We start from the raw sequence: 115,343 nt of genomic DNA, 5'->3' as shown, positions 1-115,343 counted from the left end.
ATAAAGGAGGAGAGAATGGCCGCCATGGAGAAGCCGTTGATGGCGCTGGCTACCTGCTCCGACTCGATGACGCCGGAGAGCGCCTTCAGCAGCACGTTCACATCGCCGCCTTGGGCAATCACGGGGGCAAACTCCTGACGGGGCAGGTTGCCGAAGATCCCCAGCAGCCAGAGCACATAGAGCGCCAGCGCGATCAGGGTTCCCCCCAGAATCGCCCACTTTGCCTGCCGCTCGTTCTGGTAGTAGGCGCGCAGGGAGGCGACCGAGTGGTGATAGCCAAACGAGGTGAGCGCCACCGGCAGCATCGCCATGGCATAGGGGGCGTAGTGACTCTCGCCACCAGCCAGATCGAGCAGGGTCGGCAGCTTGATATGGCCTAGCAGACCGGTCACGCCGAGGGCGAAGCTGATGATCATGAAGGCGATCAGCACCACAGAGATGCGGTCAACGGCGCGGGTCGAGTGCCAGACCACCAGCGAAAACACTGCCACGAACAGCACGGAAGCGAGCTTGCTGTCGATCCCCAGAATCCCCTGCAGGATGGCACCCGAGGAGGTGATGTAGGCGTAGAGCAGAATGCCACCGACAAAGTAGACCGAGAGATTGTTGAAGAAGTTGAGCCGCTCCCCCAGCAGTTCGCGGGTCACGGTATTGAAGGAGACGCGCATGTCGTGGTGCTGGAAGGCTTCCAGCAGCATCCAGCCGGAGAGGGTCATCATCACCATGGTGACGGTCAGTGCCAACACCGACCAGAGGGTCCAGGCCCCCGCCCCCGAACTCGGCAGACCGAGCATGCCAGCCCCCACGCAGACGCTGGCGATAATGCAGGCGCCCCCCAAAATTGATGGTTTTTTCTTCATAATCCCTTCTTTTTCTGACTGGTTATCTATCCGCGGTAAACAAGACCGCGGCATGATGCCAGCCTTTGCCCGGGGAAGCACCTCAATATGGGCCAAAGGGAGGGCTGACGGCATCTGACTGGCCACAGCCAGCGCCATCAGCGCGAAGCCAAGAGGTTCAATCCATTACGGGGATCCCGGCTTTTGCCTCCGCCTCTCGAGCGATGGCCTCGGTCATCCCCTGAAAGATGAAGAGGTGGAACGGCAGCATGGCGAGCCAGTAAGCCAGCCCCCATGCGCCCTGCGGATGCCAGTGGGCTGTGACCCGGATGCGGGTCAACCCGGACTCCTCCGGCAGGATGTTAAACTCCAGCCGACCCACGCCCGGGGCCTTCATGTTGAACAGCAGATCGAGCCTGCGCCCCTCATCGACTCCGAGGATCTGCCAGGAGTCGAGCATGTCACCCTTCACGAAGCGATCGGGATTGCTGCGGCCACGGGTGCGTGCCGGACCACCGATAAGATGATCCATCCATTCGCGCACCACCCACAGCTGGTTCATGTAGAAGTAGCGCTTCTCGCCCCCCAGCTGCTGCAACACCTGCCACACCACCTCGGGGGAGGCGAGACAGATGGCATCGCCGCTGGCGGTACGGTCATAGAAGCCATATTCGGGATGGCGCCAGCGCAGGCCGAGCGGCGTCTCCTGCCCCTGCTGCTCGGCCCCCAGCTTCTGCTCCAGCGCCAGACTCTCGGCCAGTGCCTCGTCGAAGCTGAGCAGGGTCTGCGGCAGCAGGGCACGCAGCGGGCCGTCATCGGCAGGAATGTCGTGCTTGAGGCCACCCACCAATGCCTTGGCCACCGGCTGCGGCACCGAAGTGACAAACTGCAGCCACCAGGCGGAGAGACGCGGACTCAAAAACGGGATGGGAATGATGGGACAGCGCTTGCCGATATGGGCGGCGAACTTCTGCAACTGCTGTTGATAGCTGAGCAGTTCTGGGCCGACCGCATTGAAGATGCGGCCATCCACCTCGTCGGCTTCCACCAGCCCGCCCAGATAGTGCAGCAGGTTGGACAGCGCAATCGGCGGCGTGCGCGAGCGCACCCACTTCGGCGTCACCATCATCGGCAGGTTGAACACCAGATCCCGCATCACCTCGAACGCCGCCGAGCCCGGGCCGATGATAATGCCTGCGCGCAGCTCCACCGTCGGTACGCCGGATTCACGAAACAGCTCGCCACAGTGGCGGCGGGAGTTGAGATGGCGACTGTTGCACTGCTCCGGCTGGATTGCCCCGAGATAGATGATGCGGCGCACCCCGGCAGCGCGGGCGGCGGCAGCAAAGTTCTTCACCCCCTGCTGCTCCAGCCGGTGAAAATCGGCACCCGCCCCCATGGCATGCACCAGATAGAAAACGGTATCGATGCCCGCCAGCGCAGGCAGCAAAGTGATGGGCTTGAGGCTGTCGGCGAGGCGAAACTCGACACCCTCAGGCAAGCGGCAGGGACGGCGCGCCCCGGCAATCACCCTGTAGCCCAGCGTTTGCAGGTGAGGCACCAGATAGGAGCCTATATAGCCCGCAGCCCCCATCACCAGACAGTTTCTCATCCTCTCTCCCCTTCCCTTGTCGTCCCGGCCACCGGGCTGGCAACCTGAATGCCCATCATCCAGCCTCACCGTCACTTTGCAACATGGAACTAACAATTCTGCCTGTTAGTCCGATTTGGTGTTAATCCCGGTTCATTGTCTGGTCGATAACTGACCAGATGTATAGCGCCGAGGGCGAAGATATGCGCATCGATCACTACGACCTCCAGGGGGAGGTGCAATACCGGCAGCAACAGGCGCAGGCCCGCAAGGTGCGCAGACTGGGGCCGGTCGCGCCGCAGGCCAATGGCGTGAGCGGAACTGCCGCCACACCGTCATCCGGCGAGCAGCGAACCACCCTGATGCAAGCCAGTGCCCTGACGCTGCAAGCCAGCAGCCGGAGCAATACCCAGACTCCCCCGCAGACGACAGCCGCACCAGCCAAAGCGGAGGGGAGCAGAAATCAGGAGGAGAACGGCGTTCCCAACGACGGGCTCGACAACCACCAGCGGCTTATCAAGCTGATGATCGAAGCGATGCTGGGCCACGAGATAGAGCTACCGGATCCGATCAAACCGACCGACCAGAGCGCGGAGGGGGTGAACTCCCCGACGGGCGACGGCAGTCAACCCGCCGCCGAGCCGGATCAACTGGTGGAAGTAACCGACAGCCTGCTGCAAAAGGAGCAGCTCAACGTAGTCGCCTCGGCCAGCATAGAGACTCAGGATGGCCAGAGCCTGCAACTTGATCTGGGTTTTGTGCTGGACTGGCGCCAGCTCGATATCAGCAAGCGCCGCACTACCCTCAATGCCCTCAAGGATCCGCTGGTACTCAGTCTGGATGGAAAAATCGCCGGCCTGACCGACGCCAGAGTCAAGTTCGACATCGATCAGGATGGCAAAGAGGACAGCCTGCCGGGCTTGAGTGAAGGCAGCGGCTTTGTGGCGCTGGATCGCAACGGTAACGGCACCATAGATGACGGCGGCGAGCTGTTCGGGGCCCGCTCCGGCAACGGTTTTGGCGAGCTGGCAACCCTGGATGAGGATGGCAACGGGGTGCTGGACGAGCGAGATAGCCAGTTCTCGGCGCTGCAGTTCTGGCAGCCGGAACACTCCCCCATCGCTCTGGTGGAGCTGGGGATCGGCGCCATCCTGCTCCACCCCCTCGACACCCCCTTCAACCATCTGGGGGAAAGCGGCAATCAGGGGGTATTGCGCCAGTCCGGCCTCTATGTGACCGAACAGGGCAAGGGCGGCTGGGTGCAGCAGGTCGACCTGCGAGTCTGAACCCGACTCCCGCATGGCAAACCCGGTCGCTGACGAAGCACGCCAGCGACCGCTGCACCGTCAACGACCAGAACCTGACTCAGTTCAGCTCGGTGGGGTCTATGTCAAGGCTCCAGCGTACCCGCTTGGTCTCGGGCCACCCCTCCAGCTCCTTCACCGCCCAATCGAGCAGCTGGGCCAGTGGAGCCCGGTTCGGCCCCTGCACCAGTAACTGCATGCGGAACTTGCCCGCCTTGCGCTCCATAAAGCCGCTGATGGGCCCGAGCACCTGAACATGGGGATAGCGAGCGCTGCGCAGGGTATCGGCGAGGCGGCTGAGGAACAGCTGCACCTCGTCACGGCCATTGGCCTCGGCCCGAAACAGTCCCTGATAGCTAAACGGCGGCAGCCCCAGCAGGCGACGCTCTTTCAGCGCCGTGTCGGCGAAGTGGCCGTAACCGTTCTGGGTCAGATCCTGCAGCAGGGCGTGCTCGGGATGGTGGCTCTGCAGCACCACCAACCCGGGCTTGCTGGCTCGACCGGCACGGCCCGCCACCTGGGTGTAGAGCTGGGCCAGCTTCTCGGCGGCGCGAAAATCGGCGCTGAACAGGGCGCCATCCACATCCAGCAGCCCTACCAGGGTCACATCCGGGAAGTGGTGGCCCTTGGCCAGCATCTGGGTGCCGATCAGGATCTTGTACTTGCCCGCCTTGATGTCGCCGAGGTGGGTCTCCAGCTCCCCCTTGCGACGGGTGTTGTCCCGATCGATGCGCACCACCGGATATTGCGGGAAAACGGTGCCGAGCAGCTGCTCCAACTGTTCGGTGCCCACCCCGGAGCCGATGAGCTCGTTGCTGCCACACTCGGGGCAGTGGTGGGGCAGCGGGCGCACGCTGTCGCAGTGGTGGCAGTGCAGCCGTCGCCCGGCCTGATGCCAGGTGTACCAGGCATCACAGCGCTCGCAGGCGGCGCTCCAGCCACACTGGTGGCAGATCAGGGCCGGGGCATAGCCGCGGCGGTTGAGAAACAGCATCACCTGATTGCCCGCCGCCAGATGCTCCGCCATCAACTGCTCCAGCTGAGGGGAAAGCCCGGCCTGCAACCGCACGTTTTTGATATCCAGGATCACCTGACGGGCGGTCTGGGCATTGCCGGCGCGGCGAGTCAGGGTGAGGTGGTGATACTTGCCGGTGCGAGCGTTGTGCAATGTCTCCAGCGACGGGGTAGCCGAGCCAAGCAGGATGGGAATGCCGGCACGATGGGCCCGCATCACCGCCAGATCCCGCGCATGGTAGCGAAAACCGTCCTGCTGCTTGAAGGAGCCGTCGTGCTCCTCGTCGATGATGATGATGCCGAGGTTGTGAAACGGAGTGAACACCGCAGAGCGGGTGCCGATCAAGATGGCAGCGCCGCCGTCGCGGCAGGCGAGCCAGGCGTCGAGCCGCTCCCGATCGTTCATGGCCGAGTTCATCGCCACCACCGGCACGTTGAAGCGGCGCCGGAAGCGGTTGATGGTCTGCGGGGTGAGACCGATCTCCGGCACCATCACCAGCGCCTGCTTGCCCGCCTTGAGCAGCGGCTCGAGGATGCTCAGGTACACCTCGGTCTTGCCGGAACCGGTGATGCCATCCAGAAGGAAGGCTCCGAACTTGTCGCTCTGGCTGGTAACGGCAGAGACGGCCAGCGCCTGCTCGCCGTTGAGGCGCAGCCCCTCCCCCGGTTCAAAGCGGGTAGCCCAATCGCCATCGTGGCTCGGCTCCAGCGAACGCTTCTCCAGCAGCCCCTTCTTCTCCAGCGCTGTGAGGGCTGCGCTCTGGATCTCCTCCTGCTTGAGGGCTGATGGCGTCTGCGGCCCCTTGCGCAGCAGGGCGAGCGCCTGCTGCTGCTTTGCCGCCCGCTTGAGTTCGTTGAGATCGATGGCCATACCAGCCTCGGTGGCAAACCAGAACTCCAGCTCGCGATAGGCGGCAGGCTCCCCCTTGCGCACCAGCACCGGCAGGGCGTGCGGCAGCACCTCTCCCAACGGGTGCTGGTAGTAGCTGGCGCTCCAGTTCATCAGAGCCAGAATGTCGGGCCCCAGCACGGGGGCGCTATCCAGCACCCGTTTGATAGGTTTGAGCTTGTTGCGAGGCACCTGGCTGTCGGCCGGGTGATCCACCACCAGCCCGACCAGGGTTTGCGGGCCGAAAGGGATCTCGACCCGACAACCGGGAGCAGGTAACGGCAGGGGGGAGAGATAGTCGAAATGACGGCGTAGCGGCACCGGTACAGCCACACGAACCAGATCCAGCGTTTGGGAAGAATTCACCAGAGGTTGCCTATTTTTTCTGCGAAGCCACTTGCCTGATCTCAGGCATTTCCTATATTATTCGCAGCCTTTGAAACTGTGTTCAACAATCGTGTGGTGTCCGACAAGAGATCGGATGGCGACACGGCCTATTACTTTGAGGTTGTCCATGAAAGCTGGTATCCATCCTGACTACGTAGCCATCACCGCCAAGTGCTCTTGCGGTAACGTCATCAACACTTTCTCTACCATCGGTAAAGATCTGAACCTGGACGTGTGCTCCGAGTGCCACCCGTTCTACACCGGCAAGCAGAAAGAAGTTTCTAGCGGCGGCCGCGTAGACAAGTTCAACAAGCGTTTCGGTGCGATGACTTCCAAGAAGTAATTCTACTTCTGACGAATTCTGAAAAAGACGCCTTAAGGGCGTCTTTTTTGTTTCTATGCTCTTCCAATCATTCACGTTTTCCGTCAGTCAGGCTCAGTGCCCGCGCTCGCGCACCCTGCGCAGATAGACATATCCCTCCCCCGGACTCCCCCAGCGCGCCTTGCCCGCCACATCATAAGCCCGATCCAGCAGTCTGACGCTGTTGGGGCCAATCCAGACATGCTGCACCAGCGTGCTGGCGCCACCGAAATCGGTAGCGCAGTGACCAACCCGGGTATGACCGGCATATTCACCGGATGGCGTGCGGCTCAACCAGATCTCGCAGCCACGGCGCAGCGATAGTTGCTGGGGGGTGAGGCTATCGAGCAATTCCGGATTGTGCCAGGCGCCGGCAAAGTCGGTGGCCCGCGGCATGGTCAGCTCGGCCATCAGAATGCGTCCGTCAGGACTGGGGGAGAAACGGTAAATCCGCTGGCGGAAGGGGCGAACGGCACGCAGGGTCAGGTATTGCTCGGCATAGACCCAGCGATAACCCTGATAGCCACGCCAGATCTCCACCAGACGCAGTTCAGCGCTGGTAAAGCGGTCGTCGTATCGTGCCTGCTCCTGGCTCGAAAAATCACCGCTGAACCAGCTGAGCAGCGGCTCCATGCCGGAAACAGTGGCCCGGGACGATACTCCTGCCGATACCAGACAGGAGCAAAATAGCCCGAATACGGCCACCAGCAACTTTGTCATCGAATCCTTCCGAATCATCATAGTGGCGGCGATTATATGAGCGAAGCTGCTCAATAGCAGCCATTACGATCAAATGATTGCCACTCTGGTGAAAAAACCTCGCAAGGATGCCCGCCCGATCACTAAACCCGGTATTTCGCGACCGCCTGATTCAGCAGCTTGGCCTGCTCGTTCAGCCCCTGACTGGATCTGGCATTCTCCGCTGCCATGGCGCTCGACTCCTGTGCAATGTCGCGGATGTTGTTGACGTTGCGGTTCACCTCGTTGGCGACCAGGCTCTGCTCCTCGATCGCTGCCGCAATCTGGGTGCTCATATCCATGATGTGGGTAACATCCTGAGTGATCTGCTCCAGCAGCGCCCCCGCCACGTTGGCCTGATCGGAACTGCGACTCCCCTGCTCGCGGCAGGTCGCCATCACCTCGACGATACTGCCGGTCTGCTTCTGCAGCGAGCTGATGATGCCGGCGATCTCCTGAGTCGATTTCTGGGTTCGGATGGCAAGGCTGCGCACCTCATCCGCCACCACCGCAAAACCACGCCCCTGATCCCCCGCCCGTGCCGCCTCGATCGCCGCGTTGAGGGCCAACAGGTTGGTCTGCTCGGCAATACCGCGGATCACGTCAAGCACCGAGCCGATGGTCTCGCTCTCTCTTTGCAACTGGCCAACCTCGCGGGAGGAGTGCTCAAGATTGTCAGCCAGCAGGCGGATCTGGTCGACGGTGTTCTCCACCGCACTGCGCCCCTCCATCGCCTTGTTGTTGGTCGCCTGGGCATTGTTGGCGGCCTGCTCGGTGTTGCGGGCGATCTCCTCTATGGTGGAACCCATCTCGGTCGAGGCGGTGGCCACCATGTCGGTCTCCTGCAGCTGACGAGCCGCACCCTCGCTGGTACGTTTAACGTTGTCCGAGAGGTGATCTGCCGCCTCCGTCAGGGTATGCACGCTCTGCTTCACATCGCCGATCAGGTTGCGGAAGCCGCCCAGCATCACATCCAGGTTACCCGCCAGTTGAGCCATTTCATCGGCGCCCTGCAGCTCGATCTTGAGGCGCAGGTCATTATCCTGGCGAATGCGATTGACGGTATCATTTACCCGGCTAATGGGACGATCGATGCTACGACCCAGCAGCACGCTCATGATACCTATCAGTACGATGATCACCCCGCCACACATCAACATCAGGGTATTGAGGCGAGCAGTCTGCTGATCCAGCTCACCGGCGATATGCTGGTCGACGGCAGAGAACACCTGCTCGGTCTGATGAACCAGACCCCGCATCTGGTTGCGCAGCCCTTCATCCTCATTCAGCCCCAGCACCTGCATACCCTGCACCAATGCGACAAAGTCCTCCCGATACTGTTCACTCGCCTGCTCCAGCTTGCCACGGTCGGCCTCCGGCAAGGCGGCCAGACTCTGCTGAAAACTCTTGTGCAGAGTCTGGAAACGGTCGAGATACTGGACATCGGATCGCAGCATGAAGTCTTTCTCCGCCCGTCTCAGCTGCAGCATGGTGATGAGCAACCCCTGCTGATCCAGCTTTTTGAGGCCATCTTCCACTTCATGCACGGCAGTCCGCAGCTTGCCATAGAGCCCATCCTCCGGCCCCAAACCAATCTTCTGCTGCTGGGCAACCAGCTCCAGAAATGCCTTGCCGTAAGCCGCCATCTGCTGATCCAGCCTGGCCAGATCGGCATGCACTGCAGCCAAGTTGTCGTCACGGCCCAAGGTCTCGTCCAACTGGTGGAACTGCGTCATGACCTCATTGAAATGGTTAACGAAGCTCAGATCCTTGCGCAACAGGAAATCCTTCTCGGCCCGCCGCAGATTCAGCATGGCGATCTCCAGCCCGTCCACATTGCGCTGGGCTTGTGTCAGGCTGCGGGTGACCTGACTCGAATAGATAAAGAGGCCGCTCAGTACCACCATGGCAATGGCAACCAGTACGGTATTCAGAATCAACTTATGACGGATCAGCACGATGCACCTCTCACCTGTACGGATGAACTGCATTGAGCTTATGCGGAAAACGTTATCCCTGTGGCTGTTCAAGGAATATTCATTGAAATGCCGGTCTCACTCCTTATACTGGATCCACCTGTTTCCAGCCGTGGATTTGACACTATGGAATACAACACTTCAGAACTGTGCGACATCTATCAGGACATGGTGGATGTGCTCGAACCCATGCTTTGCTCCTTCGGCGGCCGCGCCTCTTTCGGCGGCGTCATCACCACCGTCAAGTGCTTCGAATCGAACGGTCTCATCCGTGAGCTCGTCAAAGAGAACGGCGTTGGCCGGGTGCTGCTGATCGATGGCGGTGGCTCCATGCGCCGCGCCCTGATCGACAGCGAGATAGCCACCACTGCCGCTGAAAACGAGTGGGAAGGGATTGTCTGCTACGGCTGCGTCCGCGAAGTCGATATCCTCGAAGATCTCGACATCGGCATTCAGGCGCTGGCAGCCATTCCGGTCGGTGCCGACAGCAAGGATGTGGGGGAAACGGATCTGCCGGTCAATTTTGGTGGAGTCACCTTCCTGCCTGACGATCATCTCTACGCCGATACCACAGGGGTGATCCTCTCCCCCGAGGCACTCGACATCGAGTAAGCCACAGACAGAGTGACGACGGGAGCCTTGGCTCCCGTTTTTTATGTCTGTAACTTGCTGAAAAATGACAAAAAAAGAGGGCCAGATAAACTGGCCCTTAACTGGAAGCAATGTGAGCAATGTCGTGCCTTCACAAGAAGTCCATCACGTTGGAACGGATGAGGCCTTTCCCGGAAAACAAGTTAACGATAATCATTCTCATTTATTTGAGCAAGCTTTATTTGTCAATCAGGCAAAAAAATTGGCCGCCGTTAAGGGTGGCCAATTTCATCAGGCTTGTCGGACTGCGGATTGCAACCCGGGCAATCCTGCCTCTCCCACCAGCTTGCGACTGAGATAGCGCAGCAGCACGCCGTAGAGCGGCACGAACAAACCAAGGCTAATCAACAGCTTGAACACATAGTCCACGGTCGCGATCTCGACCCAGTGCTCCGCCATGAAGGGGTCGCTCGTGCGCCAGAAGGCCACACTGAAGAAGGCGATAGTATCGACCATGTTGCCAAACAGGGTGGAAGCAGCTGGCGCCACCCACCAGTGCTTGAGCAGACGCAGGCGGTTGAATACCACCACGTCCATAAACTGGCCCACCAGATAGGCCATAAAGCTGGCCAGCGCTATACGCGCCACAAAGAGGTTGAACTCGGCCAGATGGCCCACCCCCTGGAAGCTCCCTTCAAAGAAGAGTACTGAGAGCACATAGGAGATGGCCAGTGCCGGCAGCATCACGGTCTGGATTATCTTGCGCGCCAGACCGGCACCGAAGATCCGCACCGTCAGGTCGGTCGCCAAAAAGATAAACGGGAAGCTGAACGCACCCCAGGTGGTGTGAAAACCGAAGACGGTGATAGGCAGCTGAACCAGATAGTTGCTGCTGGCAATAACGAGGATATGGAACAACGACAGGCGAACGAGCGCCGTTTGGTACTGCTCAGGGGTCAAATTCATCTTGTGACCTTTTTGGTTAATGGGGTTAGGGAACCCATATCGCCACCATTGGCGATAAGCGAAGCGCGAGATTATACGCCCCGCACGCGATAGTTCAATCTTTATGCTGTCTGGCAAGCCAGAGCAGCGCCTCCCGACCTTCAGGACGCACCGCCTCCAACCAGCAGCCGCTGTAGTGCTCAAACTCCAGTCTGAACTGGCTCCCCTCGAAATCCAGCAACCAGCTATGGCGATCGGCACCGACATCCCGCTCCAGTGGATGCAGCTCCCACGCCTGCAGCAGCGCCCCGGCCAAGGCCGGAAAGGTGTCCCAATCGAGAGCGGGGCACGTCAGCATGACAACTCCGGCATCGCTATCTATCTGCTTGATCTGCCATCTCATTCCAAATCTCTCAACTGCTGCAGGATAGCTCGCCACCGCAATACCATGCCGGTTGCGGGGTAGCGAGATCCTCATATTCGGGTTGCTCATCATAGGGGCGTTGCAAAGCGGCAAACAAGCGCTCGAACGGCTGCATATCGCCCGCCTCGGCAGCATCGATCACCTGCTGGGCCAGCGCATTGCGCAGCACATATTTGGGATTGATGGCACCCATCCGCGCCTTGCGCATGGCATCTTCGCTTTCTTCGCGCACCAGCCGCTCCCGGTAACGAGTCAACCACCCCTGCCACGCAGCGGGGTCGGCTAATAACACCAGCAAGGATGCCGGCCATGCCCCCTCTCCAGTCACCTCACCGAGCCGGCGCAGGAACAGGTGGTAATCCACCTTGTGGGCCGCCAGCAAACGGAACAGCTCGCGGAACAGCGCCGGGTCATCCTCCTCCCACACTGCCAGCCCGAGTTTGGCCCGCATCAGTTCGGAGTAGTGCAACATCAGCTGCTGCTCGTACTGGGCCAACGCCGCTGCCAGCGCATCACCGTCGACATGCCCCGCCAGCGCCTGCGCCAGCTTTTGCAGATTCCAGTAACCGACCGCCGGCTGCTGATCCAGCGCGTAACGACCCGCCGGATCCGAGTGATTGCAGACAAAGTCCGGCACATAGGCATCGATAAAGCCGTAGGGGCCGTAATCCAGCGTTAGGCCGAGCAGCGACATGTTGTCGGTGTTCATCACCCCGTGACAGAAGCCTGCCGCCTGCCATTTGGCAATCAGCCGCGCGGTGCGACGCACTACCTCGGCAAACAGTTCGGCGCAATTCTCCAGCTCGGGGAAGTGGTGGCACAGCAGATAATCGATAAGCAGCGGAATCTTCTCCCCCTGCCCGCTCCAGGCGAAATACTCGATATGACCGAAGCGCAGGTGGCTCGGGGCGGTGCGCAGCACGGTCGCCCCCGTCTCCACCTGTTCGCGGTAAACGGGTTCCTGGCTGCCCACCAGCACCAGCGCCCGGGTGGTCGGTATGCCAAGGGCATGGAGCGCCTCGGAGGCCAGATATTCGCGAATGCTCGAGCGCAATACGGCGCGGCCATCGCCAAAACGGGAGAACGGTGTCTTACCCGCCCCCTTTAGATGGAGATCCCAGCGCTGGCCATCTGGCGCCTGTTGCTCACCCAGCAGCAGCGCCCGGCCATCGCCAAGCCGTGGGCTATAGCCGCCGAACTGATGGCCCGCATACACCTGCGCCACCGGCTGCATGCCGGGCAGCAATTTCCCTTCGCCACAGCAGGCGATCCAGTCAGACTCGCTGACGCCTCCCAACCCCAGCTCTGCCAGCAAAGCGCGGTTGAGGTGAAGTAGCCGGGGTTGTTGTAGCGGCTGGGGCGCCACAGGTTCACAGGCCCAGGGCAGTTCGCTCGCAAAAGTGTTGATCAGCTTCATGGTTGTGCCATTCATCCCTGAGTATGCTCGTGTCACTCTTTATACTGCCGTCAGCAGGCTGTCCGCCAACCGGCAATCCTCATTTGTTCAATTCAAGGAGAAGAAGATGCAAAAGTGGCTATATGCCCTGCCCCTGCTGGCTCTGGCCTGGGTTCATCAGGTCAAGGCAGCCGATATCGAAGCGGGCAAGACCAAAGCGGCCGTCTGTGCTGCCTGTCACGGCGTGGAAGGCAAGGCGATGATCCCCAACTACCCCCATCTGGCCGGGCAGAATGCCGCCTATCTGGTGAAACAGCTGAAGGCTTTCAAGGATGGCAGCCGCAAAGAGCCCCTAATGGACCCCTTTATGGCACCACTCACCGATGCGGATATGGAGAATCTGGCAGCCTATTACGCCAGCCTCAAGTAATCTGCTGCGCCCGACTGTCGGGCGCCTCCCCGTTGGCGAAGCATCCATTCGGCCGTGCTTCGCCAAGCTTTCTTACCGTCGGCAATAGTCGATGATCAGGTCCATAAAGGCTTCACCGAAACGCTCCAGCTTGCGGTGACCGACGCCGTTGACCGCCAGCATTTCCTCCTCGGTCATCGGCATCAGCTGTGCCATCTCCACCAGTGTGGCATCGTTGAATACCACGTAGGGCGGCACCTCTTCATCTTCGGCAATCTGCTTGCGCAGGGCGCGCAGCTCCTTGAACAGCCGCTTGTCATAGTTGGCATTGTCGAGCAGGCCATTGCGCTTCTCCTTGCGGCTGGAGATGGGCTGCAAGCGGGGCACTGCCAGCTCCAGCTTCACCTCGCCACGCAGCACGGGGCGGGCCGCTTCGGTCAGTTGCAACACCAAGTTGCGGGTAATGTTCTGGGTCAGCAGCCCCTTGTGGATTAGCTGGCGGATCACGCTCATCCAGTATTCGTGGCTCTGATCCTTGCCGATGCCGTAGGTCGAGAGCTTGTCGTGGCCATGATCCTTGATGCGCTGGTTAAGCGAGCCGCGCAGCACCTCCACCACATAACCCACCCCGAAATTCTGCCCCACCCGCCAGACGCAGGAGAGCGCCTTCTGAGCATCTTCGGTGCCGTCATAGCTCTTGGGCGGATCGAGGCAGATATCGCAGTTGCCGCACGGCTTGTCGTTGTACTCGCCGAAGTAGTTGAGCAGCACCTGACGGCGGCAGGTCTGCGCCTCGGCAAAGGCCGCCATCACGTTGAGCTTGTACTGCTCCACCTGCAGCTGCTGAGGATTCTCGATGTTGTCGAGCAGGCGGCGCACCCGACCGATATCGGCAGGATCGTAGAGCAGCAACGCCTCGGCCGGGGTACCATCACGCCCGGCGCGACCGGTCTCCTGATAGTAGGATTCGATGTTCTTCGGAATGTCGTAGTGCACCACGAAGCGCACATTGGGCTTGTCGATACCCATACCGAACGCCACCGTCGCCACCACTATCTCGATGTCATCCTTGAGGAAGGCCTCCTGAGTCTGCTGACGCAGCTCGAGCGGCAGACCGGCATGATAGGGCGCCGCCTTGCAGCCGTGGCGGGATAGCCGCTCGGCCACCTCCTCCACCCGGTTGCGGCTGGAGCAGTAGACGATGCCGCAGTTGCCCTTCTGGCTCTGCACGTAGCGCAGCAACTGCTCGGCCGCCTTGAACTTCTCCACTAGGCTGTAGCGGATATTGGGGCGATCGAAGCTGGCAGTGTGGATAAAGGGATCGCTCAGCTCCAACCGGTGCAGCATATCGCTGCGGGTCGCCTCGTCGGCAGTCGCAGTTAGCGCCACCACCGGCACCTGCGGGAACCACTGTTTTAGCCGGCCGAGCGCCGCATACTCCGGTCGGAAGTCATGGCCCCACTGGGAGACGCAGTGCGCCTCGTCGATGGCGAACAGCCCGAGCGGCAACTCGGCCAGCCGGTCCATAAACTCGTGCTGCAGCAGTCGCTCGGGGGAGACATAGACCAGCTTGATCTCGCCACGACGCATGGCAGCGAAGTTCTGGATCATCTCCTCCCGACTCAGGGCCGAGTTGATGTAGACCGCCGCCACACCGTTGGCGCGCAGGCTGTCGACCTGATCCTTCATCAGTGAAATGAGGGGAGAGACCACCACCCCGAGCCCTGGCCGCAGCAGCGCCGGGATCTGGTAACAGAGCGACTTGCCGCCGCCGGTGGGCTTGAGCACCAGCGCATCGCGCCCCGCCACGATCTGCTCGATAATCTCGAGCTGACCCGGCCGGAACTGCTGATAGCCGAAGACCGCCTGCAGCAGGGCAAGCGGACTCTCTGGCTGAGGATCTGGCAGGGTTTCGGCAATCGCGGTCATGGGCTCTCCTTTGGGGTCGCCATTCTAAAGCAGCCGCCGCCCACAATAAACCTGCCATTGCGACTGTTAAAGAACTGTTGCAGACTGGCTGGAGCTTTTACTCGGCTTTGCAAACAGGGAGCGGATTCAAGGAATGAAACAGATGCTCAAGAAGATGGCGCTCAGTGGCATTGCCAACCTGTTCGCCGAAAAGATGCCCTTCAACAAACTGATCGGCATGCAGGTGACCCACTACGACTTCGACCGGGTGGAGCTGCGCATCAAGATGGAGGAGAAGCTGATCGGCAACCCCTTCCACAACATCCTGCACGGTGGCGTCACTGCCAGTCTGCTGGATGTTGCAGGTGGCATGATAGTCGCGGCCTCCTGCATCGATGAGCTGGAGGATTTTTCCCCCAGTTATCTCAAGGAGCGCTTCTCCCGCCTCGGCACCATAGATCTGCGGGTGGACTATCTGCGACCGGGACGCGGCAACGAGTTTATTGCCACCGCCCACATCATCCGGGCCGGCAGCAAGGTCGCGGTAGCCCGCATGGAGTTGCACAACGAAGAGGGGACCCATATCGCCTTTGGGACCGGCACCTATCTGGTAGGCTAAACGCCATTAATGCATAAAAAGCACTCTGCTAATCCACTTTTAATCATTAGATTCCCTACCCCCTCTGGTTAAAGCAGGTCCATACTCATAGTCGGGATTGTGTGCAGAGGGAGGATTGCAGGTGATGAGTGCGAAACTGGCCATCAAACCATCCAGAGCCTTGTTGACACAGCTCGAGTCCATGCTCGACGAGGTGCAGACACCCGAGTGTCGCCACTGGTTGGAACAGGAGCTTGAGGGGTATTCTCTCTCCTCACCCTTGCCTTGGTATCGCATCGTCCCCTGTCGGCAACGCGGTCACTTTCTGGACCTGAAGACGGGAAAATATTTGACCTGTCATATCAACAGTCAAACGCTAAGCCAACGCGATCTGGCCCAAATTCAGTTCATTTATGCCCGTGAACCCGCCGCCCACTATTTGCTGCAACGCAATTCCGGTATTGAGCCCTGGCCAGAACAGCTGCTGGAAGATTATCAGGAGCAGTTGATCCCCGGCCACCTATGCCTGCAAGCCTGGCATGAGCCCGTGATTTCATTACGTGAACAACTGATGGAGGGAATCGAACATTTTATTTGTGAGTACCCCAAACACGCGGCCTTGCTGCCCCAACACAGTTTAAAGGCTTTGCGGCATCAGCACTGGCATATCTGAACAAGCGCCTGGCGCGCAAGGAGGGCACCATAGACAATAACCATAACGAGATTGCCACAATCTAGAGTGCCGGAGTCAGAATAGACTCCACCAATGGGCCACCAAGCGGTGGCCCTTTTAATATCCGTGGTTTTGCTTCAACCCCGAATACAGCAAGTGAAATCACTCGGCCAATTGGCAGGTCGGCAGGTCGGCAGGTCGGCAGGTCGGCAGGTCGGCAGGTCGGCAGGTCGGCAGGTCGGCAGGTCGGCAGGTCGGCAGGTAAAGTGAATCGAGAAAACAGGAAAGCGAAATGCAAAAAGGCCGCTCTATTGAGCGGCCTTTTCAAATTTGGTCGGTGTGAGAGGATTCGAACCTCCGACCCCTTCGTCCCGAACGAAGTGCGCTACCAAGCTGCGCTACACACCGATGTCTGCGGGACGGGAATTTACCGAAAGGGCCGACCCGACACAAGCCTTTTTTGCATTTAAAGGGAAAAAAAGTGCAGTTCGCTCAACTATTCAGCACTCTTCACCCCCGTTTACCGAAATGCAGCCGGATGGTGACATTCCGCTAACTCTGCCTCAAGGCAAGCGCAGCGACACGGGCCCCAGCAGACGACGTTGCCAGTCAGTGACGGTGCCGTGCTCCAGCCAATCCGCCGCATGCTGACGCCAGTTGGGCGAGAGGGCCGGATTCTCCAGCAGCAACAACAGATCTGCTTCGTTACGTACCTGATTGAACAGGATATCGGCGGTGCGCTTTACCGTCAGCTCCGGGTAAGGCTTGTCTACCAGCTCCATGGTCGCCTCGGGTGTAATCATCCCCTCCTCCAGCACCCGCAGCAGCCAGCCACAACGGCCGCTCAGCTGCATCACCTGCGACATCTGGCCATAACCGAAACGCTGGTTGAGCTTGAAGCAGGGCGATCTCGGCTGACTTATCTGGATCAGTACCTCACCGAGTCGATAGACATCGCCAATACAGGCCTGCGTCTCGGTCAGACCGAGGCCAGAGAGGTTCTCGCCAAAGGCGGCGGGTTGCCAGGGAGTGCGGGGAGCAGGAAGACCCAACGCAGTTTGCCAGGTCTGCCACCAGGGATAATGGTCAGCTGGATAGAAGTGGAGCGCCCGATCCGGGCCGCCGTGATGACGCTGATCGCTCTGCTCATCCTCTTCCAGACCGACAAAGGTGCAACGAACCGGCACGGTCACCGCCTGCTTGTGGATGGCAGAGACAAGGCCGGGCACCAGCTCGGTGCCGCGGCCGCTAAAAAGGGAGATCCGCATTCTCATCCTCCGGGTTGACGAGAGAGTGCGGATCTTAACACGAGGTCAGGCAACCGCCTGCATCTGGGTGGTCATGGCGATCTCGGCACGGCGGCGCTTCTCCGCCTTGGCCATCAGATACCAGCTGCCAAAGGTAAACAGCGATACCGACAACAAAATCAGGCTGGCGACCGCGTTGATCTCCGGTTTCACGCCGAGCCGCACCGCCGAGAAGACCTCCATCGGCAAGGTGGTCGAGCCCGGGCCGGAGACGAAGCTGGCCAGCACCAGATCATCGAGCGACAGGGCAAACGACATCATGCCACCCGCCGCCAGCGAGGGGGCGATCATCGGGATGGTGATCAGGAAGAACACCTTCCATGGTTTGGCCCCCAGATCCATGGCTGCCTCTTCGATGGAGAGATCCAGCTCGCGCAGGCGCGCCGACACCACGATCGCCACATAGGCGGTACAGAAGGTGGTGTGGGCGATCCAGATGGTCAGCATGCCGCGCTCGGCAGGCCAGCCCACCAGCTGGGCCATCGCCACGAACAGCAGCAGCAGCGACAGACCGGTAATCACCTCGGGCATCACCAGCGGCGCCGTCACCATGCCGCCGAACAGGGTGCGGCCACGGAAGTGCGGGATCCGGGTCAGCACGAAAGCCGCCACCGTCCCCAGCGCCACCGCGGCGATCGCGGTATAGAAGGCGATCTCCAGCGAGCGCAGCACCGAACCGATCAGCTGCTTGTTGTCGAGCAGGCCAAAGTACCACTTGAGCGACCAGCCCCCCCATACCGTCACCAGCTTGGAGGCGTTGAAGGAGTAGATCACCATGATGACCATGGGCAGATAGATAAACAGCAGCCCCAGCCAGAGCATCAGCTTGGCAAAACCAAAACGTCTCATCATGCCTTGCCCTCCAGCTCTTTGGCCTGGTTACGGTTGAACAGGATTATGGGGATGATCAGCACCGCCAGCATCACCACCGCCAACGCAGAGGCCACCGGCCAGTCGCGGTTGTTGAAGAACTCCTGCCACAGCACCTTACCGATCATCAGTGTCTCCGGGCCGCCCAGCAGTTCCGGGATAACAAACTCCCCCACCACCGGAATGAACACCAGCATGCAGCCGGCGATGATGCCGTTCTTGGAGAGCGGCACCGTGATCTGCCAGAAGCGGGTCAGGTTGCGGGCTCCCAGATCGGATGCAGCTTCCAGCAAGCTCTGGTCATGCTTGACCAGATTGGCGTAGAGCGGCAGCACCATGAATGGCAGGTAGGAGTAAACGATGCCGATATAGACCGCCAGGTTGGTGTTGAGGATCTGCAGCGGCTCGTGGATCAGACCGATGCTCAACAAGAAGCTGTTGAGCAAGCCGTTGTTGCTGAGAATGCCCATCCAGGCGTAGACCCGGATCAAAATCGCGGTCCAGGTCGGCATCATAATGAGCAGCAGCAGAACGGTCTGGGTCTCCTTGTTGGCTCGGGCGATGGAGTAGGCCATCGGATAGCCGATCAGCAGACAGAGGATGGTGCTGATAAGGGCCATCTTGAGCGAACCAAGATAGGCGGCGATATAGAGCTCATCCTCCTGCAACATCAGGTAGTTGCCCATGTTGAGCAGGATGGTGAGCTGGTTGTCGGCCCAGCTCACCACGTCGGTGTACGGCGGGATCGCCACATCCGCTTCGGCAAAGCTGATCTTCAGCACGATGATGAAGGGCAGCAGGAAGAAGAGGAACAGCCAGAAGAAGGGGATGCCGATCACCAGCTGGCGACCCCACACATGCTTCAGTCGTCTCAATGCCTTCATGATTGCAGCACCACGCCGCTGTCATCTTCCCAGTAGAGGAACACCTGGTCATCCCAGGTTGGCCGTTTGCCGTGGCGTTCGGCATTGGCGATGAAAGCCTGAACGATTTTGCCCGAGGGCAGTTCAATGTGATAAACCGAGTGGCCGCCCAGATAGGCGATGTCGTAGACCTTGCCTTTGGTCCAGTTGAAGTCCGGATGCTCGATCTCCGCCGGTTTTTGCAGGCTCATCAGCAGCTTCTCCGGGCGCAGGGCGTAGGTCACCTTCTTGTTCTCGGCACGGGAGCTGATACCGTGGCCCACATAGATGGGCTGCTCCAGATCGGCACAGGCGATGATGGCATGGTCCTGCTCATCCTCCACCAGCAGACCGTCGAACAGGTTGACGTTGCCGATGAACTCGCACACCAGCCGGCTGGCCGGGGTTTCGTAGATATCCATCGGGCTGCCGATCTGCTCGATGCAACCGAGGTGCATGATGGCGATCCGCTCTGCCATGGTCATCGCCTCTTCCTGATCGTGGGTCACCATGACGCAGGTCACCCCGACCCGTTCGATGATCTCGACCAGCTCCAGCTGCATCTGGGAGCGCAGCTTCTTGTCGAGCGCCCCCATGGGTTCATCCAGCAGCAGCAGTTTGGGGCGTTTGGCCAGCGAACGGGCCAGTGCCACCCGCTGGCGCTGGCCACCTGAGAGCTGGTGCGGCTTGCGGCGGGCATACTGGGTCATCTGCACCAGCTTGAGCATCTCCTCAACCCGGGCATCGATCTCCGGCTTGGGCAGGCCATCCTGCTTGAGGCCGAAGGCGATGTTTTGCGCCACCGTCATATGGGGGAACAGGGCATAGGACTGGAACATCATGTTGATGGGACGCTCGTAGGGCGGCATATCGGTGATATCGACACCATCGAGATAGAGCCGCCCCTCGGTCGGACGTTCGAAACCGGCCAGCATCCGCAACAGGGTCGACTTGCCGGAGCCGGAGCCACCGAGCAGGGCGAAGATCTCCCCCTTGTTGATGTTGAGCGATACGTTATCGACAGCCAGCGTTTCATCGAACTGCTTGCTTACCCGATCAATCTTGACCAGCACTTCTTTACGCTGCTGGCTGCCCTCGAGGGCTTTCTTGTAGGCACTGGAGGCTATCGCCATTACCAAACTCCCCAACGTGATATCGACCTCGCGGCCGATCCATAAAAGCAATTTGGCGCCCCCGAACGGGCACCAAGGTTAGGTTCCGGACTTGACCTTGCTCCAACTCCGGGTCATCAGCCGCTGGATTGCACGAGGATGTTCCTGAGAGACATAGAGTCGTGCCAACACCGGCTGAGGTGGATAAACAGATTGATCATCGCGCACCTTCTCATCCATGAACGCCGCCGCCCTGGCATTGGGATTCGCATAGCCCACATAGTTGCTGACCTTGGCGATCACCTCGGGCTGGAGGACGTAGTTGATGAGGGCGTGCGCCTCTTTGACATTGGTGGCATCGGCCGGGATCGCCATCATGTCGAACCAGAGATTGCCCCCCTCCTTCGGGATGCTGTAGGCAATCTTCACCCCCTTGCCGGCCTCGTTGGCCCGCGCGGCGGCCTGCAGAATGTCGCCGGAGAAACCCGCCGCCACGCAGATATCGCCGTTGGCGAGATCACCGATGTACTTGGAGGAGTGGAAATAGGCGACATAGGGGCGCACCTTGAGCAGCTGCTCTTCGGCCCGCTTGATGTCCGCCGGCTCATGGCTGTTGGGATCGAGCCCCAGATAGTTGAGGGCGGCAGGGATCATCTCGTCGGCGGAGTCGAGGAAGGCGACGCCGCAACGGGAGAGCTTCTCCATGTTTTCCGGTTCGAAAATAACCGCCCAGGAGTCGATCTTGTCGACCCCCAGCACAGCCTTGATCTTGTCGACGTTGTAGCCGATACCGTTGGTACCCCAGAGATAGGGCACGGCGTATTGATGGCCCGGATCCACCTTGTCGAGCTGGCTGAGCAGCACGGGATCCAGGTTGGCCATATTGGGCAGCAGGGATTTGTCCAGCTTCTGGAACGCTCCCGCCTTGATCTGTTTGGCCAGAAAGTTGTTGGAGGGCACCACCAGATCATAACCGGTACGCCCCGTCAGCAACTTCCCCTCCAGGGTCTCGTTGGAATCGAACACGTCATAGACGGTCTTGATCCCGGTCGCCTGCTGGAAATCGCTGAGGGTGGTCTCGCCGATATAATCAGACCAGTTGTAGAAATGGAGTTCAGTTGCTGCCTGAACGCCACTTGCCAACCCCATGGTCAGGGCAATGGTTGCCAATCTGGTTGTATGCACGGTTTCAGTTCTCCTGTGTTTAGTGGTTGACCGTCTGCGCATCCTCTCGCGCGGCCCATCCCGAAAGATGGCATCACTACCCTCCCGGCCGAACTGCGGACCGGGAGGGGCACTCGTCACTTACTTGCCGGACTTGATCTTGGTCCAGCTGCGCGTCATCACACGCTGCACCTTGGCCGGCAAATCCGGGAAGGTGTAAATCTTCTGCATGGTCTCTTCGCTCGGATAGATACCCGGGTCGTTGCGGATCTCCGCATTGACCAGCGGGGTCGCCGCCTTATTGCCGTTCGGGAATTTCACCACGTTGGTGATGTTGGCGATCACCTCGGGCTTCATCAGGTAGTTGATAAAGACGTGGGCGGATTCGACGTTCTGGGCATCGGCCGGGATGGCGATCATGTCAAAGAAGCTGCCAGCCCCCTCTTTCGGGATGGTGTAGGTCAGCGACACGCCGTTGTTGGCCTCCGCCGCCCGCGCCTTGGACTGCTGCAAGTCACCGGAGTAACCGACCGCCACGCAGAGGTTGCCGTTGGCCAGATCCGAGATGTACTTGGAGGAGTGGAAATAGGCGGTATAGGGACGGATGGAGAGGAACAGTGCCTCGGCCTTCTTCAGCTCGTCCGGCTTCTGGCTATCCGGCTTGAAGCCCAGATATTGCAGAGCGGCCGGCAGCATTTCGGTCGGCGAGTCGAGGAAGGAGACACCGCACTCCTTCAGCTTGGCCATGTTCTCCGGCTTGAACACCAGATCCCAGGAGTTGACCGGCGCATCGGCCCCCAGCACCGCCTTCACCTTCTCGGGGTTGTAGGCATAGCCGATGGTGCCCCACATGTAGGGGATGGAGTACTGGTTGCCCGGGTCACTCGGCTCGAGCGCCTTGAGCAGGGCTGGGTCCATATTTTGCCAGTTGGGAAGCTTGGACTTGTCCAGTTTCTGGAACACGCCCGCCTTGATCTGCTTGGCCAGGAAGGGGTTGGACGGCACGACGATGTCATAGCCCGATTTGCCGGCCAGCAACTTGGCCTCCAGCACCTCGTTACTGTCGAACACGTCATACACCACCTTGATGCCCGTCTCTTTCTGGAAGTTATCCAGGGTATCCGGCGCGATGTAGTCGCTCCAGTTGTAGACGTGCAACACCTTCTCGTCGGCCATTGCTCCGGCACTTGCCATGACCAGAGCCACAGAGGCAGCGATCACTCCCGTTTTGAAAGACATCATCCTTGTCTCCTAAGCAAATTGTATGCGCATGCCAACCTGCCCGGCCGCACCTCAACCCTTCAGCTTGGCGGCTGTCAGATCCAGACTGAGCCTGGCGAGCTTGACCAATTCATCAACCTGTTCCTCGGTGATGACCAAGGGGGGCGATATGATCATGGTATCGCCTACCGCCCTCATCACCAAGCCATTGTTAAAGCAGAACTCCCGGCAGGTCATCCCCGCATTTGCGTGGGCTGGAAAACGCTGGTTGGTCTGTTTGTCCTGCACTATTTCCAGTGCGGCAACCAGTCCGCGGCCACGGGTTTCCCCTACCAGCGGATGGTCGGCCAGCTCCGCCCAGCGGCGCTGCAAATAGGGGCCGATGGTATCATGGACGCGCTTAACTATGCTCTCCTTTTGCATAAGCTGGATATTGGCAACCGCCACCGCACAGGAGACCGGGTGACCCGAATAGGTGAAGCCGTGGTTGAACTCGCCCCCCTCCTCCACCAGCACCCTGGCGACCCGATCGCTCACCATGACGGCGCCGAGCGGCAGGTAACCCGAGGTGATCCCCTTGGCCAGACACATCAGATCCGGCTTGATGCCAAACCCTTCGCTGGCAAACCAGTGACCGGTGCGGCCAAAGCCGCAGATCACCTCGTCGGCGATGAGCAGGATGCCGTAGTGATCGCAGATACGCTGGATCTCGGGCCAGTAGCTGTCGGGCGGAATGATGACGCCGCCCGCTCCCTGGATCGGCTCGCCGATAAAGGCAGCTACCTTGTCCACCCCCAGCTCCAGAATCTTCTGCTCCAGCTGGCGAGCACGCTCCAACCCGAATTCGTGGGCACTCATCCCCTGCCCTTCACCGAAGTGATAGGGCTGGTCGATATGGACTATGCCGGGAATGGGCAGGTTGCCCTGCTGATGCATCCCCTTCATGCCACCCAGACTCGCCCCCGCCACGGTGGAGCCGTGGTAGGCGTTGTGGCGGCTGATGATCACCTGCTTCTCCGGCTGCCCCTTGCTGGCCCAGTAGTGGCGCACCATCCGCAGCACGGTGTCGTTGCACTCGGAACCTGAGCCGGTAAAGAAGACGTGGTTGAGATGGGACGGCGTCACTTCGGCCAGCAGGGTGGCCAGCTCGATCACCGGCGGGTGCGCGGTCTGGAAAAAGAGGTTGTAGTAGGGAAGCTGCTCCATCTGTCTGGCCGCGGCATCCACCAGCTCCTGCCGACCATAACCCATGTTGACACACCAGAGTCCCGCCATGCCGTCCAGAATGCGCTTGCCCTCGGAGTCTTCCAGATAGACGCCACTGGCCCTGGTGATGATACGGCTGCCCTTCTTGTTCAGGGCCTGAAAGTCGGTAAAGGGGTGCAGGTGGTGGCTGGCATCCTGTTGCTGCCACTCACGGGTAGTCTGTTGCATTGTTAGCTCCTCGGTTCCTTCGATTTAGCTGGTTCTGTTCGTCAATCATCAGGAGGGCTGCCACTCCCGCAGTCACGGTCACTTTCGGGCGACCTGCGGCTGCAGCGCGGCTTGCTCCTCGCGTTCTTAATTCGAGCCAAAAAACTGTTATCAACCATGCAACCAGAGCGGTGGCGAGCCACTTTTCGCTCGCAAACATCCGCGGGGGGAGGCACTCCTCCATCCCGTATTACCGGTTACAGGCAGGGGAGGCAGCCTGCCTCCCCGGTGCGGACGATGCGTGGCCGGCACGCATCCGGGTCAGACGTTCAGCAGCAGGAACTCGCGCTCCCAACGGCTGATCACCCCGAAGTAGGTCTCGTACTCTTTGCGTTTGACCGCCACAAAGGCACGGGTAAAGCGCTCGCCCAGCATCTCCTTGATGGGGTCGCACTGCTCCAGATGGCTGAGGGCCTCCTCCAGCGAACGGGGCAGGCTGTAGGGCAGCTCGTAGGCGCTCGATTTCATCTCCGGCAACGGCTCCAGCTTCTCCATCATGCCGAGATAGCCGCACGCCAGAGTGGCGGCCAGCGCCAGATAGGGGTTGGCATCGGCACCGGCGAAGCGGTTCTCCACCCGGCGGGCACTGGGGTCGGAGAAGGGCACGCGCAGGCCGCAGGTGCGGTTTTCCACCCCCCACTGGACGTTGCGCGGCGCGCTCTCGCCGAAGGTGAGGCGGCGGTAGGAGTTGACGTTGGGAGCCAGCAGGGCGGTCACCGCGGGGGTGTACTTCTGCAGACCGGCGATGAAGTGCATGAACAGCTCGGAGTTGCCGCCATCCGGGGTACCGAACAGGTTGCGGCCGTTCATATCCTCCAGACTCTGGTGGATGTGCATGGCGGAGCCCGGCTCGTTGCTCATCGGCTTGGCCATGAAGGTGGCGTAGATGCCGTGACGGTGGGCCGCCTCGCGCATGGTGCGCTTGAACAGGAATACCTGATCGGCCAGATCGATGGCATCCCCGTGCAGGAAGTTGATCTCCATCTGGGCGGCACCGGACTCGTGGATCAGGGTATCCACCTCCAGCTCCTGCGCCTCGCAGTAGTCATACATATCCTCGAAGATGGGGTCGAATTCGTTGACCGCATCGATACTGAACGACTGGCGGGCGGTCTCCGGGCGACCGTTGCGGCCGACCGGCGGCATCAGCGGATAGTCGGGATCTTCATTGCGGGTGACCAGATAGAACTCCAGCTCGGGCGCCACCACAGGTTTCCACCCCTGCTTCTCGTAAAATGACAAAACGCGACGCAGCACAGAGCGCGGCGCGATGTCGATCAGCTTGCCGTTGACGTCGAAACAGTCGTGGATCACCTGGGCAGTCGGCTCCAGCGCCCAGGGGACAAAGCGGATGGTATTGGGGTCGGGATAGAGCTGCATGTCCCGCTCCAGCGGGTCGATCATGCTGTCGTCATCCGGATACTCACCTGTCACTGTCTGGGTGAAGATCACCTCGGGCAGTCGCATGCCCCCTTCGCGCAAAAACTTGTTGGCTGGAATGATCTTGCCCCGGGCGTTGCCGGTGAAATCCGGGAACAGACACTCCACTTCCGTGATGCGATTGCTCTCCATCCAGCCCTTGATACTGTCCATGTTAAACCCCGACTCTACGGTTGCCATTGGCAAGGGTGTCTAATATATGGAACACCCTTGTTATAAAATTGTAATCAACACCACCATAAAAGCCCGCCATGAAGGGCAATGTCAAGGGTGTGTGTTTAAAAAACTATAAATAACGGCGCATATAATGACCAATGCGGCACCAAATACTAAACACTCGTGGCCTCGCCTCTCGCCAGTGCAAAGCCGGTGCCAACCGGCCAGAACCAGATGTCAGATCCCGTCAGATCAGCCGCTAAAGAGGCCATTTTTTTGCAAAGGCGCACAATCCGTATCCTATTTGCTTTGCTTGGCTGCTTTTTTTTGGTACAAGGCCCGCCCTGATTTGCACTCTCTTGCATGAAAACGGTGCAAATCGGGATACAAGGGCTTGGTCTGCAGGCAGACAGCCCCCATAAACAGGGATAATTGGGTTAGTAAACTGACTGGTAGTAAATCGTATGTGTGATTTCATGACTGAAGACCAACTGGCCTTTTACAAGGGACAGATCGAGCGCCAGATCCTCGAACTCGAAGATCGCCTCAACTCCCAGGCCAGCCAGGCCATCGCCACCGACACCAACGAGATGGCCGATGAAATTGACCGTGCCAGCATCGAGGAAGCCCGCCGTCTGGAGCTGAACCGCATCGAGCACGACAAGCTGCACCTGCGCAAACTGCGCGGCGCGCTGAAGCGCATCAGCGAAGGAGATTTCGGTTACTGCGAATCTTGCGGCGACGAGATCTCTCTCAAGCGTCTGCATGCCCGTCCGGAGTCCCGGTTCTGCGTCGAGTGCCAGAGCACCAAGGAATTCAACGATACCCACGTGTTCCGCCGCGTCGCCTGATCCCTCTCCGGGAAACCACTCTCCTCTGGCAGCAATAGGCGGTCGACAAGCGAGGGCCAACGCCTGAATCTTGCACACCGCGCCGCAGCAAGAGGGTGAAAAGTTCTGTTAGACTCCGGGCACGTCCCGGACTCTACAGGAGAACAGAGAGTGAAATGGCTCATCAAACTGTGTTTGTGCCTGCCGCTGCTGGCACAAGCACAGGTTCTGACGGTCAAGGTGCCCAGTCGCCCCGTCAACAATCTCGATCAGGAGTACCAGTACAAGCTGCTGGAACTGGCCCTGACCCACTCCGGTACCCCCTTTCGCATCCAACCTGTCGAGCTTGATCTCAACCAGTTCACCCTCCAGCAGCAGCTGAGCAAGGGCAAGACCATCAATGTCTTCTGGATGGGCACCTCCAGCGCGCTCGAATCCTCCCTGCTGGCCGTCCCCATTCCGCTGTTTCGCGGTCTGGAAGGGCTGCGCCTCTCCTTCATCCACGCTGATGCCCAGGAGAAGTTCAACCAGATCAATACCCTGGCTGATTTGAGACAGATGAAAGCGGCGCAAGGAGTCGGTTGGGCCGACAACAAGATTCTGGAAAGTGCCGGCATCCCGACCTACTCCGGTCGCTTCAGCACCCTGTTTCGCCTCATCAACGACGGCGACAAGGTCGATTTCTTTCCGCGCGCCATGGTGGAGATCTTCGCCGAGCGCAGCGAGCTGGTGGCGCAATACCCCAACCTCGCCATCGAGCAGCATCTGCTGATCCGCTACCCCTTCGCCCAGTTCTTCTTCGTCAGCCCCGAGTACCCCGAACTGGCCAAGGCGATCCAGACCGGCCTTGAGCGGGCCTATGCCGACGGCAGCTTCATGCAGTTCTTCCGTGAAAACCCGAAGATCCGCGAAGCGCTGGCCAGCGCCAATCTCGACCAGCGGGTCACCATCCAGCTGCCCAACCCCGATATGACGCCGTTGCTCAAGAGCATTCCGGCACAATATTGGGAATACCCTCCGCAGGGATAAGCTGCCAGCCGCCCCGTCAGGGGCGGTGCTGTTTTTGCCCCTATCAATGCTGATGCAGCCGGACTCCCCCTCTTGGGATCGGACCAGCGCCTGTGACAGCCGCTGACGGGCGCAGAGCTGCGCCTATGGCGGGATCCGGCTAGCTATAAGTTAAAATTGGGCCATAAAGGCAAAACCCATAAATTAAATTTATAGTGATGCCAAAGCCCACCGGGCAGGCGGTCAGCACGGTGCACAGGCCCGCCAGAGCCATCGCCCGATCCAAACCATTTCTCTTGCATCACCCCTTGCCGCTATCTGATCAGAACGCTGCATGGGCCGGCGTTGCCATCTGGCATTGGTCGCGCGCTTCCGCCATCATGCTTGCGATGCCGCGCCCGTTTACCGGGGTGGCCAGAGCAGCGAACCAGAGCGTGCGCCAGGGAGGAGCCATGAAGGGAATCGAAGAGTGGTTTGAGGAGTACGGCCAGAGCCATCGCCATCCGGTCAACGTCGCCATCCACAAGCTGGCGGTGCCGGGCATCTATCTCTGCTCGCTGGGGCTGCTCTGGAGCCTGCCTGCCGGACCGCTGCCAGCGGGGCTCAACTGGGCGGCGGTGGCCGCCATTCCGGTACTGGCCTTCTACCTGCAGCTGTCGTTTGCCCTGTTCGTCGGGATGGCGGGGCTGACCGCGCTCGGGCTGGCCTTCTGCCACCAGTGGCAGTGGCCGCTGCTGTGGCCCGCGCTGTTTATCTTCATGCTGCTCTGGATAGCCCAGTTTGTCGGCCACAGGATCGAGGGCAAGCGCCCCTCCTTCCTTGCCGACCTGCAATTTCTGCTGATAGGCCCCGCCTGGGTGCTTGCCAGCCTCTATCGTCGCCTGGGCATTCCCTATTGAGGGAGGCCGGGCCAACAGGAGAGACCATGTCATACCGCCACACTCTTAATTCACCTCTGCGCCGCGCCCTGCCCCTGCTGCTGGGCGCCCTGTTCGCCGGCCCGGCGCTGGCCGACAAGGCTGATACCGTCGGCGAGGTAAGCACCGCCTTCAAGCTGTTCGGCCCCAACCACAAGATCCTGGTGGAGGCGTTCGACGATCCCCGCATCGACGGCGTCGCCTGCTATCTGGCGCGCCCCAAGACCGGCGGCGTCAAGGGCGGGCTCGGGCTGGCGGAAGATCCCTCCCACGCCTCCCTCTCGTGCCACCAGATCGGCCCCATCACCCTGCCCGCGAAACTGAAAGCGGGGGAAGAGGTGTTCGACGTCAGCACCTCGCTGGTGTTCAAGGAGCAGAAGGTGGTGCGCTTTTACGACCAGAAGCGCAATGCGCTGGTTTACCTGACCTACAGCACCAAGCTGGTGGATGGTTCGTACAAGAGTGCAGTCAGCGCCGTCCCCATCATGCCGTGGGGGCAATAACCAGCCGGTTTGTCCGGTGATAGTTGACTCGCTTTGTTGTAATTTAACTACAAATCATCTGCGGAGAGCACACCATGAAAGTCGCCGTATTCAGCACCAAGAGCTATGACAAAGAGCATTTCACCCAGGCCAACAGCCGCTTCGGCTTTGAACTGGAGTTCTTCGATGTGCGGCTGGAGGCCAAGACGGCCCGACTGGCCCACGGCTTCCCGGTGGTGTGCCTGTTCGTTAATGACGACGCCGACCGCGAGGTGCTGACCGAGCTGGCGGCCAACGGCACCAGGGTGATCGCCCTGCGCTGTGCCGGTTACAACAATGTGGATCTGGCCGCCGCCAGGGAGCTGGGCATGAAGGTGGTGCGAGTGCCAGCCTACTCCCCCGAGGCAGTGGCCGAGCACGCGGTAGGCATGATGATGTGCCTCAACCGCCGCATCCACAAAGCCTATCAGCGCACCCGCGACGCCAACTTCTCGCTGGAGGGGCTGGTCGGCTTCAACATGCACGGCCGCACCGCCGGCATCATCGGCACCGGCAAGATCGGCATCGCCACCCTGCGTATCCTCAAGGGGTTCGGCATGCGCCTGCTGGTGAACGACCCTTACCAGAATCCGGCTGCCATCGAGCTGGGGGCCGAGTATGTGGATCTCGACACCCTGTTCCGCCAGTCCGACGTCATCAGCCTGCACTGCCCGCTGTTCAAGGAGAACTACCACCTGCTCAATCAGGAGGCGTTCGCCAAGATGAAGGACGGGGTGATGATCATCAACACCAGCCGCGGCGGCCTACTCGACTCCAACGCCGCCATCGAGGCGCTCAAGACTTCCCGCATCGGCGCGCTGGGGCTGGACGTCTACGAAGAGGAAGAGGATCTCTTCTTCTCCGACAAGTCCAACGAGGTGATCACCGATGATGTGTTCCGCCGTTTGTCAGCATGCCACAACGTGCTGTTCACCGGTCATCAGGCCTTCCTGACCCGCGAGGCGCTGCACGCCATCGCCGACACCACCCTCGGCAACATTCAGGCTATCGAGAGTCAGGGCCGCAGCGACAACGAGGTCGAGTAACCCCCGCGCGCTATTGCAGCGCCTCATCTCTGCACGCCGGGTTGTGAGACCCGGCGCCATCGGGTAGGCTAGCTCCCCTTTTTTCCTAGGAGCTGACTGCCCATGTTTATCGGATTTGATTACGGTACCTCCAACTGTGCCGTGGCCGTGATGGAACAGGGCAGCCCGCGGCTGCTCAATCTCGGCCCCTCCCGCTACCTCCCCTCCACCCTGCACGCGCCGCACCGGGATGCCATCGCCGGCCTGCTGGCCGAAGGGCTGGCCGACAGCCAGCAGGCGGCCTATCTCAAGCTGCGCGGCCCCGTGGTGACACGGGCCCAGGCGGTGCGACGCCAGATGCGCGAAGAGGGGCTGATCGACGAGCTGAGCTTTGGCTCCGCCGCGCTGGAGCGCTATCTGGAGGAGCCGGATGAGGGCTACTACATCAAGTCGCCGAAATCCTTCCTCGGCGCCTACGGCCTCAAGGCCCCCCAGATCGCCCTGTTCGAAGATATCGTCTGCGCCATGATGCTCCACGTCCGCCAGCAGGCGGAGCAGCAGCTCGGCGCCCCGATCCGTCAGGCGGTGATCGGCCGTCCGGTCAACTTTCAGGGCTTGGCTGGCGAAGAGAGCAACCGTCAGGCCATCGCCATTCTGAGCGAAGCGGCCCGCATCGCCGGCTTCGAGCAGGTGGAGTTTCTCTACGAACCGGTGGCGGCCGGTTTTGAATTCGAGGCCCGCCTCACCGAAGACGCCGTGGTGCTGGTGGTGGATATCGGCGGCGGTACCACCGACTGCTCCATGCTGCGGATGGGCCCGAGCTACCGCGACCGGCTCGATCGCAGCGACGATCTGCTCGGCCACAGCGGCCAGCGGATCGGCGGCAACGACTTCGACATCCGCCTGACGGTAGAGGGGATGATGCCGCTGCTCGGGATGCACGAGGTGCTCAAAACCGGCAAACCGCTGCCCCACCCGCTGTTCTGGGATGCAGCCGCCATCAACGATGTCAGCGCCCAGAGCCGTTTTTACAGTCTCGATACCGCCCGCCAGCTGCAGGATCTGCAGCTCGACAGCCAGCCCGGCAGCAAGCTGAGCCGCCTTGCCAACCTGCGGGCTCACAAGCTGAGCCACCAGCTGGTCTGGCGCGCCGAGCAGGGCAAGATCGCCCTCTCGGAGCAGGAGAGCAGCCGCCACTCCCTGAGCGAGCTGGAAAAAGGGCTGGAGGCGGAGCTGACCCGCGAGCAGCTGGCCGGAGCCTCGGCCCTACTGCTGGAGAAGATTGGCGAGCTGATGGATGAGGCGATCGCCGCCGCCGGCGTGCAGCCCGATCGCATCTTCGTCACCGGCGGTAGCGCCCGCTCGCCGCTGATCGCCAGCTTTATCCGCCAGAAGCTGCCGACCATCCCGCTCGAGGGTGGCGATGACTTCGGCTCGGTGGCCGCCGGTCTGGCCCGTTATGCCGAGCGGATCTTCGCAACCAAGCCCTGAATGGGGCTAAATCGCCAGAGTGTTGCCATTTAACGACACTCTGGCGGCAAAGGGGCGACAGAAGCGGTCGGTCGCCCCAGCTTCCGCCCTGCTACGGGGCAAGCAAACAGGCTATGCTTGCGGCTCCCATCAACCGGAGCCCCGCCATGTCCAGATTGTCACTCCTGCTCATCCCCCTCTTCCTGCTCGCCGGCTGCAGTTCAGCCCCCTTTGTCCGGCAGGATCTGCAACATCACCACTGGGTATTGAGCAAGCTGGATGGCGAACCGGTTGCCGCCTTGCGCGACAATCCGCCCGACTTCGAGATCGGCGAGCACTTCACCGTCAACGGCATCGCCGGCTGCAACCGCTACTTCGGTCAGGGCCATATGAAAGGGGACAAGTTCTGGGTCACCAGTCTGGGCAGCACCGAGATGGCCTGCATGCCCCCGCTCGACACCATAGAGCAGGCCGTGTTGACCACCCTGACCGAGGGGGCGACCCTGAGCGGCTCCAGCCAAGACCTGGTACTGCAGGGCAAACAGCACCGTTTGGAATACACCCTGCGCGACTGGGTGCTCTAGGGCTCACAAACCGGCATTACAAACAGGAACATGTTGCCCGGCTGTGGCACAATATGAGGCAGTGTTCGCAATGGAGGCTGCCTCAGCCATGTCGATGGATCGTCTGTTTGACAAGATCAAACAACTCCCCACCATTCCCAAGCTGCTGCACGAGTTGATGCAGAGCTTCAACGACGAGAATGCCCGCATCGACGAGATTGCGGCCAAGATCGCCATGGATCAGGTGATCAGTGTCAAGGTGCTGCGGATGGCCAACTCGGCCGCCCTGCGCCGTGGCAACGAAGTGACCTCCATCGATCAGGCGGTGATCCGCCTCGGCTTCAACCGGTTGCGCTCCATCGTGGTCGCCTCCGGCATCATCGGCAGCTTCAAGGCGCCCCCCAGCTTCGACAAGAACAAGTTCTGGACCGAGACCTTTCAGGTCGCCACCATCGCCAAGACGCTGGCGCAGGAGGCCAAGGTGCTCGACCCCGAGACCGCCTTTACCTGCGCCCTCATCCACAACATCGGCGAGCTGCTGATCCAGAGCACCTTGCCGGAAGAGGCGGAGCTCATCAATCTGGCGCTCCAGAAGGGGAGCAGCCGGGTCGAGGCCCAGCGCGAGATGCTGGGCTATGACTATGCCCAGCTCGGTGCCGAGCTGGCGCGGCGCTGGAACCTGTCGGAGAGCTTCGTTGACGCCATCTCCCAGCAGCTGGATCCCCTCTCCCACGATCCGGTCAGCAAGGAGGCGGTACTGATCCGTCTGGCGGTCTTCATCTCCTTCGCCTGGAACGCCGGGGTGCCTGCCCAGGCCATCATAGCCCGCTTCCCCAAACCGCTCGCCGACCAGTTGGGACTGGATCCCAAATCGCTGGCCGGCCAGCTCGAAACACTGCATGAACAGGGTAATGCCCTCGCCGATCTTCTGACTCAATAAGCATCATGACCCATCCGTTTCTGTTTCATCCCCAGGTGGCGCCCTGGTTCAAAGAGAGCGCCGATGCCCTGCAACTGACCCTGTTCAGCGAGCTGGATGCCCCCATCCGCGAGGTGTGGCTACGCCACGAGCCTGACAACGAGGAGTACCTGATCCCGATGACGGCGATCTCGACCCGCGACCGATTGCAGGTATGGCAGGTGAACCTGCCGCTTGGCAAGGGGCAAGATATCCACCTTTACTGCTTCAAGTGCCTCACCGACGAGGAGCAGTGGTGGCTGCACGGCGCCGGCGTCAGCGCCGCCATGCCGCCGCGCGAGCAGCATTTTCGCTTCAACAGCCTGCACCAGCCACCGGCCTGGGTGCAGGATCAGGTATTCTACCAGATCTTCCCCGACCGCTTCTGCAACGGCGATCCGTCGCTCAGCGTCAAGCATCACGAGTACGAGTACCGCGGCAAGGCGGTCATCAGCAAGGCGTGGGGCGAGCCGGTCAGTCGCCACGAAGAGGGGCACGGCGCCTGCGAATTCTATGGCGGCGATCTGGCGGGGATCGATGCCAAGCTGCACTACCTGCAATCCCTCGGGGTAACCGCGCTCTACCTCAACCCCATTTTCGATTCGCCGAGCAACCACAAGTACGACACCCAGGACTACTTCAAGGTGGATGCCCACCTCGGCAGCAACGAGCAGTTCGCCGAGCTAACCCGCAATCTGCACCAGCGCGGCATGAAGATCATTCTGGATGCAGTGGTCAACCACACCTCGACCCAGCACCCCTGGTTCTGCCCGCCGCTCGGCGCCCAGAGCAACCCGGATTCGCCATGGCGCAGCTTCTACACCTTTGACAACGAAGGGGATTACGTCAGTTGGAAGGGGATTCGCAGCCTGCCCAAGCTCGACTTCTCCTGCGAGAAGGTGCAGGACGCCGTCTATCGGGCTGACGATGCCATCCTGCGCTACTGGATGCGCGCCCCCTACCAGATCGATGGCTGGCGTTTCGACGTCATCCACATGCTGGGTGAGCGCGGCACCGCCGAGGGCAACAGCGGCCACGTGCGCGCCATTCGCGGCGCGGTGAAGCAGGAGAACCCGGACGCCTACGTGCTGGGCGAGCACTTCTTCGAGGCGAGCCAGTGGCTGCAGGGGGATCAGGAGGACGGCGCCATGAACTACTACGGCTTCGCCCATCCGGTCCGCGCCTTCCTGGCCGGCAAGGATATCGCCTACCACCCCATCAAGATCAGCGCCGAAGAGCTGGATCGCTGGCTCAAGCTGGCGCGGGCTCACATCCCGTTCAAGAACCAGCTGGCCCAGTTCAACCTGCTGGACAGCCACGACACTGCGCGTTTCCTCCACCTGCTGGGCGAGGACAAGCAGCGGATGCGCCTCGCGGCCACTCTGCTGCTCACCTATATCGGCGTGCCATCCATCTACTACGGCGATGAAGTGGGGCTCTCTGGCGGCAACGACCCGGACTGCCGCCGCTGCTTCCCGTGGGAGACCACCGCCTGGGATCACGTGCTGCACGACCACTATCGCCGGCTGATCCAGATCCGCCGCCAGCGCCCCTCCCTGCGCCGCGGTGATATCCAGACCCTCTATGCCGGCCCCCACAGCTATGTGTTTGCCCGCACCCTGCAAAGCGATCAGGTGGTGGTGGCCTGCAACCGCCACCCGAGCGAGCCGCGCACCATCAGCCTGCCCCTGTGGCAGACCGCCAGCCCGGCCAGCCGCTTCACTGACGCCTTCAACGGCGAGAAGTTCGAAGTGGTGCAGGGGGAGCTGCAGCTGACCATTCCAGCCAACTCGGCCCGGGTGCTGCTCTCAAGTTGAAGAGCGTTATCTCGCCAATAAAAAAACCGGAGCCTGTGGGCTCCGGTTTTTTTATGCGCCACAGCTGGCCGGCAGTGCCCTTGTGCAGAGCACCTGCGAACCGAGCTGTGTGTCAGTAGTTGATGCTGACGTAGGGCACTTCCGGCACCTGCCACAGCTGTTTGAGATAGACGGTGAGCACGAAGAAGAAGTTGGCCAGCAGGTTGGCGAAACGGTAGAGGATGGGGTCGAAGCTGACGCCACTCTCCTCGAGGCGCACCAGCAGTCGCACCACCTTCTTGCTGCCACAGCGGCAGAGATGCAGGGTCGGGATCGGCTGCGGCCCTTGCGGCAACACAAAACCGGTGACCCGACCCCGGCTCGCCTCGTTGTAGTGATCATAACGGGCCTTGAGCCACTCAAGGTCTGTATCGAAGATCCCCAGCTTGCCGCGCACCGAACCGTTGAGGTTATAGATAAGCCGCTGCAACGCCGCGAGATCCATCAGCATGGGCGCAATATCGGCATCCGGCGAGAGGTGTGACAGCACGGCACCGACCTGGCAGCAGAGCTCGTCGGTGGCGATCTCGAAGTCACACTTGAGCGAGGTTTCGAAGATGAAGGGGTAGCAAAGCTCGCGCTTGTCTCGGGGCTTTTTCGGGTTCATTGGCTGGTCGCATCGGGAAAAAGGCCAGTTTGCCAGCCCCCGCAGGAGCTGGCAAACGGCCGGTCAGGAGTTAATCAATCCCGATGGCAAGCACTCAGGCACTCTTGCCGCTGCTGGCAGGGTCGGTCGCGGGCTGGAACTGGCTCAGCATCCGCAGCGCCTGCAGCATGCGTTCGTTGAAGCTGGTGAAACTGCTGACCTGCGCCGGATCAGTCTGACCACGCGCAGCCAGCACGGCCGGGGTCAGCGCCTGCTGCTGGGACTCCGGCAGCACGGCATCGGCCTGCTTCTGTACCTCGCCCAGCTTGGGCAGATAGTCGGCAAACGGCTTGAGCAGATCCTGCAGGGAGCTGGCTCCCTGATAGGTCTGGCTCAGCTTGACGCTCTGCTTGAGCTTGAGCGAGTAAGAGGCCAGCTGGGTGTCATCCAGCTTCAGGTCGCCTGCCTTCTTCAGCACATCGTCCAGATTGCCGGAGAAGAAGTCGCCGGCCAGACCGTCGATCCCCTTGACCAGCTTGCCGATGGAGTCCATCTCCTCCTTGCTGAGATCACCCTCCAGCGAAAAGCTGAAGCTCTGGCTCGATTTGAGACTGAACTGGCTGCCGCTGTCGCTCTTCTGGGATCGGGTCTGCCAGCTGTCGTTGAAGCGCAGCACCACCTTGTCGCCATCCTTGGTCTGGATCTCCAGCGAACCCTGCTGGCGACTGGCCATCTCGGCCTGCCCCATATCGGTCGTGGAGACCTTGCCAAAGAACTCCTTCTCAAACTCGTCGAGCCCCTTCTGGATCAGCTTGTAGCTCTGATCCATGCCGGTCTTGATATCGCCGTTGTCAGCCCAGTCACCCAGCTGCTTGCGGGCGTCACCAAAGCCCTTGTCCACCCCTTTGCGGGCCTGCTCCATCATGCCGGTCAGGGCATCATCCGACTTGCCGTCGGCGCGGGCCGCCCCCAGCCGCCCGGTGACAAACTGCAACACGTTGTCCGCCACCGACTGGAAGTCGAACAGGGTATCCGGGGTAACCTCTTCCGGCTGATCCTGGGTCTTGGGCGCCTGATAACTCTGCCCGTTTATTTCCAGCGCAAACTGCAGCGCCTGCTGGATCAGCACCTGCGCCCACTTCGGGGGCTTGTGCAGGGAGACCTCATCCTCGCTGTTGAGCTGTTTTGACTCCGCCTGTTGCGGCGATTTGGGAGAAACACCCACTCCCTTGGGTTGGGCTGCGCCCACGCCGTCGATCTGCATAATGTGTCCTCCCACCATGCCTGTAGATCCGGTATCGGCCTGACTGAACACTTCTTGACCACAAAATGCTGGACAATCTGCGGCTGGCTTTTAAAATCGGGCCCCTTTGGGTGGCCTGTTGCCATCCCGCGATTTCGACCCGGCCCGGCCGGTGTGCACATGAGGTATCTATGACCCAGTCCCAACAGCCTTCTGCGGATGCTCCGGCGCCAAGAACCCCGGCCGACTATCAGGCCCAGCTCGATGAGAAGAGCGCGCGCCTCACCGGGCTGTTTGCCAGCTTCACCCCTCCCGCGCTGGAGGTGCACAGCTCACCGGCGGAGTACTACCGGATGCGCGCCGAATTTCGCATCTGGCACGAGGGGGACGACCTCTTCCACTGCATGTATGCCCCGGCGACCAAAGAGATTATCCGGGTCGACCACTTCCCCACTGCCAGCCGCCTCATCAACCAGCTGATGCCGGTGCTGCTGGAGGGGCTGCGTCCCCATCAGGTGCTGCGTCGCAAGCTGTTCCAGATCGACTACCTCTCCACCCAGTCCGGCCAGATCATCGTCAGCCTGCTCTACCATCGCAAGCTGGAGAACGAGTGGCAGCAGGCCGCCGAGGCGCTGCAGGCCGATCTGCGCGCCAAAGGTTTCGAGCTGCAGCTGATTGGCCGTGCCCACAAGCAGAAGATCTGTCTGGGCGATGACTTTGTCATCGAGCAGCTCAACGTGGCCGGTCGCCAGCTCATCTACAAGCAGGTGGAGAACAGCTTCACCCAGCCCAACGCCGCCATCAACGAGCAGATGCTCGGCTGGGCGCTGGAAGTCACCAAGGGGAGCAAAGGGGATCTGCTGGAGCTCTACTGCGGCAACGGCAACTTCTCCATTGCGCTGGCGCAGAACTTCCGCAAGGTACTGGCCACCGAGATCGCCAAGCCGAGCGTCGACTCCGCCCAGTTCAATATCGCCGCCAACGGCGTCGACAACCTGATCATCCTGCGCATGTCGGCCGAGGAGTTCACCATGGCGATGCGTGGCGAGCGGGAGTTCAACCGCCTCAAGGGGGTCGATCTCGGCGCTTACCAGTGCAACACCATCTTCGTCGACCCGCCCCGCGCAGGTCTCGACGATGCCACCGTCAAGCTGGTGCAGGAGTACGACAACATCCTCTACATCTCCTGCAACCCCGAAACCTTGCAAGCCAACATGGCGGTGCTGGGGGAAACCCACGAGATCGCCCGCTTTGCCCTGTTCGACCAGTTCCCCTGGACCCATCACATGGAGGCCGGGGTCTACCTGCGCCGCAAGGCGGGTTGATTCCAAGGGATAAAAAAACAGGGCCGCTTGGCCCTGTTTTTTTATGGCACATCCGGCCATTACCGCAGCCGGAAGTGACTCACTATCTCCCTGAGCCGGTCGTAGGTCTGCTGCATCGAACCGGCGCTGGCGACCGTCGCCTCCCCGTTGTGGGTCAGCTGGCGGATCACCTCGGCGATGGCGCTCATGTTGCGGTTGATCTCCTCCGCCACTGCGCTCTGCTGTTCGGCCGCCGTGGCGATGTGACTGATGAGATCGTTGATCTCCACCACCTCCCCCGCCATCAGATCCAGCGACTCGTTGACCCGGGTGGTGTTCTCGGCCGCCCCCTGACAACTCTGCTTGGTGTTCTCCATCGCCTCCACCACGGTGCGGCTGCCCCGTTGCAGGCTGGCCAGCATGGTCTGGATCTCCGCCGTGCTCTGCTGGGTGCGGGCGGCAAGGGAGCGTACCTCATCGGCCACCACCGCAAAGCCGCGCCCCTGCTCGCCGGCACGGGCGGCCTCGATAGCGGCGTTGAGGGCCAGCAGGTTGGTCTGCTCGGCAATGCTGCCGATCACCCCCAGCACGGAGCCAATCTGCTGCACATCCTGCTGCATCGCCTCGATGGAGCGGGCAGTCTCCTCCACCTCGTCCACCAGCGCCATCACGCTGGCCATCGCCTGATCGACCACCTGCCGGGACTGGCTCGCCAGCTGCTGGCTCTGGCCGGTAAGCCGGGCGGTGCTGGCTGCACTCTCGGAGACGGAGACCGCGGTGCGGCTCATCTCGTTGATGGCAGTCACCACCTGCTCGGTCTCGCGCACATGATCCGCCAGCAGGGACTGGGCAGCCCCGGTCTGGCTGGCCAATCCGGCAATGCCGCTGTTGAGCTGACCGCTCGCCTCCTGCACCTCCCCCATCATCTCCTGCAGTCGCTCGATAAAGCGGTTGATGCCGGCCGAGATCTGGCCCAGATCATCGGTGCTGGTTACCGCCAGCCGGCGGGTGAGATCACCACTGCCGCGAGAGAGCTCCAGCACCAGATCCCGCAGCGAGAGGATGGGGCGATAAGCCACGTTGAGCGCCAGTATGGCGAGCACCATCACCACAACGGCGACGCCGAGCAGCGCCATGATGATCTGGCCGTTGAGTGCCCGGGTCATGGCCTGGATGTAGTCGAGGTCGATGTAGCCGGTCAGGGTCCAGCTGTTGCCGCGAATATTCAGCTGATTGGGGCGCGCTTCGCTCTCCCCCTGCGGTTTGCTGCTGTAGAGCTCATTGCCCTGGCCGTCGGCCAGCGAGAAGTAGCGCCCCTCGCCGCTCATCTTCTCCAGCAGGCTCTTGAACTCGCTCATGTCGAGGTAGTAGAGATAGGCCGAATCGGCACCGCGCGGCACCAGTATGGTGACAACCGGCTTGCCATCCACCTGTTGCAGCGGACTGACGGTGATCTGGTTGTTGGCGGCGGGGATCAGCTTGCGCAGGGCATCAACCTTGGCCGTATCGTTGATGACACCGCTCACGTCGAAGGCCATGTCGCCGATCACCTTGACGATGTTGTGAAAGCCGGTCTCTTGCAGGGTCTTCTTGACGTTGGTCACCCCGAAGTTGAGGTTGGCTGCCAGCAGGATTTTCTGATTGATGTCGCTGGCCAGCTTCTCTTTGACCAGAGTGATCTGTTCATTGATGTTCTTGGTCGCCTGGGTGCGGATGTAGGCGCTGATGAAGTGATTGACGCTGAACCAGGCGGTACCTATGGTGACCAGAATGGCCAGCAGCAACAGGACGTAAATCTTGACCTTGAATGGCATGGGATCCCTCCAGAAGGGAGGGCTGGCACTGCCAGCCCTCCCTGCCAATCGTTATTTCTTCTTGGCGTACTTCATGGAGTCCAATGCCACCGCCAGAATGATGATGCCGCCCTTGATGATGAACTGCCAGTAAGGGCTGACGCCGATATAGGTCAAACCATAGTTGATCAGGGTGAAGATAAGTACGCCGGTGATCACACCTGCGACAGTTCCCACCCCGCCGGCAAACGACACCCCGCCCACCACGCAGGCGGCGATGGCATCCAGCTCGTACATGAAGCCGAGGTTGTTGGTGGCACTGCCGATCCGACCCGCTTCCAGCATGCCGCCGAAGGCGTAGAAGACCCCAGCCAGCGCATAGATCATCACCAGATTGACCGCCACGTTGACGCCGGAGACCTTGGCCGCTTCCGGGTTGCCGCCGATGGCGAAGATGTTCTTGCCAAAGCGGGTCTTGTTCCACAGCACCCAGACAAAGACGCTGGCGATGGCCGCGTAGAAGGTGAGGTACGAGAGCTTGAAGCCGCCGATCCGGATAAAGCCCTGGGCGAAGCTGGAGAAGCGGGGGTCAAAACCGGCCACCGGCGAGGCACCCACCGAATCGAAGTAGAGGGAGTTGATACCGTAAACGATGATCATGGTCCCCAGGGTGGTAATGAACGGGGTTACGTTCAGATAGGCGACGATAAGGCCGTTGACCAGACCTATCAGGGCACCCACCACGCACACCAGCAGGATCACCGCAGGAATGGGCACCTCCCCCAGCGTCGGGAACACCTTGTTGACGTTGGTCAGCGCCTGCAGCATGGTCGCCGCAATCAGCGCCGCCAGACCGACCTGACGGCCGGCCGAGAGATCTGTCCCCTGGGTGATAATGATACCTGCCACCCCCAGCGCGATAATGACCCGCACCGAGGACTGGGTCAGGATGTTGCTGAAGTTGGTGAGACTCAGGAAGGAGGGTTCCTTGATCACGATGATCATGAGCAGCACCAGCAGCACCACGTAGATGCCGTTCTCCTTGAGCGCCCGCATCAGATTGAAATTTTTAGCCGACTCCATAAATGTCTTCCTGTCTCTAGAGGTACAGAGATGCCAGGCGCAGTATCTCGCTCTGGTCAGTTTCTTTGGTATTGACGATCCCGGCGACCCTGCCATTGCTCATGACCATGATGCGGTCGGTGATGCCGAGCAGTTCGGGCATTTCGGAGGAGATGATGATGATCCCCTTCTCCTTCTTCGCCAGCTCCAGGATGAGCTGATAGATCTCGAACTTGGCCCCCACATCGATGCCACGGGTGGGCTCATCCAGCATCAGGATCTCCGGCTGGGTCAACAGCCAGCGGCCGATGATCACCTTCTGCTGGTTGCCCCCGGAGAGGGAGCCAATCTGGGTCTGCTGGGTCGGCGTCTTGACCCGCATGGAGTCGATGACCCACTGGGTATCGCTCTTCATCTTGTTGTCGCTGAGCAGCCCCATGGAGCCCTTGTAGTTGTCCATGTTGGCGATCAGGGAGTTGAAGGCGATATCGAGACGGGAGTAGATACCGGTGGAGCGGCGCTCCTCGGTCACCAGCGCAAAGCCGTTGCGGATCGCTTCGTGAGCGTTGTGGTTGGCCACCTCTTTGCCGTGCAGCTTGATAGAGCCCTGGCTGCGATCGCGAATGCCAAACAGGGTCTCGACGATGTCGGTGCGCTTGGCCCCGACCAACCCGGCGACACCGAGGATCTCCCCCTTGTGCAGGTTGAAGGTCACATCCTGAATGGAGGGCTGGTTTTTCGCCGTCAGATGTTCGACCTCGAGGATCACCTCTTTCGGCTGGTTGGTTTTTTCCGGGAAGCGCTGGGTCAACTCGCGACCGACCATCATGCCGATGATCTGATCCATGGTCATCCCCTTGAGCGGCTGGGTTGCCACCCACTGGCCATCCCGCAATATGGTGATCTCGTCACAGAGCTGGAAGATCTCTTCCATCTTGTGGGAGATGTAGACGATGCCGCACCCCTTGTCCTTCAGCTTGTTGATGATCTTGAAGAGGTGACTCACCTCTTTCTCGGTCAGCGAGGAGGTAGGCTCGTCCATGATGACGATCTTGGCATCGTAGGAGAACGCCTTGGCGATCTCGATCATCTGCATCTGGGAGACGGAGAGGGTCGCCACCTTGACCCGCGGGTCGATGTCGATATCCAGCTCCTCGAAGATGCGCTTGGTGTCTTCGTACATCTTGCCGTGGTCGATGAACCACCCTTTGGTCGGATAGCGACCGAGCCACATGTTGTCCATTACGGAGCGCTGCAGCACCAGGTTGAGCTCCTGATGCACCATGGAAACGCCGTTCTCCAACGCCTCTTTGGAGGAGGTGAAGTTGATCTCCTGCCCCTTGAAGAAGATCTTGCCCTGATCCTTCTCGTAGATGCCGAACAGGCACTTGAGCAGTGTCGATTTTCCCGCTCCGTTCTCGCCCATCAACGCATGCACAGAATGAGGACGGACCCGTAAATTGACATTATCGAGTGCCTTGACGCCAGGAAAGCTCTTACTGACGTCAATCATCTCCAACAGCCATTCTGATTGTTGCTGTGTTGTCATATCAGCCATCACATCTGGTTGAAAAAAGGGCAAGGGGATCTCCCTTGCCCTGGAGGAGGGAATTATTCGAATTGGGACAGGTTGTCTTTATCTACGCCGACGTAGGGAACACGCACGACCTTGTTGACGATGTTCCACTTGGTGCCTTCACCAGCTGCTTTGCCTTCAGCCAGGTTCTTGGTCAGCTCGTAGGTCGCCTTGGCCTGGTTGGCCGCATCGTTCAGCACGGTACCGGCCATGGCACCGCTCTTCACCAGCGCCAGCGCTTCAGGCAGCGCATCGACACCGAATACCGGAATGGCAGTCTTGCCCTGTGCTTTCAGTGACTCAACAGCGCCCATCGCCATGCCGTCGTTGTTGGCGATGACCACTTCGATCTTGTTGGCGTTCGGGCCGGAGATCCAGGCGTCCATCTTGTCCTTAGCCATGGCGGTATCCCACATACCGGTATCCATGTGCAGCTGCTGGGTCTTGATGCCGCCGTCATTCAGGGTCTTGATGACGTAAGTGGTGCGCGCTTCGGCATCCGGGTGGCCCGGCTCCCCTTTCAGCAGCACATACTGGATCACGCCATCCTTGTTCAGGTCCCAGGCCGGATTGGCTTTCCAGTGTTTGGCAATCAGATGACCCTGGATGATGCCTGACTCCTTGGAGTCGGTACCTACGTAGTAGGCCTTGTCGTAACTGGCCAGATCGGCAGCACTCGGCTCCTTGTTGTAGAAGACCACCGGGATATCTTCGCCACGGGCCTTCTCAATCACCACCGGTGCCGCCGCCGGGTCAACCAGGTTGATGGCCAGCGCCTTCACGCCCTTGGCCAGCAGCACGTCGATCTGGTCGTTCTGCTTGGACTGGTCGTTCTGGGAGTCGTTCATCAGCAGCTCAACCCCGGGGTTGGCAGCCGCTTCCTTCTCGATCGCCTTGCGTACCACCGCCATGAAGTTGTCGTCATATTTGTAGACGGTCACCCCGATGCGGGTTTCAGCGTGGGCAGCAGTGGCACCAGCCATCAGGCCCAGCAGCAGGGCAGCAACGGTCGTCATTTTTTTCATTGTGTGTGCTCCGATGTATCTATCCATGAGTTGTAGGGTGGCGAGCTATTGAGCAATCGCCCTTCAATGTAATCAATTTGTTGTCATTTCTTCTGTGATCATGACGACAAAATGAAAACGATTACACTCTGTTACATTGAATCTTTTTCTTATTTTTCAAAAACATAAATTCGAGCGTTAATTTTTGGACTCAATCTATTCCGCAGCATTGAGGCTAGTCGCTAACGGGCTGTTGTCAAAAAGCTCAACCAAGGGTGCAGTGCCAGCGATAGCGACGGGCGGTCAGCTGATACTCGGGGCGCACGCTCTGGCTCCAGGAGTCATCTCCGCCCACTCCCATGTGAGCACCATCGAGGCAGACCCACAGCCCCTCCTCTGCCACCAGATCGCTCTGGTGACGGGCGGTGGCCAGCAGCTGCTGGCTGAAGCGACTGACGCTGAAATGGAAAGCGCCACTCACCCGCAGTCCACCCAGCTGCAGCTCGCGGGTATCGCAGCGCAAGCCGTTGTCGGTCGGGAAGACGTAAGGGGTGTGCATCGCCTCCAGCGGCAGGCTCCAGCGACCCAGATCGGCGCCCAGCAGGCGATCCGGATAGTTTTCGTGGGGGCCGCGTCCCAGCCACTGCACCTTCTCAACCGGGTCAGCCAGATGGATTAGCAGACCGATCCGCGGCAGCGAAGGCAGCGCCTGCGCCAGCTCGCACTCGATGTCGAGACTCATGGTGCCGTCGTCAGCAAAACGGTGGCGCCAATGGCTTAGCAGTTGCAACTGCTCCTGATGGAAATAGCCGTGAGTCACTCGCAGCTCGCTGCCTGCCATCGTCACGCCCAGACAGCGGTGCTGCCACTGCTCGAGGCCACACGCCTGCCAGCGGGCAATCCAGGAGTTGGGGTCGGCGTGATCCGCTTCGCTGGTGCCGATGTCGTTGTCGAGCGGCGCGCGGTAGAAGTGATCCATGATCGGCGCCAGCAACTGCTCCTGCCCCGATTTCTGCCAGCTGGTGATGTGACCGCTCTGCTTGTCGAGCCGCCACTGACTGTTAGCGGTGGTGATCAGCCAGCCGTCGGCCTGCTCAACCATCACCGCAGGGCTGACTGGTGCAGGTAGCGCCAGCGGTGACGGCAGCATGAATTGCTGGCGCGCCACCTCGTGCCCAGCCGCAGACCAAGGGGTGGCATTCGGCTGGAAAGTGGCCAGATCGAGCCAGGCCAGCGAGCCCGCCGCAAAAGCGGGTAGCGTCCCGCTCAGGGTCAACTCGACCGCCCCTTGCGCTGCCAGCGCCAGAGACACCTCCCCCTCCAGCACCACTTGGCCGTTTTCACTCAGCTGCCAGCAAAGCCGCTCGTTGTCGGTTTCCCGGAACAGGTATTCGCTCTCGATCCGCACTCGCAGCGGGGTGTGCTCAAGCAGAGTGAAGCGGAACGGCTGCTGGGCGCGCTTTGCCTCCAACAGAGCGGGATGGGGAGTGCGATCCGGGAACAGCAGGCCGTTGCAGCAGAACTGGCGATCGTTTTGCACATCGCCGAAGTCGCCGCCATAGCCCCAATAGTGGCGACCATCGGCGGTGTATTTGTCGAGCCCCTGATCGACCCAATCCCAGACAAAGCCCCCCTGCAATCTCGGATGATCGCGAAACGCCTGCCAGTAATGGGCGTAGCCCCCCAGACTGTTGCCCATGGCGTGGGCATACTCGCAGAGGATCAGCGGCCGGGTCTCTTCCGGTAGGCCAATCCACTTGGCCAGCGCCCACTTGGGCACCGCCGGGAAGGGTTGATCCTGATGGGTTCTGGCATACATAGGGCAGATGATGTCGGTCGCCGGGGTATCGGCCCCGCCCCCCTCATACTGCACCGGACGGCTCGGGTCGCTGCGCTTGATCCAGCCATACATGGCATCGTGGGCCGGGCCGTAACCCGACTCGTTGCCCAGCGACCAGATGATGATCGAGGGGTGGTTGAAATCCCGTGCCACCATGCGGGTGGCCCGCTCCAGAAAGGCGTTGCTCCAGGCGGGATCCCGCGCCAACCGCCCCATGGGGGTCATGCCGTGGGTCTCCAGATTCGCCTCGTCCACCACATAGAGGCCGAGCCGATCGCAGAGGCGATAGAAGTCGGGGTGGTTGGGATAGTGGGAACAGCGCACCGCGTTGAAGTTGTGCCGCTTCATCAGCAGCAGATCCCGCTCCATGGTGGCGCGATCGATGGCATAGCCCCTGGCGGGGTGGTGTTCGTGACGGTTGGCACCGCGAATAAGCAGCGGCTGGCCATTGACCCGCAGCAGGCCGCCACGGATCTCCACTCTCCGAAAGCCCACATCATAGGCTTCGCTCTCGATGGCTTGGCCCTGCTCGTCCAGCAAGGTCAGGGTCAGGCGATAGAGATGAGGCGTCTCGGCGCTCCACTGGTGCGGTGCAGCCACATCGAGCCACAGCTCGGCGCGATCGTCATATGCCCCTTTTTCATCAATCGTTTGGGTACCGATCGGCTGGCGCAGGGTCGCAACCCGCTCGCTGCCGTCATAGAGATTGGCCTCCACCGAGAGGCCGGCTGCATTGGCCGCCTGCAGTGCAATCTTGAGGCGGCCATCCCGATAACAGGCGTCCAGCTCGGGGGTAACCCGGATATCAATCAGATGACGGGCCGGTTTGTGCAACAGGCTGACGGAGCGGAAGATCCCAGACAGCCACCACATATCCTGATCTTCCAGATAGGAGCCGTCGGACCAGCGCAACACCAGCACCGCCAGCCGGTTGTGACCGCTCTGCAGATATGGGGTCAGATCGAATTCGGCAGGCAGGCGACTGTCCTGAGAGTAACCGACCCAGCGACCGTTGCAGAACAGGTGGAAGGCGCTGCTCACCCCGTCGAAGATGATCCGGCTCTGGCCGCTGGCCAGCCAGCCGGCAGGAAGTTCGAACTCACGGGAGTAGCAACCGGTGGGGTTCTCTGCTGGCACCCGAGGTGGATCGCAGGGAAAGGGGTACTTGATATTGGTGTAGATGGGGCCATCGGTAAGTGGCCGTGCTGCCGGATAGGCGGCATCCAGCTGCCAGTTGCCCGGCACGGTAATGGGACAGGCATCCGCCAGATCCTGCGCCAGCCAGCTCTCGGGCACCAGCTCGGGAGCGGCAAAGAAGGAGAAGCACCACTCGCCATCCAGTGAACGGCGTGAGGGTGAAAGGAGATCGTCTCTGGCATCCGCTTCACTGCGCCAGCTGAACATGGGAGTATGGGCAGCCAGGCGGTTTACCGAAGTAATCGCCTGAGTCTGCCAATCCTGACGCGCCACTATCTCCCTGAGCATTACCCTTCTCCCTGATGACTGGAAAACGTATTCCAGTCTAGAGAAGTGCGGCCAGGGGATCGGCGATCTCGCTCACACAGATGTAAACGATTACACTGATTTTGTTAAGTAAAGCGGAGTAAAAACCATTAAAAACAGGTAAAACAATAAGAGCTCGATAAATGAGCCGCAAACGGCCCCTATCCTGCGCGAACCGGCGCCACCGAGTGGCGATTGATCAAGGTCGGGGTATAGATGCGGTTCTGCTGTGCCTCGCTCTCCCCTGCCGCCAGCTGCAACGCCAGCTTGGCAGCCTGACTCGCCATCAACTCGATGGGGTAACGCATGGTGGAGAGCTTGGGCCTCAGGTATCTGGCGTAGATGATGTCATCGAAGCCCACCACCGAGACCTCCTCCGGCACCCGCAGCCCGTTGTCCGCCAGCACCGAGATGGCTCCAGCCGCCATGGCATCGTTATAGGCCACCACGGCGGTCACCTTGAGCCCCTTGGCCAACAGGTTGAGCATGGCGCGCTCGCCCCCCTCCTCATTCGGCGTACCGCTCTCGATAAGCTCGGGATCCGCCGCTAGGCCAGCCTCCGCCAATCCATCCTGATACCCCTGCAGCCGCAAGGTGGCATCTTCGATGGCGTGATCCGAGCTGATAAAGGCGATGTGGCGGTGACCCAGCTCGATCAGATGACGGGTTGCCGTGGCGGCCCCCAGCCGGTTGTTGAGGGCGATGCAGCGCCCCTTGATGGCAGGAATATCGCGATTGATAAGCACCATGCCGGGCACTCGCATGGCGTAGTCGCAGAGCTCTTCGTCGCTGAGCGCCTTGCTGTGCACCACCAGCGCCTCGCAGCGCTTGCCGATCAGCAGCTCGATCGCCTCGCGCTCCTGGCGCGCCTTGTGAAAACCGTTACCCATCAACAGGTGGAGATTCTGCTCGACGGCGACGCCGGAGACCCCCTTCACCAGAGCCCCGAAGAAGGGATCGGCCACGTCTCCCACCACGACGCCCATGGTATCGCAGGTCTGGCTGACCAGCGCCCGCGCGTTGGCGTTGGGGGTATAGCCCAACTCCGCCATCGCCTTCCGGACGGCGGCGCGGGAGGCGGCACTGGCCTTGGGCGAGTTGTTCATCACCCGTGAAACCGTTGCCACCGACACATTGGCCAAACGGGCGACATCCTTGATGGTACTCATGCTGTTTTCACTTATTTCACTCTGCGACAGATTGACCATTATACCCACCAACCCCATTGAAAACAGGGGATAACGCACGATCTGCCAGAGAAGCGATCACAAAAATAGTGTAATCGTTTACACTGTTTTGCAAGCAAGTTCACAGTTTGCAGGCCAACCCCTCGGCTAGACTGCTTGCAGCGTCATTTTCAGTGGAGAGCAAGATGAAGGTTCTGGTCACCGGCGGCTGCGGATATATCGGCAGCCACACCTCTCTGGCCCTGCAAGCGGCAGGCATGACCCCGGTCGTGGTGGACAACCTCTGCAACAGCAAGCGCAGCGTGTTGACTCGAGTCGCAGCTATCAGCGGCCAGCAACCCGTGTTCTATCAAGGGGATATTCGCGATGCCACCCTGCTGGACCGGATCTTCGCCGAGCAGCAGATCGACGCGGTGATCCACTTTGCCGCCCTCAAGGCGGTCGGTGAGTCGACCCGCATTCCACTGGATTACTACGAGAACAACCTCGGCGGCACCCTCACCCTGCTGCAGGCGATGAAACGAGCCGGGGTGCACAATCTGGTGTTCAGCTCCTCGGCGACCGTCTACGGCGATCCCGCCAGTCTGCCGATCCGTGAGGATTTCCCCCGCAGCGCTACCAACCCCTACGGTCGCTCCAAGCTGATCATCGAGGAGATCCTCGAGGATCTGCAGCTGGCCGAGCCGCACTGGAGCATGACCCTGCTGCGCTACTTCAACCCGGTCGGCGCCCACGAGTCGGGCACTATGGGGGAAGATCCACAAGGCATTCCCAACAATCTGATGCCCTATATCACTCAGGTCGCCATCGGCCGTCGCGACTGCCTGTCGGTCTTTGGAAACGATTACCCAACTGTTGATGGCACCGGCGTGCGCGACTACATCCACGTGATGGATCTCGCCGAGGGGCACGTCAAGGCACTGCAACACTGTGCAGGCAAGGGTGGCGTGCACACCTACAACCTGGGCACAGGCCAGGGCCAGAGCGTATTGCAGCTGGTCGCCGCCTTCTCCAATGCCTGCGGCAAGCCGCTGCCGTTTCGCATCGAACCGCGCCGCCCGGGCGACATCGCCGCCTGCTGGGCAGATCCGGCCAAGGCAGAGCGCGAGCTGGGCTGGCAGGCAACCCGGGACATAGACGCCATGTGCGCCGACAGCTGGCGCTGGCAATCCGCCAACCCGAACGGTTACGAGGAGTAGGCCTGCCTGCTCCCTGTTAATAGACGACCTTATTTTTCAATACCTTATTCAGGAGAGATGATGTTCAACCCCGTCGATCATCCCCATCGCCGCTTCAACCCGCTGACCGGCCAGTATGTGCTGGTCTCCCCCCACCGGGCCAAACGCCCCTGGCAGGGGCAGGTGGAGAAGGTGAGTCAGGCCCCCAAACAGGCACACGATCCCGACTGCTTCCTCTGCGCAGGCAACACCCGGGTCACTGGCGACATCAACCCCGACTACAAGGGCACCTTCGTCTTTACCAACGACTTCGCCGCTCTGATGCAGGATACCCCGGCCGCCGATAGCGCCAGCGATCCCCTGCTGAAACTGGAAGCCGCCCGCGGCACCAGCCGGGTGATCTGCTTCTCGCCGGATCACGGCAAAACCCTGCCCGAGCTGCCGCTGCCCGCCATCGAGGGGGTGATCACCACCTGGATGGATCAGGTCGCTGAGCTGTCGGCCCAATGGAAGTGGGTGCAGGTCTTTGAAAACAAAGGGGCCGTCATGGGCTGCTCCAACCCACACCCCCACGGCCAGATCTGGGGCAGCGACTTCCTGCCCAACGAGATCGCCCGCGAAGAGCAGCACCAGTGCGACTGGCTGGCCGAGCATGGCCGTCCCATGCTGCTGGAGTATGTGGAGCGGGAGCTGGCGGATCGCTCGCGCATCGTGGTGGAGACCGAGCACTGGCTCGCCGTAGTTCCCTTCTGGGCCGCCTGGCCGTTCGAAACCCTGCTGCTGCCCAAGGCGCACGTCCCCTCCATGCTCAACCTGACCAAGGCCCAGCAACAGGATCTGGCGGTGGCGCTCAAGGAGCTCACCAGCCGCTACGACAACCTGTTCGAGTGCAGCTTCCCCTACTCCATGGGCTGGCACTTTGCGCCGCCCAAATCGGATTGCCCCGAGGCGTGGCAGCTGCATGCCCACTTCTATCCGCCGCTGCTGCGCTCCGCCACCGTGCGCAAATTCATGGTCGGCTTCGAGATGCTGGCCGAGACCCAGCGCGACCTTACTCCGGAGCAGGCCGCCGAGCGGCTGCGTGCCCTGAGCCCCATTCACTACAACCAGACCAATCAAACCAATGAGGAGGCCCTATGACCCCGAGCCAACGCGTCAGCACCGTTTTTGCCGAGCAATTTGCCAAAGCGCCCGATCTGCTGGTGCGCGCCCCCGGCCGCGTCAACCTCATCGGTGAACATACCGACTACAACGACGGCTTCGTGCTGCCTTGCGCCATCGACTACGAGACCTGCGTCGCCATCGGCCTGCGCGATGACCGGCAAGTACAGGTGATCGCCGCCGACTACGACAACCAGCGCGACCAGTTCGACCTCGACCAGCCCATCGAGCACCACCCCAGCCAGCGCTGGAGCGACTACATCCGTGGCGTGGTGAAATATCTGCAGGAGCGCGGTTATGCCCTGCGCGGCCTCGACCTGGTGGTTTCCGGCAACGTGCCGCAGGGGGCTGGGCTCTCCTCCTCCGCCTCGCTGGAAGTGGCTATCGGTCAGGCCTTCAAGGAGGCGCTGGGGCTCACCATCACTCAGGCCGAGATCGCCCTCAACGGTCAGCAGGCGGAGAACCAGTTCGTCGGCTGTAACTGCGGCATCATGGATCAGATGATCTCCGCCAGCGGCAAAACCGACCACGCCCTGCTGCTCGACTGCCGCTCGCTGGAGACCCGCCTCATCCCCATGCCCACCGATCTGGCGGTACTGATCGTCAACTCCAATGTGCGCCGCGGTCTGGTGGACAGCGAATACAACACCCGTCGCCAGCAGTGCGAAGCGGCCGCCCGCCACTACGGAGTCAAGGCACTGCGCGATCTCGATCTGGCGGCTCTCGAAGCAGGCAAGGCCGGACTGGATGAGGTCTGCTACCGCCGTGCCCGCCACGTAGTAGGCGACAACACCCGCACCCTGGCCGCCGCTGATGCGCTGGCGCAAGGGGATCTGGTTCGTCTCGGCGAGCTGATGGCCGATTCACACGCCGCCATGCGCGATGACTTCGAAATCACAGTACCCGCCATCGACGGTCTGGTGGAGATCATCAAGGCCAGGATCGGCACCGAAGGCGGCGTGCGGATGACTGGCGGCGGCTTCGGCGGCTGCGTGGTCGCCCTGCTGCGCCCCGAGAAGGTGGCTGAGGTGATCGCCGCGGTTGAGGCCGAGTATCCGACCCGCTTCGGCCTCAAGGCTGACTGCTACGTCTGCTCTGCCAGCGCCGGTGCAGGCAAGCTATGAGCAGCGCCATGACGCCATTCGAACTGGAAAACGAGGAGGGGCTGCGCCTGCGCGGCCTCGACTTCGGCGCCACCCTCACCTCCCTCACCCTGCCGGTAGCGGGCAAACGGCGCGAAGTGCTGCTGGGTTGTGCCGACGACGCCTATCCCACCCAACAGGTGTGGCTGGGCGCGGTGGCGGGGCGTTTCGCCAACCGCATCGGCGGCGCCGAGCTGCTACACGATGGCCAGCGCTGGTCGCTGGATGCCAATCAGGCACCTAACTGCCTGCATGGCGGGCAGGCGGGCTTTCATCGCCAGCAGTGGCAGATCAAGGAGCTGGAAGCGGATCGGGTCAAACTGACATTGCTCTCCCGAGCGGGGGATCAGGGCTTTCCCGGCAATCTGCGGGTAACCCTGGAGTACCGGCTGGAGCAGAGCGATCTGGTGGTGGATTTTATCGCCAGCACGGATGCCGCTACGCCGGTCAGCCTCACCAGCCATGCCTACTTCAATCTCGATCACAACCCCGACGGCGGCGATGTGCGTGACCACCTCATCAGCATCAATGCCGACCACTTCCTGCCGACCGACCCGAGCGGTTTGCCGATCGCCATCACCCCGGTGGAGGGGCCGTTCGATTTGCGCCAAGAGCGCCTTGTCGGGCTGGATTGGCTGAGCCATCCCCAGCAGCAACAGGCCAAGGGGTACGATCACGCCTTTGTGCTCAACGGCCCGGTGCAGGAGTGGGCTGCTCGCGTGGTATCGGGTGACAGACAGTTGGCGATGGAGGTCTACACCAACCAGCCCTCGCTGCAGTTCTACAGCGGCAACTGGCTGGCCAATACCCCGAATCGCCAGGGTCTGGCGCACCGGGATCACGACGGCTTCTGTCTGGAGGCGCAGCAACTGCCCGACAGTCCGAATCGGCCCGAGCTGGGCAACCCCTGGCTGTTGCCGGGCGAGCGCTATCACCACCAGACTCGCTACCGCTTTATCCGCGACTGACTTAAAGGTTTCACAATTTTTCCGTAGCAGCGCCAGCCACATTCCAGCAAGATAAGCCGCCCCGAGACCCTTCCGGGGCGTTTTTGCATCAACGTAGCAAGGATTCTGTTCGATGACTGACACCTATAGCCTGCTGGTCGCCTTTATTCTGGGCGTCGTCGAGGGGCTGACCGAGTTCCTCCCCGTCTCCTCCACCGGCCACATGATCATCGTCGGCCATCTGCTGGGCTTTGAAGGGCCCAAGGCCGCCACCTTCGAAGTGGTGATCCAGCTTGGCTCGATTCTCGCGGTGGTTGCCGTATTCTGGCGCCGCCTGTTTGGTCTGATTGGCATCCACTTCGGTCAGAAGCCGGAACCGGGCCACGCAACTCTGTCGCTGATCCATGTCATCCTCGGCATGATGCCCGCCATCGTGGTCGGTCTGGCCATCCACAGCTGGATCAAAGCCAACCTGTTTGGCCCGCAGACCGTGATGTATGCTCTGGTTGCGGGTGGCATCCTGCTCATCATCGCCGAGAAGTTCCGCCCGGCGGTTCGCTCCGAAACCCTGGATGACATCAGCTACAAACAGGCGTTCGGCATCGGCCTGTTCCAGTGTCTGGCGCTGTGGCCCGGTTTCTCACGCTCAGGCGCCACCATCAGCGGCGGCATGCTGATGGGGATCAGCCGTCATGCAGCGGCCGAGTTCTCCTTCATCATGGCGGTGCCCATGATGATGGCGGCCAGTACGCTGGATCTCTACAAGAGCCGCGACTTCCTCTCCATGGCCGACTTCCCGATGTTTGCAGTGGGCTTTATCACCGCCTTCGTGGTCGCCATGATCGCCATCAAGAGCTTCCTGGCGCTGATCCGCCGCCTCGACTTCATCCCGTTCGCCATCTACCGCTTTATCGTGGCATTCGCCGTCTATCTGCTGTTTGTCGCCTGACCCTCAGCCAGCAATCAAATGACAAAAGGGACCGCAAGGTCCCTTTTTTATTGTCCAAGCCCCTCAGTAGAGGTGCTGACTGATGCTATTGAGCAGCCGCGACAGCCCCTTGGTGAACTGCACCGGCGCATCCTGCACCGTATAGCAGAGGCAGCCATCCGGCGTGTGCGGGCTGTGGGCATGGCTGGCATCGCGCCAGATAAAATCCCCGGCCTGATAGAGGGTGTCGCCATCCTGAATATTGCCCGCCAGCAGCAGGGTCAGCTCATAGCCCTGATGGGTGTGCTCGGGGATACGGCCACCCGCATCGATATGGAGCAGGCTGGCGCGTGCCCCCATCTCGTCCAGCGGCAAACTCTGTTGACGAATGGCCCCGAGATGGCGCCACTTGGGCGAACGGTAGCGAGCCAGCACCCGCGGCAACCGGTAAGCGTGACCGGCCACTTCGAGCTCGACGGGCTGGGCTCGGGGCAGATCGATAACGGGTGCTGCAACCGGTTCTGGCTGTGCCAGAATATCCGCCAGCATGGCGTCAAATCCGGCGCCCAGCGCCACATCATCGCGAGGGGCCAGCTCGGGCTCTGCTGGCAAGGCAAGATATTGCTGCGCCAGCTCCTCCTCAAATGCTTTCAACCGAGCAGCACAATCGGGGCAGAGTTCACAGTGGGCCGAGAGCCCGACCGCCAGCGGCAGAGGGAGCTCGTCGGCGGCGAAGGCGCGCAGCATAGGGTCGGTTGGATGGGCTTTAATCATGGCCTTGCTCCACTTGCTCTTTCAGTTTCTGTAGCGCCAGTCTGAGGCGGGACTTGATAGTACCGAGCGGCACGCCAAGGCGCTCCGCCAGCTCCTGCTGGGAGAACTCCTGCAGATAGATGCCACGCACCACCTGCTGTTGCGGCTCAGGCAGGGTACCCAGATAGTGGGCCATCTGGTGGGTCAGCACGGCATCCTCGCCTCCGCTCAGATGCTCCTCTTCGGCTTGAAACTCCAGCACCGGCCACAGCTCTTCTGCGCAGAGATCCTCCTTGCTGGCACGGCGCCGGCGCAGCAGATCGAAGCACTGGTTGCGCATCACTGTGTAGATCCAGGTGGTCGGCGCCCCCTTCTCGGGGTGATAGAGGCGCGCTTTCTGCCACACCAGCAGCATGGTCTCCTGCACCAGCTCCATGGCGTTGGCCTCGCTGCCGAGATGGCGCAGCCCGTAGCTGCGAATGCGCGGCGCAAAGTGTTGGAACAGGCGGGCAAAAGCGGCCTTATCGGCCTGCTCTGCCACCCTGATCAGCAGAGATTTGAGGTCGCCATCCGGGTTATCCATCACGGGCGAAGTCCTGCGTATGGTCGAGTGTGGTTGGCCAGTATATGCCATTGCGCCATCCCTTTGGTGTGCTGTCGAACATGCTGTGGTAATGACTGATACGGCCCTGCGGCGCTGGCAGATCAGCAGTTCATGAAAAAATCAGTGGCTGGCCACCAGCACACCTTTGAGCAGGGCGATGGCAGGCTGATTGTCGGCAGCGGCCAGCAGCAGCTGTTTCTGCTCGGGGGGGATCGGCAGCACCTCCAGCCAGCGCTGGGCCACCCAGTTGCCATCGTCCCAGCGGGGCGCGGGATAGAGGGCGGCATAGTCGGGATAGTCGGCAAACACCTCCCGCAGCGCATCGGCCAGTGGCAGCTGATCGGCATGGAGCCGCCGGGGCGGCCATGCCGGCAGCGGGATCACCTCGCCGATACGCAGGCCATCGGGCTCCTGCCACAGGTCCTCTATCTGCACCCGCTCCACCCCCTGCACCGTGATCCCCAGCATGCCGTCCGGCAGCCGGTCGAAGTCGATGACGTTGACCCGGGTGGCGATAGGCAGCATGTTGCGCAGGGCGTCGGGCTGGCGCGGATCCACCATGCAAAGGGCAAAGCCCGCCTCCCCCGCTTCGGCCACCATCCGCAGGTATCTGGGCTCGAAGATCCGCAGCGGCATGATGCCGCCGGGCAGCAGGTGGGCTGATAGGGGAAACAGTGCCAGTCGCATCACAAACTCCTTGCTGGGTTACAACTCTAGGTACGTGCAACAGCCAGCGGGAGATCAGTGTCGGGAAAAACCCTTAACAATCAGGGGAAATAGCCTGGACAAGGCGCTTCGATATGCAGTAGAAATGGATAAGCACCGTAATTTCCGTCCAATATTCTGGAATATGGCGCCAAACGCAGTGAAATATCCGCCCGACAGCGAGCGGCGGGTCATCCCTATAGTTTTCTCGAGCCGATGCGGGTAAAATTCACGCCCTTATATATCAGTCATTTTTCGACGCGCAACCTTGGTGGTCAGTTATGAAAGAGCATATTCATCATCTACTTGAACAAACGGTAGCCAATCTCAAGTCAGCAGGCGTCCTGCCGGCGGACCTGGAAGCCCGCGTGCAAGTAGACCGATGCAAGGAAAAAGCTCACGGTGACCTGGCCACCAACCTGGCCATGCTGCTGGCCAAGCCGGCCCGCAAGAATCCCCGTGAGCTGGCGGCTGCCATCATCGAGCACCTGCCTGCCTCCGACCTGATCGCCAAGGTCGAGATCGCCGGCCCCGGCTTCATCAACTTCTTCTTCGACCAGCGCTGGCTGGCCGGTCAGGTCGAGGCCATGGTGACCTCTGCCAACGCCAACGTGAAGTTGCCGACCCCGCAGACCGTGGTGGTGGACTACTCCGCCCCCAACGTGGCCAAAGAGATGGCGGTGCACCATATCCGCTCCACCGTACTCGGTGACGTGGCTGCTCGTGCGCTGGAGTTCCTCGGCCACAAGGTGGTGCGTGCCAACCACATCGGTGACTGGGGTACCCAGTTCGGCATGCTGATCGCCTATCTGGAGAAGATGGCCAACGAGAACGCCTCCGACATGGAACTGCGCGACCTGGAAGCCTTCTACACCCAGGCCAAGCGTTGCTACGACGAAGACGAAGCCTTCGCCGAGCGCGCCCGTAACTACGTGGTGAAACTGCAGGGTGGCGACGAGTACTGCCGTACCATGTGGAAGAAGCTGGTCGACATGACCATGGAGCAGAACCAGCGCAACTACGACCGCCTGAATGTCTCCCTGACCAACAAGGACATCATGGGCGAGTCCATGTACAACGACATGCTGCCGGAGATCGTTGCCGACCTGAAAGCCAAGGGGCTGGCGGTCGAGAGCGAAGGCGCCACCGTTGTCTTCCTGGACGAGTTCAAGAACAAGGATGGCGAGGCCATGGGCGTCATCATCCAGAAGAGCGATGGCGGTTTCCTCTACACCACCACCGACATCGCCTGTGCCAAATACCGTTACGAAACCCTGGGCGCCGACCGGGTGATGTACTTCATCGACTCCCGTCAGCACCAGCACCTGATGCAGGCCTGGACCATCACCCGCAAGGCGGGTTATGTGCCGGAATCCGTGCCGCTCGAGCACCACGCCTTTGGCATGATGCTGGGCAAGGATGGTCGTCCCTACAAGACCCGCTCCGGTGGCACCGTCAAGCTGGTCGACCTGCTGAACGAAGCGGAAGAGCGCGCCGCCGCCCTGCTGGAGAGCCGCAACAGCGACCTCTCCGCCGAAGAGAAGGCCGAAGTAGTGCACGCCATCGCCATGGGTGCGGTCAAGTATGCGGATCTCTCCAAGAACCGCACTACCGACTACATCTTCGACTGGGATCTGATGCTCTCCTTTGAAGGCAACACAGCTCCTTACCTGCAATACGCCTACACCCGTATTCAGTCCATCTTCCGCAAGGCCGGTGTCGATGCCGCTACCCTGACCGGCAATGTGACCCTGAACGAGGAAGCGGAAGAGACCCTGGCCCAGAAGCTGATCCAGTTCTCCGACGCGGTCAACGGCGTGGCGGACAAGGGGATGCCGCACCTGCTCTGTACCTATCTGTACGAGCTCTCCGGCAACTTCATGACCTTCTACGAAGCCTGCCCGATCAACAAGGATGGCGTGGACGAAGCGACCCGTCAGAGCCGTCTGCTGCTGTGTGCCGCCACCGCCAAGGTGCTCAAGCTGGGCCTCGGCGTACTGGGTATCTACACCCTGGAGCGCATGTAATAGATGGCGACCCGGGATTATGTCGGCAACCGTCCGCGACGTCGCGCGGGCGGTCGCAACACCAAGAAAGCGGCTCCGCGCCGCTTTCCTGTTATCCCGGCCCTGCTGGCCGGGGCGCTGCTGGCAGGCTTTGGCGGCTTCCTCTACATGATCAATGGCAAGGGCCACGATGCCCCGACCATCGAAGAGCAGGTCAAAGCCAACAAGCCAAAACCGCAGAACAACGGGTTGCCTCAGGAGAAGTGGAGCTACATCGAACGGCTTGAGAACAAGCAGGTCGATATCATAGAGCCGCCGACCCAGCCGGGCGTTCTGCCGCCGCCTCCTGCCGATACCATGACCCTGCAGCCGGAGAAGCTGCCGCAGCCGGTGCCGACCGACATTCCCCAGCCGGGAACACCGATCGGCCAGCCCAAGCCCTATCAGCCCAATCCGGCGACCACCCCCTCCACCTCCGGTGCGCCGGTTGCCAGCGCCCAGGAGCAGGTGATCGACCGCAAGGCCGAGCGTGAGCGGATGGAGCGGGAGATCCGTGCCGAGCTGGAGCGTGAGCGAGCCGCTGCCGCCAAAGCGCAACCGGCAGCCCAACAGCCTGCCCAGACCGCAGCTGCCGACAGTGGCCGCTATATGATGCAGTGTGCCGCCCTGCGCTCGCAGGATTCGGCGGAGTCGCTCAAGGCACGCATCGCCTTCACCGCCGGCCTCTCCTCCAGCCTGCAGGTGATCAATGGCACCAACGGCACCGTCTACAAGGTGATGGTCGGCCCCTTCAACGGCAAGGCCGCCGCCGATGCGGCCAACCGCAAGCTGCAGAGCTCAGGCATCAGCGGCTGCATCCCCAAGAAAGGGTAAGCGCCCGTTTTACCATGAGGGGCCGGGTGGCAACACCCGGCCCCTCTTCTTTGGGCTCCCTTCGCACCCATCGCCCCATCTCGCGCTTATCCCGACCGATTGCAGGCTTGAAAAGCCGTTTTGCCATCCCCATCTTTTCTCCCATGCACAGTCAGGCCGTCATTCGGCTCAAGCGAGGTAAGTAAAGTGACTACCATAGTTTCAGTTCGCCGCAACGGTCAGGTCGTCATCGGTGGCGATGGCCAGGTTTCTCTTGGCAACACCGTCATGAAGGGCAACGCCCGCAAGGTTCATCGCCTCTACAACGGCAAGGTACTGGCCGGTTTTGCCGGTGGTACCGCCGACGCCTTCACTCTGCTCGAACGCTTCGAAGCCAAACTGCAGGCCCATCAGGGTAATCTGGAGCGCGCCGCCGTGGCGCTGGCCAAAGATTGGCGCACCGATCGCGCCCTGCGCCGCCTCGAAGCGCTGCTGGCCGTCGCCGACGAGCAAAAATCCTTCATCATCACCGGCAACGGTGACGTGGTGCAGCCGGAGCACGATCTCATCGCCATCGGCAGCGGCGGCAACTTCGCCCAGTCCGCGGCCATCGCCCTGCTGGAAAACACCGATCTGGATGCCAAGAGCATCGTCGAGAAGGCGCTCAAGATCGCCGGCGACATCTGCGTCTTCACCAACCAGCACCACACCGTCGAAGTGCTGGACTATTCGGCCAAATAAGCCGGCTACATAGCAACCAATTCTCCAAGGGGTGGGCACTGCCCGCCCCTGATACAGGAACTCCATCATGTCCGAGATGACCCCGAGAGAAATCGTCCACGAACTGGATCGTCACATCATTGGTCAGGCCGATGCCAAGCGCGCGGTGGCCGTCGCCCTGCGCAACCGCTGGCGCCGGATGCAACTCAACGAAGAGATGCGCCATGAAGTGACACCGAAGAACATCCTGATGATCGGCCCGACCGGTGTCGGCAAAACCGAGATCGCCCGTCGTCTGGCCAAACTGGCCAACGCCCCCTTCATCAAGGTGGAAGCGACCAAGTTCACCGAAGTGGGCTATGTCGGCAAGGAAGTGGACAGCATCATTCGCGATCTGACCGATGTCGCCATCAAGCTGGTGCGCGAGACCGAGATGGAGAAGATGAAATACCGCGCCGAGGAAGCCGCCGAAGAGCGCATTCTCGATGCGCTGCTGCCCAACCCGCGCAACACCTGGGGCGAGGAAGAGAAAGCCGACAACTCCAACACCCGCCAGATCTTCCGCAAGAAACTGCGCGAAGGTCAGCTGGATGACAAGGAGATCGAGCTGGATCTTGCCGCCTCCCCGATGGGCGTCGAAATCATGACCCCGCCGGGTATGGAAGAGATGGCCAACCAGCTGCAGGGGCTGTTCCAGAATCTGGGCCAGAACCAGAAGAAGAAGCGCAAGATCAAGGTCAAAGAGGCCATGAAGGCGCTGATCGAAGAGGAAGCTGCCAAGCTGGTCAACCCGGAAGAGCTGAAGCAGAAAGCCATCGCTGCGGTCGAGAACAACGGCATCGTCTTCCTCGACGAGATCGACAAGATCTGCAAGCGCGGCGAGAGCTCCGGCCCCGATGTCTCCCGTGAAGGGGTTCAGCGCGACCTGCTGCCGTTGGTCGAGGGCTGCACCGTCAACACCAAGCACGGCATGGTCAAGACCGACCATATCCTGTTTGTCGCCTCCGGCGCCTTCCAGATCGCCAAGCCGTCCGACCTCATCCCCGAGCTGCAGGGCCGTCTGCCGATCCGGGTCGAGCTGACCGCGCTGACCACCGAAGATTTCGAGCGGATCCTGACCGAGCCGAACGCCTCCCTGACCGATCAGTACAAGGCGCTGATGGCCACCGAAGGGGTCAACATCGAGTTCACTCAGGATGGTATCCGCCGTCTGGCCGAAGCGGCCTGGCAGGTCAACGAGCGTACCGAGAATATCGGTGCCCGCCGTCTGCACACAGTGATGGAACGCCTGATGGAAGATATCTCCTACGACGCCTCCGAGAAGTCCGGCGAGACCTTCGTCATCAACACCGACTACGTCAACGCCCACCTCGGCAAGCTGATTGAAGACGAGGATCTGAGCCGCTTTATTCTGTAAGCGTGCCCCTCCCGATAAAACGCCTCCCTTCGCGGAGGCGTTTTTATTTCTCCACCACCTCCGTCATCTGCCCGGATTCTGGCCCACACCTGCGGCAACCCGTTCAATCCCAAGCCGTTTCCAAACCTCTCCTTGCCAACGCCCGCCGTTTTTTCATCCCCGCTGAAATCTGCTCAAAAAAAGATCTTTCCTATTCTCGGTGACTGATTTATACATACGTATAAATCAGATCGAAATCTGTTCAGCAGGAACCAGAACGATGAATCCAACCCGGCAGAAACTGCTCGATACCGGCCTCGCCATCGCCACCGAGAAGGGGCTGCGCGGCCTGACGGTGCGCGAGCTGGCGGCGGCGGCCGAGGTGAACCTCGGCTCCTTCGTCTACCACTTCGGCAACCGCGACGCCTTTATCGACGAGCTGGTCGAGCTCTGGTACGCCCCCCTCTATGACGAGCTCAAGGCGGTGGCAGCCAAAGGCTCCTACCCCTCTGCCATCGCCATGTTCGAGGCCACCATGGAGGCGCTGATCGGGCTGGTGGCGCGCCAGCGCGGCTTTATCAACCACCTGTTTGGCGATGCGCTGGCGGGCGAAGGGGCGGCCCAGCGCTTTCTGCTCAGCCTGCCGCGCCGTCATCCCCTGCTGCTGATCGAGCAGGTACAGATGGCACAGGCGGAAGGGTCACTGGTCGCGGGTCACCCGCTCCAGCTGATGATCTTCATCATGGGGTCGGTCGGCCTGCCGCTGGTGATCGCCGGCAGCGGTCGCCAGCTCGGCTGGCTGCCCGAACAAGCCGCCCCCTTTCTCAGCCAGATAGACAGCCCCGAGGCCGCCAGACAGCGGCTGGTATGGGCCCTGCGCGGCCTGCGCCCCAACGACATGAAAGAAGGAGAAGCGGCATGAAACAACGCATTGCAATCGTGGCCCTGCTGCTAACCGTTATCGGTGGCTACCTCTGGTGGCAGGGGCGCCCGGCCGACGGCTCCATCCTCTACGGCAACGTCGATATTCGCGACGTCAATCTGGCCTTTCGGGTCGGCGGCCGGGTCGATCAGGTGCTGGTTGATGAGGGGGATAGGGTAAAAGCCGGTCAACTGCTGGCCCGCCTCGATCCGGTTCCCCTCACCCACAGCCGCGACAGCGCCCGCGCCAATCTGGCTGCGCTCACTGCCGCCAACGCATTGATCCACAAAGGCTATCGCAGCGAAGAGACCGATCGCGCCCGGGCCGCACTGGCCGCCGCCGAAGCCGCTGCGCTGGAGGCCGACCAGCAGTGGCGCCGCCAGAGCGCATTGGCCGCCACCGGCGCCATCTCCCGCGGTCAGCTCGATACAGCCCGCTCCCAGCGGGATCAGACCCAGGCGCAGGTACGCTCGGCACGCGAACAGCTCGCCCAGCTCGAAACCGGCTACCGCCCGGAAGAGATTGCCCAGTCCGATGCCCAGCTGGAAGGGGCCAAAGCGGCGCTCGCCAGTGCCGAACTGGCGTTGGCAGATGCCAGCCTGACCGCCCCCAGCGATGGCATCATCATCAGCCGCGCCATCGAGAACGGCAGCATGGTGCAGAGCGGAACGACCGCCTTCAATCTCTCCCTGACCGCGCCGGTCTGGGTGCGCGCCTATGTGGAGGAGCCCTGGCTCGGTCACTTCCCGAGCGGCGCCAAAGTGACCCTCACCACCGACTCGCGACCGGACAAGCCCTATCACGGGGTGGTGGGCTTTGTCTCGCCGACCGCCGAGTTCACCCCGAAATCGGTGGAGACGCCGGACCTGCGCACTCACCTCGTCTACCGGCTGCGCATCGTGGTGCAGGACCCCGACCCGGCCCTGCGCCAAGGGATGCCGGTCACCGTCAGGCTGGTGCCATGAGCTGCGCCATCTCCCTTGAGGGGCTCACCAAACGCTTTGGCGAGCGGGTCGCCCTCAATGCCATCTCGGCCACCATTCCGGCTGGCGGCATCACCGGGCTGGTCGGCCCCGACGGCGCGGGCAAGAGCACTTTGCTACGCCTGCTGGCCGGTCTGCTGATCCCCGAAGCGGGCACCATCCGGGTGCTGGGGCTGGACCCGGTGAGCGAGGGGGACCTGCTGCGTCAGCGCCTCGGCTACATGCCCCAGCAGTTCGGCCTCTACGAGGATCTCAGCGTGCTGGAGAACCTCACCCTCTACGCTGACTTGCGCGGCGTACTGGAGCCCGAACGCACGCCCACCTTCGCGCGGCTGCTCGCCTTCACCGATCTGGCCCGCTTCACCGCAAGGCCGGCAGGCAAGCTCTCTGGCGGGATGAAGCAGAAGCTCGGGCTGGCCTGCGCCCTGCTCGGCACCCCGGATGTGCTGCTGCTCGACGAACCGGGAGTCGGGGTCGATCCCATCTCCCGCCGCGCCCTCTGGCAGATGGTGCGCGAGCTGGCCAAGGGGGGGATGACGGTGCTCTGGAGTACCGCCTATCTCGATGAGGCGGAGCTGTGCGACCACGTGCTGCTGATGGCGGATGGCGAGGTGCGCACCAGCGGCACGCCGGCCGATCTGATGGGGGCCATGGCCAGCCGCTGCTGGCTGCTGGAGGCGGGGCAACTGGATGGCCGCGAGCGGCGCGCCCTGCTGCGCCGGGCACTGGCTCACCCGGCGGTGATGGATGGCGCGGTGGCGGGGGAGCGGGTTCGCCTGCTGCTGCACCCGGGCATGACGCCCCCGCCGCTGGCGGAGCTGCAACTGGCCAACGGCGCCTTTCAACCGGCCCAACCCCGGCTGGAGGATGCCTTTATCGACCTGCTCGGCGGCGGCCCCGGCGGGGAGTCAAGTCTGGCAGCCGGGATGCGGGAAGCCGAACTGCCGCAGGGAGTCTCCCCCGAGGCGGTGATCGAGGCACGCCACCTCACCAAGCGCTTCGGCGATTTCGCCGCCACCGATGATGTCAGCTTTGCGGTGCGCCGCGGCGAGATCTTCGGCCTGCTCGGCCCCAACGGGGCGGGCAAGTCCACCACCTTCAAGATGGAGTGCGGCCTGCTACGCCCGAGCGAGGGACAGGCGCTGGTAACCGGCATCGATCTGGCTCACAGCCCCTCGGCGGCACGCCAGCGCCTCGGCTACATGGCGCAGAAGTTCTCCCTTTACAAGCAGCTTACCGTGGCCCAGAACCTCTCCTTCTTCGCCGGTATCTACGGCCTGTTCGGCCGCCACCAGCAGACGCGGATCGACGCCATGGTGACCGCTTTTGCCCTCACCCCCTGGCTCGATCAGAAGGCGGAATCCCTGCCGCTCGGCCTGCGCCAGCGCTTATCGCTGGCCTGCGCCTTGCTGCACGAGCCGCCGCTGCTGTTCCTCGATGAGCCCACCTCCGGGGTCGATCCGGTGACCCGGCGCGAGTTCTGGTCGCACATCAACGCGCTGGCCGACCACGGCGTCACCGTGCTGGTCACCACCCACTTTATGGATGAGGCGGAGTATTGCGACCGCATTGCCCTCATCTATCGCGGCAAGCTGCTGGCGCTCGGCACTCCGGACGATCTCAAGGGGCTGGCCGCCAAAGAGGCGGCGACCTCTTTGCCAACCGGCTCCTTGCCGACCTGTTCTTTGCCAACAATGGAAGAGGCCTTTATCACCCTGGTCGAACGGGCCACTGAGGAGGAAGCATGAGCATCAACCGTCGGCGACTGCTGGCCCTCTGCCGCAAGGAGACGCTGCAAATCGTCCGCGATCCGAGCAGCATCCTCATCGCCTTCATCATGCCGGTGGTGCTGCTGGTGGTGATGGGTTACGCCATCAATCTGGATGTGGACCACCTGCGCCTCGGCATCTGGCGTACCGACAGCGGCGCCCCGGCGGTGCAGCTGGAGCAGGCCCTGCGCGGCTCTACCGCGCTGGAGATCCACAGCGGGCCGAGCAAGGAGTCCCTGCTCGCCAGTCTGGCCCGTGGCGAAATCCGCGGCCTGCTGGTGATCGACGACGGCTTCTCCCGCGCGCTGGCCGGTCAGGGCAATGGCACGCCGCAGGCGCTGCTGCTGACCGACGGCTCCGAGCCCAACACCGCCAACTTCGTCACCAACTATGTGCAGGGGATCTGGCAGGGGTGGCTCGCTGGCGAGGGGGTTGCCATGCCGGTGTCGATAGAGAGCCGTGCCTGGTTCAACCCGGCTCTGGTGAGCCGCAACTTTCTGGTGCCAGGCTCCATTGCGGTGGTGATGACCATCATAGGTGCCCTGCTCACCTCTCTGGTGGTGGCGCGGGAGTGGGAGCGCGGCACCATGGAGGCGCTGCTCGCCACTCCGGTCACCAAGGGAGAGCTGCTGCTCTCCAAGCTGCTGCCCTACTATGGCCTTGGCATCATCGCCATGCTGCTCTGCCTGCTCTTCTCGGTGGCGGTGATGGACGTGCCATGGCGCGGCTCCCTGCTGCTGCTCTTTCTGGTCACCAGCGTCTTTCTCGGCAGCGCCCTCGGGCTCGGGTTGTTTCTCTCCACCGTGATGCGCAGCCAGTTCAACGCCGCGCAGGCAGCGCTGATCGCCGCGTTTCTGCCCGCCGTGATGCTGTCGGGCTTCGTGTTCGAGATCGCCAGCATGCCACCGCTGCTGCGGGCCATCACCCACCTCATTCCGGCCCGCTACTTCGCGAGCTCCCTGCAGACCCTCTATCAGGCGGGCAGCGTCTTCTCGATCCTGCTGGTCAACGGTTTCTGTCTGCTGCTGCTGGCCGGTTTCTGGCTGGCCCTGACCGCCCGCAAGACGCGGCGCACTCTGGAGTAACCCATGCTGATCCGACTCTGGTGGCTGATCCGAAAAGAGCTGCAGGCCCTGATGGGCAATACCCAGGGGCGCTTTCTGCTCATCATGCCGGTGCTGCTGCAAACCGCCCTCTTCCCGTTCGCCGCCACTCTGGAGGTGACCGGCAACACGCTGGCCATCTACAACCAGGATGGCGGTGCCCAGAGCCGCGAGCTGCTGGAGCGCCTCACCCATATGCCCGCCTTCACCACCATCATCCCGGTGCAGGGCGAGGCGGGCATGACCGAGGCCATCACCGGGCAGCAGGCGCTGCTCGGGCTGATTATTCCGGGGGATTTCTCGCGCCGGCTGGCGCGGGGCGAACCGGCCAAGGTGCAGCTGATTATCGATGGCCGTCGCTCCAACGGCGGTCAGGTGGCGGCTGGCTACATCAGTCAGGTTATCACCCGCTGGCAAAGTGAGGGCAAAGGGCAACCCGAGCTGGCGGTACGCAACCTATACAACCCCAACGTCGAGTTCCACTGGCATATCCTGCCGGCGCTGGTGGCCATCATCACCACCACCGGCTGTCTGATTGTCACCGCCCTCTCGGTCGCGCGGGAGCGGGAAGAGGGCACCTTCGATCAGCTGCTGGTCTCGCCCCTCACCGCAGGCTGGATCATGGCGGGCAAGGCGGTGCCCGGCATCATGGTGGCGGTGGGGCAAGGGTGCATAGTCGCGCTGGCCGCCCGTTTTGTCTTTCACCTCCCCTTTTCCGGCAGCCTCAGCCTGCTGATGGCGGGCATGGTCTGCTACGGGCTGGCGCTGGCCGGGATCGGGCTCTTCATCTCGTCGTTCTGCTCGACCCAGCAGCAGGCCTTTCTCGGGGTCTTCTCCTTCACCGTACCGGCGGTGATCCTCTCGGGCTACATCTCGCCGGTGGAGAACATGCCGCAGGTGTTCCAGTGGCTGGCGGCCATCGACCCCCTCACCCACTTCATCGTGCTGCTCAAGGGGGTCTTCCTCAAGGGGTTTGACTGGTCGGCCGCCTGGCCCCTGCTCTGGCCGCTGCTCGCCATCGCCGGCGTCACCCTGTCGCTGGCGCTCGCCATGTTCCGCCGCCATATCGCCTGACGCGCCACCTTGTTCAGCTGATGCCGGTCTCGCCCAGCGCGAGGCCGGCCTTTTTCCGCCAGAAGTTTTCACTCCCCGGCCGTGGGTAAACCGGGCTTTCCCTCCACCACCCCTCACCCCGAGCCACCCCAGAAATCATCAACTGGTATACCTAATTTTGTATATCTTTGAATTTTATCGAATTACCCCTGACGAGATATATAAATAGACACTTGATTTGCATCAATTGCCCGCCCCGACTGACTGGGTAGCCTAGCCCCAGAATGATGTTTTATTACTCCAAACTAGAGGCAATCATGAGCAAAGTCAGACTGGTCGTTGTGGGCAACGGCATGGTGGGGCACCGCTTCATCGAAGAGTTGATCGAGCGGGCCGACCCGGGCCGCTACGAGATCACCGTCTTCGGTGCAGAACCCCGTCCCGCCTACGATCGCGTCCATCTCTCCTCCTACTTCTCCCATCACACCAGCGAAGATCTCTCCCTCGTCAAACCCGGCTTCTACGACAAGCACGGCATCCGCCTGCTGCTCGGCGAAGCGGTGAAAAAAATCGACAGGGCCAACCGCGAAGTGCACTCCAACAAGGGCACCGTGGTCGGGTACGACAAGCTGGTGCTGGCCACCGGCTCCTACCCCTGGGTGCCGCCCATTGCGGGCAGTCAGCACCACGAGTGCTTCGTCTATCGCACCATCGAGGATCTGAAAGCCATCCGCAGCGCCGCCAAGAGTGGCAAGAGCGGGGTGGTGATCGGTGGCGGCCTGCTTGGCCTCGAAGCCGCCGGCGCCCTCAAGGCACTGGGTCTCGAAACCCATGTGGTGGAATTTGCTCCGGTACTGATGGCCGAGCAGCTCGACGGTCAGGGCGGCCAGCTGCTGCGCCGCAAGATTGAATCCATGGGGGTGCAGGTACACACCAGCAAGAGCACCAGCGAGATCCTGATGCATGGCGGTGAACAGGCGAAACACCGCCTCGCCTTCGCCGATGGCAGCCAGCTGGAAGTGGACGTGGTGGTCTTCTCCACCGGCATTCGTCCGCAAGATACGTTGGGCCGCTACGGTGATCTCGCCATCGCCGAGCGCGGCGGCATCGTCATCGACGATCACTGCCTCACCTCCGACCCCGACATCTACGCCATCGGCGAGTGCGCCGCCTGGCAGGGTCGCTTCTTCGGGCTGGTGGCGCCGGGCTACAAGATGGCCCAGATCACCGTCGACCATCTGCTCGGCGGCGACAGCCGTTTCGAGGGGGCAGACATGAGCGCCAAGCTCAAGCTGCTCGGCGTCTCCGTCGGCTCCATCGGTGATGCCCACGGCCGCACCCCGGGCAGCCACAGCTATGTGTTTCAGGACGATCAGGCTGGCGTCTACAAGAAGATAGTGGTGAGCGAAGACAACAGCCGATTGCTCGGCGCCGTGCTGGTGGGTGACGTGGAAGATTACGGCAACCTGCTGCAGATGATGCTCAACGCCCTGCCGCTGCCGAGCCACCCGGATACCCTGATCCTGCCCGCCTACGCCGGTGCCAAACCGACGCTGGGGGTGGATGCCCTGCCGGAGAGCGCCCAGATCTGCTCCTGCTTTGACGTCTCCAAGGGCGACATCGCCAAGGCGGTGGCCGAGGGTCACACCACGCTGGCCGCCATCAAGCAGCACACCAAGGCCGGTACCGGCTGCGGCGGCTGTGTGCCACTTATCAGTCAGATGCTCAACGCTGAGCTGGTGAAGCAGGGCATCGAGGTCAACAACCACCTCTGCGCCCACTTCCCCCACTCCCGTCAGGAGCTGTTCCATCTGGTCAAGGTGGAGGGGATCAAGAGCTTCGACGAGCTGCTGGCCAAGCACGGTCAGGGCTATGGCTGCGAGGTGTGCAAACCGACTGTCGGTTCCATCCTCGCCTCCTGCTGGAACGAGCATGTGCTGAGCCCGCGCAATATCCCGCTGCAGGACACCAACGATATCTTCCTCGGCAACATGCAGAAGGACGGCAGCTACTCCGTCATCCCGCGCATGGCCGGTGGCGAAGTGACTCCGGAAGGGCTGCTGGCGGTGGCCGAAGTGGCCCGCGACTACAAGCTCTACACCAAGATCACCGGCGCCCAGCGCATCGGTCTGTTCGGGGCCCAGAAGGATGATCTGCCCGCCATCTGGCGCAAGCTGCTGGCGGCCGGATTCGAGACAGGTCAGGCCTACGCCAAGGCACTGCGCATGGCCAAAACCTGCGTCGGCAGCACCTGGTGCCGCTTCGGCGTGCAGGACAGCGTCGGCCTCGGGGTCTTCCTCGAGAACCGCTACAAGGGGATTCGCACCCCGCACAAGATGAAGTTCGGCGTCTCCGGCTGCACCCGCGAATGTGCGGAAGCGCAAGGCAAGGATGTCGGCATCATCGCCACCGACGCGGGCTGGAACCTCTATGTGGGCGGCAACGGCGGCATGAAGCCGCGCCACGCCGATCTGCTGGCGTCTGACCTCGACCGCGAGACCCTCATCAAGCTGATCGACCGCTTTATGATGTTCTACGTCACCAGCGCCGACAAACTGCAGCGCACCTCGGTCTGGCTCGGCAATCTGGAAGGGGGCGTCGACTACCTGCGCGAGGTGATCGTCGACGACAAGCTGGGGCTGGCCGAGACGCTGGAGCGCGATATCCAGACCCTTATCGACAGCTACGAGTGCGAATGGTCGCGCACCCTCAACGAAGAGGAGGCACTCAAGCGATTCAGCCACTTCATCAACAGCGACAAGCGCGACCCGGACGTTCAGTTCGTCAGCGAACGCGACCAGCACAGACCCGCCACTCCGGCCGAGCGCATCCCCGTCTACCAGATCGAGGTGGAAACCAAATGATGAAACTTGCCTGCCAACTCAACGACATCCTGCCGGGAACCGGTGTCTGCGCACTCATTGAAGGTCGCCAGATCGCCCTGTTCCGCCCGAACGCGGGCACCGAGGTGTTCGCCATCGACAACCGGGATCCCTTCTTCGCCGCCAACGTGCTGTCGCGGGGCCTGATCTGCGAACACGACGGCGATCTCTGGGTCGCCAGCCCGCTCAAGAAGCAGCGCTTTCGCCTGAGCGATGGCCACTGTTTCGACAACCCTGCGATGTCGGTGCAGAGCTATCCCGTTGAAGTGCGCGATCAGCAGGTCTGGGTCGCCGTCTAACGCCGATTTCACTCTCTTTCGGGCTGCCAGAGGGCAGCCCTTTCAAGGACTCACAAGATGTACACGGAAACCATCAACAAGTGCGCCGCCAACGCGGCCCGCATCAACCGCTTCGAGCGCAGCGACAAGCTCGGCTTCTGGCTCAGCTCCGCCATGGCGGGGGCCTATGTGGGCCTCGGCATCATCCTCATCTTCACCCTCGGCAATCTGGTGGATCCGAGCATCCGGCCGCTGGTGATGGGGGCTACCTTTGGCATCGCCCTGACGCTCGTCATCATCGCCGGCTCCGAGCTGTTTACCGGCCACACCATGTTCCTCACCTTCGGGGTGAAGACGGGCAAGATCACCATGGCCGACCTGCTGCGCATCCTGCCGCAGACCTGGGCCGGCAACCTGATTGGCTCCGTCGTGGTGGCGCTCATCTACTCCTACGGCGGCAGCCTGCTGCCGGACGCAGGCAGCCTGGCCCACAAGGTGGCGCTGGCCAAGACCCAGGCACCGGCCCTGACCCTGTTCATGAAGGGCGTGTTGTGCAACTGGTTGGTCTGCCTCGCCATCTGGATGGCGCTGCGCACCGAAGGGGCGGCCCGCTTCATCGCCATCTGGTGGTGCCTGCTGGCCTTTATCGCCTCCGGCTACGAACACTCCATCGCCAACATGACCCTGTTCGCCCTCTCCTGGTTTGGCGCCCACTCCGAGGCCTACACCCTGAGCGGCATCGGCCACAACCTGCTGTGGGTGACGCTGGGCAACACCATCTCCGGCGCCCTCTTTATGGGCCTCGGCTACTGGTATGCCACCCCCAAGGCTGAGCGCCCGGTCGCGGTGAGCGACACCACCAGCACCGCCAACCAGACCCGAACCGCCTGATCAGGAGGCCCCATGGACTACTTGCCCATCTTTTGCCGACTCGACAACAAACCCGTGCTGCTGGTCGGCGGCGGCGAGGTGGCGGAGCGCAAGGCGCGCCTGCTGCTGGATGCCGGTGCCCACCTCACAGTCGTAGCGCCCGAGCTCGACCCCGAGCTGGCGGAACTGGCTGCCAACGGCAGCATCGAGTGGCTGGCCGGTGAATTTGCACCGGCGCAACTGACGGGCAAGTGGCTGGTGGTGGCCGCCACCGATCGGCGCGAGGTGAACGCACTGGTCTACCAAAGCGCCAACCGGGCGCGGATCTTTGCCAACGTGGTGGATGACCCGAAGCGCTCCAGCTTCATCATGCCGTCGATCATCGACCGCTCGCCGCTGATGGTGGCCATCTCCTCCGGTGGCAAGGCGCCGGTGCTGGCCCGGCTGCTGCGGGAAAAACTGGAGGCCCTGCTGCCCCAGCATCTGGGTGCCGTCGCGGCCTTCGCCGGCAGCCTGCGGGAGCGGGTCAAGGCCCGCTTCGCCAGCATGGGGGAGCGGCGCCGCTTCTGGGAGCGGCTGCTCGGGGCGGATCGGCTCGGGCAGGCACTGGCGCGGGGCGATAGCGCCTCTGCCCACCAGCTGGCCGACAATCTGTTTGCCGACGAGAGCCAGAGCGCTGGCGAGGTGGTACTGGTGGGAGCCGGCCCCGGCGATCCGGGCCTGCTCACCCTGCACGCCCTGCGCCAGATGCAGCAGGCGGACGTGGTGGTCTATGACCGGCTGGTCTCCGACGAAGTGATGGCGCTGGTGCGCCGCGACGCCAAGCAGATCTTCGTCGGCAAACAGGCAGGCAACCACTGCGTACCGCAGGAGGGGATCAACCAACTCTTGCTGGAGGAGGCGAAGAAGGGCCAGCGGGTGGTGCGGCTCAAGGGGGGCGACCCCTTTATCTTCGGCCGTGGCGGCGAGGAGCTGGAGACGCTGGTTGGCACTGGCATCGGTTTTCAGGTGGTACCCGGCATCACCGCGGCCAGCGGTTGCGCCGCCTACGCCGGTATTCCGCTCACTCACCGCGACCACGCCCAGAGCGTGCGTTTCGTTACCGCCCATGGCAAGGGGGGCGCCCGGGATCTCGACTGGCCGCTGCTGGCCAAAGACAAGCAGACCCTGGTGTTTTACATGGGACTCTCCTCCTGCGCCACCATTCGCGAGCAGCTGCTGGCCCACGGCAAGGCGAGCAACACCCCGGTGGCGCTGATCGAGCGCGGCACCCAGCCCTGCCAGCGGGTCATTCGCGGCACCCTCGATGAGCTACCCGCACTGGCGGTGGGGGTCGAGAGTCCTGCCCTCATCATGGTGGGCTCGGTGGTGACGCTGGCCGACCGGCTCGCCTGGTTTGGCTCGGCATCACAGCCTCAGCGAGCCCTCGCCTGAACCCTGCCAACGCCTCTCTTAAGAGGCGTTTTCTCTGCCCCGCAACCTGACCCGACAATGCGCCCAATAGTGTTAAAATCAGGCTGAATTCCTGACAGCCCGCTGCACTGGACAACCTCTATCATCAAGCCCCCATGTAAAGAGCAAACATCCACGGGTAATGATGATGACAATCACCTCCATCAGCCAATCGCAGCATACCAGCGGCACCTCAATATCAGCCCCCATCAGCCCAACAAACGTCCCCAGGCACGATGGTCCATTAGCCAAGCGTGACCTGCAATCCATAACCGAACGCCCCGGGCTGCTGGCCCGCTTCTCCGCCGCCGTGCAGCACAACCTGCCTGGTCGCTCTCTGCTGGATCGCCAGCTGACCAGCGACGGCAAACCCAACCCGACCAGCGCCTTCCGCTTCAGCATGATCAAAGATCGCCTGATACACCTCGGCGTTCGCCTATTCCTCGGCACAGTCCGTGACTCGGTACCCCAGCATGGCGGCAGCGTCACCTTCAAGTTCGCTCAGACCAAGGGGGCCTTCCTCGGTGAGATCATGAAACACGGGGACACTTCGGGCGGCGTGTGCGAGTCGATCTCCGCCCACTGGATCAGTAGCCACGCCAAGGGTGATAGCCTGTTCAACCAGCTCTATACCGGCGGCCAGAAAGGTCAGTTTCAAATTGACACGCTGGTCTCCATCAAGCAGTTGCAGATGGACGGCATGCAAGAACACGTCGATCAGGCTCAGGTCACAAGCAACTGGCTCACCGACCACAACCTCGTACCGCGAATGAGCAAATCCGGTTATCCAATGCCCCCTGTTTCTGGCCAAACAGGTTCACAAGGCCCGGAACAGCTGGTTGCAGCGATTCTGGATACCCGAGGTGAAAGTGCCGAGTACAAGAAGATCAGTTTCTCGGGCAAGATGGCCGGCCACACAGTGGCAGCCCATGTGGATGAACAACAGGGAGTTACCTTCTTCGATCCCAACTTTGGCGAGTTCCATTTCCCTGACAAGGAACAGTTCAAAAACTGGTTTACCAACGCCTTCTGGCCAGGCTCCAAATACAATCTTGAGATCGGACTTGGGCAGGAGTTCGAGGTTTACAACTTCAAGGGGGCTGACGCATGAGCCATTCCACCTATCGTGAACTGGTAGAGGGGCTGTTCAACCGGCTGGGGATAACTCCTCTTCCCTCCGAAGAGGGGGTTTATACCCTGCTGGTCGACGAGCGCCTGCGGGTGATGATCGGCTGCTATCAGGAACAATGGCTGCAACTCTACTGTGAACTGGGCCCCCTCCAGCCCCCCAGCGACAACCTGTTCGGTGCCCAGTGGCCAGCCCATGTACAGGGTACGCTGGATGGGCAGACGATCCTCTGGTCCCAATATCCTCTGGCACTGCTGGATCAGACGAGTCTTGAAGCTTGGCTAGAACGATTTATCGACGATGCCGAGGCCCGGCTTGCCCCGCCAGATTGCCACGGCTCGTTGCGAGCAAGCCCCCACCTGCTGAGAATTTGAACCACCTCAGCCCGGGGTCGCCCCCCGTCACCCGATCCCGGCTGAATAACTCTCTCACCGGGATCGGGCGATGGCCATGGCTGGCAATCTGTGAGTATTTAAAAGAGCTGAAGGGATCAACCCACTCTTCATAAGTTAAAGTTGGGTCATTCAGGGAAAACCCATAAATTAAATTTATACATAGCCATTTTCCCCCCAAACCGCCCTCCTCCTGCCATTGCGCCTGCACCAAACCCTCGCCCGATCTATGCCGGATAAATCTCTGCACCACTGCGCGCCGTCATAACCTGTTGTTTTAAGTCTGGTATCCTATGGCTATTCGGCCCTATGGCCACCAGCTCAGGAACCTCTTCATGTCTCTTCCCATCAAAAACAGCGCCAGGCAGCGTGCGGAAGACAGATCCCGCATTCTCACCCTGCTGCTGCGCGATGACGCCCTCACCGACAGCCTGCTCGATCCGCAGGCGGTGCAGGATGCCGAACAGCGCGACCAGACCAGCGAGCTGACCCGGCTGGTCAACAGCCTGCCCGCCGCCGACGTCGCCGATGCGCTGGAGTCGCTGCCACCGGATGAGCGCCACGTGTTGTGGGCGCTGGTGAGTGAAGAGAAGCGCGGCCAGACCCTGGTCGAAGCGTCGGAGACGGTGTGGGACAGCCTTATCAGCGGCATGAGCGACAAAGAGCTGCTCGATGCCCTGCGCACCCTCGACATCGACGATCAGATCTATCTGGGCCAATACCTGCCCCGCAACCTGATGGGACGGCTGCTTACCTACATGGCCCCCGCCGACCGGGATCGGGTGCGCGAGGTGATCCGCTACGGCAAGCACACCGTCGGCGCCATGATGGATTTCGAGATCATCACCATCCGCCCCGAGGTGACGCTCGCCACCGTCCAGCGCTATCTGCGCCTGCGCGGCAAGATCCCCGCCAACACCGACAAGCTGTTCGTCATCGACCGGCGCAACCACCTGCTGGGGGAGCTGCCGCTCACCACGGTGCTGCTGCACAAGCCGGATACCCGGGTGAATGCGGTGATGGAGCAGGACCCGGTCACCTTCGATCCGGAGGATAACGACGAAGCGGCCGCCCGCACCTTCGAGCGGGATGACCTGCTCTCCGCCGCCGTGGTGGATGGCAAGGGCAAGCTGATGGGTCGCCTCACCGTCGAAGAGGTGGTGGATCTGGTCTATGAGGAGAGCGACACCGACCTGCGCCGGATGGGGGGTATCAGCGAGGAGGAGGATGTGTTCGCCCCTGTCTCCAAGGCGGTCAAGACCCGCTGGGCCTGGCTTGCCATCAATCTCTGCACCGCCTTTGTCGCCTCGCGGGTGATCGGCCTGTTCGAGCACACCATCTCGCAACTGGTGGCGCTGGCGGCCCTGATGCCCATCGTCGCCGGGATCGGCGGCAACACCGGCAACCAGACCATCACCATGATAGTGCGGGCGCTGGCGCTGCAGCACATTCAGGCGGGCAACCTCTCCTTCCTGCTGCTGCGGGAACTCGGGGTGGCGCTGATCAACGGGCTGGTGTGGGGCGGCACCATGGGGGTAGTCACCTTCCTGCTCTATCAGGATGCGGCGCTGGGCGCCGTGATGACGCTTGCCATGGTGCTTAACCTGCTGGTGGCAGCGCTGATGGGGGTGATTATTCCCATGACCATGAACCGGCTCGGTCGCGATCCGGCGGTGGGCGCCAGCGTGATGATCACCGCCATCACCGACACCGGCGGCTTCTTTATCTTCCTCGGCCTGGCCACCCTGTTCCTGCTCTAAACCCGCGCAAGAAAATCCCCTCCTCTCCATATAAAAAACCCCGGCATAGCCGGGGTGAAAACGGAGAGGAAAACATGTGGAAGTCATTACGGCTGCTTGCCAGCCACCAATCCCTGCATACCTGCTGTTCAGGCTGACAGCATGCAGCGATCCTCGTCCTCAGCATTACAGTTCCTTGCCAACAGGTAATATCGAGAGCCGCAATGAATCACTGCTGAATTTAATGGAGAGGTCACTCGGCAGTCGAATGGAGATCTGTAACCAACCATTACAGACGAGCAAAAATTGCGGCAAAAGCCTGCTTCGTCCACCCCTATTTCAGCAGGATCCGCGCAAGTAACGGGCCGAGCCAGAGAGCGGAAAAATCGGCCATATGACGCAGCCGCACTGCCAGAATTGCCCGTAACATGGCGGCACATCCCCCCGCAAAACATAAAAAACAGGCCCACCGAAGTGGGCCTGCTGTTATCTGGATGGTCGGGAATATCGCGCTTAAGAGCGCTACTCCCGCTCCTTCACATAGGGTGTACCAAGTGCCTTCGGCGCTACGGCGCGGCCGATAAAGCCGGCCAGCAGGAACACCGTCAGGATGTAGGGCAGCGCCTCGATGGCCTGTACCGGGATCGGGAAGTCGCCGATGGTCACCCCTTGCAGACGGATGGCGACCGCATCGAGGAAACCGAACAGCAGACAGGCTGCCATGGCATTCCAGGGGCGCCACTTGCCGAACACCAGTGCCGCCAGCGCCATAAAGCCCTTGCCCGCACTCATGTTGGGGATGAACTGGGCCGTCTGGGCCACCGCCAGATAGGTGCCACCGATACCGGCCAGCAGGCCGCCGATGATGAGCGCGGTGTAGCGCATCCGCACCACCGAGATACCGGCTGTATCAACCGCAGCCGGCGCCTCGCCCACCGCCCGCAGCCGCAGACCGAAGCGGGTACGGAACATCACCCACCAGGCCAGCGGCACGCAGGCGAACGCCACGTACTCCAGCAGGGAGTGGCCGCTCAGTAGCTCGCTGTAGAGCTGACCAATCACCGGCACATCGTAGAGCTCCTTGGCATAGGGGAAGTCGATGGGAGCGAAGCGGGCATCGCCGGAGAGCGCTGGCGTCTGGCCACCCTGATCGAACCAGTAACGACCCAGCGTCACGGTCAGACCGGCCGCCAGAATGTTGATGGCCATCCCGCTCACCACCTGATCACCGCGGTGGGTGATGGTGGCAAAACCGTGCATCAGGGCAAACAGCACCGAGATGGCAATCCCGGCACCCAGTCCCACCCAGGCGGAACCGGAGACCGCCGCCGCCGCACCACTGGCGAACGCCGCCGCCAGCAGTTTGCCTTCCAGCGCGATGTTGACCACCCCGGAGCGCTCGCAGAACATGCCGGCCATGGCGGCCAGAATGAGGGGCGGCGCGGTACGGATGGTGGCATCCAGCATCAGGATCAGAATTTCAAACATGATCAGGCCCCCTTGACTTGCGCAGAGCGGTTGGCAAACGCCAGATAGAGCTGCTCGATGCGCGGACGCATCATGTGCTCAAGCGCGCCGCAGAACAGGATCACCAGACCCTGCAGCACCACGACGATGTTGCGGTCGACACCGAATTCGAAGCTGAGCTCGGCGCCCCCCTGATAGAGGAAACCGAACAGCAGGCTGGCGATGATGACGCCGACCGGGTGGTTGCGCCCCATCAGCGCCACCGCGATACCGGTGAAGCCGAACCCTTCCACGAAGTTGAGCTTGATCTGGTGCAGCTCACCCTGCAGCACGTTGAGGGCGAAAAAGCCCGACAGCATGCCGGAGATGACCATGGCCAGGATCACCACCTTGGGATAGGAGATACCGGCGTAGGCGGAGGCACTCTGGCTGGCACCGACCGAGCGGATCTCGTAGCCCCAGCGGGTGTGCCAGATAAAGACCCACACCAGCGCCGCACAGATCAGCGCCCAGAAGAAGCTGATGTTGAGCGGGCTGTTCGGCATCTCGACGCCAAACAGGCTCGCCAGCCCGGTCATCTTGGGCAGCCAGCTCGCTTCGGCAAACACCCGGCTCTCGGTCGCCATCGAACCGGGCGGCTTGAACACCTCCACCAGCAGATAGGCCATCAGCGAGGCGGCGATGAAGTTGAACATGATGGTGGTGATAACGATGTGGCTGCCGCGCTTGGCTTGCAGCCAGGCCGGAATAAAGGCCCAGGCCGCACCGAACAGACCACCGGCAACGATGGAGAGCGGCAACAACAGGGAGAACGGCAGCACATCGCCGAGGGTCAGACAGACCAGCCCCACCCCCAGACCACCGATATAGGCCTGACCTTCACCGCCGATGTTAAACAGACCGGCGTGGAAGGCGACCGCTACCGACAGACCGGTGAAGATAAAGCCGGTTGCGTAGTAGAGGGTGAAGCCAAACCCTTCACCGGTGCCGAACGCGCCGTACCACATAATCTTGGCGGCATCGACCGGATTGATCTCGAGGTAGTAGAACAGGATGGCCGACACCAGGAAGGCCAGCAGGATGTTGACCGCAGACACGACGCCCACGGAGACCCAGGCAGGAATACGTACTTGGCTCATCAGTGGGCCTCCTTGGCAACTTCATCCGGCACTATGTTGGCCATCATCAGGCCGATAGTGCGCTCGTCCGCTTTGGCAGCATCCAGCTCGCCGACGATGCGACCGTCGGCAATGACCAGAATGCGGTCAGAGAGACTCATGATCTCGTCCAGCTCCACCGAGACCAGCAGCACTGCTTTGCCCTTGTCACGCATGGCGATGATCTGCTGGTGGATATACTCGATGGCACCGATGTCGACCCCGCGGGTCGGCTGGCCGATCAACAGCACATCCGGGTCCTGCTCCACTTCACGGGCGATCACCAGCTTCTGCTGGTTGCCACCGGAGAAGTTGGCGGTCTTGTGGTCGGGATGGGGCGGGCGCACGTCCCACTTCTCCATCTTGGCCTGGCAATCCTGCTGGATCGCCTCTTTGTTCTGCAGCCACCCCTTGTTGTACTGCGGACGACGGTGATAACCGAGGATAAAGGCCTCTTTCGCCTCGAAGCGGTTGATGAGACCCATCTTGTGGCGATCTTCCGGCACATGGCCGAGGCCGAAGTTGCGCACCATTTCGGGATCGGCCGCCTGCTCGGGGCTCACCTTGTGCACGCCGCTGCGGCTGCTGATGGTAAAGCCGCCCTTGCTCGGCTTGATGATGCCGCCAAGCAGGCTGAGCAGCTCGGACTGGCCGTTGCCGGAGACCCCGGCAATGCCGACCACTTCACCGGCGCGCACCTCGAAGCTGACCGATTTGACCCGCTCCACCTTGCTGGCGTCGAAGTAGCTGAGCCCCTCGACCTTCAGCTTGGCTTCGCCCGGCTGGGTCGGCCCCTTGTCGACCTTGAGGCGCACCTTGCGGCCCACCATCAGTTCGGCCAGCTGCTCCTTGTCGGTATCCTTGGTGGCAACATGCGCCACCATCTCGCCGCGGCGCATGATGGAGACCTGATCCGTGATGGCCAGGATCTCGCGCAGCTTGTGAGTGATGAGGATGATGGTCGCCCCCTGATCCCGCAGCTTCTCCAGCACCTTGAACAGGTGATCCGCCTCTTGCGGGGTGAGTACCCCGGTCGGCTCGTCGAGGATCAGGATGCGGGCGCCGCGATAGAGCGCCTTGAGGATTTCGACCCGCTGTTGCAGGCCCACCGGCAGATCTTCCACCTTCTCGTGCAGCGGCACTTCGAGACCATAGTCCCGCGCCAGCTCGCCGAGCAGCTTCTCTGCCGACGCCACGCTCTGCTGAAGGTGCCAGCCATTTTCAGCGCCGAGGATGACGTTTTCCAAAACCGTAAAGTTGTTCACCAGCATGAAGTGCTGGTGCACCATGCCCACGCCTGCGGCAATCGCATCTTGTGAACCGTGGGGTTTGAAAGGATTCCCATCGATGAACATCTCGCCTTTATCGGCATGGTAGAAGCCGTAAATGATGCTCATCAGGGTGGATTTACCGGCGCCGTTTTCGCCAACGATGCCGTGAATACTGCCTTTCCGAACCTTAAGGTCGATCAGCTTGTTGGCGTACACTTCGCCGAACCGCTTATCGATACCTCTTAATTCGATGGCATAGCGATCTGTCTGGTCCATGATGCAGCCCTGCGTTTCATGAAATAAGACTGTAAAAACCGGCCCGTGCGGGCCGGTCGGTGCGTTGAGAGTCGTAGCAGCAACTATCTAATTAGTATTTGCAGGTATTGTCGCTCATGTAGTCATGAACCTTGACCTTGCCTGAAATAATCTCGGCCTTGATGGCATCCACCTTGGCTTTCATCTCCGGAGTGATCAGCTTCTCGTTGTCCTTGTCGAGCGCCCAATCCACACCGCCTTCGGCCAGACCCAGGTTCTTGATACCCGGTTTCCACTGGCCTTTAGCCGCGTCATCCCAGGTTTGGTAGGCAGCCAGACCCACAGACTTAACCATGGAGGTCAGCATGGTGCCCGGTTGCAGGTGGTTCTGGTTGGAGTCTACGCCAATGGCAAACTTGCCGCTGTCCTTGGCTGCCTGATAGACACCGATACCGGTACCGCCGGCTGCGGCGTAAACCACGTCAGCGCCCTTGGCGAACTGGGACTTGGCCAGCTCGGCACCTTTGGCCGGGTCAGCAAACGCGGCCGGGGTGGAGCCTGCCATGTTCTGGAACACTTCGATCTTCGGATTGACGTACTTGGCACCCTGCTCGTAGCCGCACTCGAACTTGCGGATCAGCGGGATGTCCATGCCGCCCACGAAACCGACCTTGCCGGTTTTGGAAGCGATGGCAGCCAGTGCGCCCACCAGGAAGGAACCTTCATGCTCCTTGAAGATGACGGACTGGACGTTCGGCTTGTCGACCACCATGTCGATGATGGTGAACTGGGTTTTCGGGAATTCGGTCGCAACCTTCTCTACCGCAGAACCCATGTTGAAACCAACAGCTACGATCGGGCCGTTGCCACGGCTGGCCAGACGACGCAGACCCTGCTCGCGCTGGGCTTCGTTCTGGGGCTCAAACTCTTTGACCTTTACCCCTTTGTCCTTGTTGTAAAGCTCGACGCCGTTACGGAACACGGCTTCGTTGAATGATTTGTCGTACTTGCCCGCGGTGTCATAGATCACGGCCGGCTCGGAAGCAGCCTGAGCAGAGAGAGCAGCGAGAGTGAGGGAGGCCACGGTGGCCAGTTTGAGCACTTTAGTCACGATCGTATCCTTGATTGTTATTAAGTGAGGGAACTTGCTTGCCCGCCGAAGCGGGTCATCTAGCACGCAGGGTTACTCTAAGTCAGCCCCGGTGCGGGTCAAGCAAATGATAAGGGAAAAACGTTTGCGTTAACGGTTTGAATTATAAGCAAATAACCTTATAAGCAGTTGTTTTTTAGCTGCTTTTCAGTTGTTTATGCTGACAACTCAGAGACCCAAACGACATTTCTCTTATTGTTCAATTGGTTACTCTAAACCGTTTTCCCCGGTTGGGCATCCGCCCCACCCATCGCCCCGTGATCCGGCTCGCAAAATAACCGCACAGCGCGCCATCCGGCCGCTGGCTACAGCTGGAAACCATCCGCCTTCGCAACCATTTTGCCGACCAGAAACCGCCGCAGCCGCCCTGCCCGACTCCCCTCACCTGCCCGCCGTGCGGAGTTTGCAGTTGGTCTGACGGGGGGATGGCCGTATAATCGCCGCCTGTATAAATAAACAGGAGTGGTGATGGACGTTTCAACCCTGCTCGACGGGCTCAACGACAAGCAAAGAGATGCCGTTGCGGCGCCCCGCAGCAACCTGCTGGTGCTGGCTGGTGCCGGTTCGGGCAAGACCCGGGTACTGGTGCACCGTATCGCCTGGCTGATGCAGGTGGAACGCTGTTCACCCTTCTCCATCATCGCGGTCACCTTTACCAACAAGGCGGCGGCCGAGATGCGCGGCCGGGTCGAAAAAGTGATCGGCGACGGCGTGCGCGGCATGTGGATCGGCACCTTCCACGGCATCGCCCACCGCCTGCTGCGGGCCCACCATCTGGATGCGGGCTTGCCGCAGGATTTCCAGATCCTCGACTCCGACGACCAGTACCGCCTCATCCGCCGGGTGCTCAAGGCGCTCAACCTCGACGAGAAGCACTGGGCCCCGCGCGCCGTGATGGGCTACATCAACGGCAAGAAAGATGAAGGCTTGCGCCCCGGCGACATCGACCTCTACGGCGACCCCGTCACCCGCACCTATCAGCAGATCTACAAGACCTATCAGGAGACCTGCGATCGCTCCGGTCTGGTGGATTTTGCCGAGCTGCTGCTGCGCGCCCACGAGCTGTGGCTCAACAAGCCCCACATCCTCGAGCACTACCGCGACCGCTTCCAGAACATCCTGGTGGACGAGTTTCAGGATACCAACGGCATCCAGTACGCCTGGCTGCGGATGCTGGCGGGCAACAGCGGCAAGGTGATGATCGTCGGCGACGATGACCAGTCCATCTACGGCTGGCGCGGCGCCAAGATCGAGAACATCCAGCGCTTCCTGTCCGACTATCAGGGGGCCGAGACCATCCGCCTCGAGCAGAACTACCGCTCCACCGCCAACATCCTCAAAGCCGCCAACAGCGTCATCGCCAACAACGCCGAGCGCCTTGGCAAGGAGCTGTGGACGGAAGGGGCCGAAGGCGAGCCGATCTCCCTCTACGCCGCCTTCAACGAGGTGGACGAAGCGCGCTTCGTGGTCGGCCGTCTCAAGGATTGGAAGGAAAAGGGCGGCCTGTTGGCCGACTGCGCCATCCTCTATCGCTCCAACGCCCAGTCACGGGTGCTGGAAGAGGCGCTGATGCAGGACGCCATGCCCTATCGCATCTACGGCGGCCTGCGCTTCTTCGAGCGGCAAGAGATCAAGGACGCCATGGCCTACCTGCGGCTTATCAACAACCGTGGCGACGACGCCAGCTTCGAGCGGGTGGTCAACACCCCGACCCGCGGTATCGGCGATCGCACCCTCGAGATCCTGCGCGGCAACGCCCGCGATCAGGGGCTCAACCTGTGGCAATCGGCCAAGGCCCTGCTCAATGACAAGGTGCTGACCGGTCGCGCCGGTAACGCGGTGCGCGGCTTTGTCGAGCTGATCGACGCGCTGGAGGAGCAGGTCTCCCTGCTGCCGCTGCACCAGCAAGCGGATATCGCCATCCAGAACTCCGGCCTCAAGGCGATGTATCTGGCGGAAAAAGGGGAGAAATCCCAGGCGCGGGTAGAGAACCTGGACGAACTGGTCACCGCCTGCCGCCAGTACCAGCGTCCGGACGAGCTGGAGGATATGAGCGATCTCTCCGCCTTCCTCGCCCATGCGGCGCTGGAATCCGGCGAGAATCAGGCCGACGAATATGCCGACGCGGTGCAACTGATGACATTGCACAGCGCCAAGGGCTTGGAGTTCCCGCTGGTGCTGCTGGTCGGCGTCGAAGAAGGCATGTTCCCCAGCCAGCAATCCACCGAGGAGTCGGGCCGGCTGGAAGAGGAGCGCCGTCTCTGTTACGTCGGCATGACCCGCGCCATGGAGAAGCTCTACATCTGTTATGCCGAGAGCCGCCGCATCTACGGCCGCGAGATGTTCCACAAGCCGAGCCGCTTTATCCGCGAGATGCCCGCCGAATGTCTGGAAGAGATCCGGCTGCGCACTCAGGTCAGCCGCCCCACCCAGTACGGCCGCTTTAGCCAGAACGAGGTGCAGCAGAGCTTCGACGCCAGCGGCATCAAGCTCGGCCAGCGGGTGCTCCATCCGAAATTTGGGGAAGGAATCGTGCTCAACTTCGAAGGGGTCGGCCAGCAGAGCCGGGTGCAGATCCAGTTCGACGACGTCGGCGCCAAGTGGCTGGTGACGGCGTATGCCAGATTGGAAGCGCTCTGATTTTTCCCGTTCTTGATGCAATCAACCCGGCTTTAGGCCGGGTTGGTCTATATATCAGTCATTGCGACAATCTGATTAATGAATTAGAACGAACACTCTTCGTTATTATTTATGGCCAACTAAAATACTCTTTACCGAAACACTAGACCCATTGAATAATTTTACCGAGGCCATAACCAGAGAGACCCCAACCACAGTGGTTATTGTGATTTGTGTGTCAAATGCCATAAAATCGAAAGCCATTGTCAGTACCGGGACCAGATAAAATAGTACACCCACCTTGCTCGCGGACTTCTTCTGGATCATATAGAACAGAAGCAGGGTTGCCCCGGTAGATACCACCACCGCCATCCATGACAATGAGATAATAAATTTTGCATCCCAGTTAACATGCCAGCCGGTGTAAAACGACACAATAATAAAAACGATGGAGGCGCATCCGTTCTGGATAATACCTGATGCTAATGGTGAGACGGATATTTTCTTTTGCAGAATCGCCCCCGTGCTGATGGATGTAACACAGAGCAGCGCGAAGAATACCCCCAAAAATGTCACGTGACTCACATCCCTGGCACCAAATACGGCAAGTCCCAACCCGATAAAACCAATAAACAATACCATCAGCTTATAGAAAGATTGGCGCTCGCCACTGATTAACACCGTCAGCAGGGGTTGCAACCCTAACACGACGGCAACCAGCCCCGGTGACAATTCATACCTTATCGAGAGAAAATAAAATATTTGATATAAGACTTGTAGCAGTATCCCAACACTCATTACTTTGACTAGCGTCTCGGCATCAAACCTAGCTTTTTCTCCCTTCAGAAAGCCATATAATATCGACATCAATAGAAGCGCGCCGATCGCCCGCAGCGTCAAAAATGACCATACTGACGCGCTATCCAGACCCATCTTGACAAAGATGGCACCGCTACTCCACATAATCAGAAATAATACCGGCGCAAACCGTTCAAGATGAGTCATGTTATTACCTTATGCTTGCCAAGAGTTAATGCTAAATCGTTCACCCATTGAGCGTTGCTCAACCATATAACGTTTGAGTGAAGTTGCCTTTTTTAATAACTCTGTCATTTTGGATTTTTTGGCCGCTTCAATGAGTAAATCGTAAGCCTCCCTTACTTCTATATCATGTGTAAAATGTAATTTAGATAAAGTAAACGTCAAGTCCTTGAACGTATTCTTGTTAAGTAAGGCGGATGTGTTTTCAATGATTACCTGCTTTTGATAGTCATCAATCTTATGACGCTTTATATGCTTTGTTTTTACATTGAAGTCAATATTTGCATTGTCTTTAAAAATGCATCTCTCATCTTCGTCATGAGTTAACATGAAGTCAAAACATAAAAACATGCGACTTTTAACGGAGAAATTTACTGCCGCATGGTCAATTCCAGCATCTAAAAACCATATCTCGCCAGGCATCATTTGAAACACTCCAGCTTCATCTGAGTGGAATGAATCATCATTCCTCTCAATGGCTAAAAACACCCTGAAGTATCTCTTCTCATTTCCAAGCTCAACAAAATCCCGATGAGGCATAACCATGCCATCAATCAAATTCCTTGCTCTAACCATTTTCAATTTATGAAGTTCGAAAATATCATCAATGATTCTTTTTATTGTCGGACACTGATCCATATAACTGGTTGGTAGGCACTTATCAGTATCTCTATACTGAGTATCTTCTATAAGCCCAGATGCATTATAGAGTGACAAATTCTTCCAAAATCCTTGTCCAAACTCGTCATATTCTTCACGCTGTTTAGGTATGGCATTTAAATAATCTATCTCTTTGTTGAGGTTATTACCTGTATTAGTTTCTCCATGAGCGCCGTATCCATACAAAGCCAAGTCAATCTTGCCAAGAACATAAGATGACATAACATAAACCCCTCTCATTGATAACCATTTTGCAACATGCGGCGGCATGGTATCTATTGGAACCTTGTGCGTCAAGCAAATCTCTCGATGGGGCTGGAAGGGCCGTAGGTTCGATTAGCGAAGCGTAATCGGACGGTCGCGTAATCGGTCGCTTACAACTGAACAACCCTTTTAGGGGTTTACTCCAATCCCCCCACCCCATCCACCGACCCACACCAATCCTGCGGATAGACGCCGCTCGCCACGTAACGATGGAAGGTGGAATATGGCCAATCGGCCACCCGCGTGACATGACCATGTTTGAGCGGGTTGATATTGACGTAATCCATATGGTGGCGGTAATCCTGCTCATCCCGGATCAGGTGTTCCCAATAATGGCGCTGCCAGATGCCCCGCTCCCCGTGGCGTAACCGGGTCTGGCTGCGCCGTTCGTTCACTGGCAAGGCGCGGGAAAAGTGGCTTTTGATCAGCCGCCAACGCAGGGGGAAATCGCTGTCCCCCTCCGGCAATGAGAGAATGCAGTGGAGATGGTCGGGCAACACCACCCATGCGTGAATGGCGAAGGGGTGAGACTGTTGCACCTTGGTAACGCTATGGCGCAGCAGGTCAATCTGCTCCACCAGCAACCGGTTGTTGCGCCTCTCCAGCAGGTTGACGGTGAAGAACCAGGTTCCTCCGGGCCACCATGCCCGCCGCCAATTGGCCATCCTTTTCCCCTCATCGAGACCGAAAAGCCAAGCATAGCCTTGCCTCACTTCGATCTGCTTGCGGGTGGTGATGGTGCGGATGTTCCATTGCGCGATCGTCCGATTACGCTTCGCTAATCGAACCTACAAATCCCTTTTACTTCGAGCCATTCCCGTTATCTCAAATCGGCCATTGCCCTCCGGCGCCCCGCTGGCAGCCAAACGGGAGCGTGTGGCTTACCACCTGTCGGTATAAGACAAGACGAGGGCACTTTCGCAAAACCTATAAATTAAATTTATATAAACCGTTTTGACTGCAACTCAGGGCTCGGGGCCGCCATCACAGGCACCAACAAGGGGTTGGCCGATCTGAATTGCAACTGCGCGTTGCTTTAACCACACCGCCAGCCAAGGCATACTGCCCCGTCATCAGATGGGAGTCATTAATGTCTAAGTGGATACCGACTCTGCGCCGGATGGGGCGCTGGTTTTTGCGAAAAACGGCGCAGGCGCTGCTGACCAGCCTGCTGTTTATGATCTCGTTTACCCTGTTTCAATACGTATCGTGGTGGCCTGCACTGACCGAGGATACTTCCCTCGAATGGAGTAGCCTCTCTTCAGAAAGGACCTTTGCTGAACTGGCCCCAACCATGCTGGAGTTCAGCGCCTTACTCGCGTGTGTTTACTTACCCCTGTTTTTGCTGATACCCCGCCCGCTATTGTTGCCGCTCTTTGCCGGACTCTGGTTGTGGCAAACCTATGACCTCGCTTTTATGACGGCAACCGCTTCGACCTGGCTGCCACACGAGATCATCTGGAGCTTTATCCTGCCCCACACCCACTGGCTGCTGCTCACGCTACTGTCGCCTCTGCTGCTGATCCGCCATGCAGGCAGGCGGCTATTTGCGGCGGCTCCAGCCATTCAGAAATGAGCCACCTTGCTGGCAGGCCGTAACTTTCGATGACGCTTCGCTGCTCGAATCAGCTCGATGGCTCAAACCGGCTTGAGGCGATGCAATATCAGGGCGGGCAATAGAGGAAGGAAACTCAGAAACCCGGCCGTCAGGCACGGCGGCCGAGTGAATTGTAAAGAGTAGGGTGACAGGGAAAGGGATCAGCCTAGGCTGCGTTCTCAAAATGCTGGTTTTCTGTCCACCAATAGTTCCCGTAAGTAACGAAGGCAGAAAGCCAGCTTGATAAAAGCAGCAAAACTTCCCGCCAGCTTTTCATACCTCGTTGAGAATCGGCGAAACTTCTTCAGCCATCCAAAGCACCGTTCGACCACATTTCTCCTACGATAACGAGCTTTGTCTAACACCATTGGGCGCCCCTTATGGTGCCGTTGCTGGTCGCTGCGCTGCGGGATAACCGCTTTTATCTTTCTTCGCCGGAGTTCTGCCCGCAGAGCCCTGCTGCTATAGGCCTTATCTGCGGCAAGATGAGTAGGCCGAGTGCGATAACGGCCTGATGAGGTCGGTATCCTTGCCATGGCCAACGCACTTGTCGCATATCTGATTTCCGCTGATTGCCCCGGTGAAAGGCAGAACCCCAGCGGTAAACCATTACCATCAGTGACCAAGTGAATTTTGCTGCCAAAACCACCACGAGAGCGACCAAGCGCTTGATTCACCGGAGTGTTTTTTTAAGCGCTCCGGCAGCATCTTTGGATGCCCTGACATTGGAGCCGTCAATGCACCACAGGTCGAAGTCGATAAGCCCTTCTTCATTGAGATGCAGTTGCAGCGCAGCAAGGATGGCATCGATACGACCGGTACTCAGCCAACGTCGAAAGGTGTTATAGACCGAGCTCCATGGGCCGAAACGTTCTGGTAGATTTCGCCAAGGTGCGCCGGTATGAAGAATCCAGAGAATGCCATCAAGCACTTGGCGTGGCTCACGAGTAGGGCGTCCGCTTATGCGGCGACATAGAAAAAGGGGCTCGATAAGCCCCCATTGTGCATCGGTCAACTGGTAACGACGGGACACTGCATAGGTCTTAAGCTGTTGAGAAGATTTGAGATTATATATTCATCACTTTAAGAACACAGCCTAGTCTAATCAACTCGATGGGGGCGTAGCGCTCCCCGGAGTTTGCCAGCAGCACGCACTTCTCGTGCTCCGCCTGATAGGGAGTCATGTTGTCGGTATGAGCCTCTTTCAGGAAGTCGACGGCGCCGGTGGCGGCAATCATGACGCGCTGACCCTGGTTCAGCACATTTCGGTTCCGGTCATAGATCTTCATTACACTCTCCTTTTCTTGTACCCGGGTGGGTGCTCCGGGCAGCGGGATCAGCCTACGCCTCTGAAAAAAGGTGATTTATGTCACAGATCAAAAAAGGGGCAGAGAGGGACTCACCGGACGAAAAAGTCAGCGTTGCTGCGGCCAGTCCCTGCGTTGGCCCGGCTGGCTATCACTCGCGCGGATATCGCCCGCCACCCCGTCGTGCCAAGCTGAGGGGAAATTGGTGTGACGGCGCCACCGGAGGGGATGATGTCACTGCTGCAACGGCTCAACGACCTGCTCGACCTTGTCGATTTCATTACCGACTTCCCGCGCTTCTGGCGGGTCTATGTGGGGCTCCTCTGCACCCTTGGCGCCTGTGCGCTGGTTGCCAGCACCCAGGATTCGCCCGACGGGCTGGAGTTCGTGTTCGGCGTCATAGTGGTGCTTGGCATCGGCCTGACCCTGCTCTGGCAGCGAGCCGCCCGCTGATCGCCACCTCCTGTCGTATCACAGACCCCTGCCCCGCGCTTTTGTGCGCGCCGGGCTCGAACCCGGCAGCGGTTGGGGTATATTGGTGGCCGATTAGCCAGTCTCATTCACCGTGGCCGCGCACGCGGGCCGCTGTTTCAACAAGATGGAGAGTGCTCATGAATCGCGATATCACCGCCCAGTTCATCAAGATGCTGACCAATCTGGATCACTGTCTGGCCAAGGCCGAGGCCCACGCCGCAGCGAAACAGTTCAACGTGGATAACTTCTTTGGCGATCGGCTGATCGTCGATATGCTGCCCTTCAGCAAGCAGGTGCTGATCTGCTGCGATTCGGCCCGCAGCGTGGTGGCCACCGCCAGCCACAGCGAGCTGCCGGCCATGGGCGATGAGCCCAAAACCATCGCCGATCTGCGTGCCCATATCGGCAAGACCATCACCTATCTGCAGGGCAAGCTGGAGGCGGACTACAGCCAGTATGCCAGCGGCCATTACGTGCCCCACTGGGCGGGCGGCAAGGGGATGGATGGCCATACCTGCGTCCATGAGTACGGCATTCCCAACTTCTACTTCCACCTCACCATGGCCTACGCCCTGCTGCGCCGCGCCGGGGTCGATCTCGGCAAGCGCGACTATCTGGGCGGGCTCAATATGCAATAAGGTCGCCCCGACCAGAATGACGAGAGCCTGCCATCTGGCAGGCTCTTTTTATTGCAAGCGGCTGGCGAGCGGGGTGAATGCCCGGCCCGCCACCGGCCATTAAGCGGGGATATCCGGCTCCACCAGCGCCACCAGCTGGGTCAGCGACTCCTGCCAGCCGAGATAGCACATCTCCAGCGGGATGGCGGCGGGGATCCCCTCCTGCACCACCGCCAGCTCGGTGCCGCAACTCACCGCGGTCAGGATGATGGAGACATGGATCACCCCGGCGAGACCGGGCTCATCGAAGCGATCGGTGTAGCGAATCCGCTCGCCCGGCAGCAGTTCGAGGTATTCACCACCGAAGGTCTGGCTATGGCCGCTGGCGAAGTTGGTGAAGAACATCCGGAACGAGCCGCCAACCCGGGCATCCAGATGCTCCACCTGACAGGTAAAGCCGTGGGGCGGCAGCCATTTGGCCAGCGCCTGCGCCTCGGTAAAGGCCCGATAGACCCGCATCGGCGGCGCCTTGATGACGCGATGAAGTCGCACTGTTCCTGTTGTCATGTTCACCTCCTTGCAGGATTGAGTCCCAAAGGATAGTCGCCAGCGCGGGAAACGCCCCATCGGGCGGCCCTCCCCTGCGCTAGAAGGGGCCGTTGCTCTCGCGCAGCTTGTCGGGCAGGCCGTCGTGATCGCCCAGCTCGCGCGCGGGCACGTCGTCCCAGTGCAGCTTGCCGAGGGTGATATTGCGCTCGGGGTGGACGGCGTAGTGGATGCGGTTGTCCTCCCGCTCGGTATCGCCGATGCAGAGCAGGCGGACAGTCTCTTCGGTGTTGTTGATAAAGGCGTGGGCCAGCCCGTCACCGGCCTTGAAGCCGACCGAGTCGCCCGGTTGCAGCCGATAGAGCACGCCATCGAGCCAGACATCGGGGGTGCCTTCCAGCACGTGGACGAACTCGTCCTCGGTCTTTTCGGCGTGGGGCCAGCTGGTGCGGTGGCCGGGCTCGACGATCTCGTGGTGGATGCCGATGCGGCTAAAGCCAAAGTGCTTGCCGAGGGCGCAACCGCGCGACAGGGGCTCCTGACTGCCGGAGTAGTACCGCGGCTCCTGCTCTTGCAGCTCGCTCCAGTGTTTGATGCAGGGGTGGCGGTTCATAGTGGTTCCTTATGCTATGAGGGGCAGTTAGAAAGGGCCGTTGCGCTCTCGCAGCCGGTCAGGCAGCCCATCGTGAGCACCCAGCTCCCGCTCGGGCACGTCATCCCAATGGCGTGCACCAATCTGGCGGTTGTACTCGGGGTGCAGGGCATAGTGGATGAGGTTGTCGGCGCGATCCCGATCACCTACGCAGAGCAATCGCACCGGCTCATCGGTATTGTTGATAAAGGTGTGGGCCAGCCCGTCACCGGCCTTGAAACCGACCGAGTCGCCCGGTTGCAGCCGATAGAGCACGCCGTCGAGCCAGACATCGGGGGTGCCTTCCAGCACGTGGACGAACTCGTCCTCGGTCTTTTCGGCGTGGGGCCAGCTGGTGCGGTGGCCGGGCTCGACGATCTCGTGGTGAATGCCGATGCGGCTGAAGCCAAAGTGGCTGCCCAGTGCGCTGCCGAGGGACATCCGCTCCTCGCTGCCGGGGTACGATCCCGGCTCCGGTTCTTGCAGCTCGCGCCAGTGTTTGATGTTGGGGTGACGGGTCATAGCGATTCCTTTTCTATGAGGGGGTGGTCACGGAAGGGTCATCCTAACTGCCAAAATGCGGGGGAGAAAAGCAGAAATCGGTCGGCCCGTGGCACAGCGGATGGTGTGGCGGCGGACTCGGCAACGGACTGATCGCCCGAATGGCAAGGGCTGCGAGCCATGGCGGCGGCCCGCCAGCGGGCCAAAAAAAGAGGGGGCCGCTGGCTCCCCTCTCGATGATGTCGCTGCTTACTTGCCGAGCTTACTTGCCAAGATTGTCGGCCAGCTGCTTGGCACGATTGGCCGCCCACTGGTCGATCATCTTCTCCATCTCCTCGGCGGTGATGGGCGAATCCTTGTGGGTGGTATCCGGAGTCTCGCGGGCATCCATCACCCGCACCAGCAGTTTGCCGCTCTGGGAGTCGAGCAGCTGGGCCATGCTGCCCACCTTGAGCAGGTAGGGCTCCTTGCCGATCACTTCACGGGTAACGTTGATGGCGATCTTGGCCGGCATCAGGTCACGCAGTTTCGGGTCGGGGCGGGTCAGGTCGAAGTTGGTGACGGCCGCCTGGATCCGCATCACTTTCGGGCCGGGGGCGGTGGCAATCTTGACGCCGTGCTGGATCAGTTCGCTCTGGAACTTGTCGTGGTAGTAGCGGCCAATCTGGTTCTGTTCGTTGGCGGTCAGCAGATACCACTGGCCATTCTCCTGCCGGATAAACTGGAGCGGATCGAGCAGCACCTCATTGTATTGGCGCAGATCAACGCCCGGCTCCTTGTAGACCCGCTGGTTGGGGTTGCTCTCGTTCGGCTGGAAGGCGCTGAAGGGGACAGTTTGCAGCGACTGCAAGCTGTAGGAGACCTGATTTTTTACGGCGCAGCCGCCCAGAAGGGCCGCCGCCATGGCAACCATCACGACCTTTTTCATATTTGCTCCTGCATTGACCGATTGTTTTTGCTGTGGATTTTGCTCCACACGGCTGGCGATCCCGTGCTGGTTGCCTCCGATTCACCCAGAGAAATACCCTATTTCCCCCCTCCCTCACAAGCGCCATCTGCCGAATGTTCAGGCGCCATCCAAGTTGTCATACGGAACGGGGGAAAATGCCCGCCAGCGGGCAGGCGACAAACTCAATCGGAGCAGGTAAATGGGGGACGAATCCCCCACCTCCTCTCTGTCAGGCGATCAGCTCGACGCCCATGCTGGCCAGAATGGAGAGGCTCACCGTCGCAAACAACACGCCGGTGACCAGATTGAGTGGCCGCTGCACCCGTTGCAGCAACTGCTGGGCGCGGGAGGTGGAGAGGCTCCAGGCCAGCATGCCGAACCAGCAGACCGAGATGATAAAGAGCTCGACCACCAGCAGGCTGCGGGTCACTCCATCCACCTCTGGTGACACCATGGCCGCCAGCATGCCGATAAAGAACACCAGCGCCTTGGGGTTGAGCAGGTTGGTGGCGATACCGGCGCGCACGCCCTTGCCCCAACCGCGCAGTTCGTTGGCGGCACTCTGCATCACGGTACTGCTCTGCTGGCGAGCCGCCATCAGGGCGCCCCAGCCCAGCCAGCCCAGATAGAGGGCGCCACCGCACTTGATCACCATAAACAGCATGGGGTTGTTGGCGATCAGCATGCTGATGCCGGTCAGGCTCAGAGTGGCGTGCACCATGATAGCGAGCGAAATACCGAGCGCGGCGCCAAGGGCGGTCGGCCGATGCAGGCTGGTACGCAGGATCAGGGCAAAATCGGGGCCGGGGCTGGCCAGCCCGATCAAGTGCATAAGGCCAAGGGTAAGGAAAAGACTGGTCAGCATAGCAACTCTCAAAAAAGTGATATGCCGCCAGCATGGCGGATCAGCGGGGCGTTCGGCTTGTAAAAGATTGCATCTGGGCACGAAATTCGGCGGGCGTCAGGCCAAAAGCCTGGCGAAAACCGTGGTGGAAATGGCTCTGGTCGAAGAAACCGACCGCCAGCGCCACCTCGCTCACCGCCATGCCGCTCGCCAACAGCCGCTTACCCTGCTCCAGCCGCAGCCGCTTGAGCCAGGCGTAGGGCGTCATGCCGCTGCGCTTCTTGAACTGGCGCAAAAAGGCGAAGCGATCGAGACCGACCAGCCCCGCCAGCTCCTCCAGCGAGTGAGGCTCGTCGAGCCGGGCCAGCAGATAGTCGCGCAGATAGCGCAGTTGGGGATCGGCCAGCTGGTGTACTTCGGGCGCCAGTTGCAGCAGCTCCCCGAGCAGGGCGAGCAGCTGCCCCTCGATCAGCAGGCCATCAGCCTGCGGGTTGTCGAGGTAACTGTGCAGTTGGGCAAAGCCCTGATAAAGGTCGGGGCGGCTCTGCAGCCCCTTGTCGAAGAAGGGCTCCGGCTGATCGGGCAGCCAGAGGGAGAGCTGCTGCGGATCGATGGCAAAGACCCGCACCTCGTACCCTTCCGGCAGCAGGCTGAGGCCGTCGTGCACCTCGTCCGGGTTGACGGTCGACAGCTCGCCGCGCACCAGGGTGTGGCTGTTTCCCTTGTGGATAAACTTCTGGCCACCCCGCTGCACCAGCCCGATATGGTAGTCGAGATGGACATGGCGGCCATAGCTGAACGCCCGGTGATGGGAGTGTGACAGCTCGACCCCCGGCAGGTGCGGGGATTGCCAGTAGCGGATAAGGGAATCAGTGGTACTCATGGGCTATAGATACACCGCAAGCAAGCTGGAAAGCTTGTAGATTATTGCATTCCGGCCGCGCGGTTGCAGCAGGCTCAACGACCACCCAAACGAGCCGGCGGATCCACTAGCGAGACGAGGGGGTGCTGTTCGAACACATGTTGCAACGCCTGCGCCAACGCGGGCTGCTGCGCCGCCAACGTTTTGGCCAGCGCCATGTGCACTTCCAGCGGGGTAACCGGCAGATAGATGAGACGGGTCGCCACCGACTGCTGGGCCCGGAAGTAGTTGGCCGAGATATCGTTGGAAAAGAGCGCGGCATCGATCCGCCCACGCACCAGCTTCTGCATGTTGCCATGCTCCCAGTTACGCTGGGAGAGAGCATCAATCCGGATCTGAGGATGCTGCAGCAGTGGCGGCACGATCGCCTGACTCGACCAGCCAATCGCGGCGCCGTAGAGGTCCGCCTGCCGCTCGACCGACCGCAACCGTGATGGCGCCAGCACCACCAGCACAGGCCGCAGCAACAACAGATAAGGCTCGACATAGTGGATGTGCTTTGCCCGCTCGGGGGTATAGCTCAACAACGGCGTCAGTTCGCATTCACCACTTTCTAGATTACTGAGCAAGCGCGCGACATTGAGACCCTGCCATGCGATCGGCCGCCCCAGCACGGGCTCTACATGAAGTCTGAAATAGTCGATCACCGGCCCGGAGACCTTGCCCTGCGGATCGATGGAAACCAGTGGAGCCAGCTGGAAAACACATCCCCGCAGGGGCGCACTGGCCGCGACAGATGGGTTGAACATGATAGAGGGAAGAACAAGTGCCGAGAGCACTGACAGCAAACGCATACCTGAAAGAGAAATGCCCATAAGTGCCGACCCGATACCCTGATAGCCATCAGCATGGCACAAGGCAGTAGGGCGGGCTATCTCCCCCCTTGCCCCCAACTTGCCGCCGGATATCACCAGCCGGTTCTATTGCGATAAAAATCAATAAACCCTTTGTTTTGATAGACTTTTTATCATTGCGTATAGTGCCTTCAAAATTCACACCCATCTCTTAAGTGGTACTTTTATGAGACTCTTACTGATTGCCTTATCCTTTTTCGCTGCAACTGCAAGCGCCAGTGAACAACTGTCCGTGCCTTACTATGACTGGGGTGGCTGCCCCTTTGAAGGGTGTACCTATCAGCAGTGGACAACCAAACAGGAAGTGATTGCCAGAGCCGAGCCCTCTTTGACCGCCAAAACCCTGTTCAAGGTACCGCGTGGTAAAAAGGTCGAGGGACTGACCGGCGTGGTCATCGTCGAAAAGCCCGGGACAGTCAAGATTCTGAAACCGGTCAAGCTCGGCTATAACGACAAGGGTGAGGGCCCGCTACTCAACCTGAAAGCAGGCGAACAGCTGTATACGCTGGCCAGTATCGGGGAAGGGGCGATGCGGTTCTGGTACAAGGGCAAGACCTACACGCTGGACTATGACTACGAGCGCCCCCAGATCAAATATGGCGCCACACCGAAAAGCCAATGGTGGGTAAAAATTCGTGACCAGCAAGGACGTGAGGGCTGGGTTGCCGAAGCCAAAAACTTCGCCCATATGGATCGTTTCGAGTAATAACGGCAGCCTGCCCCAAGCTCGGGGGCAGGCTGTTGACGAGAGTTACAGCCCGGGTAGCAGCTTCATCTCCTGCAAATACTCCTGCACCTGCTGCTTGTAGTCCGCCTGATAGGAGAACTTGGTGCTGTCGCTCGCCGCAATCAGGTTGACTGCGGTGCAGAACAGGGTGGCCGCCAGCAGCCCCTTGCCAACCCACTGTGGATAACGACGGCTCCAGCGCACCAGCAGCAGCAGGATCGGGAACAATGCGTAGGGGAAGATCAGCATCAGGTGCCAGTAGTTGAAGATGATGGGCGACAGCGCCGCACTCACCAGCACCGCCAGCACCGCCGCCAGTGCATAGAGGCCGAGCCAGCTCTCGCCATCTACTGGCGCACGGTCGCTGCGCAGCAGACGCGGCTTGAGTTCCCGCCACAGCTGCCAGTTGGCCTTGGCCGCCAGCAACACAGTTGCGGAACCCACGCCGTAAATCGCGATGCGCCACAGCCAGATCGCTGCCATCTGCAGGTATTCGTGCCCCGCCAGCCAGATGAACTGGGTGTCGTTGACCAGCTTGCTGGCAAACAGCCAGGAGCCATAGCGCAGCCAGTAGAGCACTGATTTCAGCACCGGATAGACGTGCACCAGCCCCCAGCCGATATAGCGTTGGCGTGCCTCGGGATCGACGTTCTGGGTGATGTGGCTATTGCTCATCACTTCCATCGCGTAAGGGATCAGGGAGGCACCGATCAGCAGGGTAGCCACCACCACCCCGCTCCAGCTCACCTTGAGAATGCGGCGCCAGAAGAGATAGGTGGACATCACCGCCAGCAGCGGCCAGGAGTAGTGCAGCTGCATCGCCATGCCGATGGCCAGCAGGTGGACGATAATGTGCCAGAAGGAGGCTCGCTCGCGCATATGCCAGGCCGACCAGCAGTGCATGGCCGAGAAGAGGAACAGATAAGAGGGGTTGTAGAGCAGACTCTCGTACTGGAACCAGGGGTTGAGCCAGCAGAGCACCAGAAACAGCAGACGCACCCTGTCATCAAACACCTGGCGGATCACCGCATCAAACAGCAGAAACCCGACCAACCGCATCGCCAGCAGCAGCACCATGGGGGCATAGGGAGAGTCCCACAGCAGCAGCGGCCCACCGATCAGCCAGGCCGACAAGCTGCCCGGCACATTGCCCACCGCACTCGCCGCATTGCCATAGCTGAGCCAGACCCCCTCATAGGCACCCAGGTAACCTTTGTAAAGCATCTGGGTCTGATCGCCGGTGAGGAGTTGCAACTGGAAGAAAATCAGGGAGATCAGCAGCCCCCCGCCAAGGCCCAGATAAAACAACCCTTTGGATCCGCTCCTCTTTTGTAATTCGTTCAATCCCTGTGGCTCCTGTTATGTAGGGTTCTTGCAATTCATCGAGGCAATCCATCTGACGAAGGTCTGCTCGAACTCGTTCATATCCAGCGAATTGATATCCTGACTGGTCAGTGACTTGGAAAAAAGCGTCATGGCATCCCGGGTATTGGGGTGCCACTCAGCGTAGTTTTCACCTCCCCCGCCCAGATCCGGGTTATAGAGTCCCAGGATCGGCAAGTTCAGCCCCGCCGCAATATGCACGGTGGCGGTATCTACCGACACCAGAGCAACCGAGTGACGCAGCTGGGTAAAGAGCCCGCCGAGCGATGGTGCCTCTGGCGACAGCAGGATCCGTGCTGGCTCGCTGGCTTTATCGCGCAATGTGGCGACCTCCTGCTCCATCCCTGGCGGGAAAAGCAGGCAGAGGGGTTGCTGGCAATGGGCCAGCATCAGCTCCAGCATGCGGGCAATCATCTCCGGTCGCAGACGGCGGGCGCCACCGCTGCCATACGGGTTGAAAGCGATCACCTGTTGCGCGGCAGGCCACCATGCTGCCAGATTTTGCTCCCACTCGGGACTATGGGGGATCACATATCGGGTATCGGGGTCGCGAATCCCCATGCTGTCCAGCAGCGCCGCAAACTTGTCGGCAAAGTGGCGTCCAGCCGTGCGTTCGCCAAGCTTGATATCAATGGAAGCCAGCGCATCATCCATGCCCGCAATGTGGCAGGCATCGACCTGATTCAAAAAGTAGATATCTTTCATCTTCAGCGACTTGCCAAGATGGGCCAGATATCCGACCCGTCCCAGCGAGTGCGCCAGCGCTTTCAGCTCGCCATAAGCCGGACGCTTGGGTACCTCGATGACCCGATCAGCTCCCAGATGATCGCGAAATAGCGGAGCCATGGCATGGGTCGTCACGACCCACACTTCCCGCCCAGGCTGGGCCCGGCGAATCTCCCGTGAAACCCAGGAGGAGACGATGGCATCACCCAGCTTGGCATCCCAACGAAGCAACACCACCTTGCCACTGCCATCGTCAGCCGGACGACTGCGCGCCCGGTCAAACAACCAGCGGCCCAACCGGCGACGCAATACATCGCGCGCCAGTTGCAGCTCATTAATCAGTCCCATGGAGACCTCGGAATGCAAACAAAGGGGATCAGGATACCAGCATGCTGTTGAGGGCGGCACTCACTTCGGCCACCTTCAGGGTCGCGAGGCTCTCTCCCGGGGCTCTCACCAGCTGATGGGAACCATAAAGGGGAATAAAAGCATCGCGCCACGGCTCGCTGTTCATCAGGATCAGGGTGGGAACCTCGTAGGAGGCCGCAATGTGGATGATCGAGGTATCGGTGGATAACACGGCGCACGCATCGCGGATCAGCGTCGCTGAATCCAGAATCGAATCCGGATAGATGACGGAGAGATCCGGTCGGGCAACAGCTAGGGGTTCGCGACTAAACAGCAGATAGCGAAGATTGTCGTGAGCAGGCAAAGCCCGCAGCAACTCGCCTTGCAGCTCACGGCCAATGGTATTGCCGCGCTGGCTGCCAGCCAGATTGACGATCACATAGCGCCCAAAACTGCCGGTCTCATAATCGGGATTACAGGGGCAGGGAATATTGGTTGCTGAGGTTTCACCCTCAGCAATAGCCAGCATCCGGTTGACGAAGTGAGGCTCGCGAGCGGCCGCCACTTCACGAGCTCGCAGCCGGAAATCGGGCAGCAATCTCTGCTGATTGTCGCTTTTGCGTCGCAGCGGCAAAGAGACCAGACGACTATTGGCAACAAACAGCATCTTGGCCATGGCCAGTTCGTCCGGCTCATCGAAAAGATTGATCACCAAATCAAACTGTCGTGCCTTCAATGCTCGCAACTGGCGCCAACCGTCTGCATCCCACAGACGATCGTTCAGCGTAACGGGATGGCAGGCCACCACTCCGTCTACGGTACGAGCCAAGGTTGCATTGCGCGGACTGCACAGCAGCTCAACGGCGGCCTCTGGATAACGCCGTTTCAGGGCATCCAGTGCTGGCAGTGACAACACAAAGTCACCGATGGCATCGAAACAGATAACGAGCAGAGAGCGGACTGGCTCTTCAATCTTCTTCGCCGCAGGCTGGGCACAAAGCAAATGGCGAGCAAACCAGAACTTGGCAAATTTCTTCAGATTCATGCTTTATTCGCCCGACATCGACTGCTTGTCGTCGGCGCCCTGCTCGAGATAGTGACCATAAGCACGATCATCAATCGTGGTGGCAAATAGATCGACATCAAGGCAGCAAGGTTCAACACCGGAAGCGCTCACGCCAGTCAATTGCAGGAGCCCCGTCAGATAGTCCGCCGGCATCCGTACCGGATAGGCCCTGGCCAATAACTTTTTGGCCCCCTCCAGCGTCAATATGTAACCAGCAGCAGATAACACCGCACGCCTGGAACCTTTGCTGGGCGACCTGTATTTGGCAAGCCTGTAACCCTCTGGCAGGGCTCGCAAAAGAGGCCATTTTTTAGCCTTGCCATGGTGCAGGAAGACAATGTCGGATCGATTGCAGGAGGCTATCTTTTCAACGATTTTCTTGAAGTGCATATGCAGGTAAGCGTCATCTTCAAGAATGACACAACGCTCGATACCCTTTGCGACCATCATCTCGTAAAGCTTGATATGACTAAGAGCGCACCCGATCTCGCCAGGGCTCAGTTCATGTCCGGAAAAAGCTTTGGCTTCAACCATATCAACCAGCCCGACATCTCCTTCCGTCAAGTTACGGCCATCAATGGCATCAAAAAATCTGAATTCAATGCCTAAATGCTTCATCTGCTTGCACGCCATCTCTCGGCGTTCGGCACTACGGGAAAGACTGATGACAAAAACTGGGATCATGTTATCTACCATCCGAACCCCCTCATTCATCGAGCAAGGGGATAAAATTGTTTATAAAAGCTCGCGCAACATATTATCAAATTCTCTCAAGACACTCTCGCTTGAATATTTGGCAAGGTCAATATTTGATAATTTCGGGGGAGGGTTGAGCAATGCATCTGTCAATGCAGGCACATCCCCCATAGGTACCAGGGTACCCAGCCGCCCACGCTCAAGAACCTCACTTGGGCCAACAGGGCAGTCGGTAGAAATAACCCGGCCACATAGCAATAATGCCTCTACCAACACCAACCCGAATCCCTCTCCCCGTGAACTCAGAACGAAGGTATCAGCATGCTTCATCCATACATAGGGGTTGGCTTTAAGACCAATAAAGTGGACTCTGTCATGCAAATTCAAGTTAGCGGCTACCGATTCCAGATAGTCCCTATCGGGACCGTCACCAATAATAACCAAGTCTTTATCAAACTCATGATCCAACGCTTTAGCATAAGCCAGTATTAAGCCTTCAATATCCTTGGTCTGCTCGTCCAGACGAGAAACACTTAAGACATATTTCCCTTGTAGCAAAACTCTTTCTACAGGTGAATTCTCTTCATATTTATCAGCATATTTTTCTATATGAGAAAAATCAAAAGGGTTATAAACAACTCGAGTTTTTGCCAACCAATTCATTTTCTCATGTAGAATCTCGGCAAGCATATCCTGACAAATCAAAACCACTCTGTCGTATTTATCACCCCTTTTCCTCATATGTCTTTTTCGCAACTCAAGATTATAAAAACTTGAATGCAACCACATCACCTTTGGCTTGGAGCAGCGTTCTAAATACTTGAAGAAATCACCGTCTAGGAAATCAACCACCAGATCGCTACTTTCAACAAGAGTATTGATTTTTTGTCTTTTCTTTATTGAGCAAATTAATTTTGAAAAGACAGGATAACCAACATTAAAATCGACATTTACAATTGTTGCTATTTTGGCGATATCTTTAGCTACAACATATTCGCTGCTATCCTCGTTGGTAGCAATAGTAATATGGTAGCCATAATTATCAACTAATCCCTTTACATATGTGAGGAGAACTTTTTCCGCCCCCCCCATACCTAGCGAATGAATAAAAAACAGAAGGCGTTTAGTCATGAGGCAACCTTGTCATTGAATCTACCTTCGTTTTTGAAGCAAATAAAAAACAAAGAAATCAAATATATATAGAGAGTGTTTTGGTGTTCTATTGGAACATCAGTAAGAGCACAAACAAACGTGCCCAATGTTATTATAAAGCCTACAGAAACAAGTTTTGATTGGCGCCAAAAAAATCTCATTGGATAAACTAATATGGCCAATGCAGCTAGCAGTCCTACAATACCTCTGATGACCATATTTTGCATAAACTGGTTATGCGCATGATAGATGCCATAACTAACATAGAAATCATTTACTATGCCGTCCAAGAGTTGTTGTTGTTGGATGGTTTTAAAACCATCCAACCCTACACCTAGCAATGGGTTACCAACAAACCCTGCCCAGGCGCTCTTCCATGCCATTAGCCTTAGTCCCCACGATGATGTGTAATTGTTACTTTCCATCATATTGACTTCAGAAATACTTTCATGAATACGTGCACTTAACATATCACTCTCATAGAAAGTTATTGCCAGTACACAAGATAGTATTAAAAACCACGACAAATATTTTATTGGTTCTTTTATTGCTTTAGCAATAAGTACAAAAGTAACTACGACAATCAGTGCCAGCCATACACCTCGACTTTGAGATAAATATATAGCCAAAATTGCAAGCATCGCACTAACAATATAACTATATCTGGTTAAAAAAGTGGATGATTCTTGTGCAAAAAAACTGTTCAAAATGGCTAAAATCAGAGCTCCTTGAGCAAACAGGATAGCATTGGTAAACCCTTCAACCCGAAGCATTCCATTATGATATTGCCACATGGCAAGCAAACCGATGGCAATCCCACCGACAAGGGAGCCCAACTTGAATGCACTAATCAAAACGGGCTCTCTTGGCATTAACAAGAAGAATGCCAAGATATATAACAGGTTTCTAATCAACCAGCTTTCATCATCGTGGACTAATCGGCTGATACCAATTGCTATAATATAAATAAGAACACACCAATAAAGATTCCTTGCTGATACCCCAACCAGCGCTTTATTTCCAACAAAGTAATTCATCACCCCTACTACGGATGAAAAAACCAGCAAATTGGTCAGATAATGCGGGCCTAATGGAACAATGAATAGCCCACACAATGTGAAAAATAACGTTAATGAACAGAGTATAATACTAAGTCGATAACAGTATTTTGCAGCTAGCGTCATGGTCATGCCTTTCTAAAAACATAATTCCCGCGGATTTTGCGCCACAACCCAAACACATCGGTGCGAGGGAAGATGGCGATCCGGCGGATCTGGTAGGGATCCTGGTGCATCGCTTTGGGGCCGCTGTTGGTGGCAACGGCAAAACGATACCCTGCAACGATAGCCTGCTCCTTGGCACTCTCGTTGATATCTCCGTAAGGATAGGCAAACGAGAGCAACGGCTGGCCAAGCAAGGCCTCAAGCTGGAGTTTGTTTTCCTGAATTTCATGGGCCTGCTGCTCTGGTGGGAGCTTGCTCAGGCGAGGATGAGTCAGAGTGTGACCACCAATCTCCACATGGCCACTCGCCGCCAATGCTTTGACCTGCTCGCCATTCATCAGGGAAACAGATGTATCGGGATTGGTCGGATGCTCCACATCCCAACGGTTATAACCTTCGCCAGTCACCACGTACACCACGGCTTTGTAACCATATTTTTCCAGCAGGGGCAGCATGCGGGTCAGATTGTCCTGATAGCCGTCATCGGCGGTGATCATCAGGTACTTCTTGCCGTATTGCAGACGGTGGATAAAGCCTTTGTCCGCCAGATCGCGGAAAGTCAGGGTCTCGTAGCCGAGCCACTTCATCAGGCGCAGGTGCTTCTCGAACATGGCGATCGGCATCCAGGTGCCGTGCACCCCTTTCTCGCTTTCGTGTTCGATAAAACGGTGGTACATGATGACCGGCATCTCGCGGCGCAGGGTTTCGACCACCGCATCCTGGTAGATGGTTTCGAGGCCGGACACTACCCCCTGCAAGCCGTACTCGTCCTGAATCCGCTGGCGAATGGCTTCCGGCACCACCTGGCTGGTCAGGGCAGATTTGATTTCGCCCTTCAGCGCAGCAAAATCGATAGCCAGATCCTTGGGACCGATATCGCCGAAATTGCTGGCCAGCGCTTCATCCAGATTCAGTTCGGTCACCAGACCGATGGCCTTGGCTTCGCCGATAGCGAAGGCGGGCCGACCGCACAGCAGCGCTTCCATGGCTACCCGACCGGCACCAATTACCAGGTCGCAACCCGCCAGCAGAGCTGGCACATCATCGACATAACCGACAAACTCGGCACGATCCTGAAAACGGGCAAAACGCTCGGGCACGCGGGTACCGCTCACAATCCGTACCTTGCAGGCATCCAGATCGAGTACTTCGTCGAGCAGGCGGTAGCACAGCTCCCCTTTGGGGCCACTCAAACGGCCAATGATGGCGATCATCGGCTTGTCATTATCCGGCGCCGGCACGGGCTGGAACTTGTCGGTCTCGATACCGTTGCGCAGCACCTGCACGATAGCGGGATCCACGCCAAGGTTGTCGATGATCTGCCGGGCGATATCCTCGCAAACGGCGACCGCCCTGAACCCAAGGGCATGGAAGGCTTTGCGGGATGCGTGTACCGGCTGGCGGCCATGTACCGTGGTGATCATCGGGGTGCCGGTCAGTTTGCAGGCAACATAGCTGCTCCAGCCGGAGGCACGGGAGTGAGCATGTACCAACTGGATATGGTGCTTCTTGATGAGATAGATAAGGTAAAAGACGTGCCAGAAACGGCGCAGGATACTGCGCTTGTTGAACCGAAGCTTGAAGACGGGACCAAGGGTTGGCTTGGTCAGCGTATCCGACACATAAAAGACGTTGTGACCACGCCGGGTCAGTTCGTTGCCGACCGTGGTGGCATAAACCTCGGCGCCCGTCACTTCGAGCTGGGAGAGTGCCATCAATATGTTCATTGCGTGGTTACCCGGTAGAAACTGAGAAAAACAGTGACAAACAACAGAGCCGGAAACAGGTAGAGCCTGCTTCCGGCTTGTCTACATAGGCAGTGTAAAGCTCGCCCGTTAGCGGTTGAGCCACGCCATGTAATCTGCAACCCCTTCGGCCACAGTCTTGAACTCGGCGTCATAACCTGCGTTGCGCAGCTTGGTCATGTCAGCCTGGGTAAAGCTCTGGTAGCGACCCTTGAGGTGATCCGGGAAGGGGATGTATTCGATAGAACCCTTCTGATGATGCTTGATCACCGCTTCGGCCACGTTCTGGAACGGCTCGGCACGACCGGTACCACAGTTGAAGATGCCGGAGTGCTGCGGGTTCTGCCAGAACCAGAGGTTTACCTTGCAGACGTCGTCGATATAGATGAAGTCACGCATCTGGCCACCGTTGGGGAAACCATCGCAACCTTCGAACAGCTTGGGATTCTCGCCCTTCTTCACCTGGGTGTTGAGGTGGAAGGCAACGGAGGCCATGGAGCCTTTATGCTGCTCGCGCGGGCCGTAGACGTTGAAGTACTTGAGGCCAACGACCTGTGAGTTGATCTCCGGCATCCAGCGGCGCACGTACTGGTCGAACAGCTGCTTGGAGTAGCCATAGACGTTGAGCGGCTGTTCGAACTTGGGATCTTCGATGAAGTTGTCGTTGCGACCGCCGTAGGTGGCGGCAGAAGAGGCATAAATGAAGGGAATTTCACGCTCGATGCAGTAGTGGAACAGGTCCTTGGAGTACTCGTAGTTGACCTCCATGATGAACTTGCCGTTCCACTCGGTCGTCGCCGAGCAGGCACCTTCGTGGAAGATAACCTCAATGCCGTCCCACTCTTCGAATTCGTCGCCGGAAACGATACGTGCCTGGAACTCGTCTTTGTCCATGTAGTCAGCGATGGTCAGATCGACCAGGTTGACGAACTTGGTGCCGTCGGTCAGGTCATCAATGACCACGATATCGGTCCGTCCTTGAGCGTTCAGCTGCTTGACCAGATTGCTGCCGATAAAGCCAGCACCGCCAGTTACTACGATCATGGAGTTTGCCTCTCGTACGTTGATGGCTACATGTGACTGCTTGTTAAAGCTGTGTATAGTGAGCCAATTTGAAATTGCCGAAAAGTTTATCACGGGCAGTCTGGGGATTCGACCTTGTTCCATTTGCCCCGGACGGAACCCGTTGGAGGAATGAGTGATGAAGACCAGAGACAGGATCATTCACAGCGCCACCGAGCTGTTCAACGATCAGGGTGAGCGCAACATCACCACCAACCATATTGCGGCGCACATGGGCATCAGTCCGGGCAACCTCTATTACCACTTCCGTAATAAAGAGGACATCATCCACTCCATCTTCGATCAATATGCCCGCCACCTGAGCGAAAGCTTCATTCCGACCCGCAACCGTGAAATCACCCTGCAGGATTTGATGGGCTATCTGGATGCCATCTTCTATCTGATGTGGCAGTTCCGCTTCTTCTACGCCAACCTGCCGGACATCCTGAGCCGGGACGAGCCACTGCAGCAGAAATACCTCAAGGCGCAGGAGCAGATGAGATCCTCGGTCGTGACCCTGCTCAAGAGCTTGCGCGAAGGGGGCATCATAGATGTGACTGACGCGGATCTGCCGGATCTCGGCCAAACCATCAAGATGGTGGTCACCTGCTGGATCCCGTTCCAGATTGCCCAGGCCCCCAATACCCGCATCACCAAGCCACTGCTCTATCAGGGTGTGTTGAAAGTGCTGTTTCTACTGCGCCCCTACGTGCAACCGCAAGTCGCCGAACAGATCCGGCAGCTGGAGCAGCACTACCGCCAACTGGCCCAACCAGCCGGGTGAGATCTGTTTCACAATTGTTTAATTGCAGAACAATAATTTGAATTAACCGCAACAAACTGAAGTAAAATGTGGCCCTCTGTTGATACTCAGCTGAAATAGCCAATAAGGATCGAGGATGTCTAACGGATTCTATCGTCACCTGACCGAGCAACTGCATCAGGTTCAAGCTGAAGGGTTGTACAAGCAGGAACGCATCATCACCTCCGCCCAGCAGGCAAGCATCGCCGTGGGTGGGGAGCAGGTACTGAACTTCTGTGCCAACAACTATCTGGGATTGGCCAACCACCCGGATCTGATCGCCGCAGCCCATCAGGGCCTCAACAGCCACGGCTTCGGTATGGCCTCGGTACGCTTTATCTGCGGCACCCAGGATCAGCACAAGGAGCTGGAGCAGAAGATGTCTGCCTTCCTGGGCACTGAAGACACCATCCTCTACTCCTCCTGCTTCGATGCCAACGGCGGTCTGTTCGAGACCCTGTTCGGCGCCGAAGACGCCATCATATCCGATGCACTCAACCACGCCTCTATCATCGATGGCGTGCGTCTGTGCAAGGCCAAGCGTTATCGCTACGCCAACAACGACATGGCCGAGCTGGAAGCCCAGCTGAAACAGGCTGACGCCGATGGCGCCCGCTTCAAGCTGATCGCCACCGATGGCGTCTTCTCCATGGATGGCGTTATCGCCGACCTCAAATCTATCTGCGATCTGGCCGACAAATACGATGCGCTGGTAATGGTGGATGACTCCCACGCCGTCGGCTTTATCGGTGAAAACGGTCGTGGCACCCACGAATACTGTGGCGTGATGGATCGGGTCGATATCATCACAGGCACTCTGGGCAAGGCGCTCGGTGGCGCCTCCGGCGGTTATACCTCCGGCAAGAAAGAGGTGATCGACTGGCTGCGCCAGCGCTCCCGCCCCTACCTCTTCTCCAACTCGCTGGCCCCCTCCATCGTTGCAGCCACCATCAAGGTGATCGACATGCTGGCCGAAGGTCACGACCTGCGCGCCCGCCTGCAGGAGAACAGCCGCTATTTCCGCGAGCGCATGAGTGCTGCCGGCTTTACCTTGGCTGGGGCCGATCACGCCATCATTCCGGTGATGCTGGGCGATGCCAAGCTGGCTGCCGAGATGGCCAGCCGCATGCTGGCGGCCGGTATCTACGTGGTAGGTTTCTCCTTCCCGGTAGTGCCGAAAGGTCAGGCGCGCATTCGTACCCAGATGTCCGCAGCTCACACCCGCGAGCAGCTGGACAAGGCGATCGACGCCTTCATCCGCATTGGCCGCGAACTCGCCATCATCTGATTTGCATCGAGGGGCCCTGTGCCCCTCCCTTCTTTCTGCATTCATAGCAAAGGATCCGCCATGAAAGCCCTGTCCAAACTCAAGCCCGAGATCGGCATCTGGATGACCGACGTTCCCACACCGGAGCTGGGCCACAACGACCTGCTGATCAAAATTCGCAAAACCGCCATCTGCGGCACCGACATCCATATCTACAACTGGGATGAGTGGTCACAGAAAACCATTCCGGTCCCCATGGTGGTAGGCCACGAATATGTCGGCGAAGTCGTCGCTATCGGCCAGGAAGTACGCGGCTTCGCCATCGGCGATCGCGTCTCCGGTGAAGGTCACATCACCTGTGGCCACTGCCGCAACTGCCGCGCCGGTCGCACCCACCTCTGTCGCAACACCACGGGGGTGGGCGTCAACCGACCGGGAGCCTTCGCCGAATATCTGGTGATCCCTGCCTTCAATGCCTTCAGGCTGCCGGACAACATCCCGGACGAGCTGGCCGCCATTTTCGACCCGTTTGGCAATGCGGTGCATACAGCCCTCTCCTTCGATCTGGTGGGTGAAGATGTACTCATCACCGGTGCCGGCCCCATCGGCATCATGGCTGCCGCCGTCTGCCGTCACGTTGGTGCCCGCCACGTGGTGATCACCGACGTCAACGAATACCGGCTAGAACTGGCACGCAAGATGGGCGCCACCCGTACCGTCAACATCGGCAAGGAGAAGCTCGCCGACGTGATGAGCGAGCTGGGAATGACGGAAGGATTTGACGTGGGGCTGGAGATGTCCGGCGTACCGAGCGCCTTCCAGGAGATGCTCGACAAGATGAACCATGGCGGCAAGATTGCCATGCTCGGCATCCCCCCCTCCACCATGGCTATCGACTGGAACAAGGTGATCTTCAAGGGGCTGTTTATCAAGGGGATCTATGGCCGCGAGATGTTCGAAACCTGGTACAAGATGGCCAGCCTGATCCAGTCCGGACTGGATCTCTCCCCCATCATCACCCATCGCTTCCACATCGACGAGTTCCAGCAAGGCTTTGATGCCATGCGTTCCGGCCACTCCGGCAAGGTGATCCTGAGCTGGGATAACTAACCTGCGGCCCTTAACTTGTTAAAACCCGGCATCCGCCGGGTTTCTTTTTCAGAAGCGCATCGTCAGACAGCGTGATACGGGCCAAAAGTTTGCTTGCAGAGTGTTTAACACTTCACACACAAGCGTTTAAATGGCTGTAACTATTCGGTTATAATCCGTCCGGTTCACAGGGATAATAAGAGAGTGCTGGGAGTATATGAGCGTGCTGAAAAAACTGAGCTATCTGCTGGCTGTCGGTATGACCGCTGTCAGCCTGTCCGGAGCAGTGTTTGCTGCTGACGATATGTCACCGGATGCCATTGCCGAGCGGATCAAACCGGTCGGTCAGGTCTATACCGCCAAGGATCTGGAAGGTATTGCCGGTGCTGGCGCAGCGCCTGCGGCAGCCGCTTCTTCCGGCCCGCGCGATGGCGAAACCGTGTTCAAGGGCGCCTGCTTCGCCTGTCACGACACCGGTGCAGCCGGCGCGCCCAAACGTGGCGACAAAGCGGCTTGGGAGCCCCGTATCGCCCAGGGCATTGAAACGCTCAAGAAGCATGCCATCGGTGGCTTTACCGGCAAATCCGGCATGATGCCTCCGCGCGGCACCTGCGCAACTTGTAGTGATGAAGAGATTGAGAACGCCATCCACTACATGATCGACAAGCTCTAAGTATTTGAAAGGGCCGCATATGCGGCCCTTTCAATCTATCGCCTTCCAGCTACTCTTGTATGGTAGACATACTCGGGAGTTGCTCATCTCATGTCGTCCCAATCCATTGAATCCCACTATTCAACTCCTTTGCTGGCGTTGGTCTCGGCCATTATGGACTTTCCCGCGCCGCACACAGCAACGACCGACAACTACAACGCCCTGATCCAGCAGATTGATCAACTCTGCCCTCTGCAACATTTTGGCATGCTTGGCCTCTCCGATACCGGATTGAACTGGGTCTATGCCCACAAGATCAGTGACTCGTTCAAACAGCAGCTGGGACGGGAACAGTCCCGGATCACCGATCAACTGACCCAGCTGGATGAAGCCGATGGCTGGTGCGTTTTTCCTATCGAACATGGCCAGGTACAGTGGCTGCTGGCACGCAGCACACCAACAGATCTCCCGACCCTGCGCCTGCTGCTCGAATGTCTGGCCAAACGGCTGACCGAAACCCAGGCAGGCTCCCATCTGGCAGAGCCCCCCTCTCCACTGATCCGCAAAGACCCCAACTGGCAGAAGAAAATCGAGAGCATCAGCCGCATCATGCGACTGGCCAATACCCTTCCCGGTCAAGCGCTCTTCTCCCAGCTGGAAGCTGTGCTGCGCCAGATGCTGGCTATTGAGGACATGCTGCTGGTTAGGCTCAATACTCACAAGCTGGAAAAGGTCTACCCGGCGACCCCGCATCAGAGCGATGAATTCATCAGCGGTCTGTGTCATAGCACCAGCAATATCGAGGTCAGCAAAGAGTCGCTGTTCTGGCACAGCATGCCGCTGCGCCTGCAACAACAGTATTTCGCCCACTTCATCATCAGCACGTCCGCCCCATTGGAGGCAGATGACAAACTCTTCCTCGACTTTTTGCGTGGCCAGCTGACGCTGCTGCTTGAGCTGAAGCGGATCCGCCAGCAGCTCAACGACATCAATACTGAAGACTCCATCAACCAGCGCCTCCAGCAGCTGCGCCAGACCAACCTCAGATTGCAAAAGCAGCTCAAACAGCATCAGGAGCTGGAACGCAGGCTACAATTTGACGCCTTGCATGATCCGCTAACCCAGCTGCCCAATCGGGCTTTGCTGATGAATCACCTCAACCACGCCATGACCCACTACAACCGCTACAAATCGCCCGGGTTTGCCGTGATTTTTATCGATGTGGATCACTTCAAGCAGATCAACGATACCCTGGGCCACAGCGCCGGGGATCATCAGTTGCTCAAGGAGATAAGCCGCCGCCTGCAAACCTGCATCAGGCAAAATGACTTGGTGGCAAGGTTGGGAGGGGACGAGTTCGTCATCTATCTGGACAGCAGCAAGAATGATGACGACATCAGCCCGGTTTTGAACCGGATCATCAGCCGGCTCTCCTACCCTTTCAGGCTGCTTGGCAACGAGCTGAGCATCACCGTCAGCCTGGGCGTCTCCATCGCATCCGAACAAACAACGGACATCAGCCAGTTGCTTCATCAGGCCGATCTCGCCATGTATCAGGCCAAGCGCAATGGCCGCAGCCGCATCGTCAGCTACTCGGAGGATTGCATCAACCAGAACTGGAACTCGCCGGAAGAGATGCTGGCCAGAGCACTGCGCGAAGGGCGTATCGTCCCCTACTTCCAGCCAGTGATCCGACTGCAGGACAGCCGACTGACCGGCCTTGAGGTGATGGCTCGCTGGCTGACGGAAGAAGGTGTGCTGAAAGATGCCTTTGATTTCATCCCGCTGGCGGAACAGTGCGGCCTTATTCTCGATCTGGATTACCAGATCCTGCGCCACACCTGCCAGCAGCTGAAAAACTGGTTGCCACTGTCGGGACAGAGCAAGTTCAAGGTAGCGATAAATCTCTCCGGCAAGCATCTGGTCAACCACGACCATATCATGCGGCTGATAACCATTCTGGAAGAGGAGGGGGTCTCCCCCAGCTACCTGATATTTGAATTTAACGAGCGGGAGCTGTCACGGCAGGATTCCGATGCGCTGGCCTCGCTGCACGAGCTGCGCGCCAAGGGCATCCAGATCAGCCTCGACGATTTTGGGACAGGATTCTCCTCTCTCAACGCCCTGTTCCACTTCCCGGTGGACTACATCAAGGTGGATGACAGCTTTACCCAGCGTATGTTGCAGTCCCCCAAAGACCTCGCGCTAATCCGCGCCATGCGCGACATCTGTCAGGATCTGGATTACACCCTGGTGGTGGAAGGCATCGAGAACCAGCAGCAATTGCAGAAACTGATCGATATTGGCTGCCGGATGGGGCAGGGGCGTTATATCTCACCGCCCATGCCGGGCACAGACATAGTACCGCTGCTCACCCCGGCCAGCCTTTAGGGTCAATCCTTCTTGAACATGGCGCGCAGATTGGCCACCGCCATCTGCCCCTTCTGCTGGCGCTCCTCGGCCGTCACCTTCTTCTGGTTTTCCCACTCCAGATCATCCTGTGGCAGCTCCAACAGGAAGCGGCTCGGCTCCGGGCGTACAGACTCGCCGTACTGACGCCGCTCCTTGCAAAGGGTAAAGGTCAGCTCGGTCTGGGCCCGGGTAATGCCCACATAGGCGAGACGCCGCTCCTCCTCGACATTGTCTTCATCGATGCTAGTCTGGTGGGGCAGCAAGCCCTCCTCCATCCCCACCATGTAGACATAGGGAAACTCCAGCCCCTTGGAGGCGTGCAGCGTCATCAACTGCACCTGATCAGCGTCATCCTCCCCCTCGTTGCGCTCCATCATGTCACGCAGGGTGAGGCGAGTGACCACCTGTGCCAGCGTCATCGACTCCTCCAGCTCATCCCCCTCCAGCATCTCGGTGATCCAGCGATAGAGGGTAGAGACGTTCTGCATCCGCATTTCGGCTGCTTTCGGGCTGGGCGAGGTCTCGTAGAGCCACTCTTCGTAGTGGATCTCCTTGATCATGTCCCGCACCGCCTCCACCGGATTGCCGCGCAACGCCTCATCGCCAAGGCGTACCAACCAGTTGGTGAATGCCTGCAGGGCCACGAGGCCACGCCCGGAGAGGTGCTGCTCCAGCCCCAGCTCGAAGCTGGCGGCAAACAGACTTTTGCCGCGCTGATTGGCGTATTGGCCCAGCTTCTCCAGCGTGGTGGGGCCAATCTCGCGGCGCGGCAAGTTGACCACCCGCAGGAAGGCAGTGTCCTCGTCCGGATTCACCAGCAACTTGAGGTAGGCCATGATGTCCTTGATCTCGGTGCGGGAGAAAAACGAGGTGCCGCCGGAGATGCGGTAAGGGATCCGGTTGGTCATCAGCGCCTTCTCGAAGATGCGCGACTGATGGTTGCCCCGATAGAGGATGGCGTAATCCTTGAACCGGGTGCGGTTCATAAACTTGTGGCCCATCATTTCCGCGGCGATGCGCTCCGCCTCGTGCTCCTCGTTCTTGGCGAACAGCACCTTGACCGGCACCCCGTAATCGAGCTCGGAGAAGAGTGCCTTGTCGAACACGTGGGGGTTGTTGGCGATCAGGATGTTGGCGCACTTGAGGATGCGCCCCTTGGAGCGGTAGTTCTGCTCCAGCTTGATGAGCCGCAGGTTCGGAAAGTCTTCGTTCAGCAGCACCAGGTTCTGCGGCTTGGCGCCGCGCCAGGAGTAGATGGACTGGTCATCGTCCCCCACCACGGTAAAGCGAGCTCGCTCACCGACGATCTGCTTCACCAGTTCGTACTGGCTGGTGTTGGTGTCCTGATACTCGTCGACCAGCAGGTAGCGGATCTTGTTCTGCCAGCGCTCGCGCACCTCCTCGTTGCTTTTGAGCAGCAGAGTCGGCATCACGATGAGGTCGTCAAAATCCAGAGCGTTATAGGCCACCATCTGGCGGTGATAACGCTCATAGAGCTGGGCCATCAACACCTCTTCCGGGCCGCGGGCGATACGCATCGCGCGGGCAGGCAGAATCAGATCGTTTTTCCAGTTGGAGATCTGGGTAATGAGGGCTGAGAGCTTGTCCTTGTCGTTGTCGAGCTCGTCTTCAGTCAATTCTTTCAGCAGCGCCAGCTGGTCGGTATCGTCGAACAGGGAGAAGTTGGCCTTGAGATTCAGGCTCTTGTGCTCCCGGCGGATGATCTCGAGCCCCAGAGTATGGAAGGTGGAGACCATCAGCCCCCGCGCCTCCTTGCGGCCCAAAGTCTGGCCGACCCGCTCCTTCATCTCCCGTGCCGCCTTGTTGGTAAAGGTAACTGCGGCGATGTTGCGCGCGTTGTAACCACACTGCTGCACCAGATAGGCAATCTTGTTGGTGATGACGCGGGTCTTGCCCGATCCGGCACCCGCCAGCACCAGGCAAGGGCCGGAAACATACTTGACCGCTTCGTTCTGATTGGGGTTGAGCTTCATGGGCCGGATCTCTTGGCTTATGATGAGGGGCGGCATTGTACCAGAAATCGCCCGACGAGCCGTACCTGCTGCACGGCAGGCAACCGCCAATCGGGCTTATCGCGCCTTGTGTTCGAGCGCTATTTTCAGGATCATGGCCGACCTTTCGAGATGATGACTTTTTCCAGATGATGAGGGGAGCATGAATCAGCAACAGCATGACCAACTGCGCAGCCAGTTTCCGGCCTTGGCGCAGGCGGTAAACGGCCACCCTCTGGTCTATCTGGACAACGCCGCCACCACCCAGAAACCGCACGCGGTACTGGATGCCATCGCTCACTACTATCGGGCCGACAACGCCAACGTGCACCGTGCCGCTCACGCCCTGAGCGGCCGCGCGACCCGCGCCTTCGAAGATGCCCGCGAGACGGTCGCCCGCTTTATCAATGCGCCCCGCAGCCACGAAGTTATCTGGACCCGCGGCACTACAGAGGCGATCAATCTGGTGGCCCAGAGCTGGGGGATGAGCGAGCTCAAGGCAGGGGACGAAATCATCCTCAGCACGCTGGAGCACCACGCCAATATCGTCCCGTGGCAACTGGTCGCCCAACGCACCGGCGCGGTGATCCGGGTCATCCCGCTCGATGAGCGGGGCGATCTCGATCTGGCCGCCTATCACGCCATGCTGGGGCCACGGACCCGACTGGTAAGCGTGGCCCACATCTCCAATGCCCTTGGCACCGTCAATCCAGTCAAAGAGATGGTGGCAGCGGCCAAGGCAGTCGGCGCTCTGACCCTGCTCGATGGCGCTCAGGCGGTGGCTCATCTCGAGGTGGATGTGCAGGCCATCGGTTGCGACTTCTACGCCTTCTCCGGTCACAAGCTCTATGGCCCGACCGGCATCGGCGTGTTGTGGGGCCGCATCGAGCTATTGGAGAGGATGCCGCCCTGGCAAGCCGGTGGCGAGATGATCGATCGGGTCAGTTTCAGCGGCACCACCTTCAATACCCTGCCCTTCAAGTTCGAGGCGGGTACCCCCCATATCGCTGGTGCTATCGGCCTCGCCGCCGCCATCGACTTTGTGATGGCGCAAGACCGGCAATGGCTCGCCAAGCATGAGCAGGTACTGACCGACTATCTGGTCGCTGGTCTGCAACAGGTGCCAGGGCTGCGTCTGGTCGGCGAACCCAATCAGCGCGCCGGAGCGGTCTCGTTCCTGCTGGAGGATATCCACCCGCAAGATGCCGCCACCCTGCTCGATATGCAGGGGATCGCCCTGCGAGTCGGCCATCACTGCGCCATGCCGCTGATGGAGTCGCTCGGGATCGGCGGCACCATGCGCGCCTCGCTGGCCTGCTACAACAACCGGGACGATGTCGACACCCTGCTGGCCGCCCTGCACAAACTCAGTGACTTCTTCTAAGGCAGACAACCGAATGAGTGACCTCGCAAGCTATACCCAGATTGGCATTGAGCCCAACGCCGACACCATCCGCCAGCAGTTTGCCGCCGCCCATGGCTGGGAGAACCAGTACCGGCTCATCATCCAGCTCGGCAAGCAGTTGCCGGTGCTACCCGGCGAATGGCAGCAAGAAGAATTCCGCCTCAAGGGTTGTGAAAGCCAGGCCTGGCTGAAGGGAGAACAAGGTGAGGATGGCTGCTGGCACTTTGCCTGTGATTCCGATGCCCGCATCGTGCGGGGCCTTATCGTCATCGTGCTGGCGGCGCTCAACCACCAATTATCTGCGGCGATCCAGGATTTTGATATAGAAGGCTATTTCAGCGAACTTGGGCTTGAGAAACACCTGAGCCCGTCGCGGGGCAACGGGCTCAGGGCTATCGTGTTGGCTATCCGGCAACAAGCCGTCTAACCCGCCTTGTTCAGTGGTCGATTAGGCTTCGCCAATCGACCCTACTTCTTCATTCCCGGCCTCTTTCTCGGCGCGGGCCCCCCGCTCGGCAATCTTCTTCAAGACCCGGGACGCAGCGACCAGCCCAAAGGTTGCCGTCACCGGCGTCACAGCGCCAAAACCGGAGGCGCAATCCATCTTCATGGTGCCATCGCTGGCCGCCTTGGCCTGACAGGTGCCACCATTGCCATCCGGATAGCTCAGCTGCTCGGTTGAGAAGACACACTCCACCCCGAATTTGCGTGCCGGATTCTTGCTGAAGTTGTGCAATCGGCGCAGGTCGGAGCGCACCTTGGCCGCCAACGGATCTTGAATAGTCTTGGCCAAATCGGCCACAGTGATCTGGGTCGGATCCATCTGCCCGCCAGCACCACCCGCCACAATTACCGGGATCTTGTTGCGCTTGCAGAAGGCAATCAGCGCCACCTTGGCCTTGACCGAATCGATGGCATCCACCACATAGTCAAACTCCCGCTTGATATGCTCAGCCAGATTATCGGCGGTGACGAAATCGTCCACCTCGATCACTTCACAATCCGGATTGATGGCGCGAATGCGCTCGGCCATAACCTCGGTCTTGAGGCGACCAACCGTCCCCTGCATGGCGTGGATCTGGCGATTGGTGTTAGTGATGCAGATATCGTCCATGTCGATCAGGGTAATCTGGTTGATACCGGCGCGGGCCAGCGCCTCTGCCGCCCAGGAGCCAACGCCGCCGATCCCTACCACACAGACCTTGGCCTGGCTAAAGGAACGCAAGGCGTTCTGACCATAAAGACGGGCAATGCCCCCGAATCGCTGTAGATATTCTGCTTTCATACCACCACCTTGCTTGAGGGCGGCCATTATAACGGCAACCAGAGCCAGCGGCGATGGCATAACCGGGGAAAATCGGGGAGGGAAAACAGAGAAAACGGCGGAGAAGAGAGAATGAACGGTCAATTATCAGGCGATTTGCTGATTTTCAGGCAATAAAAAACCCCGCTCGATGAGCGGGGTTTCTTGTATTGGGTGCCTGGCAGTGTCCTACTCTCGCATGGCGAATGCCACACTACCATCGGCGCTACCGCGTTTCACTTCTGAGTT

At 59.9% G+C, this 115,343-nt stretch carries 103 protein-coding genes and 1 tRNA gene (1 of these 104 running past the window's edge); 49 read left to right on the top strand and 55 right to left on the bottom strand.

What is annotated here, in order from left to right; genetic code table 11:
* On the bottom strand, positions 1-860 hold the 5' portion of the coding sequence (locus AAHA41_RS16350) for an aromatic amino acid transporter (RefSeq protein ID WP_071913996.1). It extends 367 nt beyond the left edge of the window; only the first 860 of its 1,227 coding nucleotides appear in the window; its start codon is at positions 858-860; its stop codon lies off the left edge, out of view.
* Between the two features lie 157 nt (positions 861-1,017).
* Positions 1,018-2,451: a DUF2867 domain-containing protein gene (locus tag AAHA41_RS16345; protein ID WP_069555503.1), complete on the bottom strand. Its 1,434-nt coding sequence runs from the start codon at positions 2,449-2,451 to the stop codon at positions 1,018-1,020.
* A gap of 158 nt (positions 2,452-2,609) precedes the next feature.
* Between AAHA41_RS16345 and AAHA41_RS16340 the strand changes: the two genes are divergently transcribed.
* Positions 2,610-3,716, top strand: a complete 1,107-nt coding sequence (locus tag AAHA41_RS16340) for a hypothetical protein (protein ID WP_323068847.1) — start codon at positions 2,610-2,612, stop codon at positions 3,714-3,716.
* Positions 3,717-3,795: 79 nt separating this feature from the next.
* Here AAHA41_RS16340 and priA read toward each other — a convergent pair whose 3' ends face one another.
* Positions 3,796-6,003 carry a primosomal protein N' gene (gene priA, locus AAHA41_RS16335; RefSeq protein ID WP_323068849.1) on the bottom strand — a complete coding sequence of 736 codons (2,208 nt, stop codon included), beginning with the start codon at positions 6,001-6,003 and terminating at the stop codon, positions 3,796-3,798.
* A 148-nt stretch (positions 6,004-6,151) separates the two neighbouring features.
* Here priA and rpmE point away from each other — a divergent pair, with 148 nt between their 5' ends.
* Positions 6,152-6,367, top strand: a complete 216-nt coding sequence (rpmE, locus tag AAHA41_RS16330; RefSeq protein ID WP_033115620.1) for a 50S ribosomal protein L31 — start codon at positions 6,152-6,154, stop codon at positions 6,365-6,367.
* 93 nt (positions 6,368-6,460) lie between these two features.
* Here the strand turns inward: rpmE and AAHA41_RS16325 are convergent, their stop codons facing one another.
* Complete coding sequence (locus AAHA41_RS16325; RefSeq protein ID WP_323068851.1) at positions 6,461-7,105, bottom strand: chromophore lyase CpcT/CpeT; 645 nt, start codon at positions 7,103-7,105, stop codon at positions 6,461-6,463.
* A gap of 122 nt (positions 7,106-7,227) precedes the next feature.
* Positions 7,228-9,081: a methyl-accepting chemotaxis protein gene (locus AAHA41_RS16320; RefSeq protein ID WP_323068853.1), complete on the bottom strand. Its 1,854-nt coding sequence runs from the start codon at positions 9,079-9,081 to the stop codon at positions 7,228-7,230.
* A gap of 144 nt (positions 9,082-9,225) precedes the next feature.
* On the opposite strand from AAHA41_RS16320, the gene rraA reads away from it, so the two are divergent.
* Entirely contained in the window at positions 9,226-9,711 is a 486-nt protein-coding gene (gene rraA, locus AAHA41_RS16315; RefSeq protein ID WP_021138460.1) for a ribonuclease E activity regulator RraA, read from the top strand.
* A 270-nt stretch (positions 9,712-9,981) separates the two neighbouring features.
* Here the strand turns inward: rraA and AAHA41_RS16310 are convergent, their stop codons facing one another.
* From AAHA41_RS16310 to AAHA41_RS16300, 3 genes are all read right to left on the bottom strand, one after another.
* Positions 9,982-10,656 (bottom strand): 7-cyano-7-deazaguanine/7-aminomethyl-7-deazaguanine transporter, encoded by a 675-nt coding sequence (locus AAHA41_RS16310; protein WP_043850636.1) that lies wholly within the window; start codon positions 10,654-10,656, stop codon positions 9,982-9,984.
* 94 nt (positions 10,657-10,750) lie between these two features.
* A complete protein-coding gene (locus AAHA41_RS16305; protein ID WP_323068855.1) occupies positions 10,751-11,038 on the bottom strand; it encodes a DUF3630 family protein in 288 nt (95 codons plus the stop codon).
* Between the two features lie 10 nt (positions 11,039-11,048).
* The gene (locus tag AAHA41_RS16300; RefSeq protein WP_323068857.1) at positions 11,049-12,476 is read right to left on the bottom strand and encodes a YdiU family protein; all 1,428 of its coding nucleotides are present in this window, start codon (positions 12,474-12,476) and stop codon (positions 11,049-11,051) included.
* Positions 12,477-12,582: 106 nt separating this feature from the next.
* On the opposite strand from AAHA41_RS16300, the gene AAHA41_RS16295 reads away from it, so the two are divergent.
* On the top strand, positions 12,583-12,885 hold the full coding sequence (locus AAHA41_RS16295) for a cytochrome c (protein WP_323068859.1): 303 nt from the start codon (positions 12,583-12,585) through the stop codon (positions 12,883-12,885).
* 72 nt (positions 12,886-12,957) lie between these two features.
* On the opposite strand, the gene recQ is transcribed toward AAHA41_RS16295, so the two are convergent.
* Complete coding sequence (gene recQ / locus AAHA41_RS16290) at positions 12,958-14,793, bottom strand: ATP-dependent DNA helicase RecQ (RefSeq protein WP_041209739.1); 1,836 nt, start codon at positions 14,791-14,793, stop codon at positions 12,958-12,960.
* Between the two features lie 133 nt (positions 14,794-14,926).
* Between recQ and AAHA41_RS16285 the strand changes: the two genes are divergently transcribed.
* On the top strand, positions 14,927-15,391 hold the full coding sequence (locus AAHA41_RS16285; RefSeq protein ID WP_323068862.1) for a thioesterase family protein: 465 nt from the start codon (positions 14,927-14,929) through the stop codon (positions 15,389-15,391).
* 124 nt (positions 15,392-15,515) lie between these two features.
* Positions 15,516-16,043 (top strand): hypothetical protein, encoded by a 528-nt coding sequence (locus tag AAHA41_RS16280; RefSeq protein WP_033115627.1) that lies wholly within the window; start codon positions 15,516-15,518, stop codon positions 16,041-16,043.
* 331 nt (positions 16,044-16,374) lie between these two features.
* On the opposite strand, the gene AAHA41_RS16275 is transcribed toward AAHA41_RS16280, so the two are convergent.
* The 9 genes from AAHA41_RS16275 to AAHA41_RS16235 form a co-directional block, all read right to left on the bottom strand.
* A tRNA-Pro gene (locus AAHA41_RS16275) sits at positions 16,375-16,451 on the bottom strand.
* Between the two features lie 155 nt (positions 16,452-16,606).
* The gene (locus tag AAHA41_RS16270; RefSeq protein ID WP_323068863.1) at positions 16,607-17,311 is read right to left on the bottom strand and encodes an MOSC domain-containing protein; all 705 of its coding nucleotides are present in this window, start codon (positions 17,309-17,311) and stop codon (positions 16,607-16,609) included.
* Positions 17,312-17,356: 45 nt separating this feature from the next.
* Positions 17,357-18,199: an ABC transporter permease subunit gene (locus AAHA41_RS16265; protein ID WP_041209795.1), complete on the bottom strand. Its 843-nt coding sequence runs from the start codon at positions 18,197-18,199 to the stop codon at positions 17,357-17,359.
* On the bottom strand, positions 18,199-19,104 hold the full coding sequence (locus AAHA41_RS16260) for an ABC transporter permease subunit (protein ID WP_041209743.1): 906 nt from the start codon (positions 19,102-19,104) through the stop codon (positions 18,199-18,201). Before AAHA41_RS16260 ends, AAHA41_RS16265 begins: the two co-directional genes overlap by 1 nt.
* Positions 19,101-20,255 carry a polyamine ABC transporter ATP-binding protein gene (potA, locus tag AAHA41_RS16255; protein WP_156854326.1) on the bottom strand — a complete coding sequence of 385 codons (1,155 nt, stop codon included), beginning with the start codon at positions 20,253-20,255 and terminating at the stop codon, positions 19,101-19,103. The genes AAHA41_RS16260 and potA overlap by 4 nt, the downstream gene beginning before the upstream one ends.
* Positions 20,256-20,333: 78 nt before the next feature.
* Entirely contained in the window at positions 20,334-21,419 is a 1,086-nt protein-coding gene (locus AAHA41_RS16250) for a polyamine ABC transporter substrate-binding protein (RefSeq protein ID WP_042029516.1), read from the bottom strand.
* 120 nt (positions 21,420-21,539) lie between these two features.
* Entirely contained in the window at positions 21,540-22,637 is a 1,098-nt protein-coding gene (locus AAHA41_RS16245; protein WP_081849363.1) for a polyamine ABC transporter substrate-binding protein, read from the bottom strand.
* 54 nt (positions 22,638-22,691) lie between these two features.
* A complete protein-coding gene (locus tag AAHA41_RS16240; RefSeq protein ID WP_216994985.1) occupies positions 22,692-24,053 on the bottom strand; it encodes an aspartate aminotransferase family protein in 1,362 nt (453 codons plus the stop codon).
* A gap of 300 nt (positions 24,054-24,353) precedes the next feature.
* Positions 24,354-25,685 (bottom strand): glutamine synthetase family protein, encoded by a 1,332-nt coding sequence (locus AAHA41_RS16235; RefSeq protein ID WP_041209747.1) that lies wholly within the window; start codon positions 25,683-25,685, stop codon positions 24,354-24,356.
* Positions 25,686-26,152: 467 nt separating this feature from the next.
* On the opposite strand from AAHA41_RS16235, the gene AAHA41_RS16230 reads away from it, so the two are divergent.
* The 9 genes from AAHA41_RS16230 (at position 26,153) to malZ (ending at position 34,797) form a co-directional block, all read left to right on the top strand.
* The gene (locus AAHA41_RS16230; protein WP_033115635.1) at positions 26,153-26,539 is read left to right on the top strand and encodes a TraR/DksA C4-type zinc finger protein; all 387 of its coding nucleotides are present in this window, start codon (positions 26,153-26,155) and stop codon (positions 26,537-26,539) included.
* Positions 26,540-26,689: 150 nt separating this feature from the next.
* Positions 26,690-27,547: a hypothetical protein gene (locus AAHA41_RS16225; protein ID WP_071913972.1), complete on the top strand. Its 858-nt coding sequence runs from the start codon at positions 26,690-26,692 to the stop codon at positions 27,545-27,547.
* Positions 27,548-27,978: 431 nt separating this feature from the next.
* Positions 27,979-28,425, top strand: coding sequence for an Mpo1-like protein (locus tag AAHA41_RS16220; protein ID WP_323068865.1), 447 nt, complete (start codon positions 27,979-27,981; stop codon positions 28,423-28,425).
* A gap of 26 nt (positions 28,426-28,451) precedes the next feature.
* Complete coding sequence (locus tag AAHA41_RS16215) at positions 28,452-28,946, top strand: CreA family protein (protein ID WP_041209750.1); 495 nt, start codon at positions 28,452-28,454, stop codon at positions 28,944-28,946.
* A gap of 74 nt (positions 28,947-29,020) precedes the next feature.
* The gene (locus AAHA41_RS16210; RefSeq protein WP_041209751.1) at positions 29,021-30,010 is read left to right on the top strand and encodes a 2-hydroxyacid dehydrogenase; all 990 of its coding nucleotides are present in this window, start codon (positions 29,021-29,023) and stop codon (positions 30,008-30,010) included.
* A gap of 102 nt (positions 30,011-30,112) precedes the next feature.
* Positions 30,113-31,480, top strand: a complete 1,368-nt coding sequence (gene yegD, locus AAHA41_RS16205; RefSeq protein WP_323068866.1) for a molecular chaperone — start codon at positions 30,113-30,115, stop codon at positions 31,478-31,480.
* Between the two features lie 146 nt (positions 31,481-31,626).
* Positions 31,627-32,043 carry an META domain-containing protein gene (locus tag AAHA41_RS16200; protein WP_201962845.1) on the top strand — a complete coding sequence of 139 codons (417 nt, stop codon included), beginning with the start codon at positions 31,627-31,629 and terminating at the stop codon, positions 32,041-32,043.
* Between the two features lie 70 nt (positions 32,044-32,113).
* Positions 32,114-32,962, top strand: a complete 849-nt coding sequence (locus AAHA41_RS16195; protein ID WP_323068868.1) for an HDOD domain-containing protein — start codon at positions 32,114-32,116, stop codon at positions 32,960-32,962.
* 5 nt (positions 32,963-32,967) lie between these two features.
* A complete protein-coding gene (gene malZ / locus AAHA41_RS16190; RefSeq protein WP_323068869.1) occupies positions 32,968-34,797 on the top strand; it encodes a maltodextrin glucosidase in 1,830 nt (609 codons plus the stop codon).
* A 112-nt stretch (positions 34,798-34,909) separates the two neighbouring features.
* Here the strand turns inward: malZ and AAHA41_RS16185 are convergent, their stop codons facing one another.
* Entirely contained in the window at positions 34,910-35,443 is a 534-nt protein-coding gene (locus AAHA41_RS16185) for an ATP--cob(I)alamin adenosyltransferase (RefSeq protein ID WP_201931168.1), read from the bottom strand.
* A gap of 94 nt (positions 35,444-35,537) precedes the next feature.
* Complete coding sequence (locus tag AAHA41_RS16180) at positions 35,538-36,686, bottom strand: DUF5610 domain-containing protein (protein ID WP_323068871.1); 1,149 nt, start codon at positions 36,684-36,686, stop codon at positions 35,538-35,540.
* Between the two features lie 170 nt (positions 36,687-36,856).
* On the opposite strand from AAHA41_RS16180, the gene trmA reads away from it, so the two are divergent.
* Positions 36,857-37,990, top strand: coding sequence for a tRNA (uridine(54)-C5)-methyltransferase TrmA (trmA, locus tag AAHA41_RS16175; protein ID WP_323068873.1), 1,134 nt, complete (start codon positions 36,857-36,859; stop codon positions 37,988-37,990).
* Positions 37,991-38,049: 59 nt separating this feature from the next.
* Here trmA and AAHA41_RS16170 read toward each other — a convergent pair whose 3' ends face one another.
* The 6 genes from AAHA41_RS16170 to AAHA41_RS16145 all read right to left on the bottom strand — a co-directional run bounded on the left by AAHA41_RS16170 (position 38,050) and on the right by AAHA41_RS16145 (position 47,916).
* Complete coding sequence (locus AAHA41_RS16170; protein ID WP_323068875.1) at positions 38,050-39,783, bottom strand: methyl-accepting chemotaxis protein; 1,734 nt, start codon at positions 39,781-39,783, stop codon at positions 38,050-38,052.
* A 51-nt stretch (positions 39,784-39,834) separates the two neighbouring features.
* On the bottom strand, positions 39,835-40,845 hold the full coding sequence (gene mglC / locus AAHA41_RS16165; protein WP_040069707.1) for a galactose/methyl galactoside ABC transporter permease MglC: 1,011 nt from the start codon (positions 40,843-40,845) through the stop codon (positions 39,835-39,837).
* A 16-nt stretch (positions 40,846-40,861) separates the two neighbouring features.
* Positions 40,862-42,382, bottom strand: a complete 1,521-nt coding sequence (mglA, locus tag AAHA41_RS16160; RefSeq protein ID WP_041209757.1) for a galactose/methyl galactoside ABC transporter ATP-binding protein MglA — start codon at positions 42,380-42,382, stop codon at positions 40,862-40,864.
* A 53-nt stretch (positions 42,383-42,435) separates the two neighbouring features.
* Positions 42,436-43,425, bottom strand: a complete 990-nt coding sequence (gene mglB / locus AAHA41_RS16155; RefSeq protein ID WP_041209758.1) for a galactose/glucose ABC transporter substrate-binding protein MglB — start codon at positions 43,423-43,425, stop codon at positions 42,436-42,438.
* A 244-nt stretch (positions 43,426-43,669) separates the two neighbouring features.
* Positions 43,670-46,729, bottom strand: a complete 3,060-nt coding sequence (locus tag AAHA41_RS16150) for a beta-galactosidase (RefSeq protein ID WP_323068876.1) — start codon at positions 46,727-46,729, stop codon at positions 43,670-43,672.
* Positions 46,730-46,908: 179 nt separating this feature from the next.
* On the bottom strand, positions 46,909-47,916 hold the full coding sequence (locus AAHA41_RS16145; protein WP_323068878.1) for a substrate-binding domain-containing protein: 1,008 nt from the start codon (positions 47,914-47,916) through the stop codon (positions 46,909-46,911).
* 203 nt (positions 47,917-48,119) lie between these two features.
* Between AAHA41_RS16145 and galE the strand changes: the two genes are divergently transcribed.
* From galE to bacA, 5 genes are all read left to right on the top strand, one after another.
* Positions 48,120-49,133: a UDP-glucose 4-epimerase GalE gene (galE, locus tag AAHA41_RS16140; protein WP_198505529.1), complete on the top strand. Its 1,014-nt coding sequence runs from the start codon at positions 48,120-48,122 to the stop codon at positions 49,131-49,133.
* A gap of 60 nt (positions 49,134-49,193) precedes the next feature.
* Positions 49,194-50,252 carry a UDP-glucose--hexose-1-phosphate uridylyltransferase gene (locus tag AAHA41_RS16135; RefSeq protein ID WP_215802400.1) on the top strand — a complete coding sequence of 353 codons (1,059 nt, stop codon included), beginning with the start codon at positions 49,194-49,196 and terminating at the stop codon, positions 50,250-50,252.
* A complete protein-coding gene (gene galK, locus AAHA41_RS16130) occupies positions 50,249-51,397 on the top strand; it encodes a galactokinase (protein ID WP_201913700.1) in 1,149 nt (382 codons plus the stop codon). The genes AAHA41_RS16135 and galK overlap by 4 nt, the downstream gene beginning before the upstream one ends.
* Positions 51,394-52,383, top strand: coding sequence for a galactose-1-epimerase (galM, locus tag AAHA41_RS16125; RefSeq protein ID WP_323068881.1), 990 nt, complete (start codon positions 51,394-51,396; stop codon positions 52,381-52,383). Before galK ends, galM begins: the two co-directional genes overlap by 4 nt.
* 112 nt (positions 52,384-52,495) lie before the next feature.
* On the top strand, positions 52,496-53,311 hold the full coding sequence (gene bacA, locus AAHA41_RS16120) for an undecaprenyl-diphosphate phosphatase (protein ID WP_071913937.1): 816 nt from the start codon (positions 52,496-52,498) through the stop codon (positions 53,309-53,311).
* Between the two features lie 63 nt (positions 53,312-53,374).
* Here the strand turns inward: bacA and AAHA41_RS16115 are convergent, their stop codons facing one another.
* The 3 genes from AAHA41_RS16115 to AAHA41_RS16105 all read right to left on the bottom strand — a co-directional run bounded on the left by AAHA41_RS16115 (position 53,375) and on the right by AAHA41_RS16105 (position 55,334).
* A complete protein-coding gene (locus AAHA41_RS16115; RefSeq protein ID WP_323068882.1) occupies positions 53,375-54,064 on the bottom strand; it encodes a ChrR family anti-sigma-E factor in 690 nt (229 codons plus the stop codon).
* Entirely contained in the window at positions 54,057-54,626 is a 570-nt protein-coding gene (locus AAHA41_RS16110; protein WP_323068936.1) for a sigma-70 family RNA polymerase sigma factor, read from the bottom strand. Before AAHA41_RS16110 ends, AAHA41_RS16115 begins: the two co-directional genes overlap by 8 nt.
* A 141-nt stretch (positions 54,627-54,767) precedes the next feature.
* The gene (locus tag AAHA41_RS16105) at positions 54,768-55,334 is read right to left on the bottom strand and encodes an LON peptidase substrate-binding domain-containing protein (protein WP_323068884.1); all 567 of its coding nucleotides are present in this window, start codon (positions 55,332-55,334) and stop codon (positions 54,768-54,770) included.
* A gap of 299 nt (positions 55,335-55,633) precedes the next feature.
* Between AAHA41_RS16105 and argS the strand changes: the two genes are divergently transcribed.
* The 16 genes from argS to mgtE all read left to right on the top strand — a co-directional run bounded on the left by argS (position 55,634) and on the right by mgtE (position 74,919).
* Positions 55,634-57,379 carry an arginine--tRNA ligase gene (gene argS / locus AAHA41_RS16100; RefSeq protein WP_042029550.1) on the top strand — a complete coding sequence of 582 codons (1,746 nt, stop codon included), beginning with the start codon at positions 55,634-55,636 and terminating at the stop codon, positions 57,377-57,379.
* 3 nt (positions 57,380-57,382) lie between these two features.
* On the top strand, positions 57,383-58,231 hold the full coding sequence (locus AAHA41_RS16095) for an SPOR domain-containing protein (protein WP_156854368.1): 849 nt from the start codon (positions 57,383-57,385) through the stop codon (positions 58,229-58,231).
* A gap of 186 nt (positions 58,232-58,417) precedes the next feature.
* On the top strand, positions 58,418-58,951 hold the full coding sequence (hslV, locus tag AAHA41_RS16090) for an ATP-dependent protease subunit HslV (protein WP_033115661.1): 534 nt from the start codon (positions 58,418-58,420) through the stop codon (positions 58,949-58,951).
* Positions 58,952-59,018: 67 nt separating this feature from the next.
* Entirely contained in the window at positions 59,019-60,347 is a 1,329-nt protein-coding gene (gene hslU / locus AAHA41_RS16085) for an HslU--HslV peptidase ATPase subunit (RefSeq protein WP_033115662.1), read from the top strand.
* Positions 60,348-60,606: 259 nt separating this feature from the next.
* On the top strand, positions 60,607-61,248 hold the full coding sequence (locus tag AAHA41_RS16080; RefSeq protein WP_323068887.1) for a TetR/AcrR family transcriptional regulator: 642 nt from the start codon (positions 60,607-60,609) through the stop codon (positions 61,246-61,248).
* Positions 61,245-62,213 carry a secretion protein HlyD gene (gene hlyD, locus AAHA41_RS16075; protein ID WP_323068888.1) on the top strand — a complete coding sequence of 323 codons (969 nt, stop codon included), beginning with the start codon at positions 61,245-61,247 and terminating at the stop codon, positions 62,211-62,213. The genes AAHA41_RS16080 and hlyD overlap by 4 nt, the downstream gene beginning before the upstream one ends.
* Positions 62,210-63,979 (top strand): ATP-binding cassette domain-containing protein, encoded by a 1,770-nt coding sequence (locus AAHA41_RS16070; protein WP_323068890.1) that lies wholly within the window; start codon positions 62,210-62,212, stop codon positions 63,977-63,979. The genes hlyD and AAHA41_RS16070 overlap by 4 nt, the downstream gene beginning before the upstream one ends.
* Complete coding sequence (locus tag AAHA41_RS16065; protein WP_323068891.1) at positions 63,976-65,085, top strand: ABC transporter permease; 1,110 nt, start codon at positions 63,976-63,978, stop codon at positions 65,083-65,085. The genes AAHA41_RS16070 and AAHA41_RS16065 overlap by 4 nt, the downstream gene beginning before the upstream one ends.
* 3 nt (positions 65,086-65,088) lie before the next feature.
* On the top strand, positions 65,089-66,177 hold the full coding sequence (locus AAHA41_RS16060; protein WP_323068892.1) for an ABC transporter permease: 1,089 nt from the start codon (positions 65,089-65,091) through the stop codon (positions 66,175-66,177).
* Positions 66,178-66,473: 296 nt separating this feature from the next.
* Positions 66,474-69,020 carry a nitrite reductase large subunit NirB gene (nirB, locus tag AAHA41_RS16055; protein WP_323068893.1) on the top strand — a complete coding sequence of 849 codons (2,547 nt, stop codon included), beginning with the start codon at positions 66,474-66,476 and terminating at the stop codon, positions 69,018-69,020.
* Positions 69,020-69,337 (top strand): nitrite reductase small subunit NirD, encoded by a 318-nt coding sequence (nirD, locus tag AAHA41_RS16050; RefSeq protein WP_323068937.1) that lies wholly within the window; start codon positions 69,020-69,022, stop codon positions 69,335-69,337. The genes nirB and nirD overlap by 1 nt, the downstream gene beginning before the upstream one ends.
* A gap of 57 nt (positions 69,338-69,394) precedes the next feature.
* Positions 69,395-70,207, top strand: a complete 813-nt coding sequence (gene nirC, locus AAHA41_RS16045; protein WP_323068895.1) for a nitrite transporter NirC — start codon at positions 69,395-69,397, stop codon at positions 70,205-70,207.
* A gap of 12 nt (positions 70,208-70,219) precedes the next feature.
* On the top strand, positions 70,220-71,620 hold the full coding sequence (gene cysG / locus AAHA41_RS16040; RefSeq protein WP_323068897.1) for a siroheme synthase CysG: 1,401 nt from the start codon (positions 70,220-70,222) through the stop codon (positions 71,618-71,620).
* 160 nt (positions 71,621-71,780) lie between these two features.
* On the top strand, positions 71,781-72,749 hold the full coding sequence (locus AAHA41_RS16035) for a YopT-type cysteine protease domain-containing protein (RefSeq protein ID WP_236662452.1): 969 nt from the start codon (positions 71,781-71,783) through the stop codon (positions 72,747-72,749).
* Positions 72,746-73,141: a CesT family type III secretion system chaperone gene (locus tag AAHA41_RS16030; RefSeq protein WP_041209779.1), complete on the top strand. Its 396-nt coding sequence runs from the start codon at positions 72,746-72,748 to the stop codon at positions 73,139-73,141. Before AAHA41_RS16035 ends, AAHA41_RS16030 begins: the two co-directional genes overlap by 4 nt.
* A gap of 353 nt (positions 73,142-73,494) precedes the next feature.
* Entirely contained in the window at positions 73,495-74,919 is a 1,425-nt protein-coding gene (gene mgtE, locus AAHA41_RS16025; RefSeq protein ID WP_162516801.1) for a magnesium transporter, read from the top strand.
* A 501-nt stretch (positions 74,920-75,420) separates the two neighbouring features.
* Here the strand turns inward: mgtE and AAHA41_RS16020 are convergent.
* The 4 genes from AAHA41_RS16020 to AAHA41_RS16005 form a co-directional block, all read right to left on the bottom strand.
* Positions 75,421-76,386, bottom strand: a complete 966-nt coding sequence (locus AAHA41_RS16020; RefSeq protein WP_033115673.1) for an ABC transporter permease — start codon at positions 76,384-76,386, stop codon at positions 75,421-75,423.
* Positions 76,387-76,388: 2 nt separating this feature from the next.
* Positions 76,389-77,504, bottom strand: a complete 1,116-nt coding sequence (locus tag AAHA41_RS16015) for an ABC transporter permease (RefSeq protein WP_041209784.1) — start codon at positions 77,502-77,504, stop codon at positions 76,389-76,391.
* Positions 77,504-79,069, bottom strand: a complete 1,566-nt coding sequence (locus AAHA41_RS16010; RefSeq protein WP_104016121.1) for an ABC transporter ATP-binding protein — start codon at positions 79,067-79,069, stop codon at positions 77,504-77,506. The genes AAHA41_RS16015 and AAHA41_RS16010 overlap by 1 nt, the downstream gene beginning before the upstream one ends.
* A 91-nt stretch (positions 79,070-79,160) precedes the next feature.
* On the bottom strand, positions 79,161-80,159 hold the full coding sequence (locus tag AAHA41_RS16005) for a BMP family ABC transporter substrate-binding protein (RefSeq protein WP_033115676.1): 999 nt from the start codon (positions 80,157-80,159) through the stop codon (positions 79,161-79,163).
* 507 nt (positions 80,160-80,666) lie between these two features.
* On the opposite strand from AAHA41_RS16005, the gene uvrD reads away from it, so the two are divergent.
* Positions 80,667-82,838, top strand: coding sequence for a DNA helicase II (gene uvrD, locus AAHA41_RS16000; protein WP_323068900.1), 2,172 nt, complete (start codon positions 80,667-80,669; stop codon positions 82,836-82,838).
* Between the two features lie 105 nt (positions 82,839-82,943).
* Here uvrD and AAHA41_RS15995 read toward each other — a convergent pair whose 3' ends face one another.
* From AAHA41_RS15995 to AAHA41_RS15985, 3 genes are all read right to left on the bottom strand, one after another.
* A complete protein-coding gene (locus AAHA41_RS15995) occupies positions 82,944-83,822 on the bottom strand; it encodes a DMT family transporter (protein WP_323068902.1) in 879 nt (292 codons plus the stop codon).
* A 9-nt stretch (positions 83,823-83,831) separates the two neighbouring features.
* Positions 83,832-84,815, bottom strand: coding sequence for an aspartyl/asparaginyl beta-hydroxylase domain-containing protein (locus AAHA41_RS15990; protein WP_323068904.1), 984 nt, complete (start codon positions 84,813-84,815; stop codon positions 83,832-83,834).
* Positions 84,816-84,919: 104 nt separating this feature from the next.
* Positions 84,920-85,447, bottom strand: a complete 528-nt coding sequence (locus AAHA41_RS15985) for a transposase (RefSeq protein ID WP_323068905.1) — start codon at positions 85,445-85,447, stop codon at positions 84,920-84,922.
* Between the two features lie 455 nt (positions 85,448-85,902).
* Between AAHA41_RS15985 and AAHA41_RS15980 the strand changes: the two genes are divergently transcribed.
* Positions 85,903-86,358, top strand: a complete 456-nt coding sequence (locus AAHA41_RS15980) for a hypothetical protein (protein WP_323068939.1) — start codon at positions 85,903-85,905, stop codon at positions 86,356-86,358.
* 200 nt (positions 86,359-86,558) lie between these two features.
* On the opposite strand, the gene AAHA41_RS15975 is transcribed toward AAHA41_RS15980, so the two are convergent.
* A protein-coding gene (locus AAHA41_RS15975) for an IS5 family transposase (protein WP_323068906.1) occupies positions 86,559-87,412 on the bottom strand; the annotation gives its coding sequence in 2 pieces (ribosomal slippage) (positions 86,559-87,070 and positions 87,070-87,412; 855 coding nt in all).
* Positions 87,413-87,446: 34 nt separating this feature from the next.
* Positions 87,447-87,668, bottom strand: a complete 222-nt coding sequence (gene ydfZ / locus AAHA41_RS15970; RefSeq protein WP_323068907.1) for a putative selenium delivery protein YdfZ — start codon at positions 87,666-87,668, stop codon at positions 87,447-87,449.
* A 225-nt stretch (positions 87,669-87,893) separates the two neighbouring features.
* On the opposite strand from ydfZ, the gene AAHA41_RS15965 reads away from it, so the two are divergent.
* Positions 87,894-88,139 carry a hypothetical protein gene (locus AAHA41_RS15965; protein ID WP_323068908.1) on the top strand — a complete coding sequence of 82 codons (246 nt, stop codon included), beginning with the start codon at positions 87,894-87,896 and terminating at the stop codon, positions 88,137-88,139.
* 158 nt (positions 88,140-88,297) lie between these two features.
* Positions 88,298-88,798 (top strand): DUF1993 domain-containing protein, encoded by a 501-nt coding sequence (locus AAHA41_RS15960; RefSeq protein ID WP_323068910.1) that lies wholly within the window; start codon positions 88,298-88,300, stop codon positions 88,796-88,798.
* Positions 88,799-88,897: 99 nt separating this feature from the next.
* Here the strand turns inward: AAHA41_RS15960 and AAHA41_RS15955 are convergent, their stop codons facing one another.
* The 7 genes from AAHA41_RS15955 to AAHA41_RS15925 form a co-directional block, all read right to left on the bottom strand.
* Entirely contained in the window at positions 88,898-89,344 is a 447-nt protein-coding gene (locus tag AAHA41_RS15955; protein WP_323068912.1) for an SRPBCC family protein, read from the bottom strand.
* Between the two features lie 79 nt (positions 89,345-89,423).
* A complete protein-coding gene (locus AAHA41_RS15950) occupies positions 89,424-89,936 on the bottom strand; it encodes a cupin domain-containing protein (RefSeq protein ID WP_323068914.1) in 513 nt (170 codons plus the stop codon).
* 27 nt (positions 89,937-89,963) lie between these two features.
* Positions 89,964-90,476 carry a cupin domain-containing protein gene (locus tag AAHA41_RS15945; protein ID WP_323068916.1) on the bottom strand — a complete coding sequence of 171 codons (513 nt, stop codon included), beginning with the start codon at positions 90,474-90,476 and terminating at the stop codon, positions 89,964-89,966.
* Positions 90,477-90,717: 241 nt separating this feature from the next.
* Complete coding sequence (locus AAHA41_RS15940; protein ID WP_323068918.1) at positions 90,718-91,383, bottom strand: DUF3313 domain-containing protein; 666 nt, start codon at positions 91,381-91,383, stop codon at positions 90,718-90,720.
* Between the two features lie 250 nt (positions 91,384-91,633).
* Positions 91,634-92,269, bottom strand: a complete 636-nt coding sequence (locus AAHA41_RS15935; protein WP_323068919.1) for a LysE family transporter — start codon at positions 92,267-92,269, stop codon at positions 91,634-91,636.
* Positions 92,270-92,309: 40 nt separating this feature from the next.
* Positions 92,310-93,131 carry an AraC family transcriptional regulator gene (locus tag AAHA41_RS15930; RefSeq protein WP_041209800.1) on the bottom strand — a complete coding sequence of 274 codons (822 nt, stop codon included), beginning with the start codon at positions 93,129-93,131 and terminating at the stop codon, positions 92,310-92,312.
* A 74-nt stretch (positions 93,132-93,205) separates the two neighbouring features.
* Positions 93,206-93,985, bottom strand: coding sequence for a transporter substrate-binding domain-containing protein (locus AAHA41_RS15925; RefSeq protein WP_323068921.1), 780 nt, complete (start codon positions 93,983-93,985; stop codon positions 93,206-93,208).
* A 205-nt stretch (positions 93,986-94,190) separates the two neighbouring features.
* Between AAHA41_RS15925 and AAHA41_RS15920 the strand changes: the two genes are divergently transcribed.
* Positions 94,191-94,730, top strand: coding sequence for a hypothetical protein (locus AAHA41_RS15920; RefSeq protein WP_323092190.1), 540 nt, complete (start codon positions 94,191-94,193; stop codon positions 94,728-94,730).
* 45 nt (positions 94,731-94,775) lie between these two features.
* Here AAHA41_RS15920 and AAHA41_RS15915 read toward each other — a convergent pair whose 3' ends face one another.
* The 8 genes from AAHA41_RS15915 to rfaD all read right to left on the bottom strand — a co-directional run bounded on the left by AAHA41_RS15915 (position 94,776) and on the right by rfaD (position 104,134).
* Positions 94,776-95,975, bottom strand: coding sequence for a 3-deoxy-D-manno-octulosonic acid transferase (locus AAHA41_RS15915; RefSeq protein WP_323068941.1), 1,200 nt, complete (start codon positions 95,973-95,975; stop codon positions 94,776-94,778).
* Positions 95,976-96,110: 135 nt separating this feature from the next.
* The gene (locus tag AAHA41_RS15910; RefSeq protein ID WP_323068923.1) at positions 96,111-97,208 is read right to left on the bottom strand and encodes a glycosyltransferase family 9 protein; all 1,098 of its coding nucleotides are present in this window, start codon (positions 97,206-97,208) and stop codon (positions 96,111-96,113) included.
* 28 nt (positions 97,209-97,236) lie between these two features.
* Positions 97,237-98,253 carry a lipopolysaccharide heptosyltransferase family protein gene (locus AAHA41_RS15905; protein WP_323068924.1) on the bottom strand — a complete coding sequence of 339 codons (1,017 nt, stop codon included), beginning with the start codon at positions 98,251-98,253 and terminating at the stop codon, positions 97,237-97,239.
* Between the two features lie 3 nt (positions 98,254-98,256).
* The gene (locus AAHA41_RS15900) at positions 98,257-98,970 is read right to left on the bottom strand and encodes a glycosyltransferase family 25 protein (protein WP_323068926.1); all 714 of its coding nucleotides are present in this window, start codon (positions 98,968-98,970) and stop codon (positions 98,257-98,259) included.
* 39 nt (positions 98,971-99,009) lie between these two features.
* Entirely contained in the window at positions 99,010-100,101 is a 1,092-nt protein-coding gene (locus AAHA41_RS15895) for a glycosyltransferase (RefSeq protein WP_323068927.1), read from the bottom strand.
* Complete coding sequence (locus AAHA41_RS15890; protein WP_323068928.1) at positions 100,098-101,306, bottom strand: O-antigen ligase family protein; 1,209 nt, start codon at positions 101,304-101,306, stop codon at positions 100,098-100,100. The genes AAHA41_RS15895 and AAHA41_RS15890 overlap by 4 nt, the downstream gene beginning before the upstream one ends.
* Before the next feature lie 2 nt (positions 101,307-101,308).
* Positions 101,309-103,072 (bottom strand): polysaccharide deacetylase family protein, encoded by a 1,764-nt coding sequence (locus AAHA41_RS15885; protein WP_323068929.1) that lies wholly within the window; start codon positions 103,070-103,072, stop codon positions 101,309-101,311.
* Positions 103,073-103,180: 108 nt separating this feature from the next.
* Positions 103,181-104,134, bottom strand: a complete 954-nt coding sequence (gene rfaD / locus AAHA41_RS15880) for an ADP-glyceromanno-heptose 6-epimerase (RefSeq protein ID WP_042029589.1) — start codon at positions 104,132-104,134, stop codon at positions 103,181-103,183.
* A 157-nt stretch (positions 104,135-104,291) separates the two neighbouring features.
* On the opposite strand from rfaD, the gene AAHA41_RS15875 reads away from it, so the two are divergent.
* From AAHA41_RS15875 to AAHA41_RS15855, 5 genes are all read left to right on the top strand, one after another.
* Positions 104,292-104,936 (top strand): TetR/AcrR family transcriptional regulator, encoded by a 645-nt coding sequence (locus AAHA41_RS15875; protein WP_043850581.1) that lies wholly within the window; start codon positions 104,292-104,294, stop codon positions 104,934-104,936.
* 115 nt (positions 104,937-105,051) lie between these two features.
* Entirely contained in the window at positions 105,052-106,242 is a 1,191-nt protein-coding gene (locus AAHA41_RS15870; protein ID WP_156854416.1) for a glycine C-acetyltransferase, read from the top strand.
* A gap of 60 nt (positions 106,243-106,302) precedes the next feature.
* Positions 106,303-107,331 (top strand): L-threonine 3-dehydrogenase, encoded by a 1,029-nt coding sequence (gene tdh / locus AAHA41_RS15865; RefSeq protein ID WP_203974182.1) that lies wholly within the window; start codon positions 106,303-106,305, stop codon positions 107,329-107,331.
* Positions 107,332-107,527: 196 nt separating this feature from the next.
* Positions 107,528-107,983 carry a c-type cytochrome gene (locus tag AAHA41_RS15860; protein WP_162516802.1) on the top strand — a complete coding sequence of 152 codons (456 nt, stop codon included), beginning with the start codon at positions 107,528-107,530 and terminating at the stop codon, positions 107,981-107,983.
* Between the two features lie 90 nt (positions 107,984-108,073).
* Positions 108,074-110,353, top strand: a complete 2,280-nt coding sequence (locus AAHA41_RS15855) for an EAL domain-containing protein (protein WP_323068931.1) — start codon at positions 108,074-108,076, stop codon at positions 110,351-110,353.
* Between the two features lie 2 nt (positions 110,354-110,355).
* Here the strand turns inward: AAHA41_RS15855 and rep are convergent, their stop codons facing one another.
* Positions 110,356-112,368, bottom strand: a complete 2,013-nt coding sequence (gene rep / locus AAHA41_RS15850) for a DNA helicase Rep (protein WP_203974178.1) — start codon at positions 112,366-112,368, stop codon at positions 110,356-110,358.
* Between the two features lie 181 nt (positions 112,369-112,549).
* Between rep and AAHA41_RS15845 the strand changes: the two genes are divergently transcribed.
* A complete protein-coding gene (locus tag AAHA41_RS15845; protein WP_203974176.1) occupies positions 112,550-113,770 on the top strand; it encodes a cysteine desulfurase in 1,221 nt (406 codons plus the stop codon).
* Positions 113,771-113,783: 13 nt separating this feature from the next.
* Positions 113,784-114,218: a SufE family protein gene (locus AAHA41_RS15840; RefSeq protein ID WP_203974174.1), complete on the top strand. Its 435-nt coding sequence runs from the start codon at positions 113,784-113,786 to the stop codon at positions 114,216-114,218.
* A gap of 21 nt (positions 114,219-114,239) precedes the next feature.
* Here AAHA41_RS15840 and tcdA read toward each other — a convergent pair whose 3' ends face one another.
* Positions 114,240-115,076, bottom strand: a complete 837-nt coding sequence (tcdA, locus tag AAHA41_RS15835; protein ID WP_041209817.1) for a tRNA cyclic N6-threonylcarbamoyladenosine(37) synthase TcdA — start codon at positions 115,074-115,076, stop codon at positions 114,240-114,242.
* Positions 115,077-115,343 lie beyond the last annotated feature (267 nt).

Source organism: Aeromonas sp. SER, assembly GCF_038739615.1.
GTDB lineage: Bacteria > Pseudomonadota > Gammaproteobacteria > Enterobacterales > Aeromonadaceae > Aeromonas > Aeromonas jandaei.
Note: the sequence above shows the minus strand (reverse complement) of the source record. Positions and strands in the feature narration are given on the sequence as shown.

Bases quoted from the DNA above. Each gene is read 5' to 3' on its own strand.
- AAHA41_RS16345 (WP_069555503.1), bottom strand. From the start codon at position 2,451: ATGAGAAACTGTCTGGTGATGGGGGCTGCGGGCTATATAGGCTCCTAT.
- AAHA41_RS16340 (WP_323068847.1), top strand. From the start codon at position 2,610: ATGTATAGCGCCGAGGGCGAAGATATGCGCATCGATCACTACGACCTC.
- rpmE (WP_033115620.1), top strand. From the start codon at position 6,152: ATGAAAGCTGGTATCCATCCTGACTACGTAGCCATCACCGCCAAGTGC.
- AAHA41_RS16325 (WP_323068851.1), bottom strand. From the start codon at position 7,105: ATGACAAAGTTGCTGGTGGCCGTATTCGGGCTATTTTGCTCCTGTCTG.
- rraA (WP_021138460.1), top strand. From the start codon at position 9,226: ATGGAATACAACACTTCAGAACTGTGCGACATCTATCAGGACATGGTG.
- AAHA41_RS16310 (WP_043850636.1), bottom strand. From the start codon at position 10,656: ATGAATTTGACCCCTGAGCAGTACCAAACGGCGCTCGTTCGCCTGTCG.
- AAHA41_RS16305 (WP_323068855.1), bottom strand. From the start codon at position 11,038: ATGAGATGGCAGATCAAGCAGATAGATAGCGATGCCGGAGTTGTCATG.
- AAHA41_RS16300 (WP_323068857.1), bottom strand. From the start codon at position 12,476: ATGAAGCTGATCAACACTTTTGCGAGCGAACTGCCCTGGGCCTGTGAA.
- AAHA41_RS16295 (WP_323068859.1), top strand. From the start codon at position 12,583: ATGCAAAAGTGGCTATATGCCCTGCCCCTGCTGGCTCTGGCCTGGGTT.
- recQ (WP_041209739.1), bottom strand. From the start codon at position 14,793: ATGACCGCGATTGCCGAAACCCTGCCAGATCCTCAGCCAGAGAGTCCG.
- AAHA41_RS16285 (WP_323068862.1), top strand. From the start codon at position 14,927: ATGAAACAGATGCTCAAGAAGATGGCGCTCAGTGGCATTGCCAACCTG.
- AAHA41_RS16280 (WP_033115627.1), top strand. From the start codon at position 15,516: ATGAGTGCGAAACTGGCCATCAAACCATCCAGAGCCTTGTTGACACAG.
- AAHA41_RS16270 (WP_323068863.1), bottom strand. From the start codon at position 17,311: ATGCGGATCTCCCTTTTTAGCGGCCGCGGCACCGAGCTGGTGCCCGGC.
- AAHA41_RS16265 (WP_041209795.1), bottom strand. From the start codon at position 18,199: ATGAGACGTTTTGGTTTTGCCAAGCTGATGCTCTGGCTGGGGCTGCTG.
- AAHA41_RS16260 (WP_041209743.1), bottom strand. From the start codon at position 19,104: ATGAAGGCATTGAGACGACTGAAGCATGTGTGGGGTCGCCAGCTGGTG.
- potA (WP_156854326.1), bottom strand. From the start codon at position 20,255: ATGGCGATAGCCTCCAGTGCCTACAAGAAAGCCCTCGAGGGCAGCCAG.
- AAHA41_RS16245 (WP_081849363.1), bottom strand. From the start codon at position 22,637: ATGTCTTTCAAAACGGGAGTGATCGCTGCCTCTGTGGCTCTGGTCATG.
- AAHA41_RS16240 (WP_216994985.1), bottom strand. From the start codon at position 24,053: ATGCAACAGACTACCCGTGAGTGGCAGCAACAGGATGCCAGCCACCAC.
- AAHA41_RS16235 (WP_041209747.1), bottom strand. From the start codon at position 25,685: ATGGACAGTATCAAGGGCTGGATGGAGAGCAATCGCATCACGGAAGTG.
- AAHA41_RS16230 (WP_033115635.1), top strand. From the start codon at position 26,153: ATGTGTGATTTCATGACTGAAGACCAACTGGCCTTTTACAAGGGACAG.
- AAHA41_RS16220 (WP_323068865.1), top strand. From the start codon at position 27,979: ATGAAGGGAATCGAAGAGTGGTTTGAGGAGTACGGCCAGAGCCATCGC.
- AAHA41_RS16215 (WP_041209750.1), top strand. From the start codon at position 28,452: ATGTCATACCGCCACACTCTTAATTCACCTCTGCGCCGCGCCCTGCCC.
- AAHA41_RS16210 (WP_041209751.1), top strand. From the start codon at position 29,021: ATGAAAGTCGCCGTATTCAGCACCAAGAGCTATGACAAAGAGCATTTC.
- yegD (WP_323068866.1), top strand. From the start codon at position 30,113: ATGTTTATCGGATTTGATTACGGTACCTCCAACTGTGCCGTGGCCGTG.
- AAHA41_RS16200 (WP_201962845.1), top strand. From the start codon at position 31,627: ATGTCCAGATTGTCACTCCTGCTCATCCCCCTCTTCCTGCTCGCCGGC.
- AAHA41_RS16195 (WP_323068868.1), top strand. From the start codon at position 32,114: ATGGAGGCTGCCTCAGCCATGTCGATGGATCGTCTGTTTGACAAGATC.
- malZ (WP_323068869.1), top strand. From the start codon at position 32,968: ATGACCCATCCGTTTCTGTTTCATCCCCAGGTGGCGCCCTGGTTCAAA.
- AAHA41_RS16185 (WP_201931168.1), bottom strand. From the start codon at position 35,443: ATGAACCCGAAAAAGCCCCGAGACAAGCGCGAGCTTTGCTACCCCTTC.
- AAHA41_RS16180 (WP_323068871.1), bottom strand. From the start codon at position 36,686: ATGCAGATCGACGGCGTGGGCGCAGCCCAACCCAAGGGAGTGGGTGTT.
- trmA (WP_323068873.1), top strand. From the start codon at position 36,857: ATGACCCAGTCCCAACAGCCTTCTGCGGATGCTCCGGCGCCAAGAACC.
- AAHA41_RS16170 (WP_323068875.1), bottom strand. From the start codon at position 39,783: ATGCCATTCAAGGTCAAGATTTACGTCCTGTTGCTGCTGGCCATTCTG.
- mglC (WP_040069707.1), bottom strand. From the start codon at position 40,845: ATGGAGTCGGCTAAAAATTTCAATCTGATGCGGGCGCTCAAGGAGAAC.
- mglA (WP_041209757.1), bottom strand. From the start codon at position 42,382: ATGGCTGATATGACAACACAGCAACAATCAGAATGGCTGTTGGAGATG.
- mglB (WP_041209758.1), bottom strand. From the start codon at position 43,425: ATGAAAAAAATGACGACCGTTGCTGCCCTGCTGCTGGGCCTGATGGCT.
- AAHA41_RS16150 (WP_323068876.1), bottom strand. From the start codon at position 46,729: ATGCTCAGGGAGATAGTGGCGCGTCAGGATTGGCAGACTCAGGCGATT.
- AAHA41_RS16145 (WP_323068878.1), bottom strand. From the start codon at position 47,916: ATGAGTACCATCAAGGATGTCGCCCGTTTGGCCAATGTGTCGGTGGCA.
- galE (WP_198505529.1), top strand. From the start codon at position 48,120: ATGAAGGTTCTGGTCACCGGCGGCTGCGGATATATCGGCAGCCACACC.
- AAHA41_RS16135 (WP_215802400.1), top strand. From the start codon at position 49,194: ATGTTCAACCCCGTCGATCATCCCCATCGCCGCTTCAACCCGCTGACC.
- galK (WP_201913700.1), top strand. From the start codon at position 50,249: ATGACCCCGAGCCAACGCGTCAGCACCGTTTTTGCCGAGCAATTTGCC.
- galM (WP_323068881.1), top strand. From the start codon at position 51,394: ATGAGCAGCGCCATGACGCCATTCGAACTGGAAAACGAGGAGGGGCTG.
- bacA (WP_071913937.1), top strand. From the start codon at position 52,496: ATGACTGACACCTATAGCCTGCTGGTCGCCTTTATTCTGGGCGTCGTC.
- AAHA41_RS16115 (WP_323068882.1), bottom strand. From the start codon at position 54,064: ATGATTAAAGCCCATCCAACCGACCCTATGCTGCGCGCCTTCGCCGCC.
- AAHA41_RS16110 (WP_323068936.1), bottom strand. From the start codon at position 54,626: ATGGATAACCCGGATGGCGACCTCAAATCTCTGCTGATCAGGGTGGCA.
- AAHA41_RS16105 (WP_323068884.1), bottom strand. From the start codon at position 55,334: ATGCGACTGGCACTGTTTCCCCTATCAGCCCACCTGCTGCCCGGCGGC.
- argS (WP_042029550.1), top strand. From the start codon at position 55,634: ATGAAAGAGCATATTCATCATCTACTTGAACAAACGGTAGCCAATCTC.
- AAHA41_RS16095 (WP_156854368.1), top strand. From the start codon at position 57,383: ATGGCGACCCGGGATTATGTCGGCAACCGTCCGCGACGTCGCGCGGGC.
- hslU (WP_033115662.1), top strand. From the start codon at position 59,019: ATGTCCGAGATGACCCCGAGAGAAATCGTCCACGAACTGGATCGTCAC.
- AAHA41_RS16080 (WP_323068887.1), top strand. From the start codon at position 60,607: ATGAATCCAACCCGGCAGAAACTGCTCGATACCGGCCTCGCCATCGCC.
- hlyD (WP_323068888.1), top strand. From the start codon at position 61,245: ATGAAACAACGCATTGCAATCGTGGCCCTGCTGCTAACCGTTATCGGT.
- AAHA41_RS16070 (WP_323068890.1), top strand. From the start codon at position 62,210: ATGAGCTGCGCCATCTCCCTTGAGGGGCTCACCAAACGCTTTGGCGAG.
- AAHA41_RS16065 (WP_323068891.1), top strand. From the start codon at position 63,976: ATGAGCATCAACCGTCGGCGACTGCTGGCCCTCTGCCGCAAGGAGACG.
- AAHA41_RS16060 (WP_323068892.1), top strand. From the start codon at position 65,089: ATGCTGATCCGACTCTGGTGGCTGATCCGAAAAGAGCTGCAGGCCCTG.
- nirB (WP_323068893.1), top strand. From the start codon at position 66,474: ATGAGCAAAGTCAGACTGGTCGTTGTGGGCAACGGCATGGTGGGGCAC.
- nirD (WP_323068937.1), top strand. From the start codon at position 69,020: ATGAAACTTGCCTGCCAACTCAACGACATCCTGCCGGGAACCGGTGTC.
- nirC (WP_323068895.1), top strand. From the start codon at position 69,395: ATGTACACGGAAACCATCAACAAGTGCGCCGCCAACGCGGCCCGCATC.
- cysG (WP_323068897.1), top strand. From the start codon at position 70,220: ATGGACTACTTGCCCATCTTTTGCCGACTCGACAACAAACCCGTGCTG.
- AAHA41_RS16035 (WP_236662452.1), top strand. From the start codon at position 71,781: ATGATGATGACAATCACCTCCATCAGCCAATCGCAGCATACCAGCGGC.
- AAHA41_RS16030 (WP_041209779.1), top strand. From the start codon at position 72,746: ATGAGCCATTCCACCTATCGTGAACTGGTAGAGGGGCTGTTCAACCGG.
- mgtE (WP_162516801.1), top strand. From the start codon at position 73,495: ATGTCTCTTCCCATCAAAAACAGCGCCAGGCAGCGTGCGGAAGACAGA.
- AAHA41_RS16020 (WP_033115673.1), bottom strand. From the start codon at position 76,386: ATGTTTGAAATTCTGATCCTGATGCTGGATGCCACCATCCGTACCGCG.
- AAHA41_RS16015 (WP_041209784.1), bottom strand. From the start codon at position 77,504: ATGAGCCAAGTACGTATTCCTGCCTGGGTCTCCGTGGGCGTCGTGTCT.
- AAHA41_RS16010 (WP_104016121.1), bottom strand. From the start codon at position 79,069: ATGGACCAGACAGATCGCTATGCCATCGAATTAAGAGGTATCGATAAG.
- uvrD (WP_323068900.1), top strand. From the start codon at position 80,667: ATGGACGTTTCAACCCTGCTCGACGGGCTCAACGACAAGCAAAGAGAT.
- AAHA41_RS15995 (WP_323068902.1), bottom strand. From the start codon at position 83,822: ATGACTCATCTTGAACGGTTTGCGCCGGTATTATTTCTGATTATGTGG.
- AAHA41_RS15985 (WP_323068905.1), bottom strand. From the start codon at position 85,447: ATGGCCAATTGGCGGCGGGCATGGTGGCCCGGAGGAACCTGGTTCTTC.
- AAHA41_RS15980 (WP_323068939.1), top strand. From the start codon at position 85,903: ATGGGGCGCTGGTTTTTGCGAAAAACGGCGCAGGCGCTGCTGACCAGC.
- ydfZ (WP_323068907.1), bottom strand. From the start codon at position 87,668: ATGAAGATCTATGACCGGAACCGAAATGTGCTGAACCAGGGTCAGCGC.
- AAHA41_RS15960 (WP_323068910.1), top strand. From the start codon at position 88,298: ATGAATCGCGATATCACCGCCCAGTTCATCAAGATGCTGACCAATCTG.
- AAHA41_RS15955 (WP_323068912.1), bottom strand. From the start codon at position 89,344: ATGACAACAGGAACAGTGCGACTTCATCGCGTCATCAAGGCGCCGCCG.
- AAHA41_RS15950 (WP_323068914.1), bottom strand. From the start codon at position 89,936: ATGAACCGCCACCCCTGCATCAAACACTGGAGCGAGCTGCAAGAGCAG.
- AAHA41_RS15945 (WP_323068916.1), bottom strand. From the start codon at position 90,476: ATGACCCGTCACCCCAACATCAAACACTGGCGCGAGCTGCAAGAACCG.
- AAHA41_RS15940 (WP_323068918.1), bottom strand. From the start codon at position 91,383: ATGAAAAAGGTCGTGATGGTTGCCATGGCGGCGGCCCTTCTGGGCGGC.
- AAHA41_RS15935 (WP_323068919.1), bottom strand. From the start codon at position 92,269: ATGCTGACCAGTCTTTTCCTTACCCTTGGCCTTATGCACTTGATCGGG.
- AAHA41_RS15930 (WP_041209800.1), bottom strand. From the start codon at position 93,131: ATGAGTACCACTGATTCCCTTATCCGCTACTGGCAATCCCCGCACCTG.
- AAHA41_RS15925 (WP_323068921.1), bottom strand. From the start codon at position 93,985: ATGGGCATTTCTCTTTCAGGTATGCGTTTGCTGTCAGTGCTCTCGGCA.
- AAHA41_RS15920 (WP_323092190.1), top strand. From the start codon at position 94,191: ATGAGACTCTTACTGATTGCCTTATCCTTTTTCGCTGCAACTGCAAGC.
- AAHA41_RS15915 (WP_323068941.1), bottom strand. From the start codon at position 95,975: ATGCTTTACAAAGGTTACCTGGGTGCCTATGAGGGGGTCTGGCTCAGC.
- AAHA41_RS15910 (WP_323068923.1), bottom strand. From the start codon at position 97,208: ATGGGACTGATTAATGAGCTGCAACTGGCGCGCGATGTATTGCGTCGC.
- AAHA41_RS15905 (WP_323068924.1), bottom strand. From the start codon at position 98,253: ATGAATCTGAAGAAATTTGCCAAGTTCTGGTTTGCTCGCCATTTGCTT.
- AAHA41_RS15900 (WP_323068926.1), bottom strand. From the start codon at position 98,970: ATGGTAGATAACATGATCCCAGTTTTTGTCATCAGTCTTTCCCGTAGT.
- AAHA41_RS15895 (WP_323068927.1), bottom strand. From the start codon at position 100,101: ATGACTAAACGCCTTCTGTTTTTTATTCATTCGCTAGGTATGGGGGGG.
- AAHA41_RS15890 (WP_323068928.1), bottom strand. From the start codon at position 101,306: ATGACGCTAGCTGCAAAATACTGTTATCGACTTAGTATTATACTCTGT.
- AAHA41_RS15885 (WP_323068929.1), bottom strand. From the start codon at position 103,072: ATGAACATATTGATGGCACTCTCCCAGCTCGAAGTGACGGGCGCCGAG.
- rfaD (WP_042029589.1), bottom strand. From the start codon at position 104,134: ATGATCGTAGTAACTGGCGGTGCTGGCTTTATCGGCAGCAATCTGGTC.
- AAHA41_RS15875 (WP_043850581.1), top strand. From the start codon at position 104,292: ATGAAGACCAGAGACAGGATCATTCACAGCGCCACCGAGCTGTTCAAC.
- AAHA41_RS15870 (WP_156854416.1), top strand. From the start codon at position 105,052: ATGTCTAACGGATTCTATCGTCACCTGACCGAGCAACTGCATCAGGTT.
- tdh (WP_203974182.1), top strand. From the start codon at position 106,303: ATGAAAGCCCTGTCCAAACTCAAGCCCGAGATCGGCATCTGGATGACC.
- AAHA41_RS15860 (WP_162516802.1), top strand. From the start codon at position 107,528: ATGAGCGTGCTGAAAAAACTGAGCTATCTGCTGGCTGTCGGTATGACC.
- AAHA41_RS15855 (WP_323068931.1), top strand. From the start codon at position 108,074: ATGTCGTCCCAATCCATTGAATCCCACTATTCAACTCCTTTGCTGGCG.
- rep (WP_203974178.1), bottom strand. From the start codon at position 112,368: ATGAAGCTCAACCCCAATCAGAACGAAGCGGTCAAGTATGTTTCCGGC.
- AAHA41_RS15845 (WP_203974176.1), top strand. From the start codon at position 112,550: ATGAATCAGCAACAGCATGACCAACTGCGCAGCCAGTTTCCGGCCTTG.
- AAHA41_RS15840 (WP_203974174.1), top strand. From the start codon at position 113,784: ATGAGTGACCTCGCAAGCTATACCCAGATTGGCATTGAGCCCAACGCC.
- tcdA (WP_041209817.1), bottom strand. From the start codon at position 115,076: ATGAAAGCAGAATATCTACAGCGATTCGGGGGCATTGCCCGTCTTTAT.